Here is a 113,709-nt window from a genome sequence, read left to right on the forward strand (position 1 = left end):
CACGCTGTTGAGTTCTCAAGGAACGGTCGCTTCCTTTGTACTCACCCTCTCGGGCTTTCCTCCGGGCTTCCCTTCGGTGTTTCCGACTCTATCAGATCTTTTCTCGATCCGATTTCCTCGGCGCTTTCCAGGTTTCCGCTCTCGCGGTTTCCTTTCCGGCGGTTCCGACTTTATCAGAAGCTTTTGGCCCGTCTAACCGGCCGCTCATTTCTGAGTAGTAAGTCGGGGTGCTTCTCAGGGTCACATTCGCGACGCCTCGGGAAGCAGATAGATTCTGAACGATCAGCCCTGAACTTGTCCAGCTCTAGGCAACTCATTGAATCTACCTCCCCACGCCACCCGTGTCAACGGGTCTTGCGGGCGAAGAGGAGACTAGCAGCTCACAGGCCCCGGACGCACATCAGGCGGCCGTTGGGAGGGTCGTGCTGCGTTCGGTCGCGTCGAGGTCACCCGTCTCACCGGCACGTACCGCGCGACCGCCGAGGACGTAGACGTACGCCAGGAAGGCTGCCTCGGCCGCGACCCCGATGCCGATGCGGGCCCAGGTGGGGAGGCCGGACGGGGTGACGAAGCCTTCGATGGCGCCGGAGACGAACAGGACCAGGGCCAGGCCTATCGCCATGCCCACGGCGGCCCTGCCCTCCTCGGCGAGAGCGGTACGGCGGCTTCGGGGGCCCGGGTCGATGACGGTCCAGCCCAGGCGGAGGCCGGTGCCCGCGGCGACGAAGACCGCGGTCAGTTCGAGCAGGCCGTGCGGGAGGATCAGGCCGAGGAAAGTATCGAGGCGGCCGGCGGAGGACATCAGGCCGATGCCGACGCCCAGGTTGAGCATGTTCTCGAAGAGGATCCAGAGCACGGGCAGACCCAGAAAGACGCCCAGGACCAGGCACATCGCGGCGGCCCGGGCGTTGTTCGTCCACACCTGGGCGGCGAAGGAGGCGGCGGGGTGGCTCGAGTAGTAGGTCTCGTACTCGCCGCCGGGGCGGGTCAGCTCGCGCAGCTGGCTGGGGGCCGCGATGGTGGACTGCACCTCCGGGTGGGTGCCTATCCACCAGCCCAGGAGGATCGCGATGGCGGTGGAGATGAGCGCGGTGGGCACCCACCAGTGGCGCGCGCGGTAGACCGCGGCGGGGAATCCCTGACCCAGGAAGCGCGTGACGTCGCGCCATGAGGCGCGGCGAGTTCCGGTGACGGCGCTGCGCGCGCGTGCCACGAGCTGGCTGAGCCGTCCCGTCAGCTGTGGATCGGGAGCGCTGGACTGGATGAGGGACAGGTGGGTGGCGGTGCGCTGGTAGAGGGCGACGAGTTCGTCGGCCTCGGCGCCGTTGAGGCGGCGCTGGCGGCGGAGCAGGGCGTCGAGGCGGTCCCATTCGGCTCGGTGTGCGGAGACGAAGACGTCCAGGTCCATCGGGTCTGCCTGCTCCTTGGCTGGTCGTCCACTGCTCTTGGTGGGGGGCTCGTGATGCTGTCAGCTTGTCCTGCGGCGCGATGCGCCCTCAGCTTGGCAGACTTGCGCTTCACGGGGCAGGCCAGGGGAAGGACGGCGGGCATGAGTGAGCTGGTGACCGGCGAGGCGGTGGCGCTGGAACTGCGCCCGGCCAAGCTGCCGAGCAGGGCGTTGGCGGTGTTGCTCGACCTGGTCGTGGCGGTGCTCGTGTACATGGGCGTGACCTTCGCGCTGGTGGCCGCGACTTCGTCGTTGGACGAGGCGGCCCAGCTCGCGGTGTCGATCGCGGCCTTCATGTTGGTGCTGGTCGGCGGTCCGATCGCGGTGGAGACGCTCAGTCATGGGCGCTCGCTCGGGAAGCTGGCGTTCGGGCTGCGGGTGGTGCGGGACGACGGTGGGCCCATCCGGTTCCGGCACGCGCTGGTGCGGGGCTCGATCGGTGTGGTCGAGATCCTGATGACGTTCGGGATCGTGGCCTGCATCGCCTCTCTGGTGTCGGCGCGGGGCCGGCGGCTCGGGGACGTCTTCGCGGGCACCCTGGTCGTACGCGAGCGGATTCCCGTGGGACGGGCCGGCCTCGTGCCTCCGCCTCCGCCGGGGCTCGCGGGGCGGTTCGCCGAGCTGGACCTGTCGGCCGTACCGGATGGGCTGTGGCTCGCCGTCCGGCAGTACCTGACGCGGATGCAGCAGCTCGATCCTCAGGTTTCCTGGGACATGGGTCAGCGGCTCGCTGCCGATCTCGCGGCTCGTACGGGGGCTCCGGCGCCGCAGGGCGTGCACCCGGCCGCCTTCCTGGCGGCTGTGGTCCATGAGCGGCAGGCTCGCGAGGCGCGGCAGGCCTTCGGGGGTCCTGGGCCCGTGGTGGCCGGCGGTGCGCCCGCCGGCTTCGGGCCCGGCGTGCCCGGTGGTGCTGTGCCCGGTGGCTATCCGCCGCCGGTGCCTCAGGCGCCCGTGGCGAACGGGTATCGGCAGCAGGCGCCGGTCTGGCCGCAGAATCCTGGTCAGCCCGGCCCGGCCCAGGCACCGGGATGGCCGCAGCCTCAGGCTCCGGTCGTGCCGCCCGCGTCGGCGCAGCGGGACGAGTCGCCGTCCGATCGACCGGCCAAGGGTTCCGGTTCCACCGGGTTCGCTCCGCCGGCGTAGCAGGCGGCGTCCGCCGGCAAGCGCCGCCGGTTCGGGCGGCGTCGGCTCAGTCGAATCTCGACGGCGGTGACTGGAGGTCTTCCAGCTCGATTCCGGGCGCGGACAGGACCACGTCCCCGGCGATGTGCACGGTGTGCTGTTCGCCCGTGTCCAGGGCTGTGACCTGGTATTCGTCCACGGTCAGGGGGCCGCTGTCAGTGGCGTGTGCTTCGCTGTTCACCAAGGCCCAGGACTGGTCCACGGTGCGTGGGGCGAGGACCGGGTCCGTGAAGGCCACGAGGCGTACGCGGGTGGCGGCGGACGAGGGGGTGAGGCGCAGCAGACGGGCGGTGGCGACGAGGAACGCGGGGGACGTGCCGGTGAAGGCGTGGGCGCGCACATTGCCTTCGGTGGCATGAGTTCCGGTGGGGTCGGTGCGGACCCAGGTGACGCCGTCGAGGGCAGCGCCGCGTACCTGCCAGCCTCCCGCGTGGAGTTCGAGGCGGATGGGGCGGCCGAGGTCGTCCAGGGCGAGGTCGACCGAGCCGCTGTGGTCTCCCGCGGGGGTGGTCAGCTGGGAGACGTAGCGCCAGCCGGACGGGCCGGGGGCGCACTGGAAGTGTTCTTCCGCGAGGAGGGTGTGATCGTGCGGATCGTGGAGCGAATAGCGGCCGCGGGGCATGGGGGTCCTGGGGCTTGACGGGCGGGTCCGGCCTGAGGCCAAAGGGGCAGGCCCCCGGCACGGGGGTGCGGGGGCCTGCCTCGGAGGAACTGGCTGCGGACCTACGACTCAGTAGCGGTAGTGGTCCGACTTGTAGGGGCCGTCGACCTCCACGCCGATGTACGCGGCCTGCTCGGGGCGCAGCTTGGTGAGCTTGACGCCGAGCGCGTCCAGGTGGAGGCGGGCGACCTTCTCGTCGAGGTGCTTGGGCAGCGTGTAGACGCCGGTCGGGTACTCGTCGGGCTTGGTGAACAGCTCGATCTGGGCCAGGGTCTGGTCCGCGAAGGAGTTGGACATCACGAACGACGGGTGACCGGTGGCGTTGCCCAGGTTCAGCAGGCGGCCCTCGGACAGCACGATGATCACCTTGCCGTCGGGGAAGGTCCAGGTGTGGACCTGCGGCTTGACCTCGTCCTTGACGATGCCGGGGACCTTGGCGAGGCCGGCCATGTCGATCTCGTTGTCGAAGTGGCCGATGTTGCCGACGATGGCCTGGTGCTTCATCTTGGCCATGTCCGAGGCCATGATGATGTCCTTGTTGCCGGTCGTGGTGATGAAGATGTCGGCCTTGTCGATGACCTCGTCGAGGGTCGTGACCTGGTAGCCGTCCATCGCCGCCTGCAGGGCGCAGATCGGGTCGATCTCGGTGACGATCACCCGGGCGCCCTGGCCGCGCAGGGACTCCGCGCAGCCCTTGCCGACGTCGCCGTAGCCGCAGACGACGGCGGTCTTGCCGCCGATCAGGACGTCGGTGGCGCGGTTGATGCCGTCGACCAGGGAGTGGCGGCAGCCGTACTTGTTGTCGAACTTCGACTTGGTGACGGCGTCGTTGACGTTGATCGCCGGGAAGAGGAGGACGCCGTCGCGCTGCATCTCGTACAGGCGGTGGACGCCGGTGGTGGTCTCCTCGGTGACGCCGCGGATCTCGGAGGCCAGCTGGGTCCACTTCTGCGAACCGTCCGTGATGGTGCGGTGCAGGAGTTCGAGGATGACGCGGTGTTCGTCGGACTCGGCGGTGTCGACGGACGGGACCTTGCCGTCCTTCTCGTACTCGACGCCCTTGTGGACGAGGAGGGTGGCGTCACCGCCGTCGTCCAGGATCATGTTCGGGCCGCCGGTGGGGCTGTCCGGCCAGGTCAGCGCCTGCTCGGTGCACCACCAGTACTCCTCCAGCGTCTCGCCCTTCCAGGCGAAGACCGGGATGCCCTGCGGGTTGTCGGGCGTGCCGTTCGGGCCGACGGCGATGGCGGCGGCCGCGTGGTCCTGGGTGGAGAAGATGTTGCAGGACGCCCAGCGGACCTGCGCGCCCAGGGCGACGAGGGTCTCGATGAGCACGGCGGTCTGCACGGTCATGTGCAGGGAGCCGGTGACACGGGCGCCGGCGAGGGGCTGCGCCTCGGCGTACTCCTTGCGGATCGCCATGAGGCCCGGCATCTCGTGCTCGGCGAGGGTGATCTCCTTGCGGCCGAACTCGGCCAGGGAGAGGTCGGCGACCTTGAAGTCCTGTCGGTTGTCGACAGTCGTCATTGCGAGCTGCTCCTCGGGGTTGGGGCGAGGTGGGTAGGGCTGGTCTGCGCGGCGGCGGACACAGGGGTGCCCGAGTAGGGGCACAGGCATGCCCACGTACGCGCAGCGCAGTCCGTCGGAGGCCCTCTCTCCCTCGGTCGGTCCGCAGGGGGACCGCCCGACCGCCATCAGCAGCGACGTCTGGCTCCGTCCCAAGCTACACCGGAGGTCCGGGTCGTCCCCAGTCCGCATGCGAACAGTTCAGGCCGTTCTGGGGGCGTATCCGGAGGTCAGAGCCGGGTTTCACGGCCGAGGAAGAGTTACCGCGCGGCGAGTGCGCTTGCGGTACCGCCCCTCAGTGACCGACCGGGTGCGGGGTCGGGCCGCCCGGGGTCGCCTTCGGGTCCGGGCCCTTGGCGGCCTCGGCCTCGCTGTAGATGTCCGGCTCCAGGTAGATGACCCGGGCGATGGGGACGGCGGCGCGGATGCGGTCCTCAGCTGCGTTGATGGCGGTCGCGATCTCGGCGGCCGTGTCGTCGTGCTGGACGGCGATCTTGGCGGCGATCAGCAGCTCCTCGGGGCCGAGGTGGAGCGTGCGCATGTGGATGACGCCGGTGACGGTGTCGCCGTCGACGATCGCGGCCTCGATCTTCTTGACCTCGTCGATGCCCGCGGCCTCGCCGAGCAGCAGCGACTTCGTCTCGGCGGCCAGGACCAGGGCGATCAGGACGAGCAGGACGCCGATGCAGACGGTGCCGATGCCGTCCCAGACGCCGTCGCCGGTCAGCAGGGCGAGGCCGACGCCGCCGAGGGCGAGGACCAGACCGATGAGCGCGCCGAAGTCCTCGAGCAGGACCACCGGCAGCTCGGGCGCCTTGGCGCGGCGGATGAACTGCGACCAGGAGAGCTTGCCCCGCAGCTCGTTCGACTCCTTGATGGCCGTACGGAACGAGAAGCCCTCGGCGATGATCGCGAACACGAGGACGCCCACCGGCCAGTACCAGCGCTCGATCTCGTGCGGGTGCAGGATCTTCTCGTAGCCCTCGTAGATGGCGAACATGCCGCCCACGGAGAACAGGACGATCGAGACGAGGAAAGCGTAGATGTACCGCTCGCGGCCGTAGCCGAAGGGGTGCTCTGGGGTCGCCTCTCGCTGGGCCTTCTTGCCGCCGATCAGGAGCAGGAACTGGTTCCCCGAGTCGGCGAGCGAGTGGACGCCCTCGGCGAGCATCGACGAGGAGCCACTGAACGCGAACGCCACGAACTTCGATGCCGCGATCGCGAGGTTGGCGCCGAGTGCCGCCACGATCGCCCTGGTACCGCCTGACGCGCTCATGTGTCCGCGTTGTCCCTTCGCCCTCGTCCGTCCACGCCGTCCGGGCGTGCGCCCGGCTTTGCCCGTGCTTTGCCGGTGGGCCATTCTTGCAGCCCGCGCGGGCGGCGACGCCTCAGGTATCCACAGCTCCGGTCATACGATCACAGTGGCGCGGAAGACCGTGCCCGCGCCGGACACCTCGGCCTTCTCGCCGGCGGGGACGAAGACCGACTGGCCGGGGGCGAGTTCGTGTTCGCCCGCCCGGACGGAACCGGCCGTGCACAGCAGGATCTGCGGGGTGTGCAGGGTGAGGTCGTGGGTGGTGCCGCCCTCGGGGAGCACGTACCGGGAGAGCCGGAACTCGTCGATCGGCGTCTCGTAGACCTCCTCGCCGTCCGGGGAGGCCTCGGGACGCAGCACGCCCGGGTCGCCGGCCTCGAAGCGGACGACGCGCAGCAGTTCGGGGACGTCGACGTGCTTGGGGGTCAGGCCGCAGCGCAGGACGTTGTCGGAGGTGGCCATGATCTCGACGCCGAGGCCGTTGAGGTAGGCGTGCGGGATTCCGGCGCCTAGGAACAGTGCCTCGCCGGGCTGCAGGCGGACGTGGTTGAGCAGCATCGCCGCGATGACGCCGGGGTCGCCCGGGTAGTGGTGGGCAAGGTCGGCGTAGGGCGCGTAGTCGCCGCCGAGACGGGTGCAGGCGGCGGTGGCCTCGGCGACCGTGTGGGCCATCTCCTCCGGGTCGGCGCTGAGGACCGCCGTGAGGACCTCGCGCAGGGCCGCGTCCTCCGGGTGGGCGTGCAGCAGGTCGACGTACGGTTTGAGGGAGTCGACGCCGAGACCGGCGAGCAGGTCGGCCGTCTGGACCGGGTCACGGAAGCCGCACAGGCCGTCGAACTCGGTGAGCGCGCAGATCATTTCCGGCTTGTGGTTGGCGTCCCTGTAGTTGCGGTGCGGGGCGTCGACGGGGACGCCGCGCCGCTCCTCGTCGGCGTAGCCCTCCTTGGCCTGTGCCAGGTCGGGGTGCACCTGGAGGGAGAGGGGGGCTCCGGCGGCGAGGATCTTGAGCAGGAAGGGCAGGTGGGGACCGAACTTGGCGACAGCCTCCGCTCCCAGTTCCTTTTCCGGGTCGGCGTCGATGACCTCGACGAGCGTCCCGCGCGCGGTGCGCGAGGGAGCCCCCGGGTGCGCTCCCATCCACATCTCCGCCTGCGGTTCGCCGGTCGGCTCCACGCCGAGCAGGTGCGGGATGGCGGTGGGGGAACCCCAGGCGTAGGGGCGGACGGTGTTGTCGAGGCGGTCCATGTGGTTTCTCTGTCTCCGTTACGTACGCTGCTCGGCCGGCGCCGTCGCCGCTCGCGCACCGGTGGTGGGTGCGGGCCGGACGACCTGGAGCAAGGTCAGGCCCTGGAAGCGAGCGCCAGGTAAACGGCGGCGAAATCCGTGATGGCGATCAGTTCCGCGAGGGTCTCCAGATCGCCGCCCTCCTCCGGTTCCAGCTCACTGATCGGCGTGTCGTGGCTGAGGGCCAGGTCACGGGCGCCAGGAGCGGCGGTGAGGCCGCCGATGGGGCGGTCGCGGAGCAGCACCACGCGCGCGTGCAGCGCGGGCGTCTCCTCCACGCGGTCGCGGAAGAAGTCCTCGGGGTCGGCGCTGGCCGCGAGGGGACCGGCCAGCAGGGCGCTGTGCGCGGCGAGTGCCTCGGGCAGCTCGGCGACCAGGGCGGGGCGGCCGGCCAGCTCGGCGAGGGCGGCGGAGAAGCGGCGGCCCGCGGGCCCGGCCGAGCTGCCCTCCGTCCAGACGACGGGCAGCGCGTCGGCCAGCTCGGCGGCCAGGGTCTTGGCCGGGTTGCTGTAGGTCGCGATGGCCGGGCCGCAGCGTTCGGCGATGTGGTCCAGGCGGTCGGCGACCTTCTCCAGGGCGTCCGGCCCTGCGGTGAGCAGGCCGATGCGGTCGAGGAGGGCCAGCAGCGGGGTGAGCAGCGCCCAGAAGACGCCCGAGGAGGACGCGGCGAGGGGTTCTTCCTGGTCGTACGGCGACGTCGCCATCGGTACGAACAGGCCGTGCGCGCCGGCCATCGCCTCGGCGAGCGGGGTGCCGGAGGGGGCCACGGCGACGACCGAGGAGCCGCGGCGGTAGGCCTGCTCGACGAGCATGGAGAGGCTGGGTTCGGTGCCGTCCGGGGTCGCGATCAGCAGCAGGTCCACGGAGCCGGCCCAGCCCGGGAGGTCCCAGCGCAGGGCGCCCGCAGCCGGAGCGACGCCGGTCGGGGCCAATCGGGTGACGGGGCTGCCGGGGCCGGCGAGGCTGCTGATGAAGTCGGCCGTGTGGGTGGCGGCTGCTCCCGGGCCCGCGATCAGGACGGCGCGGGGCCGGCCGTCGGGCTTGAGGTCGCCGACGCCGGCCTCGATGGCGTGCCGGGCCGCGGTGCGGACGCGGGCGCCGGCCTCCGCCGCGCCCCGGAGGAGGCCTCGGTGGTCGGCCTCGGCGAGGCCCTCCGGGGCGTCGAGCAGCGATTCGTCGAGCATGGGCGGCAGCCTCCGATCGCCGGGGGTCCTGTGCGGGGGTCGAGCGCGGGGGTGGGCGCCTCGCCGTCGCGGGGCGGTGGGCCTCTTACGCGGGGCGGCGGGCCTCGTCGACGAGCAGGACCGGGATGCCGTCGCGGACGGGGTACGCCAGGCCGCAGTCCTGACCGGTGCAGATCAGCTCGGTGTCCTGCTCCTTGAGGGGGGCGTGGCACGCCGGGCAGGCGAGGATCTCCAGAAGGCCGGCTTCGAGCGGCATGGGGTTTCCCTTCGGGGGTGACGGCTTTGCTGATGTGCGGTCAGCGTACCGCTGGTGGGTGGGTTGAGCTGGGCTTGCGTGCCGCCCAGGGGGCTCTGCCCCCTGGGCTCCCGGTTTTTTCCCGCCCGCCCACCTGTCTCGGTCGGCCGAGAAGCACGGCGGAGCGGGTTTCGTGGGTCAGGCCCTGATGATCGCCAGCGCCTCGTCCCGGATCTTGGTCATCGTCGCCTCGTCCTTCGCCTCCGCGTTCAGCCGGAGGAGGGGTTCCGTGTTGGACGGGCGGACGTTGAACCACCAGTCGGCGGCGGAGACCGTGAGGCCGTCAAGGTCGTCGAGGGTGATGCCGGGGCGGCCCTCGTAGGCGGCGCGGATCGCGCCAAGGCGGGCGGTCTGGTCGGCGACCGTGGAGTTGATCTCGCCGGAGCCCGCGTAACGGTCGTACTGGGCGACGAGGGCGGACAGGGGGCCGTCCTGGCCGCCGAGGGCCGCGAGGACGTGCAGGGCCGCCAGCATGCCCGTGTCGGCGTTCCAGAAGTCCTTGAAGTAGTAGTGGGCGGAGTGCTCGCCGCCGAAGATCGCGCCGGAGCGGGCCATCTCGGCCTTGATGAAGGAGTGACCGACGCGGGTGCGGGCCGGGGTGCCGCCGTTCTCCTTCACGACCTCCGGGACCGTGCGGGAGGTGATCAGGTTGTGGATGACCGTGCCCTTGCCGCCGTTGCGGGCCAGCTCGCGGGCGGCGACCAGCGCGGTGATCGCCGACGGGGAGACCGGGGCGCCGTTCTCGTCCACGACGAAGCAGCGGTCGGCGTCGCCGTCGAAGGCGATGCCCAGGTCGGCGCCTTCCTCCGGGACCCGCTTCTGCAGGTCCACGATGTTGGCCGGGTCGAGCGGGTTGGCCTCGTGGTTCGGGAAGGTGCCGTCCAGTTCGAAGTACATCGGGACGAGGGTCAGGGGCAGGCCGGCGAAGACCGTGGGGACCGTGTGGCCGCCCATGCCGTTGCCGGCGTCGACCACGACCTTCAGGGGGCGGATGGAGGTCAGGTCGACGAGGGAGCGGAGGTGCGCCGCGTAATCCTCCAACGTCTCGCGCGTGGTGAGGGTTCCCGGCTCGGCGACCGGCGCGGGGGCGCCCGACTCCAGCCAGCGCTCGGCCAGTTCACGGATCTGCGCGAGGCCCGTGTCCTGGCCGACGGGGGCGGCGCCCGCGCGGCACATCTTGATCCCGTTGTACTGCGCCGGGTTGTGGGAGGCCGTGAACATCGCGCCCGGGAGATTCAGCGCGCCGGAGGCGTAGTACAGCTGGTCCGTGGAGCACAGGCCGATCTCCGTGACGTCCACGCCGCGGTCCGCCGCGCCGCGCGCGAAGGCGCGGGACAGGGCGGGGGACGAGGGGCGCATGTCGTGGCCGACGACGATCGCCGCCGCACCCGTCACCTCGGCGAAGGCGGCGCCGAAGAGGCCGGCCAGCGACTCGTCCCACTGGTCCGGGACCACTCCGCGTACGTCGTACGCCTTCACGATCTGCGACAGATCAGCAGCCACGGCCAACCCTCCTGAAAGTCCTATGGGTGCCCACAAACTACCCGTCGGGGGCAAGGGGTGGGTGTGCGGACACCAAGTGGACCCTGTGGCGCCTCCGAGCCGTAACGCGGGGCGGGGTGTGGCGTGGGAGGCGCCTGAGGGCCGACTGCCGTTGGGCGGGGCTCAGTTGTCCGGGGAACGCAGGACGCGCAGGTGGCCGCGGCGGGCGACCTCCATGGGGTCCGCGGTACGCCCTCCGCCGCCCGCCTGGGCCGCGCGCTCCTGAGGGCGGGCCGCCTCGCGCACGGCGTTGGCGAGCGCTTCGAGATCGTCGCCGCTGGGCCGGGCGGGAGCGGAGCCGTCGAGGAGGCGGACGACCTCCCAGCCGCGGGGGGCGGTGAGGCGCTCGGAGTGCTCGGCGCACAGGTCGTAGCAGTGTGGTTCGGCGTAGGTGGCGAGCGGGCCGAGGACCGCGGTCGAGTCGGCGTAGACGTACGTCAGCGTCGCGACGGCGGGTCGGCCGCAGGCGGTTCGCGAACAGCGACGTACAGGGCTCACGACGTTGGACGGTACCGCACTCTTGAGCGGGCCGCGACGACTCTCCACCAGGTCACTCCACCGTGTCGTGCTGTGAGACGCCCCACACACCCCTCCGAACACGCCCTTCTGACCTGCGGGGACGGGCCTGTTGGAGGTGCTGGTCGGGAATCCGTCCGGTCATGAGTCGGTACAAACAACGTCAATTGCCTTGAGTTCGGCGGTCTTGGAGGGTTACGGAAACGAGCCAGACCTTGGCTGGAATGGTCATCCTGCGACACGGGGGTGTCGGTGGCCGGTTGCGGTGCGGTCGGGGGCAGGTTGCCGCGTGGGCGCCGGGCGGGGGGAGCGTACGGGGACTACGCTTCACCAGTGATGGACAACCGTGTACCGCCCCGCGCCACCGGCCCCGGACCCCGTCGACGTGATCGACACGGGCGGGGCATGAGGGGGCCCGTCGCGCCGCCCCAGGTGCCGCTGGCGGCCAGCCGTGCCGAGGTGTTCGCCGACCTGGTGCAGGACTCCGTGGAGCGTCTTGAGCGGCGGTGGCCGCAGCTGGCCGAGATCGACTTCCTGGTGCTCGAAGTGCCTCGGCTGGAGGGGCGGAGCACCGAGGTGTGGAGCGACGAGGCTGTGCCGTTGGGCGGGATCATTCCCGCGCGGGACGGTCGGCGGGCTCGGGTCGTGGTGTACCGGCGGCCGGTGGAGATCCGGACCAAGGGGCGGGACGAGCGGGCCGCGCTGGTGCACGAGGTGGTTGTGGAGCAGGTGGCCGAGCTGTTGGGGCTGACCCCCGAGACTGTCGATCCTCGGTACGGGGAGGACTAGCCGGGTTTTCCGGTTGCCCGGTGCAGCGGCCGGCCGGGGCTGGTTTCGCCCCGGCCCCGCTCCTGGCCGACTACTTCTGCAGTACCGACAAGTCTTCGTCCGCCTCCGGTACCGCCACCAGACCGCGGTCACTTGGGAGGGTTTGGATGGTGAAGCCCGGGATGCCGGACTCTGTGGCCGAGAGGGTTCGGGCGGCGTAGACGGGGGCGTCGGAGGTGGATTCCACCGTGAGGGCGTACGTGCCCTTCAGCCCTGAGGGGACCGGGGCCGAAATGTCCTGGGTGGTGCCGGACTTGATCGTGTAGGTCTTCGTCGCCTGGGTGCCGCCCTCGCTGCCCGCCGAGGCGGTGACCTTGACCGTGACCGTCGCGGTGGGGGCGGTCAGGGAGAGGGTCGAGGACTTGCCGCTGTTGTCGGCCGACGTCGCGCGCGTGCCGACGGGGGCCGTGGCCGGGATGAACGCCGTCTCCTGCTTGGTTCCCTTGCCGCGGATCACGCGCAGTGCCGCCACGACCGGGACCGACCGGTCCGTGGGTGTCAGGACCAGGGAGCCCGCCTCGCCGCGGGTGACGTCGCCGAGATCGGCCGCGGTGGTCATGCCGGACTTGACGTGCAGGGTCTCGTTTCCGGCCGGGGTGATCAGGCCGTCGGGGGAGGCCAGGCGGACCTTCAGGTCCGCGTCGGCGTCGCCGGGTGTGAAGGCGATCAGGCGGACGTCGGTGGCGTCCTTCGGGATGCCGGGCAGGACCAGGCTGCCGGCCGGGTCGGCGGCCGCGGCCAGCCAGTCGCCGCCCACCTTGTCGTCCAGGGCCTGCACGGCCGCGCCGACCCGGCCGCTGCGCACGTTGACGTGCACCGTCAGGTCGGTCTGCTGCTCGTCGGTGAGGGTGGACAGAAGGATGGGCTTGTTCGAGTGCGGGGGGATCGTGAAGCCGTCCGGCACCGTGGACTTGATCGCGCCGTCCTTGCCGTACAGCTCGATGTCGACGACGGCGGCGGAGTCGTCCGGGTTGGTGAGGTGCACGTAGTCGGTGCGGTCGGTGGACGTGCTGGCGCCCGGGAACCAGAACTCGCTGTCCGGGGCGGTGCAGTTGACGCCCTGGAGGCCACGACCGGTGCCCGCGGCGACCTCGGTGGTCTCCTGGACGGTCCAGCCCGGCGCGAACTTCCCGTCGGCGGTGCCGACCAGCGCGGGCGCGTCGGCGCCGGAGGTGTCACCGGTGACCGGGGTGCCGGGTTCCTTCGGGGTGAGGACCGGCTTCTCGGCCTTCTTCTTGGTGCCCTTGCCGGTCTTGGTGTCACTCGTGCCGTCCGCCGACTGCTCGGCGGCCGCCTGGAGTTCGGCCTTGCCGCCGCTCGCCGCGCCCTTGGTGACGGGCGTGAACGACGTGTACGACGTGTCGGCGATGTCGGAGAGGCTGGGCGCGGGGCACACCAGGCCGGCACGCTCCACGGGCAGTTCGGCGGCCGCCTTGGCGGGGCTCGCACCGGACGCGGACGGTGTGTCGAGCGCGGCGAAGGCGGTGACGGCGGCCAGTGCGGTCGTGCCGGCGATCAGGGACAGGGTCGTGCGGTTCACTGCTGGCTCCCGTCGGGGCGCTCGCTGCCGGTGCCGTAGGGGTGCTGGGCCTGGTCGTAGCCCTGCTGGTACGCCGTCGGGTCGTACGGCTGCTGCCCGTCCGTACCGCCGTAGGCGTAGGGGTCGTACTGGCCGTTCTGGTAGGGGTCGGGCTGGTACGTCTGCTGGTCGTAGCCGCCTGCCGGGTACTGGCCCGCTCCCTGGTACTGGTCGGTGCCGTAGCCGGTGTACTCGGTGCCTTGGTAGGACGCGGCGTCCCAGTCGGCGTACTGCTGCTGGTGCGGGACGGCGGCCGGGACCTCCTCCGGGACGGGAGGCACACCGGGCTGTTCCTGGTCGGCCGCTTCCTCGGCCTGGGCGCGCAGGCGGCGGGCGCGGCGGCCCTCGCCCGCGGTGGCCTGGGCGGGCAGCGGCTGCTCCTCGGGGAGGTCGTCGTCGATGTCACGGCGGCGGCCGGGCAGGGCGAGGACGACGAGGACGACGGCGAGCGCGCCCTGGGTCCACAGCCAGGCGGTGTGGGTGACCGGGGCGTCGTAGGTGACGTCGAGTCTGCCGCCGGTGGAGGGCAGCTGGAAGCCCTGGGCCCAGCCGTCGACCGTGGTGCGGGTGAGCGGCCTGCCGTCCAGGGTGGCCGTCCAGCCGTCGGACGCGGCGTCGGCCAGGCGCAGGACGCGACTGTCCGAGCCCGAGGGAACGGTGGTGTGGATCTCCACCGGCCCGGCGGCAACGGACTGGGCGGCGCCGGAGCCGCCCGCGGACACGATGGTGGCGCGGGAGACCTGCTGGTCGACCCGCCACAGGGCGCTGCCGTTCTGCTGGCTGAGCCTGCTCAGGCCGTGCGTGGCGTCCAGGACGCGGGTGATCTCGCGGGGTGCGCCCTTGTGGACGAGGACGTAGCGGACCGCGAAGCCGCCGAGCTGGCCGGCCTGGTCGGCGCCGGAGCCGGCGACGAGGTTGGCGACGACCTTGTCGAGCCCCGCGTTCTCGCCGTCGGCGGCGGCGAGTTCGGCGTCTCCCAGGCGGGCGCCGGAGCCGCGGACGAGGGTGTAGCGCACGCGCGCGGTGGAGTCGCTGTCGAGGATCAGGGTGCGGGCCTGGTCGGCGGTGGTGGCGTCCTCGGCGACGAACGCGGGGACCTGCACCGGGTCGCGGCGCTCCAGCGGGCCGTCGGCGCCGCGGATCATCCAGCCGGCGGCGACGAGCAGCGGGCCCGCGGCCGAGGCGAAGGCGATGAGGGCGGCGACCGGCTGGCGCCAGCCGAAGCTCTGCTCGGCCACGCGCGCGCGTGCTCCGTCGGCGCCGAGCGCGGCGGCGGCCAGCAGGGCGATGCCGTAGACGAGGGTGGCGGGTCCGGCCCAGGTGGAGTGGTTGGACAAGGCGGCGAAGACGAGGCCGGCCAGGGCGACCGCCCAGGCGGTCCGGATGCCCAACTGGCGTTCGGAGCGCAGGAGTGCGGCCAGGGCGGCGAGGACGATGCCGATGAGCATCAGGCCGTGGACGGTGCCGGGGCCGCCCGGGCTCGCGCCGAGCAGGTCGAGCGCGGTGGCGGACGAGGAGCCGTACTCCAGGCCCGCTTCCTTGAAGAAGCCGGTCGGGAGCAGGGTGAGCGACCAGGGGGCGAGGACCAGCAGCGGGGTGCCGAGCTGGGCGACGAAGCGCAGGCCGTGGGCGACGAGGTCGCCGCGGCGCAGGACCAGCACGGCGAGGCCGAGGATCAGGGCGATGGGCCAGACGATCGGCGTGAACGCGGTGGTGACGGTCAGCAGCAGCGCGTACGCCCAGGTGGCGCGCCAACTGCCGCGCGCGCCGGAGGCATGGGCGAGGCCGCTCGCGGCGATGCCCGCGCGCGCGATGAGCGGCAGCAGCACGGCGAGGACGGCGGTGCCGATGCGGCCGCCGGCCAGGGCGCCGGTGGTGGCGGGCAGGAAGGCGTAGGCGATGGCCGCCCAGGCGCGCAGCAGGCGGGAGGTGACGAGGGGCCGGGAGGCGAAGTAGGCGGTGCAGCCGGCCAGCGGCACCGAGCAGACCAGCAGGACGGTGACCGCGAGTCCGGTGGAGCCGAACAGGACCGACGCGAGCGCCGCCACGACGGCGAGGTAGGGCGGTGCGGACGGGGTGCCGCCGGCGCCGACCGGGTGCCAGCTGTCCGCGAAGCGGGACCAGAGGTCGCCGGCGTCGGCCGGGGCAGGCAGCAGGGCGCCGCCCGCGAGCGCGCCGCCACCCAGCAGGGCGCGGCAGGCGGCGAGGGAGACGAGGAGCAGGGCCAGGAAGAGCACCGGGCCGGGCTTGCGGGCGATCCGCTTGAGCCGGGCGAACTGCTCGATCTCCAGGAAGTCGGCGTCGTCGCCGCCGGGACCCGACTCCACGGCGCCACCGTGCCGGCCGGCCGAGGTGGTGTCGGTGTCGGAGCCGCCGGAGAAGTTGCCGGCGATCTGTTCCACGGTGGCGCGGACGGTGGCGCCGGGCGGCGGGAAGAGCTGGCGCAGTTCGCCCTTGTCGATCTGCGAGCGCCCGCGGCGGCGCCGTCCGGCGAGGATCCGCTCGGGCCGCAGCAGGGTGCCGAGCAGGCCGCGGATCTCGTCGACGGCCTGTCCCGGGACCTTGCCGACGAGATAGGCGACGGTCCGCAGGACGGTGCCGAGGAGGAGCCGCAGCAGCACCCAGGGCAGCGCGGCGGCACGGGTGTTGACGAGGAGGGTGTAGACGGCGCCGGCCTTGTCGACCTTGTGCGGGGAGGCGGCGGTGCGGCCCACGCAGTCGACGGTACGGCGCTCGCGGGAGGCCGCCTCGGCGTGCCGTACGACCGCATCCGGGGCGATGAGGACGCGGTGGCCGGCCCGGTGGGCGCGCCAGCACAGGTCGACGTCGTCGCGCATCAGGGGCAGCCGGCGGTCGAATCCGCCGAGCTGCTCGAAGACGTCGCGGCGGATGAGCATGCCGGCGGTGGATACGGACAGCACGGTGCGGACGTGGTCGTGCTGGCCCTGATCCTGTTCGCGGCGGTCCAGGCCGGTCCAGCGGCGGCCGGAGTTGGCGATGGAGACGCCGACCTCCAGCAGTTGCCTGCGGTCGTACCAGCCGCGCAGCTTGGGGCCGACGACCGCCACGTCGTCACGGCCCAGTTCGACTTCGTTCTCGACGACGCGGAGCAGCTGGGCGAGGGCGTCGGGTTCGGGTGCGCAGTCGTCGTGCAGCAGCCACAGCCACTGGACGGGCTCGCCGTGCGGCAGTTCGGGCATGTCGTAGGCGTCGTCGCGCCAGGAGCGGGTGACCGGGTCCCAGCCGCTGGGGCGCTTGAGGTACGGCAGCTCGTCCGGGGTGAGGACGGGGACGGTGCGGCACGCCTCCTCGACGGCCTGGCCGAAGCCGGTGCGCCGGGCGAGGTGCAGCACGCGGTCGTCGCCGAGGGCCTCGGTGACCAGCTGGGCGGAGTCGTCCGCGCTGCCGGTGTCGGCCGCCACCGCGTACTGGACGGGGCGCTCCTGGCCGAGCAGCCCGGCGAGCGCGTCGGGCAGCCAGCGGGCGCCGTCGTGGGAGACGAGGACCGCGGTCACCACATGACGCGGAAACTCGGGCGGGCGGGCCGGGTCAAATGCTGCAGTGGCTGCCTGCTCTTGGGCTGCCGTATGACTGTGCACGGACATCGAGGTACGGGCCCCGGTTCGATGGACTGCGGTGGACGCCTGTGCCCACGGGGGGCAGCGGGGAGTCTCGGACGAGCGACCACACTATCGGCTGGCCATGACGACGGCCCGCCGCCTGTGGATAACCCACCGGCAACGGGCCGTTCGCGTAGTTTGTGTGTGTTCGTGCCTTCAGACGGCGGCCTTCTTCAGGCGGCGGCGCTCACGCTCGGACAGACCGCCCCAGATGCCGAAGCGCTCGTCGTTGGCGAGGGCGTACTCGAGGCATTCGGAGCGCACCTCGCAGGCGAGGCAGACCTTCTTCGCCTCTCTGGTGGAGCCGCCCTTCTCGGGGAAGAAGGACTCGGGGTCGGTCTGGGCGCAGAGCGCGCGCTCCTGCCAGCCGAGTTCCTCGTCCGCGTCGTCGACCAGCAGTTGCTGCACCAGCTCGGTCATGTGCGCCCCTCGTCTGTCTTTCGCGTCCCCGTGTGTAGCCGCTACCGATTTCGGCTGAACGACACGAGTGAAATTACAAGTGTGCTGCTCCGGGCGAGTCAAGCCGAGATCTGCTATTGAGCCCGTTATTCACTCTGCGGAACCAAGGCCGTGCGGAAAGTGTTCAAATCGGCATAAACCTTGCCACGCGAGTGAGGCCCAGAGGGGCGGCGGACCCCGTACGGACCTCTGTACGAAGAAGGACGCCCCCGCGTTCGATCGCGTTCCGCGAGGCTTGAGCGCTCGGTTGTGCGCCATGTGTCCTGGGGGCCAGGTGAACAAACCTTTCACCTGACAGATGAACCGGATGAGGTGAACCATGTCCCACATTCCGGGCGCCGAGTTGACAGTGCGGGTGTGAACCGCTGTCCTAGGGGGCATGCTCGCGAACTTGGCACTCGCCTCGACCCGCACCGCCGGGTCCTTCGGTGCTGCCCAGGTCCGCTGTAGCTGTTGTTGCTGTCCCAGCTGTTGAGCCAGACGCGCTCCGGCTGTCGCCGAGTCCTGTGACCCGGCCGTTTTCTCCTTCGCAGAACCCCCAGTTCAGGGCACCCACTCTTCCGCTCTTCCGCCGAGGAATCACAGCATCCCTATGAACAGCGACAGCGACCTCCAGATCGCCGGCGACATCCTCGAAGTCCCGCACCTGCTCCAGCCGCCGCGCGAGCACCCGGCCACCGTCGCCGAGTTCGTGGGCCTCGCCCGCGAGATCGCCGCCGACCGCTCCCAGTGGGCGCACCTCGTCCGCTACGACGCCACCACCCGCTGGTACCACCGGCTGCGCACGGGCCCCGGCTACGAGGTGTGGCTGCTGTCCTGGGTGCCCGGGCAGGGCAGCGGGCTGCACGACCACGGCCGCTCCTCCGGTGTCCTCACCGTTCTGGAGGGCACGCTGACCGAGCGGACCGAGCGGACCACGCGCGCGCTGACGCCCGGCGCGCAGCGGGTGTTCGCGCCCGGGTACGTGCACGAGGTGGTGAACGACGCGCTGGAGCCGGCGGTGAGCCTGCATGTCTACTACCCGGGCCTGACCGAGATGCCGATGCGCACGGCCCAGCACTGCAAGGCGCGCACCGAGCCGCGCCCGGTGACGGCCTGAGCGGTCGACGCCTGGCCGGTTGACCACCTCACGCGTTGTCGTACCCGCCTGCCAGACTTGTCCCACCCGCCGCCCGACCACCACCCCTCAACGAGTCAGCCTGGCGGCTGACACACTGTTTCAATGCGCATTGTGGTTCTGGCAGGCGGCATCGGTGGTGCCCGGTTCCTGCGCGGTCTGAAGCAGGCCGCGCCGAACGCGGACATCACGGTGATCGGCAACACCGGTGACGACATCCACCTCTTCGGGCTGAAGGTCTGCCCCGACCTCGACACGGTGATGTACACGCTGGGCGGCGGCATCAACGAGGAGCAGGGCTGGGGGCGGGCCGACGAGACCTTCCACCTCAAGGAGGAACTGGCGGCCTACGGCGTCGGCCCGGACTGGTTCGGGCTCGGCGACCGGGATTTCGCCACGCACATCGTGCGGACCCAGATGCTGGGCGCCGGCTATCCGCTGAGCGCGGTCACCGAGGCGCTGTGCGACCGCTGGAAGCCGGGCGTGCGGCTGATCCCGATGACCGACGACCGCGTGGAGACGCACGTGGCGGTCGAGACGGACGGCGAGCGCAAGGCGATCCACTTCCAGGAGTACTGGGTACGGCTGCGCGCCTCGGTCCCGGCCGAGGCGGTCGTGCCGGTCGGCGCCGAGCAGGCCAAGCCCGCGCCCGGTGTCCTGGAGGCCGTCGCCGAGGCGGACGTCATCCTCTTCCCGCCGTCCAACCCGGTCGTGTCCATCGGCACGATCCTCGCCGTGCCCGGCATCCGGGAGGCGATCGCGAACGCGGGCGTGCCGGTGGTGGGCCTCTCCCCCATCGTCGGTGACGCACCCGTGCGCGGGATGGCCGACAAGGTGCTCGCCGCGGTCGGCGTGGAGTCCACGGCGGCGGCGGTCGCCGAGCACTACGGCTCCGGGCTGCTGGACGGCTGGCTGGTCGACACCGTCGACGCGGGCGCGGTCGAGCGGGTCGAGGCGGACGGGATCCGCTGCAGGGCCGTACCGCTGATGATGACCGACCTGGACGCGACCGCGCAGATGGCGCGGGAGGCGCTGGCGCTCGCCGAGGAGGTGCGGGGAGCGTGAGCGAGGAGCGTGCGGAGTACCGGGTCTGGGCCCTGCCCGGCATCCCCGAGGTGCAGCAGGGCGACGATCTCGCCAAGCTGATCGCCGCGACCGAGCCCGGCCTGGTCGACGGAGACGTGCTGCTCGTGACGTCCAAGATCGTGTCCAAGGCCGAGGGGCGGATCGTCGAGGCGGCCGACCGGGAGGCCGCGATCGACGCCGAGACCGTGCGGGTGGTGGCCCGGCGCGGCACGCTGCGCATCGTCGAGAACCGGCAGGGCCTGGTCATGGCCGCCGCCGGGGTCGACGCCTCCAACACCCCTGCCGGGACCGTGCTGTTGCTGCCCGAGGACCCGGACGCCTCCGCGCGCGCGATCCGCGACGGGCTGCGCGACACCCTCGGCGTCAACGTCGGGGTGGTCGTCACCGACACCTTCGGGCGGCCCTGGCGCTCGGGGCTCACGGACGTCGCGATCGGCGCCGCCGGGGTGCGTGTGCTGGACGATCTGCGCGGGGGCACGGACGCGTACGGCAATCCGCTCAGCGCCACCGTCGTCGCCACCGCGGACGAACTGGCCGCCGCCGGTGACCTGGTCAAGGGCAAGGCGGCGGGACGACCGGTCGCCGTGGTGCGCGGGCTGGCCCACGCCGTGGCCGACGAGCACGGCGAGGGGGCGCGGGCGCTGGTGCGTACCGCGCAGGACGACATGTTCCGGCTCGGCACGTCCGAGGCCGTGCGGGAAGCGGTGGCCCAGCGCCGCACCGTGCGGGCCTTCACCGACGCCCCCGTGGACCCGGGTGCGGTCCGGCGTGCGGTGGCCGCGGCGGTGACCGCGCCCGCGCCGCACCACACCACACCCTGGCGGTTCGTGCTGCTGGAGTCGGAGGAATCGCGGGTACGGCTGCTCGACGCGATGCGCGACGCGTGGATCGCGGATCTGCGCCGGGACGGCAAGAGCGAGGAGTCCATCGCCAAGCGGGTCCGGCGTGGGGACGTACTGCGGCACGCGCCGTATCTGGCCGTGCCCTGCCTCGTCATGGACGGCTCGCACACCTACGGGGACCCGCGGCGGGACGGCGCCGAGCGGGAGATGTTCGTGGTCGCGGCCGGCGCGGGCGTGCAGAACTTCCTGGTGGCGCTGGCCGGGGAGCGGCTGGGGTCGGCGTGGGTGTCCTCGACGATGTTCTGCCGGGACGTGGTGCGCGAGGTGCTGGGGCTGCCTGCCGACTGGGATCCGATGGGGGCGGTGGCGATCGGGAATCCGGCCGAGGAGCCGAGGCCGCGGCCCGAGCGGGACGCGGGGGCGTTCATCGAGGTGCGTTGAGGAGCCCGTAGGACCGCGCGCTCTCGCCTAGTCTCGTAGGGCGGCGGCCTCGGCGGCGCCGACACCCGCAGGACTCTCAGGACTCTCAGGACACCTAGGACTCGGACTCGTAGGACTCATTCGTGGCAGGACGATTCGCTCCGCGGCCCACGCGCACGACCGTGCGCGGTGGAGAGGTCGCCGTGCCCGCCGGGGTGCCCCGGCAGGGTGCGGGGGCCGCTGCGCGGGTGCGGAGCTGGGTGCCGGACGGGCCGCTCGATCTCGGGCTGGTGCTGGGGCCGCTGCGCCGCGGGCCGGCCGATCCGACGTTCCGGGCAACGCGGGACGGGTCCGTGTGGCGGGCCTGCCGGACGCCCGCCGGGCCCGGGACGCTGCGGGTGTACGTCCACGGCGGTGAGGTGCGCGCGCAGGCGTGGGGGCCGGGTGCCGAGTGGCTGCTGGAGCAGGTGCCGGAGCTGCTCGGTGCCGCCGATGATCCGGACGCGTTCGTGCCGCGGCACCGGGTCGTGGCGCTGGCGCGGCATCGGCGGCCGGGGCTGCGGCTGACGCGGACCGGGCTGGTGCTGGAGTCGTTGATTCCGTCGGTGCTGGAGCAGAAGGTCACGACCGATGAGGCGTATCGGGCGTGGCGGTTGCTGGTGCGGAGGTTCGGGGAGCGGGCGCCCGGGCCCGCGGGGGTGAGCGAGCGGCCGATGTGGGTCATGCCGGCGCCTCGGACCTGGGCGCTGATTCCCTCCTGGGAGTGGCATCGGGCCGGGGTCGACGACAAGCGGGCCTCGACGATTCTGCGGGCCGTGCGGGTTGCTGCGCGGCTGGAGCAGGCGGTGGGGATGTCGGCGGGTGAGGCTCAGGCGCGGTTGGAGGTTGTGCCGGGGATCGGGCCTTGGACGTCGGCGGAGGTTGTGCAGCGCAGTCATGGGGCGGCGGATGCGGTGACGGTCGGGGACCTGCATCTGCCGGGGATCGTGGGGTGGGCGTTGGCCGGGGATCGGGATGCCGACGACGCGGAGATGCTGCGCTTGCTTGAGCCGTATGCCGGGCAGCGGCACCGGGCGGCTCGGTTGATCCTGCTGAGCGGGCAGGTGCCTGCGCGACGGGCGCCGAAGATGCCTCGGGTGGACATCGGTTTGCTGTAAGGCGCCCTGCGCTACAGCCGGCCGGGGGTGGGTCCGCTCACCGGCGCTGGCCGGGTGCCGCTGCGCCCACCCTCCCCCAAGCTCTCGGCTTCGCTCGAGCAGGGGGGACCCCCATCGCCCCAGCGGCACGACTGCCCGCAGCTACGCAGGTTTTTAGGGGCGCGGGGAACTGCGCGATCAGCCCCCACCGGCCCGCAGGCGAACGACGGTCCGAAGGGGGCCCGCAGGCTACTGATCCGAAGAAAAGCGGAGCGCCCCCGCTGGGATGTGGGCGTCGCACCACACGCGTACTCCCTCGCGGAGTTCGTTGTCGGGGCCGACCACCGCGCCGTCGCCGATGACCGTGCCGGTGAGGACGGAGCGTTCGCCGACTCGGGCCCGGGTGCCGATGAGGGAGTCGGTGATGACGGCGCCGGGTTCGATGACGGCGCCGGGGAGGATCGTCGAGCCGAAGACCCGCGCGCCCTGCGCCACGAACGCGCCCTCGCCGACCACCGTGCCGCCCGTCAGCTTCGCGTCCGGGGCGACCGTGGCCGTGGGCAGGATCAGACGGTCGCCGCAGCGGCCGGGGACGGCGGGGGAAGGGGCCCGGCCGAGGACGAGGTCCGCCGAGCCGCGGACGAAGGCGGCGGGGGTGCCGAGGTCGAGCCAGTACGTGGAGTCGACCATGCCCTGGAGGTGGGCCCCGGCGGAGAGGAGGTCCGGGAAGGTCTCGCGTTCCACCGACACCGGGCGGCCCGCCGGGATCGTGTCGATGACCGAGCGGCGGAAGACGTACGCCCCCGCGTTGATCTGGTCGGTGACGATCTCCTCCGGTGTCTGCGGCTTCTCCAGGAAGGCGAGGACGCGGCCGGTGTCGTCGGTGGGGACCAGGCCGTAGGCGCGCGGGTCCGTCACCTTGGTGAGGTGCAGGGAGACGTCCGCGCCCGTCGACGCGTGGGTGTGCACGAGCCGCCTGATGTCCAGGCCCGTCAGGATGTCGCCGTTGAAGATGAGCACCGGGTCGTCGGGGCCGGAGTGCAGACGTGGGGCCACGTTGCGGATGGCGCCGCCCGTGCCGAGGGGCTCCTCCTCGGTGACGTACTCGATGTGCAGCCCGAGGGAGGTGCCGTCGCCGAAGTAGGGCTCGAAGACCTCGGCGAGATAGCTCGTAGCGAGCACGATGTGCTCCACGCCCGCCGCTCTCGCCCGCGCCAGCTGGTGCGTGAGGAACGGTACCCCGGCCGCCGGGACCATGGGCTTCGGCGTGTGCACCGTGAGCGGACGCAGCCGGGTGCCTTTGCCGCCGACCAGGAGGATCGCTTCTGTCACCTGTCGTCTCTGCTTCCTGCCGGGACCGGCCGAACTACTCGTTTCGGCCGGCCAGTGTATGCAGACGTGCGACGGTGCCCTCGTTGGCCGCGCGGTGTCCCGCGAGATCGGCGTCCGGTTTCCCCCGACCGACCCCCGCCGTCCGCGAGCCTCCCCCACCCGTCCCGATGGCCGGAGATCACGTTCAGTCGTACGTTCTTCCCCTTTGGGTAGAGATTGCCACCGCCCGACGTCAGATATGTCTTTCCGCTGGGATTGGCCCCGAAGAGCCCGAGCTTCGTAGTAGCGGTGGATACCGCGGATGACGGAGGGGGTCCGGGAGCAGGTGACGGGCCGGCCCCGGCGTACTCTTGCGCGGGTGAATGCCACCGATCGCACCCCTGCCGACCTGCTGCGTTCCGCGCTCGCCGCGGATCCCGGCCGCCCGCTGGTGACCTTCTACGACGACGCCACGGGCGAACGCGTCGAACTGTCCGTCGCCACCTTCGCCAACTGGGTGGCCAAGACCGCGAATCTCCTTCAGGGCGACCTGTCCGCCGGACCCGGCGACCGGGTCGCCCTGCTGCTGCCCGCGCACTGGCAGACGGCCGTGTGGCTGCTCGCCTGTGCGTCGGTGGGGGCGGTGGCGGATGTGGCCGGGGACCCGGCCGCCGCCGACGTCGTCGTCAGCGGGCCGGACTCCCTGGACGCGGCGCGGGCGTGCCGCGGGGAGCGGGTCGCTCTCGCGCTGCGGCCGCTGGGCGGGCGGTTCCCGCAGGCGCCGGACGGCTTCGCCGACTATGCCGTGGAGGTGCCGAGCCAGGGGGATCGGTTCGTGCCGTTCGCGCCCGTGGATCCCGAGGAGGCGGCGCTGATCGTCGCGGGGGCCGAGTTCAGTGGCGGCGAGGTGGTCGAGCGGGCCCTGGCGGATGCGGCTTCGCTGGAGCTGACGGGGCCCGGGTCCCGGGTGTTGTCCGGGTTGTCGTACGACACGTGGGAGGGGTTGAGCGCGGGGCTGTACGCGCCGTTGGCTTCCGGTGGGTCCGTGGTGCTGTGCAGGAATGTCGACCGGCTGGATGAGGAAGCTCTCGCCAAGCGGGTCGAGAGCGAGAGGGTGACCGTGTTGCGCCGCTGAGAGGGGCGGGGGCGGTCATCGGGCCGGCCCTCACCCAGATGGAGTAGCAAAGGGCGGCTCCCGCCCCGCTCCCCCGCCATCGTCGTAAGAGCAGAGGCATGACGCTCGCACGCCATGAGGGGACCCGCACCGTGAACGACAGCGTTCGTCGGGGGCTCGGGGCCTCGGCCGCCGGGGACGGGCTCCTGCGGCGGCGCCGGCGGCGGTGGGTCTCAGGGGCGGCGCTGGCGGTGGGCGTGGTCGTCGTGGCGGCGGCCGGGGCGGGGTGGGCCGTGTACGCCAAGCTCAGCGCCAACATCACCCCGGATGACGCGGCCGCGGCGGAACTCGCCCGGTACGAGCGGGAGCGGCCCACCGCGCTGGTGCGGGGCGCGCAGAACATCCTGCTGATCGGGTCGGACACCCGGGCCGGGGACGGGAACGGGCAGTACGGGCGGGACCTGGGCAGCGAGCGGTCCGACACCACGATCCTGCTGCATCTGGCCTCCGACCGGCGCAGCGCCACCGCCGTCTCGCTGCCCCGGGACCTGATGGTGGACATCCCCGGCTGCCGGCGGGCGGACGGCAGCCGCAGCGATCCGGTGTTCGCGATGTTCAACGACGCCTTCCAGGTGGGCGGTTCGGCGTGCACCATCCGTACCGTCGAGAAGCTGACGGACATTCGGGTCGACCATCACATGGTGGTCGACTTCAGCGGGTTCAAGGAGATGGTCGACGCCGTCGACGGGGTCCAGGTGTGCCTGAAGGAGCCCATCGACGACAAGGCGGCCAAGCTGAAGCTCCCCGCGGGCCGGGTGACCCTCGACGGGGAGCAGGCGCTCGGGTACGTGCGGGCCCGCAAGTCGATCGGCGACGGCAGCGACACCGAACGGATGGAGCGGCAGCAGCGGTTCCTGGGCGCGCTCGTCAACAAGGTGCAGAGCAACGACGTCCTGCTGAACCCCGTGAAGCTGTATCCGGTGCTGGACGCGGCCACTTCCTCGCTCACCACGGATCCGGAACTGGCAAGTCTGCGCGGTTTGTACCAGTTGGTCCGCGGGCTGCGGGACATCCCCGCGGAACATGTGCAGTTCCTGACGGTTCCGCGCGAGTCGTACGTCTACGACGCCAATCGTGACCAACTCGTGGAGCCGGAGGCCGAGAGGCTGTTCGCGCGGCTGCGGGCGGACGAGCCGGTGGCGGTGACGCGGTCGGATTCTCAGGAAGTTCTCACGCAGACCCCCGGGGCGAGTCCGGGGAACGACCCCTCCGCCGCTCCGACGTTCCGTGGGAACACAGCGGCCGAGCACACCTGCGAGTGAGGCGCGCACCAAGACGACGAACTTCAGTTCAGAAATATGAGGGGGATTGCCCAGTTGTAGGAAGGTGGAATTTGTCACCGGCGTCGCTTGACGCTGAACTGGGCGGATAGTGTGAGCGATCCGGTGCACCCGGCCACGAGGTCCGTCCTGGGGTCGCGCACTGATTCACCGAGACCCGAGCGCCTTTGAGGGGGAAGGCGCCGCGTGGCCCCGACGGAGGATTCGAACAACCGTGGACGCGCAAGGCCGTGGGCGGGCGGAGAACATCGACCCCGCAGACCAGTGGGTACTCAATCCGAACACCGGCGAATACGAACTGCGACTGAGCGCTTCCGCACCGCAGTCGTCGGTTCCCGGTCCGCGGAGACCGAACTCCCCTGATTCCGGCGGTGCCCGGCGCGGCCGCGGCGACGCGGCGGGGGGTCAGACGCGCGAGATGCGGGAGGTGCGCGGCGCCGAGGTGCCGGGTCCCCGGTCGGGCCGGCGCCGGGGCGCCGAGCCCGAGCCGCCGCCGACGCGGCGCGGCCGGCGGCCGGTGAAGAAGAAGTCGAAGGCCAAGAAGGTGCTGGCGTGGACCGCCGGCGGCACGGCGTTCGTCCTGGTCGCCGTCGGCACGGCCGGCTACCTCTACCTGAAGCACCTGGAAGGCAACGTCACCACCACGGACGTCGGCGACGCGGCCAAGAACAGCTTCAGCAAGGACGACGCCTTCAACATCCTGATCATCGGCACCGACAAGCGGACCGGCAAGGGCAACGAGGGCTACGGCGACTCCGGCAGTGTCGGGCACGCGGACACCAACATCCTGCTGCACGTCGCCAAGGACCGGACGAACGCGACCGCGCTGAGCATTCCGCGCGACCTGATCGTGGACGTGCCGGACTGCGAGACCACGCAGGCCGACGACACCAAGAAGGTCATTCCCGGTACCGACGGGGTGCGCTTCAACACCAGCCTGGGCCAGGAGGGCCGGGACCCGGGCTGCACGATGCGCACGGTGAAGGCGGTCACCGGCATCGAGCCCGACCACTTCATGATGGTCGACTTCAACGCCGTGAAGACGCTGACCACTGCGGTCGGCGGCGTCGACGTGTGCCTCAAGCACGCCGTGAAGGACAAGCAGTCCCATCTGGACCTGCCCGCCGGCCCGTCCAAGATCGCGGGCGAGCAGGCGCTGGCGTTCGTCCGCACCCGGCACAGCTGGGGCAACCAGGGCGACCTGGACCGCATCAAGGTGCAGCAGCAGTTCATGGGCTCGCTGATGCGCAAGATGTCCTCCAGCGACACCCTCACCAGCCCGACCAAGCTGGTGAAGCTGGCGGAGGCGGCCACCAAGGCGCTGACCGTCGACAAGGGCATCGGCAAGGTGAGCACGCTCAAGGACGTGGCGCTGGAGCTGAAGAAGGTGCCGCCGAAGAACATCTCGTTCATGACGGTGCCGGTGGTCGACAACCCGGCCGAGAAGGTCCACGCGACGGTCGTCGTCGACAGGACGAGGGCGCCCGAGGTCTTCGACGCCATCAGGAACGACGTCTCCTTCACCGAGGTGAAGAAGAAGCAGAAGGCGGCCAAGGACGCGGCGGCCGCCCGCCTCAAGGGCAGCAAGTCCCAGCCCTCCGAGGTGCGGGTGCGGGTCCTCAACGGCGGCGCCGAGGCCGGCAGCGCGCAGGAGACCCTGCAGTGGCTGCAGACCCAGGAAGGCGTGCTCAAGTCGGAGAACGCGGGCAACGCGCCCGCGGAACTGGGCAGGACCACGCTCGAGTACGCGCCCGACCAGGCGCCCCAGGCGCGTGAACTGGCAGCCCTGATGGGGCTGTCCGGAAGCGCGCTGAAGCCGGGCAAGAGCGTGACCAACTCCCAGGGGCTGCCCGCGATGACGCTCACCCTGGGCAAGGACTTCAAGGGTGCGGGCGTCCGCCTCACCGCTCCGACGAAGGCTCCGTCGGTCGACAAGTCCACGGCGGACAAGGTTCAGTGCGCCTCGTAGGTAACCCATCGGGTCCGTCGTGCGTCTAACTCGGCGCGGGACGGACCCGTTTCATGGCGCAGGGTGGGGAGGGCAGGGAGTTGTCGCAGAGCGATGTGCGCGGGGAGCCTCCTGCGGTCGAGGACACGATGGCGCTCACGCCGCAGGCCGCCAAGGCGCCCGAGAGGTCCGGACGGCACGGCGGCGGGCGTCGCGGCGGCGGCCCGAAGACCGGGCGGCGGGGGCCAAAGCGGCGCGCGCTGCGCTGGTTGGCGACCGTGCTGGCGGTGGTGATACTCGGCACGGCCGGCGCCGGATACCTGTACTACGAGCACCTGAACGGCAACATCCAGAAGGGCCGCCGCAGCAACGGCGACGACTCCAAGGCACAGCGGACCCGGCCGAACGCGGCCGGCCAGACCCCGCTGAACATCCTGCTGATCGGCTCCGACAGCCGTAACTCCGACGAGAACGTGAAGCTCGGCGGCGCCAAGTACGACCGCGGCAGCCCACCGCTCGCCGACGTGCAGATGCTCATCCACCTCTCCGCGGACCGCAAGAGCGCCGCCATGGTGAGCATTCCCCGGGACACCCGGGTCGACATCCCCAAGTGCACGGACCCCGACACCGGCAAGGTCTACCCGGCCACCAACGCCATCATCAACACCACCCTGGCCCGGGGCGGGGCCGGCTGCACGCTGGCCACCTGGGAGAACCTCACCGGTGTCTACATCGATCACTGGATGACGATCGACTTCGCGGGCGTGGTGAAGATGGCCGACGCCATCGGCGGCGTCGAGGTGTGCGTACGGCAGAACGTGTGGGACCACTCGACGCCCGCCCAACGCGGCGGCTCCGGGCTGAAGATGAAGGCCGGGCGGAAGAAGGTCGAGGGCGTGCAGGCCCTGCAGTGGCTGCGCACGCGGCACGCCTGGGGCAGTGACGTGATGCGGGCCCGCGCCCAGCACATGTACCTCAACTCGATGATCCGCACGCTGCAGCACCAGAACGTGTTCACCGACACCGGCCGGCTGATGGACCTGGCCGAGGCGGCCACCAAGTCCCTGAAGGTGTCCGAGGAGATCGGCACCGTCAAGAAGCTCTACGACCTGGGCATGGAGCTGAAGTCGGTGCCGTCGGACCGCATCACGTCGGTGACGATGCCCAACGTCGAGGACGCGCAGAACAGCGAGCACGTCGTACCGGAGAAGGCCGGCGCCGACAAGCTGTGGCAGATGCTCCGCGACGACGTGCCCTTCGACAAGAACGGCAAGCCGTCGGGGGCGAAGAAGGCGGCGAGCAAGTCGCAGCCGACGAAGACCCCTTCGGTCGACGCGGCCCGGCTCGGGGTGCTGGTGCAGAACGCCACGCAGTCCTCCACCGAGGCCGCGGTCGGCGGCCGGGCCGGGACGATCAGCCAGGCGCTCGTGCGGAAGGGGTACGGCAGGGCCACGGCCGACACTTCGGCGACGCTGTCCGCGGACCGGACCGTCGTGCGCTATCCGAGCGCCGATCTGGAGGGGGACGCACAGGCCGTCGCCAAGGCGCTGGGCATCCCGATGAGCCAGGTGAAGCAGTCGACCGACGTGTCGGGGGTCACCCTCGTCGTGGGCGCTGACTGGCGCACGGGCGACGCCTACCCCAAGAAGTCCGCCCCGAAGGCCGGCGACCTGCCCGGCAACTCCGACGCCATCAACGGCTCGGACACCTCCCAGTGCATGGACGTGTACAAGCCCTACCAGTGGTGAACGACACACGAGGGCCCCTCCGCGACGTGCGGAGGGGCCCTCTTCGTTCCTGTGCTCAGCGGGGTTCTCAGCGGGGTTCGAGCACCGCCGGCCGCCGCGAGGCGATCACTCGCTTCGCCAGGGACCTGGGGCTGGTCAGAAAGCCCCAGCCCCACGACATGTGCATGGTCGCGAGGGCCACCGGAATCTGCAGCCGGGCCTTGACCGGCAGCCCCTTGCCCGCCGGGACCGAACCCGCCACGATCGCCGCCAGATAGCCGCCGGGGATCACCAGACCCCACGGCGTCAGAGCGGCGCCCACCACGAGACCCGCCGCTATGGCGCACACCGCGGTCGGCGGGGCGAGGTAGCGCAGGTTGATGGAGCCCTCGTGGTAGCGGGCGACGACATGGCGCCAGCGGCCGTAGTCCTTGTACTGCTTGGCGAGCGCCTTCACGCTCGGCCGCGGCCGGTACGACACCTTCAGCTCCGGCGAGAACCAGATCAGGCCGCCCGCCTCGCGGATGCGGAAGTTCAGCTCCCAGTCCTGGGCGCGGATGAACTCCTCGTTGTAGCCGCCCTGTTGCTCCAGCGCCTCGCGGCGGAAGACACCGAGGTAGACCGTCTCGGCGGGGGCCGCCTGGCCACCGGTGTGGAAGGCCGCGTTGCCGACACCGACCTTCGAGGTCATGGCGGCGGCGACCGCGTGCTCCCAGTCGTTCTCGCCCTCGGCGTGCATGATGCCGCCGACGTTCTGCGCGCCGGTCTCCTCCAGGAGCCGCACGGCGGTCGCGATGTAGTTCGGCGAGAGCATGCCGTGGCCGTCGACGCGGACCACGATCGGGTGCCGGGAGGCCTTGATCGCCGCGTTCAGCGCGGCGGGGGTGCGGCCGGTGGGGTTCGGGACGGTGTGCACACGGGGGTCTTCCGCGACCAGCTCGGCGGCGATCTCGTCCGTGCGGTCCGTGGACGGACCGAGGGCGATCACGACCTCCATCTCGCCGGCGTACTCCTGCGCGAGGATCGCTTGGACGGCCCCGCGCAGATGCCGCTCCTCGTTGAGGACGGGCATGATCACAGAAACGGCGGGGTGTCGCACGTCGGGCTTGGCGTTCATAGGGGGCTCACGTTACCGCGAACGGGGGACACCGGTGCGCGCCGCCGGGCGCGTGCGGGCGGGCTGGAGATCGTATCGGCCTACGGTGCTCACAAATCCCGCATACGGCCGCAGTCCGGAGGTGTCCGTTGCCCAGCCCGCCCAGGTCCCCCGCCCGGCCGCAGCGCCGACCGCAACCGCCCCGCCGGGTGCCACGGCAGCCTGGGCGGGTCGTGCGGCCCCCGCGCCCCAGGCGGCCGCGCTGGGCCATGCGGGCGGTGACCACGCTGTCCGTGGTCGTGCTCGCCTCCGCCGGGATCGGTCACGCCGTCGTCACCAGCCTGGACGCCGGCATCACCCGGGTCGACGCCTTCAAGGACATGAAGAACCGGCCCCGCGCGGGGCACGGCATGAACGTCCTGCTGGTCGGCACCGACGGCCGCGACAAGGTCAGCGAGTCGCAGCGGCGCGCGTACCGGCTGGGCGGGCAGCCCTGCCACTGCACCGACACGATGATGATCGTGCACATCTCGGAGGACCGGGAACGGGCGAGCGTGGTGAGCCTGCCGCGCGACTCCTACGCCGAGGTGCCCGAGCGCGTCGACCCGGGCACCGGCCGGCGGCACGCCCCGCACCCCGTCAAGCTGAACGCGGCCTACGCCGAGGGCGGCCCCCAGCTGACCATCGCCACGGTCGAGAACATGACCCATCTGAAGATCGACCACTATCTGGAGATCGACTTCGCCAGCTTCATGAAGACCGTGGACGTACTCGGCGGCGTCCGGATCTGCACGACGACGCGCCTGAAGGACGCGTACACCGGACTCGACCTCGCGCCCGGCACGTACACCCTGGGCGGCGGGCAGGCGCTGCAGTACGTACGCGCCCGGCACGTGGACGGGGCGAGCGACCTGGGCCGGATGAACCGGCAGCAGCGGTTCCTGGCCGCGCTGATCGAGCGGGCCACCTCCTCCGGGGTGCTGCTGAACCCGATGCGGTTCCGGGACGTGACCCGGGCGGTGCTCGGCTCGGTGCGGGCCGACTCGGGCTTCGGCACCGACGAGCTGCTCGACCTCGGCCGGGCGATGCGGAACTTCTCCCCGTCCTCCTCCGAGTTCTCCACGGTGCCCATCGGGCAGATGAACTTCCCGGTGAAGGGCCTCGGCTCGACCCTGAAGTGGGACCCGGCGGCGTCCGGCAAGCTCTTCCAGGCCCTGCGCGACGACAAGCCGCTCACCGTGGACCACCCGCACCGCGGGCCTCGGCCCGCGCCCGTCGAGGTCGAGCCGCGGGAGGTCCGGGTCCAGGTGGAGAACGGCACCGGTACGGCCGGGCTCGCCAAGCGGATCGACGCGGGGCTCGCGGCGGCCGGCTTCGTCACCACCCACCAGCCGACCACCGCGGCCGTGCACGACGTCAGGCGCACGGTGATCTCCTACGACCCCCGCTGGGACCGCTCCGCCCGCACCCTGGCCGCGGCCCTGCCCGGCAGCGCACTGCGCGCGGTACCGGGCATGGGCAAGACGCTGAAGGTGACCGGCGGCTCCGACTTCAAGGCCGTGCACCAGGTGAAGGTCGAGGACCCGGCCAAGCCGGAGCAGAGCGCGCTGCGCGGCAACGAGGTGGTCTGCCCGGCTTCTGAGAAGGCTTAGCCCTCTGAAGAGGCTCAGTCCTCTGAAGAGGCTTCAGTCCTCGAAGCCCTCCGCCGCGCGCTTCTCGCGCAGCTCGCGGATCGCGCGTCGGCGGGCCAGGCGGTGGGTGCGGCGGATCTGGGCCTCCTGGTTGCGGCGGCGGTCGCGGTCGGTCTCCGCGATCACCGGGGGCACCCGGCGCGGCTTGCCGTCGGCGTCCACGGCCGCGAAGACCAGATAGGCCGAGCCGACCTGGGTCGGCGGGGTCGACTCGTTCCAGCGCTCGGCCAGGACCCGCACGCCGACCTCCATCGAGGTCCGGCCGGTCCAGTTGACCTGGGCCTTCACATGGACCAGGTCGCCCACGCGGACCGGCTCAAGGAAGGCCATCTCGTCCATCGACGCGGTGACGGCGGGACCGCCGGAGTGCCGGCCGGCCACCGCGCCCGCCGCGTCGTCGACCAGTTTCATGATCACCCCGCCGTGCACCGTCCCCAGGAGGTTGGTGTCGTTGTGGGTCATGATGTGGCTGAGGGTGGTGCGGGAAGCGGATATGGGCTTGCCCGGGATGTCCGGATCCGCGTCCGAGGCCTGGTCTGTCATGGCCCCCACCTTATGCCGAAGCGACATTCACGGAATTTGTGACGGCTTCGCAACAGCGCCGCTCTGATTTTCCGACACCCCTTGTAAGGCACACACCCGCGCCCTGCACACTGGGGCGCATGAATGACTGGCCCCAGGGATGGTCCGACGACAATCGCGGCCCGCGCTACGGACGCGGCAGCGGCGGCGCGCAGCCGGAAGGCGCCCGTGTGATGCGCCAGGTGCAGCGCGGCCCGGCGGGACCGCCCGGGCAGCGCGGGTACGGCGGCGGTGTCCCGCAGCAGCCGTCGTACGTCGACGGCCAGGGATACGACGACGGCGCCGGCTACGACGACTACGACAGCGGCTACAACACCGGCCAGGTCTACGGCGGCGGCCGCGGCGGCGGCTTCGTGCCCAACGACAACGACGTGGACCCGGACGTCGGGCAGTACCGGCCGCGGCCGAACTGGCGCCGTCGCATCAAGTGGACCGCGATCACCGTCGCCGGTGTGCTGATTGTCACGTCGGTGGCGACGTACTTCTGGGCCGACTCCAAGCTGCGCCGCGAGGTCGACCTGTCGACGGTCATCGACCGGCCGGAGACCGGCTCGGGCACGAACTACCTGATCGTCGGCTCGGACAGCCGCGAGGGCATGTCCAAGGCGGACGAGAAGAAGCTGCACACCGGTGGCGCCCAGGGCAAGCGCACCGACTCGATGATGATCCTGCACGTCGGCGACAACGGCGACACACTGATCTCGCTGCCGCGTGACTCGGACGTGGAGGTCCCCTCGTACAAGGGGTCGACGTCCGGGAAGATCTACCCGGCCAAGGGCCGGCACGAGAAGCTGAACGCGGCCTACGCCGAGGACGGCCCGACCCTCCTCGTGCGCACGATCGAGTACAACACCGGCCTGCACATCGACCACTACGTGGAGATCGGCTTCCAGGGCTTCGCGAACATCGTGGACGCGGTCGGCGGTGTCGACATCGACATCGACAAGGGCTTCAAGGACAAGTGGTCCGGCGCCGACTTCAAGGCGGGCAAGCAGACCCTCAACGGCCAGCAGGCCCTCGCCTTCGTCCGCACCCGGCACGCCTTCGCCACCAGCGACCTGCAGCGCACCAAGAACCAGCAGAAGTTCCTGGCCGCGCTGGCCCACCAGGTCGCCACCCCCTCGACGGTCCTGAACCCCTTCAAGCTCTACCCGACCATGGGCGCGGGCCTGGACTCCCTGATCGTCGACAAGGACATGGGCCTGTGGGACCTGGCGTCCATGTTCTGGGCGATGAAGGGCGTCAGCGGCGGTGACGGCACCTCGATGAACATGCCGATCTCCGGGTCCACCGGCGGCAACCTCGTCTGGGACAAGGCGAAGGTGAAGACGCTGGTGAGCCAGTTGAAGAACGACGAGAAGGTCACCGTCACCGGCAACTAGGCCATCGCGGAGGCCAGCAGCGAGACATGGGGAAGGGCGAGGTGCCCTTCCCCGTCCGCGTATGCGGCGCTCAGGCGCTCGTACTCCCGCCGGATCCGGGCGACCGTCTCCGCGTCCTGCGAGGTCACGACCAGCCCGACGGTGGCGACCCCGCCGGCCGCGCCGCCCCACCACTCCTCGACTCCGGCCCGGTGATCCCAGGCCAGCTCCGCCGCCTCGGCACCGCCGAACCCGGCCTGCGTGAGCAGCTCCGCCAGGCCCTGAGGCGTGCGCGTGAAGTCCTCGTCCGGGTCCAGGCGCGGCAGGTACGACGGCGGTACGGCACCGCCGGCCGCGCAGGCCTGCCCGAGCAGCTCCTGCCCGGCCCCGCGCCGGGCGCCCCACAGCGTCAGGGCGATCCTTCCGCCGGGCCGCAGCACCCGCCGCAGCTCGGCGAGCGCGGTCCGCGGCCGGCCCACATGGTTGAGCACGAAGTTGCCGACCACGGCGTCGAACTCCCCGTCCGGGAAGGGCAGTTCGGGAAGGGCCGCGACCTCCGCGGCCACCCCGCGCCGCCGCGCCTCGGCGACCATGCCGGCGTCGGCGTCCACGGCCCGCACCAGCGCGCCCCGCTCCTCCGCCGCCAGGGCGGCCGTGCCGGTCCCGGTCCCGACGTCGAGGACCCGCGTCCCCGCGCCGACCCGGGCCGCGTCCAGCAGCGCGGGCACCGGGTACGCGCACAGCCGGCCGAAGCTCCCGGCGTACGCCTCGGTCCGCCCCGCCCACATCACCCGCTCGGCGGCGTCGAAGGCCGCCGTCGCATCCGTCTCGGTCATGGCCCCAGCGTGCCGCACAAAGGATCAAGGGCACCCACGGGGGTGCCCTTGAACGCCCTCATGGGCAACAGCGGGTCACATCCGTGCGCCCGCCATCGCGCGGCACATCTCCGCGCAGCGGCGACACGCCTCGGCACAGCGCATCATCTGCTTGTCGTCGGGCATGGACATACACGCCTCGGCGCACATGTCACAGGCCCTGGCGCACATCGCGCACATCTCGGCCGACATCGGCGAGCGGCGCATCATCATGTCGGCGCACATGCGGGTCATCTCGGAGCAGTCCATGAGCGCGCGCATGATCTGCATCTGGGCCTGGCCGCCCATCTGCATGCAGGAGCTCATGGTCTCCTCGCAGACGTTGTGGCACGACATGCAGGCCTCGACGCAGTCCTGCATCTCCTTGGTCATGGCAGGCATGGTTCCGGGCTGGGTCATGGCTCCTCCTGGGGAGGGAGAGGGGTCCCGGGCGGGCCCCGTGTGCTTCCGTCCTACGCCCGAGTGCCCCGCTCTGCCATTTGACGCCTGTCCCGCTTCGCACCCGTTCGGCCCACAGGGCGACTTCAGACGCTGGGGGTCGTGCCGCCGTCGATGACGTACTCGGCGCCGAGGATGGCCGCCGCGCGGTCGGAGACCAGGAAGGCGATCAGGTCGGCGACCTCCTCGGGGCGGTTGGGGCGACCGAGCGGGATGCCGCCGAGGGAGTCCATGAGCCGGTCCAGAGCCACCTCACGGGTGACGCCCGCCTCCTCGGCGATCCGGGTCACCAACTGGTCCGCCGCGCTGGTCCGGATGAAGCCGGGCGAGACCGCGGTGACCCGTATGCCGTGCCGGGCAACCTCGTTGGCCAGGCCCTTGCTGTAGGTGGTCAGCGCGGCCTTGGCGGCGGCGTAGGCGAGAGTGCCGTTCCACAGCGGCATCCGGCGCTGGATGGAGGTGACGTGCACGATCACGCCCCGGCCGGCCTCGATCATGCCGGGCAGCAGGCCGCGGTCCAGGCGTACGGCGGCCAGCAGGTTGACGGTCAGCTCGCGGGCCCAGTCGTCCTCGCCGAGGACCACGAAGCCGCCGGCCGGGGCCTCGGATCCGCCCAGGGCGTGGACGAGGATGTCGACGCCGCCCAGGCGGGCGTTCACCTCGGAGACGACCTCGGCGGCGCCCTCGACGGTGGAGAGGTCCGCCGCGATGAACGTCTTCTCCTCGACCTCGTCCGGGCGGCGGCGGGCGGTGACGAGCACGCTCGCGCCGGCCCGGCGCAGGCGTTCGGCGACGGCGGCTCCGGTGCCCTTGGTGCCGCCGGTGACGAGCGCGCGCCGGCCGTCGAGGGATTCGCTGGTGGGCATGGTGACGGTGCCTTCCGTGACCGGGATCGGACCGGGAACGCCCCCCGCTGTCCACGCTACGCCGATACGCCGGTAGCCCCCGTCCGAGGGCGGACGGGGGCTACCGGGAAGCGAGGAGAGCGTGCCTTACGGCAGGTTGCGGGCCATGACGATCCGCTGGACCTGGTTCGTTCCCTCGTAGATCTGGGTGATCTTGGCGTCACGCATCATGCGCTCCACCGGGTAGTCGCGGGTGTAGCCGTAGCCGCCGAGCAGCTGGACGGCGTCCGTGGTGACCTCCATGGCCACGTCCGAGGCGAAGCACTTGGCGGCCGCGCCCTGGAAGGTGAGGTCCTTGTCGCCGCGCTCGGAGGCGGCCGCGGCCTGGTAGGTGAGGGCGCGGGCGGCGGCGACCTTCATGGCCATGTCGGCGAGCATGAACTGGATGCCCTGGAAGTCGGCGATCGGCTTGCCGAACTGCTTGCGCTCCTGGACGTAGCCCTTGGCGTAGTCGAGGGCGCCCTGGGCGACACCGAGGGCCTGGGCCGCGATGGTGATGCGGGTGTGGTCCAGGGTCTTCATGGCGGTGGCGAAGCCGGTGCCCTCCTCGCCGATGATGCGGTCGGCGGGGATGCGGACGTTGTCGAGGTAGACCTCGCGGGTCGGGGAGCCCTTGATGCCGAGCTTCTTCTCCGGGGCGCCGAAGGAGACGCCCTCGTCCGACTTCTCGACGACGAAGGCGGAAATGCCCTTGGTGCGCTTGGTCGGGTCGGTCACGGCCATGACCGTGTAGTACTCGGAGACGCCCGCGTTGGTGATCCAGCGCTTCACGCCGTTGAGGACGTAGTGGTCGCCGTCGCGGACGGCCTTGGTCGTCATGCCGCCGGCGTCCGAGCCCGCCTCCGGCTCGGAGAGGCAGTACGAGAACATCGCGTCGCCCTTGGCGAGCGGGGTGAGGTACTTCTTCTTCAGGTCCTGGGAGCCGGACAGGATCACCGGGAGCGAGCCCAGTTTGTTCACGGCCGGGATGAGGGAGGAGGACACGCAGGCGCGGGCCACCTCCTCGATCACGATGACCGTGGCGAGCGCGTCGGCGCCGGCGCCGCCGAACTCCTCGGGTACGTGCACGGCGTGCAGGTCGTTTGCGACCAGGGCGTCGAGGGCCTCTTGCGGGAAGCGGGCCTCCTCGTCGACCGCGGCGGCGAACGGCGCGATCTTCGCCTCGACCAGCGAACGGACGGCGTCGCGGAGCATGTCGTGCTCCTCGGACGGGCGGTACAGGTCGAAGTCAGCCGATCCGGCCACGGTCTCTCACGCTCCAAAGACGCAGTGATACTGACGCTAATTACCGTTAAGTAACTCAAATTTTAGAGGGCCGCCCGAAGGACGCCTACGTGAGATGGGCGACAGCGGGGAAATTGCCCGGTGGACGCCCCGACTATGCTCGGGGCCGCATCACCGACGTACCCGATCTGGAGCACATCCATGAGCCTGAAGATCACCGTGATCGGCACCGGCTATCTGGGCGCCACGCATGCCGCGGCCATGGCCGAACTCGGTTTCGAGGTGCTGGGGCTCGATGTCGTGCCCGAGAAGATCGCGATGCTGGAGCGCGGCGAGACCCCGATGTACGAGCCGGGGCTGGAGGAGCTGCTGCGCCGGCACGTCGCGGGCTTCGAGGGGTCCACCGGGCGGCTGCGCTTCACCCAGGACTGGGCCGAGGTCGGGGCCTTCGGTGACGTGCACTTCGTCTGTGTGAACACTCCTCAGCGGCACGGGGAGTACGCGGCGGACATGTCGTACGTCGACGCCGCCTTCGCCTCCCTCGCCCCGCATCTGCACGGGCCCGCCCTGGTGGTCGGCAAGTCGACCGTGCCGGTGGGCACGGCCGAGCGGCTGGCCGCCTATCTTGCCGAGCACGCGCCCGCCGGTGCGGACGCCGAGCTGGCCTGGAACCCGGAGTTCCTGCGCGAGGGCTTCGCCGTGCAGGACACGCTGCACCCGGACCGGATCGTGGTGGGCGTGCGCGGCGAGCGCGCCGAGAAGCTGCTGCGGGAGGTGTACGCGACGCCGGTCGGTGAGGGCACGCCGTTCGTGGTGACCGACTTCCCGACCGCCGAGCTGGTGAAGACCTCGGCGAACTCCTTCCTCGCCACCAAGATCTCCTTCATCAACGCGATGGCGGAGGTCTGCGAGGCCGCGGGCGGTGACGTGGTGAAGCTGGCGGAGGCCATCGGCCACGACGACCGGATCGGGAAGAAGTTCCTGCGCGCCGGCATCGGGTTCGGCGGTGGCTGTCTGCCGAAGGACATCCGGGCGTTCATGGCGCGCGCCGGTGAGCTGGGCGCGGACCAGGCGCTGACCTTCCTGCGCGAGATCGACTCCATCAACATGCGCCAGCGCGGCCAGATGGTGGAGCTGGCCCGGGAGGCGCTGGGCGGCGGTCCCTTCCTGGGCAAGCGGGTCGCGGTGCTCGGCGCCACCTTCAAGCCGGACTCGGACGACGTCCGTGACTCGCCCGCGCTGAACGTGGCCGGGCAGATCCATCTGCAGGGCGGCCAGGTGACCGTGTACGACCCGAAGGGCATGGAGAACGCCCGCCGGGTCTTCCCCACCCTGGGTTATGCCGACTCGGCGCTCGACGCGGTCCGGGGTGCCGACGTCGTGCTGCACCTGACGGAGTGGCGGGAGTTCCGCGAGCTGGACCCGGCGGCGCTGGGCAGCGTCGCGGCGGCCCGGCTGATCCTGGACGGGCGCAACGCCCTGGACGCGGAGCTGTGGCGGCGGGCCGGGTGGACGTACCGGGCGATGGGCCGCCCGACCGCGTAACCCTGCAAAAACATCCCCCAAAAACATCCCCGCAGAGGCATCCACGAGGACGCCGGTTCGGCCGAGGCTCAGTCGGCCGAACCGGCGTCTTCCCGCATTCTGCACCACCGGACACATACATGGCCGATGAACTCCCTGTGGTTCACGCCTCCTTCGCGCGGTAGCGGCGCATCTTGGCGCGCGCCCCGCACACCTGCATCGAGCACCAGCGGCCCCGTCCGGCGGGGCTGCGGTCGTAGTACGCCCAGTGGCAGGTCTCGGCCTCGCACGCCTTGAGTCGGGTCCAGGTGCCCGCGACCAGTGCCTCGGCCACGGCGGCGGCGACGCGGGAGAGCAGCGGGCCGGTGTCGGCCGGGGCGAGGCTGGCGGAGCCGTCGTGGTCGTCCACGGCGACGTACAGGGGCGCGTGTGCCAGCAGCTCGCCGAGCGGGGTGACCTCGCGGTGCGGCGGATGGCCGGCGTGGGCGAGCAGTGTGGCCCGCAGCGACTCGCGCAGCGCGCGGGCCTGCGGCAGCTCGTCCTCGGTGAGTCCGAGGCGCGCCCGTCCGTCCACCGTGTCGAGCGAGTCGGCGCCCGACTCGATGTCCAGCGTGTTCACCAGGGACTCGACCAGGGTCAGGCCTCCGGGCGCGGGCGGTCTCTCACTCATGACTGCAAGTTACCTCCCGAATGCGGTTGCGGCGTTACTGCCGATGCGCGAGCATCAGGTAACGCGTTACTGGTTAAACGCTTTTAAAGGTAACTCCGACTTCGAGGAGGAAGTCATGGCACTCGCCAAGCTGGGTGTGGTCGTCCTGGACTGTCCCGACCCCCGTGCGCTGGCCGGCTTCTACGCCGGGGTGCTGGGCGGCACGGTGGAGGGCGAGGGCGACTGGGTCGATCTGAACGTGCCCGGCGGTCAGTCGCTGGCCTTCCAGCGCGCGCCCGGGTTCGTGTCGCCGAAGTGGCCCGCGGCCGACGCCTCCCAGCAGCTCCATCTGGACCTGGTGGTGGAGGACCTGGACGCGGCCGAGAAGGGCGTGCTGGAGCTGGGCGCGAAGCCGCTGGCCGAGCAGGGCGGCAGCAGCTTCCGGGTCTACGCGGACCCGGCCGGACATCCCTTCTGCCTCTGCGCCTGCTGAGCGGGCCGGGCCCTAGCCGTCCAGCTCCGCGATCCGAACGTTGGACGGCTCCCGGCGGTGCTGTGCGGCGCGGGCCGTGAAGTCCGCGCTGCGGAGCACCCGCTGGACGTTTCCCCAGGTCAGCAGGGACAGCTCGGACTCGGACCAGCCGCGGCGGAACAGCTCGGCGATCAGGTGGGGATAGCGGGAGGCGTCGGCCAGGTCGTGGGGGTGGGCGGCGCCGGAGTCGTAGGCGCCGGACAGGCCGACGCACTCGGGGCCGGCGACCGCGCGGACGTGGTCGAGGTGGTCGGCGACGTCCCGTACGGTCGGGCCGGTCTGCTCGGCGGTCAGCGGCACCATGCACAGGCCACCCGCGGCGCCCAGCTCGGCGAGCAGGTCGTCGGGCAGGTTGGCCGGGTGCGGGCGCAGGGCGCGGGCGGCGGAGCGGGTGCACAGCACCGGGGTCTTGGAGAGCGCGGTGGCCCGGCCGACGGTGGCGTCGGAGGCGCCGGAGAGGTCGGCCAGGACGCCGAGGCGGTTCATCTCGCGGATGACCTCCTCGCCGAACCGGGTGAGCCCCGCGTCGCTCGCCCAGGCGGTGCCGGTCAGGGTGAGGACGCGCAGGCCGAGGGCGTGCAGGACGCGCAGGATGCCCAGGGAGTCGTCGAGCGCGGGCGCCCCGGCCGGGCCCAGCACGACGGCGGCCCGGCCGCAGTTGCGGGCGTCGATGATCTGCCCGGCGGTGTGCACCAGGCGCAGTCCCTCCGGATGGGAGTCGATCACCGAGTGGACGAGGTCCAGCTGTTCCAGGGTGGCGCCCAAGGCGCGGTCCCCGGCCAGGCCCTCGGGCAGGTGCAGCGACCAGAACAGGACGCCCACATGGCCCTCGCGCATCCGCGGTACGTCGGTGTCGACGGCCAGCTCGCCCAGCTCCAGGTCGTACCAGGGCAGATGGCGCAGGGCCCAGGGCAGTCCGCTGTAGCCGTCGGCGACGGGGTGGTCGGCGAGCAGGGAGTGCGCCCGCCGCAGCGTCTCGTCGGCCGGGGCGTACGCCTCCTCGCGGAACGGGTCGTCCGGCAGGCCGTAGTCCCCGCCGACCTCGGTCGTGGTGGGCCTGTCGTCCTGGAGGTCGGCCATGGCGGGCTCCGTACGTCGTCGAGAGCTACGTCGGTCGTGAGCTACGTCTGATGCGGCTGGCGTACCGCCACGGTCGCACGGGGCGCGGCGATCCTTCCTGGTGAGTGGGGCGTTCGGGGGTACGGCCGATCACGCGTCGCCGGCCGCCCGGATCACCTCGTCGAGGGTCTCCCGATGGGGATCCCCCCGCTCGAGCGAAGCCGAGAAAGGGGGAGTACGAGGTCGGCGATCATGCGGTCGATGCGGTCGCGTTCGGCGGTGGGTTCGGCGGCCGGCCGCGGCGTGGCGATCGCGGAGGGCCCGCCGTCCCGGTCGCGCATGCTGGGCAGCAGATACCGGATCTTCGCCCTGTGCAGCCCGGCCGCGTACAGCTCCTGGATCCGGACGACCCGGTCCGCCTCCTCGGCTTCGCTCGAGCCGGGCGGACCCTCATCCGCGCGGCGGCCGGCGGCACCCCGACCGCGCTCCAGGCGGAGGGGCCGCCCTTGGAGCTGATACGGACCGGCACATGATCGTCATACATCGGTGCAACCTTCCGGTACGACCGAGAGGGTCACTCAGCCGTCCAGCGACTCGATGGTCGCGTTGGACGGGCCGCGCGTGGCCTGGACGTCACGGGCCACGTCCTCCGCCGCGCCCAGCACCCGCACCGCGTTCTGCCAGGTCAGCTTGGCCAGGTCGGCCCGGGACCAGCCGCGGTCGAGCAGTTCGGCGATCAGGTTCGGATAGCCGGAGACGTCGCTGAGGCCGTCCGGGGTGAAGGCGGTGCCGTCGTAGTCGCCGCCGATGCCGAGGTGGTCGATGCCCGCCACCTCGCGCATGTGGTCGAGGTGGTCCGCGACCGTGGACACCGTGGCGACCGGGCGCGGGTGCCGCTCCTCGAAGGCGCGGTGGATCTTCATCGCCTCGGGGGTGGTGTCGAGGTGGTGGAAGCCGTTCGCGCGCATGTTCTCGTCGGCCGCGACCGTCCAGTCGACCGCCGCCTGGAGCACGAACTTCGGCACGAAGGTCACCATCGCCATTCCGCCGTTGCCGGGCAGCCGCTCCAGGACGTCGTCCGGGATGTTGCGCGGGTGGTCGCAGACGGCGCGGGCGGAGGAGTGCGAGAAGATCACCGGCGCGGTCGAGGCGTCCAGCGCGTCCCGCATGGTCGTGGCCGCCACATGGGAGAGGTCCACGAGCATGCCGAGCCGGTTCATCTCGCGGACGACCTCGCGGCCGAAGGCGGACAGGCCGCCCACGTTAGGTGCGTCGGTCGCCGAGTCCGCCCAGGCCACGTTGTCGTTGTGGGTGAGCGTCAGGTAGCGCACGCCGAGCGCGTACAGGCCGCGGAGCGTGCCCAGGGAGTTCCCGATGGAGTGGCCGCCCTCGGCGCCCATCAGGGAGGCGATACGGCCGTCCGCGCGGGCCGCCTCCATGTCGGCCGCCGTCAGGGCCGGGGCCAGCTGCGCGGGGTAGCGGGCCAGCATCTGCCGGACGCCGTCGATCTGCTCCAGCGTCGCCGGGACCGCGTCCGGCTGGTCGGAGGGGACGTACACCGACCAGTACTGGGCGCCGACCCCGCCCTCGCGCAGCCGCGGCAGGTCGGTGTGCAGTCTCGCGCTCTGGGAGGCGGCGAGGTCGAGGGCGTCGAGGTCGTAGCGGACCTGCTTGCGCAGCGCGTACGGCAGGTCGTTGTGCCCGTCGACGACGGGGAACTCGCGCAGCAGTGCGCGGGCGTCGTCCAGCGAGGTCACGGGCGTCACTTCCCGAAGCCGAAGCCGCCCGCGGCGCCCTCGACCTTGGTGCGCAGCCGCTTGCCCTTCTCGGTGGCCTGGTCGTTCAGGTCCTGCTGGAAGTCGCGCATCTTCTGCAGCAGGTCCTCGTCGTGCGCGGCGAGGATGCGGGCCGCGAGCAGACCGGCGTTGCGGGCGCCGGCGACGGAGACGGTGGCGACCGGGACGCCGGCCGGCATCTGCACGATGGACAGCAGGGAGTCCATGCCGTCGAGGTACTTCAGCGGCACGGGCACGCCGATGACCGGCAGCGGGGTGACCGAGGCGAGCATGCCCGGCAGGTGGGCGGCGCCGCCGGCACCGGCGATGATCACCTTCAGGCCGCGGTCGGCGGCCTGCTCGCCGTACGTGATCATCTCGCGCGGCATGCGGTGCGCGGAGACGACGTCGACCTCGTACGCGATCTCGAACTCGTCCAGGGCCTTGGCAGCGGCCTCCATGACGGGCCAGTCGGAGTCCGACCCCATGACGATGCCAACAACGGGGCTCATTCGGTGATCGTGCCTCTCAGATAGCCGGCTGCGTGACGGGCGCGCTCCAGCACGTCGTCCAGGTCGTCGCCGTAGGTGTTGACGTGTCCGACCTTGCGGCCGGGCTTCACGTCCTTGCCGTACATGTGGATCTTGAGCTTGGGGTCGCGGGCCATGCAGTGCAAGTACGCGGAGTACATGTCCGGGTAGTCGCCGCCGAGGACGTTGGCCATGACCGTCCACCTGGCGCGCGGGCGCGGGTCGCCCAGCGGCAGGTCGAGCACGGCACGCACGTGGTTGGCGAACTGGGAGGTGATCGCGCCGTCCTGGGTCCAGTGGCCCGAGTTGTGCGGACGCATCGCCAGTTCGTTGACGAGTATGCGGCCGTCGCTGGTCTGGAACAGCTCGACGGCGAGGTGACCGACGACGCCGAGTTCCTTGGCGATGCGCAGCGCCATCTCCTCGGCCTGGAGGGCCAGCTCCTCGTCCAGGTCGGGCGCGGGCGCGATCACGGTGTCGCAGACGCCGTCGACCTGCTGCGACTCGACCACCGGGTAGGCGACGGCCTGGCCGTGCGGAGAGCGCACGACGTTGGCGGCCAGCTCGCGGACGAAGTCGACCTTCTCCTCGGCGAGGACCGGGACGCCCGCCTTGAACGGTGCGGCGGCCTCCTCGACGGAGTCGACGACCCACACGCCCTTGCCGTCGTAGCCGCCGCGGACGGTCTTGAGGACGACCGGGAAGCCGTCCCCTTCCGCCGCGAAGGCCGCGACGTCCTGCGGGTCGCTCACGATCCGGTGCCGTGGGCACGGCACGCCGATCGCGTCGAGCTTCGCCCGCATCACGCCCTTGTCCTGGGCGTGCACGAGCGCGTCGAGGCCCGGGCGGATGACGATGCCGTCCGCCTCCAGAGCCTTCAGATGCTCGGTGGGTACATGTTCGTGATCGAAGGTGATCACATCGCAACCGCGCGCGAACTCACGCAGCGTGTCCAGGTCGCGATAGTCGCCGATGACGACATCACTGACGACCTGCGCCGCAGAATCCTGAGGGGTGTCACTGAGAAGCTTGAACCTGATGCCCAACGGGATGCCCGCTTCGTGCGTCATACGCGCGAGCTGCCCCCCGCCGACCATGCCGACTACCGGGAACGTCACGCCCCTAGGGTATCGGCCACGCCGACCGGGTCGGATTTCGTCCCTCGCACCGCCTCTTACCCTGGGCTTTCCCGGCTCTTTCCGACCCGTTCCCAAGCTGTGGCCCGGTCCGGGGGCGGCGGACAGGTCGCCTGGATAGCATGACTGGGTTGACGAAACCTACCGACGGGAGCTGCACAGCCATGGAACCTCGTTCCTCGGGGGTGCAACGGCTCGTACGCGAGGTGGCCAAGTTCGGCGCTGTCGGAGGTGCCGGCGTCCTTGTCAATCTCGGCGTGTTCAACCTGGTCCGGCACTTCTCCGGCCTGCCGGTGGTGCGCGCCAGCATCATCGCGACCGTCGTCGCGATCGCCTTCAACTACGTCGGCTTCCGTTACTGGACGTACCGGGACCGCGACAAGAGCGGCCGCACCAAGGAACTCACGCTGTTCCTGATGTTCAGCGCGATCGGCCTGGTGATCGAGAACGGCGTGCTCTTCCTCGCGACGTACGGCTTCGGCTGGGACAGCCCGCTGCAGAGCAACGTCTTCAAGTTCCTCGGCATCGGCGTCGCCACCCTGTTCCGGTTCTGGTCGTACCGCACCTGGGTGTTCCGCACGATGCCCGCCCGGGAGACCGTGGCGCGTGCGGAATCGATCCTGGAGCAGGAGTCGAGAAAGCCCGCACCCCAGCAGCGCGTCCCGTAGGGCCCGCCAGGACCTAGCGGACCGTCGGCTGGTCCTCGTCCGCCGACTTGCGGGCCGGGGGCGTGCGGGACAGGAACAGGCCGAAGACCGGCGGCTGGGACTGGAGCAGCTCCAGGCGTCCGCCGTCGGCCTCCGCGAGGTCGCGGGCGACGGCCAGCCCGATCCCCGTCGAGTTGCGCCCGCTGATCGTGCGCTCGAAGATCCGGGCGCCCAGGTCGCCGGGGACGCCCGGTCCCTCGTCGGTGACCTCGACCACGGCCTGGTTGCCGGTGACCCGGGTACGCAGGGCGACCGTTCCGCCACCGTGCATCAGCGAGTTCTCGATCAGCGCGGCCAGCACCTGCGCGACCGCGCCGGGCGTGCCGACGGCCCGCAGATGCCGCTTTCCGGAGCTGACGATGGCCCGGCCCACGCTGCGGTAGGCGGGCCGCCACTCGGCGAGCTGCTGCTGGATGACCTCGTCCAGGTCGAAGGAGACGGCGGAGCCGGTGCGCGGGTCGCGCGCGTTGGTCAGCAGCCGCTCCACCACGTCCGTCAGCCGCTCCACCTGCCCCAGCGCGATCGTCGCCTCCTCCTTCACCGTGTCCGGGTCGTCGGTGAGGGTGATCTCCTCGAGCCGCATGGACAGCGCGGTCAGGGGCGTGCGCAGCTGGTGGGAGGCGTCGGCGGCGAGGCGCCGCTCCGCGGTCAGCATCCGGCCGATGCGCTCGGCCGAGGAGTCGAGCACGTCGGCGACCCGGTCCAGCTCGGGGACGCCGTAGCGCTTGTGCCGCGGGCGCGGATCGCCCGAGCCGAGGCGTTCGGCGGTCTCGGCGAGGTCGGTCAGCGGGGAGGCGAGCCGGTTGGCCTGGCGCACGGCGAGCAGGACGGCGGCGACCACCGCCAGCAGCGCCACCAGGCCGATGATCAGCAGGGTCCGGCCGACCTCGCGGGTCACCGCGGAGCGGGGCTCCTCGACGGTGACGATCTCGCCCTCCTCGCCCCTTTGCGTGGAGCGGATGACCTCACCCTGGGGCTTGGTGCCGATCTCGATCGCCGGCCGGCCCGGGACCCGGATCTCGGCGTACTGCTCCTTGCTGACCGGGTTGCGCAGGACGTCGGCGTTGACGTTCTCCGCCGCGAGGATGCGGCTGTCCACGATGCTGGCCAGCCGCACCGCCTCGGACTCCACCCGCTCCTGGGCGCTGTTGCTGATCGTCCGCGTCTCGACGATGACGAGGGACACGCCGAAGACCGCGATCACCACCAGCACGACGGCAAGGGTGGACTGGATGAGACGGCGACGCACGGGGGCCCTCCGGGGGGGTTGGCTTTACGACACCAGTGTGGCAACCCCCTCAGGGACGCGGGACCCTGTCGATATGGCGGCTCCGCCGCGCGGGCGCGACCAGCCCACGACGACCGGCAGCCGCTCACCCGCAGGAGCCCCACGGCGCGACCGCGAAGTCGGCCAAGCCCCAGCGGCAGCGTTCAGCTCTTTTCGAAGCGGAAGCCCACGCCGCGCACCGTCGCGATGTACCGGGGGTTCGCCGCGTCGTCGCCCAGCTTCTTGCGCAGCCACGAGATGTGCATGTCCAACGTCTTGGTGGACGACCACCACGTCGTGTCCCAGACCTCGCGCATCAACTGGTCCCGCGTGACGACCCGGCCGGCGTCTCGCACGAGAACCCGCAGCAGGTCGAACTCCTTCGCCGTCAGCTGGAGTTCCTCGTCGCCCATCCACGCGCGGTGCGACTCGACGTCGATCCGCACGCCGTGCGTGGCCGGCGGCTGCTGCGGCTCCGCGGCGCCGCGGCGCAGCAGGGCCCGTACCCGGGCGAGCAGTTCGGCGAGCCGGAAGGGCTTGGTCACGTAGTCGTCGGCGCCCGCGTCCAGACCGACGACGGTGTCCACCTCGTCGGCCCGCGCGGTCAGGATGAGGATCGGCACGGTGTGGCCGTCGGCGCGCAGCCGGCGGGCGACCTCCAGGCCGTCCATGCCGGGCAGGCCGAGGTCCAGTACGACCAGGTCGACGCCGCCCTGCATTCCGGCGTCGAGCGCGGTGGGGCCGTCCTCGCGCACCTCGACCTCGTAACCTTCCCGGCGCAGGGCGCGGGCCAGCGGCTCCGAGATGGACGCGTCGTCCTCGGCGAGCAGTACACGGGTCATGAGGTGATGGTAGACCGCCCGCGCGCAGTGCTGGGGTGTGATCGGTTCCGGGAGTTCTTACCTTGCCGGGCCCCTGGTACGAACCATTGCCCGAGAGGTGCGATCGTAGATAACGCCTTCGAAACAGGTTGCACGGTTCCCTCGACACCTGTGATCCGCGTCTCAAGTCCTTCCATATCCGGCACTGTCCTGCCGTATGGTGACCCCTGAACGCCTGTAGCACACCGGGGACCTTTGGCGGGAATGACGCTGAAGGTCTCTTTTGTGTGCGGGCTGATGAAGATCAGCCCTGAAAGGAATGACCTCTGGCCGGGCTCCGGACGCAGTGACGCGTCCAGGGCGTGGATCCCGGTGGTCGCCGTCCGCCGCTCCGTGATCCGGAGCGGACTCCCCCTGGGCGTGGGGGTGGACGACCGACCCCGCCGGTGCCGGCCGCACCCCCACCGGGCGCGCAACGCTCCAGCTGCCGCGTCCCGACCAGCAAGGAACAACCATGGCGTCCAGCCTGACGAAGGACTCGGTCCACCCGGGCACCCCCGGGTCCGAGAAGACCTTCTTCGGCCACCCCCGCGGACTGGCCACTCTCTTCATGACCGAGATGTGGGAGCGATTCTCCTACTACGGCATGAGGGCCCTGCTCCCGCTGTACCTGCTGGCCCCGAACGGCCTGCACCTGAGCCCGGGCACGACGACCGCGATCTACTCGGTGTACGTGTCGCTCGTGTACCTGCTGGCCCTGCCCGGCGGCTGGGTCGCCGACCGCTTCCTCGGCCCCCGCAAGACGGTCGCGGTCGCGGGCCTGATCATCATGCTCGGCCACCTGTGCCTGGCGCTGCCGGCCAGCGTCAGCTTCTTCGTCGGCCTCGGCCTCGTCGCCATCGGCTCGGGTCTGCTGAAGGCCAACATCTCCACAATGGTCGGCCACCTGTACAGGGGCGCCGACGACCCGCGCCGTGACGGTGGCTTCACCATCTTCTACATCGGCATCAACGCGGGCGCGTTCGCCGCGCCGCTGGTCATCGGCACCGTCGGTGAGAACGTCAACTGGCACTTCGGCTTCGCGCTGGCCGCGCTCGGCATGGCGCTGGGTCTGGCCCAGTACCTGCTCGGCGGCCGCCACCTGAGCGAGAAGAGCAATGTCGTCCCGACGCCGATGTCCGCCGAGGAGAAGGCCGTCACGCTGCGCAAGGGCCTGCTCTGGCTCGCGATCGCCGTCGTCTTCTACGCCGTCGTGGGCTTCACCGGTCACTTCACCCTGAACTGGGCGCTGATTCCGCTCACGCTCATCGGTCTGATCGTGCCGATCGTGGTCATCTCCCGCATCCTCCGGGACAAGGACATCGACCGGGCCGAGCGTTCGAAGGTGTCGGCCTACATCTGGTTCTTCGTGGCCGCCGCCGTCTTCTGGATGATCTACGACCAGGGTGGTTCGACCCTCTCGCTCTTCGCCGAGGGCAAGGCCGAGAACACCATCTTCGGCTGGGAGTTCCCGGTCTCCTGGTACCAGTCGGTCAACCCGGTCATGATCATGGCCCTGGCGCCCGTCTTCGCCTGGCTGTGGCTGTGGCTGAACCGGCGCGGCAAGGAGCCGAGCACGATCGTGAAGTTCGCCTCCGGCCTGGTGCTGATCGGTGCGTCGTTCTTCCTCTTCCTCGCCCCGCTGTCGATCGCCGAGGGAGGTCACAAGGCCGCGGCGATGTGGCTGGTCGCGATCTACTTCGTCCAGACGATCGGTGAGCTGACGCTGTCTCCGGTGGGTCTGTCCGTCACGACGAAGATGGCGCCGAAGAAGTACGCCTCGCAGATGATGGGCGTCTGGTTCCTCGCGGTCACCGCGGGCGACTCGCTCACCGCGCTGCTGTCCAACCCGGCCATCGGCGGGGTGAACCTCGACAAGACGGGCTTCGTCACCCTGGAGGCCGTGCTCGCCGTGGTCGCCGGTGTCGCGGTGTGGATGTACCGCAAGAAGGTCAACAAGCTCATGGGTGACGTCCACTGACGTAGCCCAGGCTCTGAGGAGGGCCACCGCATCCCTGACGGTGCGGTGGCCCTCTTCCGTTGTCCGGGAACTACCGCGTCCTGCGCTTCGGCATGAACGTGAACACCGCGGCGCCCAGCAGGATCGCCGTGCCCGCCACCAGGCCGAGGGCCTTGAGGGCGCCGTGGTCACCGGAGCCGGTCTCGGCGAGGCCGCCCGCACCGTTGCTGCCGGCGCCGCCGGTGGACGACGAACCTCCGGAGGTCGACGTGCCGCCCGAGGCGCCGCCCGGCTGCTGGGCGGTGTCCAGGGTGAGGGAGACCAGTGACTTCTCCGGCGTGCAGGTCGTCGTCGTACCCAGAGCCTTGATGGTGAGGACGCCCGGCGCCAGCGTCGAGGTGCCGCTCGCGCCCGGCTTGTAGGTGCCGGTGAGATCCGGGATCTCGATCGGGTCGCCGGACTTGATGGGCTGCGCGTTCGTCGGCCCCTCCACATGCACGGTGCCCTTGTCCGCGCCGCCCAGCACCACCTCCATCGACGGCTTCACGGAGTCCTTCGGGATGTCGGCGGGGCTGTTCATCACCGACTTCTTGAACTGCACCGTGAGGTCGTAGTCACCGCCGTTCTTCCTGGCGTTGATCTGCACCGGCGAGGTCGCGTTCTTGTCGCCGATCGGTGTCTTGCAGGCGTAGGGGACCTGGACCTCCTTGCCCTTGAAGTCGGTGCCGCCAGTCGGGGTCGCGCTCTTCGTCGGCGTGGCCGACTGCGTCGGCGACGAGCTGGACGTGCCTCCGCTCCCCGGCGTCACCTGGATCGTCGCCGCCTTCTGCACGGTCTCCTTCGGCGCGCACTTGGTGTCCGTCGACATCGCGTTGACCGTGTACGCGTCCGGAGTCAGCGTCACCTCGCCGGCCGTCGTCAGCTTCAGGGTGCCCTTCATGTCGGACAGCACCATGTCGCCGCCCTTGGGGATCGCCGGGTTCTCCCGCGGGCCCTGCATGGCGATGTCGGCGGCCTGCGCCCCGGCCGCCTTGAGCACGCCGGACGGCTGCACCGAGTTGGCGGGCAGGTCGATGATGTCCGGGTTCTTGGAGGCGGCCTGGACGAACTTCCACACGATGTCGACCGTGTCGCCCACCTTGGCCGTGGCCGGAGCGGTGATCTCGACCTTCGTGGTGCCGTCGACCGGGTCGATGCCCGCGGGCGGCACGCAGTGGGTGGCGAACGACACCTCGGCCGCCTGCGCGGGCGTGACCGCCACGCCCAGCAGCACGCCCGCCGAGCAGAGCACCAGTGCGGCGCCGGCGGCGCCCGTCCTGCGGGCCGGTGTGACTCTCCTTCGCATGCTCACGTGGGTCCCTTCGTGGTGGGAGTCGTAGGACTCGTCGGGCTGTCGTCGTGCGGTGCGGAGAGCCGGCCGGCCGGGCCGCCCGGAGCGGAGTCCGGGGTGAACCACGGCAGGGTCGGAGTCGGTTCGGGCTCAGGCCCGGGCCCGGGGGTGCGGGAGCGGGGCAGTCGCAGCGCCGGCCGGGTGAGCTTCCGGTGGCGGACGCCGCCCGGCCGGCGCGGCCGTACCCGGTCCACGACGGCCATCCCGATGCGGAAGAGCGCGGCCGGGACGACCAGGCAGAGCAGGATCCAGAACAGCGTCACGCCCCAGGGGCGGCCCACGCCCCACGGCTGCTCGGCCAGGACCTTGCCGTCGTACCGGAGGGAGACGGTGTAGTCGCCGTGCGCCCCGGCCGACAGTTCGACGGGCAGCTTGATCTGTGCCTTCTTCCCGGGTGCGAGGGTGCCCCGCCACTGCTGCTCGTCCCACTGGGGCGCGAAGACGCCGTGCGCGGTGCCGATGCGGAAGACCGGGTTCTTGATCTCGGTGGAGCCGATGTTGCCCGCGGTGAAGACGAGGGTGCGGCTCGGCGGCGCCCCGAACCAGGTGAGCACGCCGCTGGAGCCCGTCAGCCGGGTGTCGGAGAGGATCGACAGCCGGCCGCCGGAGGGTTCGGCGGGCAGCGGGGCGACGGGATGCCCGGCGACCTGGAGCACGGCGTCCGCCTCGGCCTTCGCACCGGTCACCGTGGCGACGTGCACCACGCAGGGGCACGGCACGGGCGGCTCGGCGACCGGCAGCTTCCTGGCGAAGGACCCGCCGGCGTCGGTGGTCACGGCCCGGCCGTCGCCGTTGGCGCAGGAGTTGGTGCCGCCGATCACGCCCCGGGACGGGGTGGACCGGCCGCAGATCAGCATCATCAGCAGCGTGTGCGGCCGCCAGCCGCTCCCGCTGACGGTGACCGAACCGCCCGTGCCCGCCTGGGAGGTGGACAGCTTCACGACGGGCCCGTCCGCCGCGGCCACGGGGACGGAGAGCGGCAGCAGGAGCAGCGCGAGCACCACCGCCAGCACGGGGATCCGGGCCTTGCCGCTCACGTCACCGCTCCCGTCAACTCGACGTCCGTATCCGCGTGTTCGTCGTCCTCGGCGGTACTCCTACGACGCCTGCCGCGCCGTACGGCCACGAGTGCGGCCGCCGCCCCCAGCGCCCCGAGGACCCCGGTCACCGCACCCCAGGGCACGAACCGGGCCGAGGTGTGCGTGGTGTCGTGGGCGCCGCCCGCCGACGTGACGGTCAGCCGTACGTCGACGTCGTCCAGCGCGGGCCGGTCGGGCCACGGCTCGCTGAGGGTGCGGCGGGAGGCCGGGGGCAGCTGGACCGGCAGGGTGCGCGCGGGGCGGTCCAGGACCGGGCCTAAAAGGCCGTCCGCGTGGACCGCGAGTTTCGGTACGAGGGTGGTCGTACCGCGGTTGACCAGCTCGTACGTGATCCGGTCGCCGTGCACCGCCACATGTTCGACGGTCAGCGCGGACAGGGCCGGGCCCCCCACGCGCAGCCGGAGCGCGACGGCCGCCGTACGGCCGTCCGCGTCCCGGGCGGTGATGGTGCCGGAGCGGTCGCCGGGTGCGGCGCCGGTCGGCACGGTCACCGTGAACGGCACCTCGGCGCGGGTGCGCGCCGGGACGCGCAGCCCGGTCCGGGCGAACGCGATCCGCACGCCGGTGCCGCGCAGTTGGACGGTGAGCGGCTTTTGGCCGCGGTTGGTCACGGACACCGTGTCCTGCAGGACCGTTCCGGGGGCGCCCTCGGCATAGAAGGAGGGGCGTCCGGCACCGGCGGGCGCGAGGGACCAGGCTTGCGCGTGCGGTGCGGAGACCGGCAGCAGGAACAGGGCGAGGCCGAGGACACGGGCGGCGGCGGACGGCATGGGCGGCTCCAGCGGTCGGAGGCTGCGGTTGTGCGGCGTACGGCTGGTTCAGCGGCGCGTGGCCGGGTTCCGCCGGGTCAGCCACAACGCGCCCGCCGCGCCCGCGAGGAGAACCGTTCCGCCGAAGGTGCCGAGGGCGACGGCGGAGTCCTCGGGGCCGGTCTGCGGAAGGTGCCCGCCGGAGCCGCCCGACGACGAAGACGAGGACGAGGAGGACGACGACGATCCGCCGGCCGCCGTCACGTCCAGCGTCAGGGACGGCTTGGGGCTGTTGGTGGGGGTGCAGGTGGTCGTCGTACCGAGCGCCTTGATGGTGAGCGTGCCCGCCGTGAAGGTGACCTTGCCGGTCTTCTCCGGTGTGTAGGTGCCGCTCAAGTCACTGATCTTGATGGGGGTGTTGGCGGGTATCGCGGCCGCGTTGGCCGGTCCGGTGACGGGGATGGTGCCGCTGCCGGCGCCGCCGAGGTTGATGGTGGCGCTCGGCTTCATCGCACCCTTGCCCAGCTCGACCGGGCTGGAGGAGACGCCCTTCTGCCAGGACATGGTGATCTTGTAGCCGTTGCCGCTCTTGACGCCCTTGATGTCGATGGGCGAGACGGCGCTCTTGTCGCCGATCGGCGTCTTGCAGTGGTAGTTGACGTCCACGACGTCGGCGTGGGCCGCCGGCGCGGCCAGCAGCACCGCCGAGCCGGCCAGGGCCGCGGCGGACACGAGCGCGGCGGTTCGTTGCGGGTACGACACGGTCGGTCCACCCCATTCATTCCTGACGGCATATCAGATTCGGCCGTCAAGGTACGCCGGGGGCCTTGAGGAGGGAAGACGCAGCACACGCCGGAGTTGTGTCGATCCGGCGTGTGCGAAAGGGGGTTCGAGTGGAGACGGAGGCTCAGGTGACCGGGTCCGGCCGGCCGCCCGAACACTCAGGCAGGGGCTCCTAGTTCTGCCCAAACGGTTTTGCCGGAGCGGCCCGGGGTGCGGACGACGCCCCAGTCCAGGCAGAGCCGCTGCACGATGAACATGCCGTGGCCGCCGGGGCGTCCGGCGCGGTGCGGGGTGCGGGGGGCCGGCTGGCCGGCGCCGCGGTCGGTCACCTCCACCCGGATCACCTTGTCGTCGCGGGCGAGGAGCAGTTCCTCCGGGCCCTCGGCGTGCAGGCAGGCGTTGGTGACCAGTTCGGACACGACGAGCAGCACGTCCTCGGCGGCGGCCCGCCGGTCGGCGGAGGCGGCGGGCAGCCAGCCCCACACGTAGAGCGCCTGGCGGGCGAAGTCGCGGGCGAGTGGGACGACCCCGCTCTCACCGTCCAGGTGCAGCCTGCGGACCTGCCGCCCCGGGGTCTCCCGCGGGGTCTCCCGCACGCCTTCGGACGACACGGACGGCGCGGCTGCCCCCGTGGACGCGCCGTCCTGCGGCGCACCCCCCTCGGACGCCCCGGAAGCGCCGCTCGGCTCCGGGCCGCGGTCGCCCGGCGAGTAAGGCCGGGTGGTGCTCATCAGCGCTTCACCTCACCGATTCACCAGTACACGATTCAAAAGCACACGACTCAATAGCTCATACGTCACGCCGGGGCCGTTTCGCCGGTTCCCCGGGCGGTCCGCCCCCCCCGACGGCCGACGCGTTCAGCATTCTCCTGCCCGGCGGATCCGGGAGAACACCCCCGCCCTGGGCATGACGCGCGCCACGCCGGGCCACGGCCCCACCAGGGGACGGCCGGAGTACGGGTCTCAGTCGGCCTCGCCGGCCAGCGCCGCCTCCAGGGAGTCATGGACGGTGAAGACCGCCCCCGCTCCCGTGATCTCGAACACCCGGGCGACCGCCGGGAGCATCCCGGCCAGGTGTACTCCGCCACCGGCGGCCTCCGACTTCAGCCGGGCTCCGAGCAATACGTTCAAGCCGGTGGAGTCACAGAACTCCAGCCGTGAGCAGTCCACCACGAGGCGTGAGAACCCTTTGCCCAGGAGGTCGTCGATCGGCTCGCGCAGAAGATCGGCGGTGTGGTGATCGAGCTCACCCGCCGGTGTCACTACGGCGCTGGAGCCCACTTCGCGCACCTCCACCAGAAGCCGGCCCGACTGTGCGCTGCCGACCATCCCGTGGTCCATGCCGTCTCTCTCCCGAGGTCGTGGCTGCTACTGACGCCCTCGAACACTACGCCTTCCTCACACTCTCCGACACCCGAACAACCTCACATAGTAGGACAGATCACCACAGAACGTACTTGCGATCGACTTGCCGAAGCAGGTAGGGCTAGTAGGGACACACATCCCTACACGCCGGCTTCGGAGGCGCCGCACACCGCAGTGCACGTATTGGCTTCGGCAGCCATATGCCGAGAACGACGGAGGACACCCATGTCACCCCGGCTCGACGAATCGCCTACCCGTAACGCGACGTCGACACCCCCACGGGAACAACTGGATCACCCCCTCGATCCCGTCGACACCCACGACCCCCTCGCGGGGCTCCCGGATATCCCGCCCTTCGACGAGGTCGACCCCGTCGACGCGCGGGCCCTGTCCAAGAACCTCTTCGAGCGGCTGGCGTCGCTGGAGGAAGGCACGCACGAGTACGCGTACGTCCGCAACACGCTCGTCGAACTGAACCTCGCGCTCGTCAAGTTCGCGGCCTCCCGCTTCCGCTCCCGCAGCGAACCGATGGAGGACATCGTCCAGGTCGGCACCATCGGCCTGATCAAGGCGATCGACCGCTTCGAACTCACTCGCGGCGTGGAGTTCCCCACCTTCGCGATGCCGACCATCATCGGCGAGATCAAGCGCTTCTTCCGCGACACCTCGTGGTCCGTGCGCGTACCGCGCCGACTGCAGGAGCTGCGCCTGGACCTGGCCAAGGCCGGGGACGAACTGGCCCAGAAGCTGGACCGCGCCCCCACGGTCGGGGAACTCGCCGAGCGGCTCGGCCTGTCCAACGACGAGGTCGTCGAGGGCATGGCCGCCTCGAACGCCTACACCGCCTCCTCCCTGGACGCCCAGCCCGAGGAGGACGACTCCGAGGGCGCGCTCGCGGACCGCATCGGATACGAGGACCACGGACTCGCAGGCATCGAGTACGTCGAGTCGTTGAAGCCCCTGATCGCCGAACTCCCGCCCCGGGACCGGAAGATCCTCTCCCTTCGCTTCGTCGCGGGCATGACCCAGTCGGAGATCGGCGAGGAACTGGGCATCTCCCAGATGCACGTCTCCCGCCTGCTGTCGCGGACCCTGGTGCGGCTGCGCAGGGGGCTGACCCTGGAGGAGTGACCCTCCGTCACCCGTGGGAAGCGGCTCGGCCGACGGCGCCGGGCCGCTTCGCCGTGTTCGAGCACCCGAACCGTTATGTGGTTACCCGGGGTAACGTCTTTTCCGAACGGCACCCCTCCACCACGATGGGCCCCTCAACTGGCTGAAACTGGCTGGTACGTCAAAGGCTTCGGGGGACGGAGTGTGCGGGATGGCTCAGGGCGGCGACCGGGCCGAAGCGGGTGCGGAACACGCGGCTGCACCGGACGCGCGGCTGACGGAACTGCTGCGCGCCCCCACCCCGACGGCCTACCCGGCACTGCAGGAGTTGCGCCGCCGGCACCACCCGGCGGTGCTCGCCTACGCCCGGCTGTGCACCGCGAGCGAGTCCGCCGCACGCCGGCTGGCGGCGGAGGCCATCGCCACGGCGGCCCGTGAGACGGCCCGCGGCCGGGAACCGAGCGTCCCGCTGCGCCACCAACTCCTGCTCCTCACCGCGCAACTGGCCGCCGGCTGGGCGGCCGACGAACGCTCCGCGGGGGTGGACCCGGCCCTGCTCCTGGTCCTGAACTCCAGCGGCCTGCCCGACGGCCCGACCCCTCCCCTCCTCCCCGCGTTCCAGACGCTCCCGTCCCGCACCCAGGGCCTGATCTGGTACGGCGTCCTCGAAGCGGAGCCCGTGGAGCGCACCGCGGCCTTCCTCGGTCTGAGCCGCGCGGACGTGGCCCACTGCACCCGGCCAGCCCTCAAGTCCCTGGCCGAGGCGTGCCTGAGACACCGTCTGGCCGCCTCCGACGACCCGCGCTGCGCCGACTTCCGCCGGCTGATCGAGGAGGCGGTACGGCAGGACGGGCCTCGCCGCAGCCCCGACCTGGACGCCCACCGGGCCCACTGCCCTTACTGCTCGGCCGCGTTCGAGGACCTGACCGCACTGCGGGACGCCCCTAGGCAGACCCTGGCGGAGGGCCTGCTGCCGTGGAACGGAACGGCGTACATCCGCCCCGACGAGCCCCTTCTCGCCCCCGAGCCGCCTGCCGCCCAGGGGAGTTGGCCGCCCCGGCGCCGCTACCTGCTGGCCTCGACGGCCCTGGGCGTGGCCCTGCTCCCGCTGCTGGTGTTCCTGCTGTCCGCACCGGACGACTCCGGCCGGCAGCCGGTGGCCGCGACACCCACACCCCCACCGGTGACGGTGACGGCGACGGTCTCGCTGACCCCGTCCCCCTCTCCCACCCCGACCCGCACCACCAAGTCCCCGTCCGCGTCCCCGTCCCCGAAGCGGTCCTCGCACCGGCCGACCCCGTCGCCGCGCCCCAGCCGCACCCCGCGTCCGTCCCCCACGCCCTCGTTCTCGCCCCCGGGCAGCACCTACGCCCAGGTGGTGAACCGCGACACGGGCCGCTGCCTCGACATCCGCGACGGCGATCTCTCCCAGGGCAACGACGTCATCACGGCCCGCTGCTCCGACTCCCCCACCCAGCGCTGGCGCCTGGACACCTACCTGGGGGTCCTCCGCTCGGCCGCCGACTCCGACTTCTGCCTGGACAGCCGCGGCTCGACCGACCGCGGCGTGGGCATCTGGGGCTGCGACTCGGTCTACGGCTCCAACGGCCAGAACCTCCGCTTCACCGTCGACCCCGACGGCACGATCCGCCCGGCGATCGCCATCGAGACGGCGGTGACGCCGGAGGACTGGGGCGGGGTGGGGCTGGATCCGCTGTACGGGGGTCCGGAGCAGCGGTGGCGGGCGGGGGCCGCCTGAACACGACCCCCGCCCGCACCCTCACACGACCCGCTCGCCCCTGCGCCAGACCCCGCTGACCAGCGGCACACCAGGCCGGTACGCCAGGTGGACGTGGCTCGGGGCGTCCAGGAGCGTCAGGTCCGCGTACGCGCCCGGGGTGAGCCGGCCGATGTCCGTGCGGCGCAGGGCCGCGGCACCGCCCGCGGTGGCCGACCAGACCGCCTCGTCGGGGGTCATCCGCATGTCCCGGACGGCCAGGGCGATGCAGAAGGGCACGGACGAGGTGAAGGACGATCCCGGGTTGCAGTCCGTGGAGAGGGCGACCGTCACGCCCGCGTCCAGGAGGCGGCGGGCGTTCGGCCACTCGGCGCGGGTGGAGAACTCGGCGCCGGGCAGCAGCGTGGCGACCGTGTTGCCGCTCGCGAGGGCGTCGACGTCCGCGTCCGTGAGGTGGGTGCAGTGGTCGGCGCTCGCCGCGTCCAGTTCGACGGCCAGCTGGACGCCGGGGCCGTAGGAGAGCTGGTTCGCGTGGACGCGGGGGTGCAGCCCCTTGGCCTTGCCCGCGGTCAGGATCGTGCGGGCCTGGTCGCCGTCGAAGGCGCCCTTCTCGCAGAAGACGTCGATCCAGCGGGCGTGGGGCGCGCAGGCGTCCAGCATCTCGCCGGTGACGAGGGCGACGTAGGCCGCCGGGTCGTCGGCGTAGTCCGGGGAGACGATGTGGGCGCCGAGGTACGTCACCTCGTCGGTGTGCCGGGCCGCGATGGCGAGGGCGCGGGACTCGTCCTCGACCGTGAGGCCGTAGCCCGACTTCGTCTCGAAGGTGGTGGTGCCCTGGCGGAGCGCCTCGTCCAGGTAGCGGGTGAGGTTCGCCTCCAGTTCCGCGTCGGTCGCGGCGCGGGTGGCCGCGACCGTGGTGCGGATGCCGCCCGCGGTGTAGGAGCGGCCGGACATGCGGGCGTTGAACTCCTGTGTGCGGTCGCCGGCGAAGACCAGGTGGGAGTGGGAGTCCACGAAGCCAGGCAGCACCGCCCGGCCGCCCGCGTCGACCCGGTTGTCAGTGGCGGGTGCTTTGCTGGATTCACCGGTCCACGCGACGCGGTCGCCGTCGATGACGACGGCCGCGTCCTGGATCAGACCGAGGGGGGAGCCGTCACCGAGGGAGGGGTCGTTGGTGACCAGCGTGGCGATGTTGGTGATGACGGTGCTGCTGCTCATGGTGTCCTCAGGGGTGGCCGGTCGGGGTTCGGCGGGTTCGGCGGTGGTCAGCCGCGCAGGGCGTCGATCGCTTCCGCGAGTGCCGACGGCACGTCGGGCACGAGCGCGTGCACACCGTCCCGTACGACATGGCGGCCGCCCACGATCGTGTGCCGTACGTCAGCCGCGCTCGCCGCGAATACGGCCGTCTCGGCGCCCAGCCTGGGCAGCGGCCCGGCCGTCCTGACCGAGTCCAGGGCGATCGTCGTCAGGTCGGCGAGCGCACCGGGTTCGATGGTGCCGGCGTCCGTCCAGCCGAGGGCCGCGTGGCCGTCGGCGGTGGCGGCCCGCAGCAGCGCCGAGGCGGTCCAGTGGCCCCGGGTGCGGGAGCGCAGCCGCTCGTTCAGCTCCATCGCACGTGCCTCTTCGAGCAGGTCGATGACGGCGTGGCTGTCGGAGCCGAGGGAGAGCGGGGAGCCCGCCCGCTGCAGGGCGACGGCGGGGCCGATGCCGTCCGCGAGGTCGCGCTCGGTCGTCGGGCACATGCAGGTGCCGGTGCCGGAGTCGCCGAGCAGCGCGATGTCCTCGTCGGTGAGGTGCGTGTTGTGCACACCGGTGGTGCGCGGCCCGAGGACGCCGTGGTCGGCGAGCAGCCGGGTGGGGGTGCAGCCGTGCGCGGCCCGGCAGGCGTCGTTCTCCGCCGTCTGCTCGGACAGGTGCACGTGCAGCGGGGCCCGCCGCTCCCCGGCCCACCGCGCCACGGTCGCCAACTGGTCCGCGGGCACGGCCCGTACGGAGTGAATCGCAGCGCCGATCCGCGCGTGGTCCCGCTCCTTGAGAACTGCACAGCGTTCGGCCCAGGCCTCAGCGTCTCCGTCGGAGAAGCGCAGCTGGTGCGCGTCGGGTTGCGCGCCGAAGCCGGAGGAGAGGTAGGCGGTGTCCAGCAGGGTGATGCGGATGCCGGCCTCGGCGGCTGCCGCGATCAGCGCCTCGCCCATGGCGTTGGGGTCGGCGTAGGGCCTGCCGCCGGGGGCGTGGTGCACGTAGTGGAACTCGCCGACACAGGTGACGCCGGCCAGGGCCATCTCGGCGTACACCGCGCGGGCGAGGGCGTGGTAGGTGTCCGGGGTCAGGTGGTCGGCGACGGAGTACATCACCTCGCGCCAGGTCCAGAAGGTGCCGGAGCCGACCTGGACCGTGCCGCGCAGCGCCCGGTGGAAGGCGTGCGAGTGGGCGTTGGCCAGGCCGGGGAGGGTCAGTCCGCGCAGGATCTCGGCGCCGGGCGGCGGGGTGGCGACGCCCGTGCGGACGGCGGTGATACGGCCGCCCTCCGTGTCCATGTCCAGGGCCACGCCCGGCTCGACGGCGGTGTCGAGCCAGGCGTGCTCCAGCCAGTACGTCCGTGTGGTCACGTGCAGGCCAGCCCTTCCAGTACGTCGGCGAGCGCGCTCACCCCGGCCACGCAGTCGTCCTCGGCCGCGAACTCGGCCGGGGAGTGCGAGACGCCGGTGGGGTTGCGTACGAACAGCATGGCGGTCGGAATGCGCCCGGAGAGGATTCCGGCGTCGTGTCCGGCACCGGTCCCGAGGACGGGCACCTTCAGGCGGTCGCTCGCCGTCCCCAGGATCCGACCCAGCTCATCACGGAGCGCATGATCGAACTCGACCACCGGGGTGAAGGACTCCCGGACGACGTCGAGGTCGATGCCGTGGGCGTCCGCGTACTCCCGGGCGGCCTTCTCGATGCCGCCGACGACCGTGTCCAGGGTCTGCTGGTCGGCGGCGCGGGAGTCGAGCCAGCCGCGCACCAGGGAGGGGATGGCGTTGACGCCGTTCGGCTCGACGGAGATCTTGCCGAAGGTGGCGACGGCACCGGCGAGTTCGGCCTCCCGGCGGGCGGCCAGCACGGTCTCGGCGTACGACAGCATCGGGTCGTGCCGGTCGACCAGCCGGGTGGTGCCGGCGTGGTTGGCCTCGCCGCGGAAGTCGAAGCGCCAGCGGCCGTGCGGCCAGATGGCACTGGCGATGCCGACCCGGTCGCCGGACAGGTCCAGCGCGCGGCCCTGCTCGACGTGCAGCTCGACGAAGGCGCCGATGCGGGCCAGCCGCTCCGGGTCGGCCCCGATGCCGTCGGGGTCGTACCCGGCGGCCTCCATGGCCTTGGGGAGGCTGATCCCGTCGCCGTCGGTGAGCCGATGGGCCTGCTCGACGGTCAGCTCCCCCGCGGTGAGCCGGGAGCCGACACAGGCCAGCCCGAACCGGGCACCCTCCTCGTCACCGAAGTTGACGATGGCGAGGGGCTTGGCGAACCGCACGTTCCTGCCGCGTAGCTCGTCCAGGGCGGCGAAGGAGGAGACGACCCCGAGAGGCCCGTCGAAGGCGCCGCCGTCCGGCACCGAGTCCAGATGCGACCCGGTGACGACGGCGTCCCCGGCGGCCGGGTCCCCGAGCCAGGCCCACTGGTTCCCGTTCCGGTCGACCTCGTAGGCCAGCCCGCGCGCCTCGGCCTGCTCCTGGAACCAGGCCCGGCATTCGGCGTCGGCACCGGTCCAGGAGTAGCGCCGGTAGCCGCCGGAGGCGGAGCTGCGGCCGATCGGCAGCAGCTCCGCCCACATGCTGTGGAAGGTCACGCCTGGTCACCCTCGCGCATAGGCACCCGGACCCCGCGCTCCTGCGCGACCGACTCCGCGATGTCGTAGCCGGCGTCCACGTGCCGGATGACACCCATGCCGGGGTCGTTGGTGAGGACGCGCCGGATCTTCTCGCCGGCCAGCTTCGTGCCGTCGGCCACCGTGACCTGGCCGGCGTGGATGGAGCGGCCCATGCCCACGCCGCCGCCGTGGTGGATGGACACCCACGACGCACCGGAGGCCACGTTGACCATGGCGTTCAGCAGCGGCCAGTCGGCGATCGCGTCGGAGCCGTCGAGCATGGCCTCGGTCTCGCGGTACGGGGAGGCGACGGAGCCGCAGTCGAGGTGGTCGCGGCCGATGGCCAGCGGAGCCGCCAGCTCGCCGGAGGCGACCATGTCGTTGAAGCGCTCGCCGGCCTTGTCGCGCTCGCCGTAGCCGAGCCAGCAGATACGGGCGGGCAGGCCCTGGAAGTGGACGCGCTCGCCGGCCATCTTGATCCAGCGGTGCAGGGACTCGTTCTCCGGGAAGAGCTCCAGGATCGCCTTGTCGGTCTTGGCGATGTCCGAGGCCTCGCCGGACAGGGCGGCCCAGCGGAAGGGGCCCTTGCCCTCGCAGAACAGGGGCCGGATGTAGGCGGGGACGAAGCCGGGGAAGGCGAAGGCGCGGTCGTAGCCGGCCAGCTGGGCCTCGCCGCGGATGGAGTTGCCGTAGTCGAAGACCTCGGCGCCGGCGTCCATGAAGCCGACCATCGCCTCGACGTGCTTCGCCATCGCCTCACGGGCTCGCGTGGTGAAGCCGGCCGGGTCCTTGGCGGCGGCGTCGGCCATGTCCTCGAAGTCCACGCCGACCGGCAGGTAGGACAGCGGGTCGTGGGCGGAGGTCTGGTCGGTGACGATGTCGATCGGGGCGTTCATCGCGAGCAGCTGCGGGACCAGCTCGGCGGCGTTGCCGAGGACGCCGATGGAGAGCGGCTTGCGCTGGTCACGGGCCTCGGTGGCCAGCTGGAGCGCGTGGTCGAGGTTGTCGGCCCTGACGTCCAGGTAGCGGTGCTCGATGCGGCGCTCGATGGCGCGCGGGTCGCAGTCGATGCAGATGGCGACGCCGTCGTTCATGGTCACGGCGAGCGGCTGGGCGCCGCCCATGCCGCCGAGGCCGGCGGTGAGGGTGATGGTCCCGGCGAGGGTGCCGTTGAACTTCTTCGCGGCGACGGCGGCGAAGGTCTCGTAGGTGCCCTGGAGGATGCCCTGGGTGCCGATGTAGATCCAGGAACCGGCGGTCATCTGGCCGTACATGGTCAGGCCGAGGGCCTCCAGACGGCGGAACTCCTCCCAGTTGGCCCAGTCGCCGACCAGGTTGGAGTTGGCGATGAGGACGCGCGGGGCCCACTCGTGGGTCTGCATGACGCCGACCGGGCGGCCGGACTGGACCAGCATGGTCTCGTCCTGCTTGAGGGTGCGCAGCGTGCGCACCATCGCGTCGAAGGAGCGCCAGTCACGGGCGGCCTTGCCGGTGCCGCCGTAGACGACGAGCTTGTCGGGGTGCTCGGCGACCTCGGGGTCGAGGTTGTTCTGCAGCATCCGCAGAGCGGCTTCCTGCTGCCATCCCAGGGCACTCAGTTCCGTGCCGCGCGGTGCTCGTACGGGGCGGGGTCCCGACATCGTCTGCCTCCTCCTGTTGCTATCTCTATTCACATCCTGACTTCCTGAATAGAACTAGTCAATACATCGGCGGCACCCCGTCAGCGCGTCGCGGGTGTTTGGCTGGAATCACCCGAACACTGGGGCAGGGCGACAGGAGGACAGGTCGTGGACCAGGACACCGACAGCGAGGCCCGGGAGCGGGCCGCCCGGCGGGACGAGGCGGTGCGCGGCGCGGTGGAGCAGGGGCTGCTGGGGCCGGACGCGGCCGTGGTGGCGCTGCTGGACGTCACCGGCATCCGGGAGTCGGCGGCGGCCCTGCGGGCGGCGTTCGACGCGGTCACGGCGCCGGGGACGCCGGTGCTGCACGCCTTCGCGGTGAAGGCGACCCCGCTGGTGCCGGTGCTGCGCCTGCTGCACGAGGAAGGCATCGGCGCGGAGGTGGCGAGCCCGGGCGAGCTGGCGCTGGCACGGGCGGCGGGGGTGCCGCCGGACCGGACGGTGCTCGACTCGCCCGCCAAGACCCCGGCCGAGCTGCGCGAGGCGCTCGCGCTGGGCGTCGCCGTCAACGCGGACAACCCGCAGGAGCTGGACCGGCTCGACGCCCTCGTCGGGTCGACCCCCGGCCGGTCGCCGCTCGGCATCCGGGTCAACCCGCAGATCGGCGGCGGCACCATCGGGGCGACCTCGACGGCGACGGAGACCTCCAAGTTCGGGGTGGCGCTGCGCGACGAGGGGGCCCGGGAGTGGGTCGTGCGGGCGTACGCGGACCGGCCGTGGCTGACCAGGCTGCACGCGCACACCGGTTCGCAGGGCATCCCGCTGTCGCTGCTGGCGCGGGGCGTGGCGGAGACGTACGCGCTCGCGGAGGAGATCAACGCGCGGATCGGGCGACGGCAGATCGACACGCTCGACATCGGCGGCGGGCTGCCGGTCGACTTCACGGCGGAGGCGACGGCGCCGACGTACGCGCAGTACGCGCGGCTGCTGGCCGAGGAGGTGCCGGGGCTGTTCGACGGGCGGTACGGACTGGTGACCGAGTTCGGGCGGTCGCTGCTGGCCAGGCACGGCACGGTGGTGGCGCGGGTGGAGTACACCAAACGCTCCGGCGGGCGGCGGATCGCGGTGACGCACGCGGGCGTGCAGGTGGCCACGCGGACCGTGTACGCGCCCGGGGCGTGGCCGCTGCGGATCGCCGCGTACGACGCCAAGGGGCGGCCCCGGTCGGGCCCCGAGGTGGTGCAGGACGTGGCCGGCCCGGCCTGCTTCTCGGGCGACCTGCTCGCCGAGGGCCGCACGCTGCCCCTGCTGGAGCAGGGCGACTACGCGGCGGCGCTGGACACGGGCGCGTACTACTTCGCCCACCACTACGCCTACAACTCCCTCGCCCGCCCGGGGATCTACGGCTTCACGCCCGACGGCACGGGAGGTGTGGCCTTCGCGACCGTGCGGGAGCCGCAGACCGTGGCGGAGGTCGTGGCCGAGTCCGGCGGGGCGCATGCGTCCGCACTCACCACCCTGCGCGCGTCCGGGAGCCGTTGACGCACCCCGGGCGCATCTCGAACAACTGGGTCAACTGCCCGGAAGCAGCCGTCAGTTGACCCACATTAGTACGCCGGACGCATGTTCCACCGGAAAATGCCAAAGCACTCACCTCTCGCACACACGGTGCGTAGTGTCCCTGTCACTCAACCGGAGTCACAGGCGGGAGGAAAGCCAGGGTGCCCGGAATCGACGAGTGCTTGCTGGAAGCGATGCGGTTGCCCGGTGCCCGGGGAGCCTCCCTGGTGGACTGGACGAGCGGACTGGCCCTGGGCACCGTCGGGGACGCCCCCGGCGGTGACCACGAGACCACCGCGGCCGAGGCCGCCGAACTGGCCCGGCTGGCCGCCGAGCACGGCGCCTTCGCGGCCGGGGACGGCGACGACGTCGGCCCGCCCGTCGAGGACGTGATCGTCAGCAACCACGACAGCTACCACCTGCTGCGGTTCGTGGACACGTCCTTCGACAGCAGCGTCTTCCTGCACCTGTGGCTGGGCCGGGCGGAGGGCAATCTCGCCCTCGCCCGGATCCGGCTCGGCGAGATGGCCGCCCGGTTGGTGCTGGGATGACGATGGTCGAAACGCCTCCGCCGCTGCCGGTGCGGGACAAGGCCGCGGCCCGGGACCGCACGGCGGGCGCACTGTCCCCGATGCTCCGGCGGCTCGCCGAGGAGCAGGCCACCGGCATCCTCGTCCGCGAGCACGGCGCCCTGCACCTCGCCGAGGGCCGGGTGGTGCACGCCGAGAGCCCCCATGCCCCAGGTCTCGACGTGCTCCTCACGGCCCACGGCACCCTGGCCACGACCGCCTGGCAGCGGGCTGCCGCGCAGGCCGACGGCCCGGCGGACGCGGCCCGGCTGCTGCTGGACGCCGGGCTGCTGCCGGAGGGCGCGCTGGAGCTGTGCCACCTGGACGCGCTGTACGACGCCGGGTACTTCGCCCTGTCGCCGAGCAGCGCCCCGGGCCGCTTCCGGTACGCCCGCGCGCCCCGCCTCGGCCCGCTGCCCTCGGTTCCGGTCATCGCGCTGGAGCGCGAGACGCTGCGCCGCCGGCTGCTGCTGCACCGCCTGTGGCCGGACCCGGCGGCCGACAACGCGCCGCTGATCCGCGCCGACCCGGCCGCGCCGGCGCCGGTCACCCCCCGCCGGCAGGCGGTCCTGGACCGGGTGGACGGCGTCCGCACGGCCCCGGAGATCGCCCGCGACCTGGGCAGACAGGCGTTCCACACGCTGGTGGACGTACGCCGCCTCGCGGCGGCCGGACTCCTCAGGCCGATACCCGTGGCCCCCGCCCCGCCGCCGGTCCCCCCGGCTCCCCCGCTCACGGTCACCGACCCCGACATCGCGCTGCTGAAGAGGCTCAGGGATGCGCTGGAGGCGCTTTGAACGGCACCAACCCGCCGAGAGGAGAGAGCTGATGGTGTCCGCACAGGACCTCGACTCCGTCCTGGACGAGCTGCGTCGGCTGCGGACCCGCGTGCCGCAGCTCACCGGCGCCCTCGCGGCCGGCGTCGACGGTCTCGCCGTCGCCCACGACACCCCCGGTGTCGACCCGGAGGCGCTGGCGGCACTCACCGCGGCCGCGCTCGGCATCGCCGTACGGATGGCCGACGCCACCGGGAACGCCGGCTTCCGGGAACTGCTGGTGCGCGGCGAGAACGGCTACGTCGCCACCTACGCGGCCGGCCGCACCGCCGTGCTGACGCTGCTCGCCCAGGACCGGGTCAACGTCGGCCGGCTGCATCTGGAGGGCCGCCGCTCGGCCGCCCTCGTCGGGGAACTGCTCGACGCCGCCGAAGCCGCCGCAACAGCCACCCGGCCGGCCACCAAGGCCGCACCCGCACCACGGACCAGAACACCGCGCGCGCCACGCACCACGACCGAGGCGCGCACCGCAACCGACAGCTGAGAGGACCACCATGGCCAACTCCGAAACCGCACTGAAAGAGGCGCTGACCTCCATCGAGGGCGCCACCGGCGTCGCGCTCGTCGACTACACCAGCGGCATGGCGCTGGGCGCGATGGGCGGCAGCAAGGGCTTCGACATGAACGTGGCCGCCGCCGGCAACACGGACGTGATCCGCGCCAAGATGCGCACGATGGAGCACCTGGGCCTCAAGGGCGACATCGAGGACATCCTGATCACGCTGTCGGACCAGTACCACCTGATCCGCCTGCTCAAGGGCCGCGGCGGCAACGGCCTGTTCCTCTACCTGGTCCTGGACTCCGCCCGGGCCAACCTGGCGATGGCCCGCCACCAGCTGAAGAAGATCGAGGCGGACCTGGAGGTCTAGGGGCCCGTCAGACGAGCGCCGCGGCGCGGCGGCGGGTTCCGCCCGGAGCCGCGTCGCCGGCCGCGAGGCCCGTGCCGCGCAGGCCCTTGACGGCCGTGCCCGCCGGGCTCCCGCCCCGCCGGTCGAGCCAGTCGACCCGCACCCACAGCAGGGTGTCCTCGGCCCGCTCGCGCCGCCCGAGCCAGGCGGCCTTCAGCCGCAGCCCGGTGCCGGCCCCGGCGAGCAGCATGCCCCCGGCCGCGGGCACGGCGAAGGAGCTGCCGAACGCGACGGCGAAGGCGAGCAGCAGCCACCAGCGGTGTCCCCGGCGCCAGGTGCGCACGGTCACCGCCCGGTCCTGAAGGACGTCGAACTTGCCCGCACGGGCGGCCCCGCGGGCGAGGGCGGCGTACCGCCTGCGCCGGACCAGCGCCACGACGGCGGCGGTGATCAGGAACAGCGCGGCCCCCGCGAGCACGCCGATCCGGCGCCCGGTCACCCCGGGCAGCAGGACCCCGATCCCCGCGGCGAACACCCCGAACCACCACAGCGGTGCGGCCCCGGCCCGTACGACGACGGCCACCCGGGCCAGCCCCTGTCCTCCACGCGCCACGATCCGCCTCCTCGTCGTTCCGGCACAGTGCTGTCGGCCGGGCACGGTAACGAGCGAAGGTGAGACGAGTCTGAGAGCGCGCCTGACCGTTCAGCCTCTTCGGCCTCTTCGATCTATTCGGCCTCTTCGGCCTCTTCGGCCTCTTCCGCCTATTCGACGAACAGTCCGCGGGCCGCCGCGTGCGTGTCGAACTCCTCCAGCCGGGCCTGGGCCTCCGGCAGGTCGTCGCAGATCGCCTCCAGCAGCACCCGCCCGAGCAGCATGGGCCCGCACGCCGTGTCGAAGGCGAGCCCGGTGCCGACGGCGGCGGGCAGCAGCAGGTCGGAGTACTTGGCGACGGGTGCGAAGGCGGAGTCGGCGACCGTGACGACGGTCAGGCCTGCCTCCTTGGCGTAGGCGAGGGTGTCGACGACCTCGCGCGGATGCCGGGGCAGCGCGAAGCACAGCAGGGCGGAGGCGCCCGCACGGACGGCCGCGTCGATGCGGTCGTGGATCATCGTGCCGCCCTCGTTGAGCAGCCGGACGTCCGGGTGGACCTTGGCGGCGAAGTACGCGAAGCCGTACGCCTGGGAGGCGGCGGCGCGCAGCCCGAGCACCGGCAGCGGGCGGGAGGCGGCCAGGACCCGGCCGGCCCGCTGCACCGGGCGGGGGTCGGCGAGCAGTTCCGCGAGGTGCTTGAGATTCTCGATCTCCGCTTCGACGGCCTGCTGGTACTCGTTGAAGGAGCCCGCCTCCGCGGCCGGCTCGGCGGGCACGACCTCGCGCAGGTGCTTGCGCAGCGCGGGATAGCCGTCGAAGCCGAGGGCGACCGCGAACCGGGTCACCGACGGCTGGCTGACCCCGGCCAGCTCGGCCAGCTCCACGCTGGACAGGAAGGGCACGTCGGCGGCCCGGCGCACCATGCTGTGCGCGATGCGGCGCTGGGTGGGCGTGAGCCGGCGCCCCTCGAAGAGCACCTGCAGCCGGGCGGCCGGGCTGTCCGCCACAGCGGACATGGCCTCGGAAGCCACCTCGGTCGTCGCCTCGGACGTCACACCGGTACTCCTGTCCACGCTCATGCCGTGCTCCCCCTCCAGACCGACGCTGCGAGCGTACGACAGCAAGGCTGGACCCCCCTCGGCTATTCACACACCAAGAACTCTGCATGAGGTTATGCAGCCGGGCAAGGGGCGGTATCGCCGTGGCGATGATCCGACGACGAAACAGCCAAGTGTCGTTAAACCGACACTCAGGGTGACGGCACGGCTGCTTACGGTGAACGTGCGCTACTGGCAAGACTCCTGAGGAAGCGTCATGACCTCCAACCGCAGGGCCTTCCTGACGGCCGCCGCCGTCACCGCCCTGACCGCCGCCCCGGCGACGGCCGCCCCCCGTCCCCGTCCCCACCCTCCGAGCACCGCGCACACCGCGCACACCGCCCTCGACGAACTCCTCGCGGGCAACCGCCGCCACGCCGCCGGCCACCCCCGCCACCCGCACGACAGCCCCGGCCGGCGCCACCTGCTGGCCGCCGCACAGCACCCGTTCGCGGTGATCGTCGGCTGCATCGACTCCCGGGTGCCGCCGGAGCTGGTCTTCGACCTCGGACTCGGCGACGTGCTGTGCATAAGGACCGCCGGCCAGGTGCTGGACGAGGCCGTGCTCGGCTCGATCCAGTACGGCGTCCAGGAGCTGGCCGTCCCGCTGGTGCTGGTGCTCGGGCACGAGCGCTGCGGGGCCGTCGCCGCCACGCTGGACCATCTGCGCACGGGGGCGCCGGTGCCGGGCCACCTGGAACTGCTGGTGGACGAGATCGCCCCCGCCGCCCGCCGCACCCGGGCGCTGACCGGCGACTGGGCCGAGCACACCATGCGCGCCCACACGGTCTGGGTCCGGGACGCGATCCGCGCCGACCCGGCCTTCACCTCGGCCCACGTCGTGGCCGCCCGCTCCGACCTCGACACGGGGCTCGTGTCCCTGCTGCCCTGAACCCACCCCCCGAAGAAGCCATGAACCTGAACCGAGCCCGGTCCGTCCTGCCCTCCCCCGCCGACCTCCGCTCCATGACCCGGTCCCCGCGCCGCGACCTGCTGTGCGGGCTGACCGTTTCCGTCGTCGCCCTGCCCCTGGCCCTCGGCTTCGGCGTCACCTCCGGACTCGGTGCCGCCGCCGGGCTGACCACGGCGGTCGTCGCCGGTGCGCTGGCCGCGCTGTGCGGCGGCAGCGCCCGCCAGGTCAGCGGCCCGACCGGCGCGATGACCGTCGTCCTCGTGCCGATCGTGCACCGCTACGGCGCCGACGGCGTCCTCACTGTCGGCCTGATGGCGGGCGTCCTGCTGTTGCTCCTCGCCTTCGCCCGGGCGGGCGCGGCGATGGCGTACGTCCCCGCGCCGGTGACCGCCGGTTTCACCCTCGGCATCGCCTGTGTGATCGCCCTCCAGCAGGTGCCGGCCGCGCTCGGCGTGCCCACCCCGCACGGCGAGCAGGTCGCCGTGGTCGCCGCCCGGGCGGCGCGGGAGTTCGGGCGCGTCCCGCACTGGCCGGCGCTGCTGCTCGCGGCCGGCGCGGCGGCGCTCGTGCTGGCCGGCGCCCGCTGGAGGCCGGCCGTGCCCTTCTCCCTCGTCGCGGTGGCCGCGACCACCGGCGCGGCCGAGGCGCTGCACCTGTCCGTCACCCGCATCGGAACCCTCCCCGCGTCCCTGCCGGCGCCCTCCCTCTCCTTCCTGGACCTCTCCCGTCTCCCCTCCCTGCTCGCCCCGGCCGCCGCGGTGGCCGCGCTGGCCGCACTGGAGTCCCTGCTGTCGGCGTCGGTCGCCGACGGGATGCGGCCCGGCGAACGGCACGACCCGTCCAAGGAACTGTTCGGGCAGGGCATCGCCAACCTCGCCGCCCCGCTGTTCGGCGGGGTCCCGGCCACCGGCGCCATCGCCCGCACGGCGGTCAACGTCCGCACCGGCGCCGCCTCCCGGCTGGCCGCGCTCGCGCACGCGGTGATCCTCGCCGGGATCGCGGCGGTCGCCGCCCCGCTGGTGGGCCGCATCCCGCTGGCCGCGCTGGCCGGGGTGCTGCTGGCGACGGCCGTGCGCATGGTGGAGCGGGACGCGGTACGGGCGATGGCCCGGGCCACCCGCGGCGACGCGCTGGTGCTGGTCCTCACCGCCGGTGCCACGCTCGCCCTGGACCTGGTGCGGGCGATGCTGATCGGCCTCGGCGTCTCGGTGCTGCTGGCGCTGCGCGCGGCGATGCGCGGCACCCGGCTCACCCCGGCCGCCGCCGACGAACTGCCGGGCGAGGCGGGCACGGTGACCTACCGGTTCGACGGCCCGCTGCTGTTCGCCGCCGCCCACCGCTTCCGGTGCGGGCTCGCCGACCTGCACGACGGGGTCTCGGCGGTCGACCTGCGGCTGTCCGGTCTCACGGCGGTGGACGCGACCGGCGCGCTGGCGCTGAAGGAGGCGGTCGCCGAGCTGCGCGGGCGGGGCGTGGACGTCCGGATCAGCGGGGTGGACCTGGACCACCTCAGGGTCCTGGAGTCCTGCGGGGTGCTCACGGCCGCGAACGCCAGCGGCATCGGTGAGCGCCAACTGTTCGCCGGTAACTCGATCGTGTGATGGTCGGCTCGCTGGCTTGCGGTGCCGGAGGGGCAACGGCGTAGCGTGAGCGTGCGATCTGGGACGCCGGGTGCGGTCCAGCGTGCGGGGCCCCTGCTCCACCAGCGAGATGGTTCAGGGCTTCCCCGTCGCCTCTGGCCGTGCTCATATGGCCAGGTCGTGAGGGACTCCGCCCTTCCGGGGCCGGACCACGGACGGGATCCGTGTCGCCGCCCGGTTGCGAAAGCGGACGACCAGTGCGCCCAAGACCGTTCGGGGCGTGCCAGTGCTCGGGTTCACTCCCGCTCACTGTCCAGGAACGGTTGTCCCCAGTGCGGTGAACGCGACCGCTCCCCGGCGGTGAACCGCATGAGCGCACTGGACTCGCGTGAGCCCGGTGACATCGGTACTCCCAAGACGACTGAGAGGACCGACGTCACCGGGCTCAGGCCTGCCGGGTCGGCAGCACCATGATCTGGCGCAGGTTGACGTGCCGGGGGCGGCTGGTGGCGTAGGCGACGACGTCCGCGACCTCCGCCGCCGCAAGGCTCCCGATCGCCTGGAGCATGCCGTCCAGCTGCCCGGACAGCTCCGCGTTGCCGACGTGCGCCTTCAGCTCGGTCTGCGTGAGCCCCGGCTCGATGTTGGTGACCCGTACGTCGCGCGGCCCCAACTCGGTGCGCAGGGACTGCGAGAGGTAGGTGACGGCGGCCTTCGTGGCGCCGTACACCGCGTAGTTGGGGAAGGTGACGTGGGCGCCGATGGACGACACGTTCACCAGGTCGGCGGTGCGGCCCTCGGCGGCCGCTGCGACCAGGTCGGCGGTGAAGGCGCGGATGACCCGCAGCACGCCTGTCACGTTGGTGTCGAGCATGCGCTGCCACTCGTCGAGCCGGCCGTCGTCGACGGGGTTCGGCAGCATCACCCCGGCGTTGTTGACGACGAGGTCGACGGGCCCGTAGGTCTCGTGGACCAGGTCCCGGGCGGCCTCGACGGACGCGTCGTCGGTGACGTCCGCGGCCACCACCAGCGCCTCGCCGCCCTCGGCCCGGATCTTCCCGGCGACGGTCTCCAGCCGGTCCGCGCGCCGGGCGAGCAGCGCCACCCGGGCGCCCTGCGCGGCCAGTTGCCGGGCGACGGCCTCGCCGATGCCGCTGGCGGCTCCGGTGACGACGGCGGTACGGCCGGACAGGTTCTCGTACGACATGGGTGTTCTCCCCGGTCGGGTGCCGGGGCGTCTCCCCGGCGGCTGGCACCACGCTCGCCGGGTCCGGCGGCCGTACCCAGGGATGCGCTTTTCCTGGGTCTGCCAGTACCAGGTTGGGAGACCGCCGCTCCCCTACGATCGACCCCATGGACGGGGACCTCGGAGACTTCCTGCGCTCGCGCCGCGCCCGCATCCAGCCCGAGGAGGTGGGGCTGCCCGTGCACGGGCGGCGCCGCGTACCGGGCCTGCGCCGCGAGGAGGTGGCGCAGCTCGCGGGCGTGAGCGTGGACTACTACATCCGCCTGGAGCAGGGCCGGGGCCCGAGCGTTTCGGACGCCGTGCTGGACGCGATCGCGCGGGTGCTGCGCATGGACGAGACCGAGCACGCGTACCTGCGTACGGTGGCCCGGCCGCGCGGGCGCCGCGAGCGCCGTCCGGCCGCGCCCCGGGTACGGCCGGGCGTACAGCTGCTGTTGGACAGCATGGAGCGGACGCCCGCGTTCGTGCTGGGCCGCCGCATGGACGTGCTCGCCTGGAACGCGCTCGGCGACGCGGTGGGCGGCTTCAGCCGCATGGCACCGGACGAACGCAACATGCCGCGCCAGGTCTTCCTCGGCCCCGCCGCCCGGGACCTCTACCCCGAGTGGGCCGCGGTGGCCGCCCAGACCGTGGCCAACCTGCGCATCGGCGCGAGCCGGTACGCCGACGACGCCGCGCTGTGCGCCCTGGTCGGCGAACTCTCCCTCAAGAGCGAGGACTTCCGCCGGCTGTGGGCCGACCACGAGGTCAAGGAGTGCGCGTACGGCGTGAAGCGCGTCCGGCACCCCGTGGTGGGCCTGCTCACCCTCCCGTACGAGACGCTGACCGTCCCGGCGGACCCGGAGCAGACGATCGTGGTGTACACCCCTGAGCCGGGGTCGGAGACGGCGGAGCGCCTGGCACTGCTGGGCAGTTGGGAATCGGACCACGCCCGCTGAGGAAAATGCTGAAGAAAATAATGCGGGGACCGCCGCACCCCCGTTACCGGGGGGCGGGACGACGGCGGTCCCCGCGAGGGACGCGGGCCGGGTCAGGGCCGGGCTTGCGCGTCCTAGGCGTCCATGGAGGTCCGGGAGCCGCTCCGGAGGTCCTTGGCGCCGTTCGGCGCCGGCCGGGGCGGGGAGCCGCTCCCGCCCTGCCGACACCCACTAATCTGCCTGACCCGTGTTAAGCGGGTGCTGCGCGCACGTGACACGCTCGTACCACTTCCGAAACCGCTCGATCGGGAACGGTCACCGCAAGTTCGCCGCGGCCACGGGCAGTACACCGCAGGTTTGCTACTTGTTCCCGCCCTTGGCCAGGAAGGCCAGCAGGTCCTGCCGGCTGACCACTCCGGTCGGCTTGCCCTCGACCAGGACGATCGCCGCGTCCGCCGAACCCAGCACCGACATCAGGTCGCCGACCGGCTCGCCGGAGCCGACCTGGGGCAGCGGGGAGGACATGTGCTTCTCCAGCGGGTCGTCGAGCGAGGCCCGCTTGTTGAACAGGGCGTCCAGCAGCTCCCGTTCCACGACCGACCCGACGACCTCGGCGGCCATCACGTCCGGGTGGCCGGCGCCCGGCTTGACGACCGGCATCTGCGAGACGCCGTACTCGCGCAGCACCTCGATGGCCTGGCCGACGGTCTCCTCCGGGTGCATGTGCACCAGGGACGGGATGGAGCCGGCCTCCTTGTCGCTGAGGACGTCGGCGACGCGGGCGCTGGGGCCCTCGTCCTCCAGGAAGCCGTAGTCGGCCATCCACTCGTCGTTGAAGATCTTGCTGAGGTAGCCGCGCCCGCTGTCGGGGAGCAGCACGACGACGACGTCGTCCGGGCCCAGTCGCTCGGCGACCTCCAGCGCGGCCACGACGGCCATGCCGCAGGAGCCGCCCACCAGCAGGCCCTCCTCCTTGGCGAGGCGCCGGGTCATCTGGAAGGAGTCCTTGTCGGACACGGCGACGATCTCGTCGGCCACGGTCCGGTCGTAGGCGGTGGGCCAGAAGTCCTCGCCCACGCCCTCGACCAGGTACGGCCGGCCGGAGCCGCCGGAGTAGACCGAGCCCTCGGGGTCGGCGCCGATGACCTTGACCTTGCCGTCGCTGACGTCCTTCAGGTAGCGGCCGGTGCCGGAGATGGTGCCGCCGGTGCCCACGCCCGCCACGAAGTGGGTGATCTTCCCCTCGGTCTGCTCCCACAGCTCGGGGCCGGTCGAGTGATAGTGCGAGAGCGGGTTGTTGGGGTTGGAGTACTGGTCGGGCTTCCAGGCGCCCGGCGTCTCGCGGACCAGCCGGTCGGAGACGTTGTAGTACGAGTCCGGGTGCTCAGGAGCGACGGCGGTCGGGCAGACCACGACCTCCGCGCCGTACGCCCGCAGCACGTTGATCTTGTCGGTGCTCACCTTGTCGGGGCACACGAAGATGCACTTGTAGCCCTTCTGCTGGGCCACGATGGCGAGCCCGACGCCGGTGTTCCCACTGGTCGGCTCCACGATGGTGCCGCCCGGCTTGAGCTCGCCGCTCTGCTCGGCGGCCTCGATCATGCGCAGGGCGATGCGGTCCTTCACGGAGCCGCCCGGGTTGAAGTACTCCACCTTGGCCAGGACGGTGGCCTGGATGCCCTTGGTCACGCTGTTGAGCTTCACCAGCGGGGTGTTGCCGACGAGGCTGATCATCGAGTCGTGGAATTGCACCGTTGTCTCCGGTTGCTTGCAAAAAAACAGTGGTCGTCTGTGGTCCCGCCAGCCTAAGGCCCCTGGGTGACGTGGGGCGGGCGTTCACTCCCCGTTGAGATTGACGCACGGGCTGTACGGGGCAAGGAGTGGATGTACGGCTACGAGGAGGTGGCGGCGACGCATGACGAGCATGTCGAGGGCGAGAGTGGCCCGGCGTATCGCGGCCGGAGCGGCGTACGGCGGTGGCGGGGTCGGGCTGGTCGGGGCAGCCGCCGTCGGCCTGTTACTGGCGGAGGTGCGGCTGGCCCGGCGCCACGTGGGCAACGGCAGCGGCGGACGGGTGCCGGTGGCCGAAGGCGTGTACGGCACCTCGTACGACCTCCCCGGTGAACCGCCGCTCAGGCTGTGCATGCTCGGCGACTCGACGGCGGCCGGACAGGGGGTGCACCGGGCGGGACAGACACCTGGAGCGCTGCTGGCGTCGGGATTGTCCGCGGTGGCCGAGCGCGCGGTGGAGCTGCGGAACGTGGCCTTGCCGGGGGCGCAGTCGGACGACCTGGACCGCCAGGTGGCGCTGGTGCTCTCGTCCCCCTATCCACTCCCCGACATCTGCGTGATCATGATCGGCGCGAACGACGTCACGCACCGGATGCCGCCGACGCGTTCGGTACGGCACCTGTCGGCGGCGGTACGACGGCTGCGCACGGCCGGCGCGGAGGTGGTGGTCGGCACGTGTCCCGACCTCGGCACCATCGAGCCGGTGCAGCAGCCGCTGCGGTGGCTGGCCCGGCGGGCCTCGCGGCAGCTGGCGGCGGCGCAGACGATCGGGGTGGTGGAGCAGGGCGGGCGGACCGTGTCGCTCGGTGATCTGCTCGGGCCCGAGTTCGAGGCGAATCCGCGGGAGCTGTTCGGGCCGGACAACTACCACCCCTCGGCGGAGGGGTACGCGACGGCGGCGATGGCGATACTGCCCACGGTGTGTGCGGCGCTGGGGCTGTGGCCGGCGGAGGAGGAGCGGCCCGACGTGTTCCGTCGCGAGGGCTTCCTGCCGGTTGCACGGGCTGCGGCCGAGGCGGCGTCGGAGGCGGGCACGGAGGTCACGGCGGCGATGCCAACCGGTCCGCGGGGGCCTTGGGCACTGCTCAAGCGCAGGCGGCGCCGCCGCGTACCCGAGGCCGAGCCTGCAACTCCGTCCTCGTGACCGTCTGGGGGCTCCGCCCCCAGACCCCCGTTTCCTACCTCGCTTTTCTGCCCACCGAGACGGGTGGTGGGTGGGCATAGGCCGGGGGTCCAGGGGGCGGGAGCGCCCAGGGAGGCCAGCCACCGCCAAGCAAGCGCTTAGTAAATTGCGGCCAGTGTCACACCACGACACCGGTGACCTGGGCCATACGTACGGGTAACTTCCCAACCGGCCCGCCAAACATCCGAACGCCCACTGGAGCCGTGATGCCCGAAGCCGTCATCGTCTCGACCGCCCGCTCCCCCATCGGCCGCGCCGGCAAGGGTTCCCTCAAGGACCTGCGCCCCGACGACCTGACCGCCACCATCATCCAGGCGGCGCTCGCCAAGATCCCCGAGCTGGACCCGCGGGACATCGACGACCTGATGCTCGGCTGCGGCCTCCCCGGCGGCGAGCAGGGCCACAACCTCGGCCGCATCGTCGCCGTACAGATGGGCATGGACCACCTGCCGGGCTGCACGATCACCCGTTACTGCTCCTCCTCGCTGCAGACCTCCCGCATGGCCCTGCACGCCATCAAGGCCGGCGAGGGCGACGTCTTCATCTCGGCCGGTGTCGAGACGGTGTCCCGCTTCTTCAAGGGCAGCTCCGACGGCCTCCCGGACACGCACAACCCCTTCTTCGCCGAGGCCGAGGCCCGTACCGCCGCCGTCGCCGAGCAGGAGGGCACCACGTGGCACGACCCGCGTGAGGACGGTCTGGTCCCGGACGCGTACATCTCGATGGGCCAGACCGCCGAGAACCTGGCCCGCTGGAAGGGCGTCACCCGCCAGGAGATGGACGAGTTCGGCGTCCGCTCGCAGAACCTCGCCGAGGAAGCCATCAAGAACGGCTTCTGGGAGCGCGAGATCACCCCGGTGACCCTCCCCGACGGCACGGTCGTCAGCAAGGACGACGGCCCGCGCCCCGGCGTCACCCTGGAGGGCGTGTCGGGCCTCAAGCCGGTCTTCCGCCCGGACGGCCTGGTCACGGCCGGCAACTGCTGCCCGCTGAACGACGGCGCGGCCGCGCTGGTCATCATGAGCGACACCAAGGCCCGCGAGCTGGGCCTGACCCCGCTCGCCCGCATCGTGTCGACCGGCGTCTCCGGCCTCTCCCCCGAGATCATGGGCCTCGGCCCGGTCGAGGCGAGCAAGCAGGCCCTGCAGCGCGCCGGCCTGACCGTCGACGACATCGACCTGTTCGAGATCAACGAGGCCTTCGCCGCCCAGGTGATCCCCTCCTACCGTGACCTCGGTATCGACCTCGACAAGCTGAACGTCAACGGCGGCGCCATCGCCGTCGGCCACCCCTTCGGCATGACCGGCGCCCGCATCACCGGCACGCTCATCAACTCGCTGCAGTGGCACGACAAGCAGTTCGGCCTGGAGACGATGTGCGTCGGCGGCGGCCAGGGCATGGCCATGGTCATCGAGCGCCTCAGCTGACCTGATCCACCCTCGGTAGCCGAGCGGGTACGGAAGGTCAGGAAACGACCCAGAACCCGGAAAACACCCGGGTTCTGGGTCTTTTTGTGATCCAATCTCCCCCAGGATGTGACCTATCTCCCTCGCTGGGGGTATCACTGCAGGTCAGCGCAGGTCAGCGCGGTGACGGGCGAAACCTCAAGCCCAAAGTCCTGTCCGTTTCGTGACGTTACGCACTGACAGCTGCTTAGTCCGCCCTTCAAGCTGATGTAGGAAGTCGGGGGTCGACTTTGAACCTGGGAGTACGTCAGTGAGCGCCATGCCGATCGCCCTGCTGCTCACCACGGTCGCCACGGGCGCCGTGGGCGTCGCCGTCCTGCGCACCGTCCTGAAGCTGCGCCGCCAGCTCACGGAGCTGCAGGCCCAGCTCGCCGAGAACCAGGCCGCAGCCCTGGGCGCGCTGCTCCCCGCGGCCCGCACGGCCACCGACACGGACGAGATACGCGCGGCCGTGGCCGAGGCGCTCGCCGAGGAGCGTGAGCGCGAGCTGGCCGAGGCCCGTGCGTTCTGGGCCGCCCAGGAGGCCCGCGACGCCTCCGACGCTCCCTCCCTGCTGGGCCTGCCCGAGAGCGACCTGTTCCTGCCCCGGCAGGCCGACTTCGCGGGTCTGGAGCCGCTGGAGCCGGTGTCCGAGCCGTCCACCGAGGCCGACGAGTTCTCCCCCAAGGACTTCGTCCAGGGAGGCACCCCCACGGACTCCCCCGAACTGGCCGCGGCCCGCCGCCGCCACCCCTCGCACCCCGACTTCGTCCCGGTGCAGTCGCCTGCCGTGAACGACCACGAGCGTACGGTGACCACGCTGGAGCAGCTGGCCGCCGACCAGGTCGAGCTGTCCGACGTCCGCCCGGGCCCCCTCGGCACCCTCGACGTCTACGTCTTCGCCGACGGCACGACCCTGTGCATGACCCCCGGCCACCGTGAGACGGCCGAGCGCCTGGCGGCGGCTCTCCGCGAGGGCGAGACCCCGTACCTCCTCGGCGGCTCGGGCATCTCGGGCGCCTACACCCTGACCTTCGCCTGCGGCAAGGACACGGTCTACATCCTGGCCGACCGCGTCATCGCGTCGTTCTGACGTCAGACCCCGGCTCTTTTGCGGGCCTCCTCCACCAGCTCCACGGCCTCGGCGACCTGGTCCGCGTTCTCCAGCAGCACCGCCAAGTCGTGCCCGGCCACCATGATTTGGTCGGCGGCCGCGAACATCCCGGCGTCCGGCATCTCCCGGGGCTCCGTACCGGGCTCCTCCAGCAGCTGTGCCCGCCGGGAAAGTTCCCTGGCCACGGCCAAGGCCTCGGCCGCGGCGCCGCGTTGGAGCCGGCTCTGCGGGGCCGCCCGCAACCGGTCGGCGAAGTGATCCACTGCTCGGGTCAAGGGCGTCGTATCAACCACGCGCCGAGCGTAACGCGCCGCACTGTTGCCAATACGCGAACGCTCAGGCACGGTGACGTGAAGGACCGGCTTACATCCCCTTTGCGTTCGGAGGCGCCGATGTCCCAGCTCTTCTCCGAGGAGACCCACCGCAATCTGCTCGCCCGCATCCCCCACTGCACCGGTCGTGAGGTTTCCGACTGGCTGCGCACCGTCGAAGAAGGCCCCGCCCTGTTCCGCTTCGAGGAGAAGGTCAGCTGGCTCCGGCACGAGTATGACCTCGCGTACGGCCACGCGAAGGCGATCGTCCACGAGTACGACCTGAGGAGGGCAGCCCGCAAGCTGCTCTGAGACCCGTAAGCCCCCCCGAGACGCCGAGAGGGCCCCGGGGCGAACCCGGGACCCTCTCTCGTACGACCGGCGTGTCGGCTAGTCGTTGTTGCTGAAGATCGCCACCAGCCGCAGCATCTCCACGTAGATCCACACCAGGGTCATGGTGAGGCCGAACGCGGCGAACCAGGACTCGCTGCGCGGGGCGCCGTAGGCGATGCCGTCCTCGATCTGCTTGAAGTCGAGGGTCAGGAAGAACGCGCCGAGCACGATGGCGATGATGCCGACGATCGCGCCGAGCGGGCCCATGCTGCGCAGGCCGCCGTTCTCGGCGACGCCGAACGCGACCAGCAGCAGGTTGACCGCCATGACGAGGACGAAGGCGATGGCGATGGCCATGCCGATACGGGCGTAGCGGGCCGTGACGCGGATCCAGCCGGCCTTGTAGATCAGCAGGGTCGCGGCCGAGACCGCCATGGTGCCGAGCACAGCCTGGAAGGGTGCGCCGCTCCAGCGGCTGTTGTACATCTCGCTGATGACGCCGAGGAAGACGCCCTCGAAGGCGGCGTAGCCCAGGATGAGCGCGGGCGACGGGGTGCGCTTGAAGCTCTGCACCAGTCCCAGGACCATCGCGACGATGCCGGCGCCGAAGGCGAGACCGTAGCTGGTCGCCGAAACCGGCAGCAGCACCCAGGCGAGGACGGCGCCCACGACGACCGTGCCCAGCGTGAGGGCCGAATGCGTGACGACGTCGTCCATCGTCATCCGGCCGGTGGTGGCCGGGGCCTGCGGCGGGGCGCCGTACTGCACGCTCTGCTGGCCGTACGGGTTCTGGGCGTAGGGGTTCTGCGCGTACGGGTTGCCCTGTGCGTACCCGGCCTGCGCTGCGGTGTTGAAGCCGGCGTAGCCGTTGTCGCGGCTGAACCCCCGTCGCGAGAAGACCGGGTTGCTGCTCCTCATTTCACTCCTCCATGGCCACCGTGCGCGGCCTTGGCCTCAAGGGTAATGGATTGGCAAAGGATCGACCGTAATACCTGCGGAGGATCTTTCCCCTGCCGTGCTGCGCAACACGCTAACCGGAAGGCTCATTCCCGGCCATGGGCGGCTCAGTCAAGGGGGAAGCCGGTATAGGCCTCGGCCAGATCGGTCTCGGCCGCGCGGGAGGAGGCGATGCGTTCCAGCCGGGCCAGCTGGAGGCGGGCGTCGAAGTCGGTGGCGTCCGGGGCGCGATGGAGCAGGGTCGTCATGTCGTAGGAGAACCGTTCGGCCTGCCAGACGCGGCGCAGACAGGTCGCCGAGTAGGCGTCGAGGAGGCCGGGGGAGCCGGTCTCCCTCTCGTGGACGAGTGCCCGGACGAGGGTCATGACGTCCCCGACGGCCAGGTTCAGCCCCTTCGCGCCCGTGGGCGGCACGATGTGGGCGGCGTCGCCGGCGAGGAAGAGCCGGCCGTGGCGCATCGGCTCGTGCACGAAGGAGCGCATGGGGGTGACGGACTTCTGGGTGATGGGCCCGCGTTCCAGCGTCCAGCCGTCGTCGGTCGCGAAGCGCCGCTCCAGTTCGGTCCAGATCGCGTCGTCGCTCCACTCCTCGGGCTTGGTGTCCGCGGGCACCTGGAGGTAGAGGCGGGAGACGGACGGCGAGCGCATGGAGAGCAGGGCGAAGCCTCGGTCGTGGCGGGCGTAGACCAGTTCGTCGTGCGAGGGGGCGACATCGGCGAGGATGCCCAGCCAGGCGTAGGGGTACGACCGTTCGAACACCTGGGAGACGGCGGCCGGGAAGGCCTTTCTGGCCACGCCCCAGAAGCCGTCGCAGCCGACGACGTAGTCGCATTCCAGCACGTCCTCGCACCCCTGGTGCCAGAAGGGGATCCGCGGCCGGTCGCCCTCCGCGCCCTCGACGGCGAGCGCCTCCGCCTCGAACAGCAGCGGGCCGCCCTCCTTCAGTTGGAGGGCTATGAGGTCCTTGCAGACCTCCGTCTGGGCGTAGACCATCACGGACCGCCCGCCGGTGAGTCCGGGGAAGTCGACGCGATGGCGGCGCCGGTCGAAGCGCAGTTCGATGCCGTCGTGCCTGAGCCCCTCGCGGTCCATCCGCCGCCCGGCTCCGGCCTCGCGCAGCACGTCCACCGTGCCCTGCTCCAGGATCCCGGCGCGCTGCCGGTGCTCCACGTAGGCGCGGTCGCGGCTCTCCAGGACGACCGAGTCGATGCCGGCGCGGTGCAGCAGCCGCGCGAGCAGCAGTCCGGCCGGACCGGCTCCGATGATCCCGACGGTGGTACGCATCGGCCGTTCCCTTCCCTCTGACACACAGTCCTCTGACACACGGTCTGTTCGTCTGGTGAAATTTCTTTCACTGAGTAGCGAGCGTGAGTCTCCGACTGTGGGCACACCGCTGTCAACGGTTGTGCTGTCATGTGAGAGGTGGGTGCGAAGACGGAAAGTGCCCGGAGCCGGACTTGAACCGGCACGCCCGCGAAGGGGCAGCGAGGTTTAAGCTCGCCGTGTCTGCATTCCACCATCCGGGCAGGCCATGGGCTCCGCTTCGAGGTTCCGAGCCTATCGGTGCGCATCCCTCGAACAGCGGAGGGGACAGCCCGATGTTGTCTTATTTTATTGACGTCTGAGGGTGCATCAGCCCACGGAACGCGCCATCCGCACTTGCCAATAGCGTGACGTGGCGTGGGCGCGCGCGTACACGGAATGACGGAATTTCACCTACCGAACGAGGGCGGTCGTCCGGTTCTGCACCCCGCGGGTGTCAGGGGCGACCGTCCTCCCCAGGTATGACTCGGGCCCGCTCCGTCCGACCGGAGTCGCCCCTCGGAACCGGATCAGCGACTGACTACACGGGCGCCGGCGGCCGAGACGATGGATCGGTCCCCACGAACCGACGTCGTCCCGACAGGAGCACCTTCCCGTGACCACCACACCCACCGCCGGCCGGACCACGGCCGTGGCCGCACGCGCCACGGAGCTGTCGAAGATCTATGGGCAGGGCGAGACCCGGGTGGTCGCCCTGGACCGGGTCTCCGTCGACTTCCGGCAGGCCGAGTTCACCGCGATCATGGGCCCGTCCGGCTCCGGCAAGTCCACGCTGATGCACTGCGTGGCGGGCCTGGACACCTTCTCCTCGGGCTCCGTGCGGATCGGCGACACCGAGCTGGGCTCCCTGAAGGACAAGCAGCTCACCAAGTTGCGCCGGGACAAGATCGGCTTCATCTTCCAGGCCTTCAACCTGCTGCCCACGCTGACCGCGCTGGAGAACATCACCCTCCCGATGGACATCGCGGGCCGTAAGGCCGACAAGGCGTGGCTGGACCAGGTCATCCAGATGGTCGGCCTCTCCGGCCGGCTCAGCCACCGGCCCTCGCAGCTGTCCGGCGGCCAGCAGCAGCGTGTCGCCGTCGCCCGTGCGCTCGCCTCCAAGCCCGAGATCATCTTCGGTGACGAGCCGACCGGAAACCTCGACTCGCGCTCCGGCGCGGAGGTGCTGGGCTTCCTGCGCAACTCCGTGCGCGAACTGGGCCAGACGGTGGTCATGGTGACCCACGACCCGGTCGCCGCGGCCTACGCGGACCGCGTGGTCTTCCTGGCCGACGGGCGCATCGTCGACGAGATCCACGGCCCCACGGCCGACTCCGTGCTCGACCTGATGCGCAGTCTTCCTGGGGGCGGTAACACCAGCGGCTCCGCCGCGCGGCCCCAGACCCCCGAGTTCGACGCGAAGGGCCGTACCAGCTGATGCTCCGCACCGCCCTGCGCAACGTACTCGCGCACAAGGCCCGGCTCCTGATGACCGTGCTCGCCGTCATGCTCGGCGTGGCGTTCGTGTCCGGGACGCTGGTCTTCACCAACACCATCTCCGAGGCGTACCAGAAGAGCTCCGCCAAGGGCTTCGACCAGGTCGACGTCGCCGTCACGGCCGAGTACCAGGACTCTAAGGGCGACCAGGTCGGCAAGACCCCCGAGCTGACCCAGGCGCTGCTCGACAAGGCCGGCAAGGTCCCGGGCGCCGCCTCCGCCACCGGTGTCGTCACCGGCTTCACCGCGATCGCCGACAAGGACGGCAAGCTGCTCGGCGGCGGCTGGCAGTCCGAGGGCGGCAACTACTGGGGCACCAAGGACGCCCGCTACCCGCTGGTCAGCGGCCACGCGCCCAGCGGCAAGGGCGAGGTCCTGATCGACTCCAGGACCGCCGAGCGCGCCGGCTACAAGGTCGGCGACACCGTGCGCATCTCGGTCGACGGCCCGGTGCTCACCCCGCGCATCAGCGGCATCTTCACCACCGACGACGGCAACGTGGCCGCGGGCGGCAGCCTCGCCCTCTTCGACACGCCGACCGCCCAGGCGCTGTTCGGCAAGAAGGGCGCGTACGACGAGATCGACGTGAAGGCGGCGGCGGGAACCAGCCAGACCGCGCTGCGGGCCGCGCTGGACCAGGCGCTGCCGTCGAAGCTGGTGGAGACCACCACCGGCAAGCAGCTCGCCGACGACCAGGCGCAGCAGATCTCCTCCTCGATGAGCGGCCTGAAGCAGGCGCTGCTGGTCTTCGCCGGTATCGCCCTGTTCGTCGGCACGTTCATCATCGCCAACACCTTCACCATGCTGGTCGCCCAGCGCACCCGGGAACTGGCCCTGCTGCGGGCGGTCGGCGCCTCTCGCCGGCAGATCACCCGGTCGGTGCTGATCGAGGCGTTCGCGGTCGGCACGGTCGCCGGTGTGACCGGTCTGGTCGCCGGCGTCGGCATCGGCGCGGGGCTGCGGAGCCTGCTGGGCTCCTTCGGCGCGGGTGTGCCGGACGGGCCGCTGGTGATCACGCCGGGCACCGTGGTGGCCGCCCTGGCGGTCGGCATCGTCATCACCGTGCTCGCCGCCTGGCTGCCGGGCCGCCGGGCCGCGAAGATCCCGCCGGTGGCGGCGATGAGCAGCGTGCACGCCAAGGCGACCACCAGGTCGCTGGTGCTGCGCAACACGCTCGGCGCGCTGTTCTCGGCGGCCGGTGTCGCGGTGGTCCTCGCGGCCACCACGATGGACGCCGACGCCGCCGAGGGTCCGATGGGTCTCGGCGCGGTCCTGCTCATCATCGGCGTGTTCATCCTGACCCCCCTCCTGTCCCGCCCGCTGATCGCGGCCGCCGCCCCGGTGCTGCGCGTGTTCGGCGTCTCGGGCAAGCTGGCCCGCCAGAACTCGGTGCGCAACCCGCGCCGTACGGCGGCCACGGCGTCCGCGCTGATGATCGGCCTGACCCTGATCACCGGTATGACGGTGATGGCGGGCAGCCTGCAGACGTCGATCGACAAGATGGCCAGCTCGGCGATCCGTGCCGACTACGTCGTCTCGATGGCCAACCGCGGCCCGCTCTCCCCCGACGTGGCGAAGAAGATCGCCGCCGACTCCGACGTCACCGCCAGCAGCCCGCTGCGCAACGCCGTGTCCCGCGTCGACGGCCAGACCGAGTTCCTGACCGGCGTCAACGGCCCGGCCATCGCCGAGCTGACGGACCTCAAGGTGGCCGACGGCGCCTTCAAGGTCGGCGGCACGCAGGTGGTCGTGGACCAGGGCCGGGCCAAGGACTACGGCTGGAAGGCCGGTTCGCGGTTCACGGTGCACTACGAGGACGGCAAGGCGCAGAAGCTGACCGTCGCCGGGGTCTACGAGGGCAACGACATGCTCAACGGAATCATGATCGACAACCGTGTCCTCACCCCGCACCTGAGTGACGCCTCGGACATGCAGGTCATGGTCAAGACGGCGGACGGCACCTCCGATTCGGTCAAGGACCGGCTGGAGAAGGCGCTCGGCTCCAACCCGGCGATCAAGGTCCAGGACAAGCAGGACATCTCCAACGACATCGCGAAGATGTTCACGACGATGCTGAACATGCTCTACGGCCTGCTCGGCATGGCGGTGATCGTCGCGGTCCTCGGTGTCATCAACACCCTGGCCATGTCGGTCTTCGAGCGCTCGCAGGAGATCGGCATGCTCCGCGCGATCGGCCTGGACCGGGCCGCCGTCAAGCGGATGGTCCGCCTGGAGTCCCTGGTGATCTCCCTGTTCGGCGGCGTACTGGGCATCGGTCTGGGCGTGTTCTTCGGCTGGGCGGCCGGTGAGCTGCTGGGCACGAAGATGGCGACGTACGAACTGGTCCTGCCCTGGGGCCGGATGACGGTCTTCCTGCTGCTGGCGGCGGTGGTCGGCATCCTGGCCGCGCTGTGGCCGGCCCGGCGCGCGGCCCGGCTGAACATGCTGACGGCGATCAAGGCCGAGTAGCCGTACGACGGACCAAGGGCCCCGCTCCGGGACGGAGCGGGGCCCTTGGGCATGCCCGGTCAGGAGTTCCAGGTGCGGGTGCGCAGTGGCAGGCCGGACCCGCCGGGCTCCGGGGTGCGGACCGCCAGGACCTGGTTGACGCCGATGCGGTTGCGTTCGAAGGCGAGCGCGCAGGCGGCCATGTACAGCAGCCAGACGCGGGCGCGGCCGGGGCTGGTGAGGCGGACCGCGCGGTCCCAGTCGGCCTCCAGGTTGGCGACCCACCGGCGCAGGGTGCGGGCGTAGTGCTCGCGGAGCGACTCCACGTCCCGGACCTCGAAGCCGGCGCGCTCCAGCTGGGTGACGGTGGTGCCGACCGGGGCGAGTTCGCCGTCGGGGAAGACGTAGGCGTCGATGAACCGGTCGGTCTCGTACGCGGATTCGTCGTGCTGCGGGCGACGGGCGATCTGGTGGTTGAGCAGCCGTCCGCCGGGCTTCAGCAGGGCGGACAGACTGCGCGCGTACGCCAGGTAGCGTTCGGCGCCGACGTGTTCGGCCATGCCGATGGAGGAGATGGCGTCATAGGGGCCGTCCACGACGTCCCGGTAGTCCTGGACCCTGATCTCCACCCGGTCGGTCAGGCCCTCGTCCGCGACGCGCTTACGGGCGTACGCGGCCTGTTCCTGAGACAGCGTGACCCCGACGACGCTCACGCCGTGCTCACGGGCCGCATGGATGGCCATCGAGCCCCAGCCGCAGCCGACGTCCAGCAGCCGCTGGCCCTCCTTCAGGCCGAGCTTGGCGCAGACGAGTTCGAGCTTGTCGCGCTGGGCGGACTCCAGGGTGCCGCCGTCCTCCCAGTACGCGCACGAGTAGACCATCGACGGTCCGAGGACGATCTCGTAGAAGTCGTTGCCGACGTCGTAGTGGTGGCTGATGGCCTCCTTGTCGCTGCGCCGCGTGTGCAGATGACGGCGTCGGCGGACCTCCTCGCGCGGCGGGGCGGGCGGGATCGGCGGCCCGACGAGCTTGAGCAGCTCGCGACCGGCGGCCCGTACCTCGGGGTCGCGCAGTGCCTGGGCGAGGCTGCGGGAGTCCTCCCCGCGTTCCCACACCAGTGCGGCCATGGCGTCGAGTGCGGCGTACAGGTCGCCCTCGATGCCCAGGTCTCCGGCGACCCAGGCGCGGGCGAGGCCCAGCTCGCCCGGTTTGAACAACATGTGGCGCAGGGCGCGGCGGTTGCGGACGACGAGCGTCGGCGCGTCCGGCGGTCCCGCCTGCGATCCGTCCCAGGCTCGTAGCCGCACCGGGAGCGGGGCTCCCAGCATCTGCTCGGCAAGACTCCTCAGCCGCGACGCGGCTTCGGCCATGGCGCACCTCCGGTGAAAGGAATCGGCTGCCCGCTGGATCGTCTCCATCCGGCTGGCAGAGAAACGACCCGGCACGCCGACGTCATTCCCCTCCGCACGCTCCTGCCGACACGATGGCCGAACCGTCACACTCCCGCGTTAGCGCTGGGGACCGTGTTCGGTCAAGTCCCGAGATCCAGGGCCATGCCCCTCTTGGACCAGAAGGTCCTAATAGAGGCAGAACATCCCGTTCGCGCCTTCCTCACTACTTCTGGATGTGAACTCCCATGACCCCTCTCGCCAGGTTCCGGCGCCTTGCCCTGCTCGCCGCTTCGACCACCGTGATCACCGGCGGCGTGCTGCTGCCCACGAGTGCCTTCGCCGCTCCGGCGACGCCCCCGGCCGCCGCCACGGCGGCCGTCGCCGACGCCGCCACGCGGTGGACGCAGAGCACCGACGACCCGAGCGGTGTCACAGCCGAGTTGCCCGGGGACGCCCAGGTGCAGAAGGACACCGTGAACGGCTTCCAGGCCCGCACCTACCAGGTGGGCACCGACTACGGAGTCATCGGCTTCGTGGTCTACGACGCGCCGCGCGGCGGTGGCCAGTGGGACCTGAAGGGCAGCCTCAAGAACGCGCTGGACAACTACAACAAGGACTCCCGGTCCGCCGACGACCGGCTCACCAGTCACGAGGTCCGGGAAAGCACCACGGACGGCGGCCAGCCCGTGCTCGACGCGGACCTCTCCACCGGTGACGGCACGGCCGGTCATACCCGCTTCGTCGATCTCGGCGACCACCTGGTCCAGATCGAGGTTCTGGGCACCAAGGACGCGCAGAAGACCATGGACGCGGACTACCGGCAGTCCCTCAGCAGCCTCCAGCTGCCGAGCGGCACCACCACCCGGTCCTCGTGACCCGACGCCCGCTACAGGCGGCTGAGCATGAGCGTGAGGGCGTGCACCGCCTCCTCACGGTTGCGCCCCTGGCCGCCCGAGCGGGCGACGGTCGCCTGCATCAGGACCTGCCCTTTGCGGCCGGTGAGCTGCGTGTAGTACTCGTCCAGCTTCAGGCCCGTCTCGTCGACGACCTGATGGCCCTCCTCGCCCCCCACCTCGTCGAAGCCCTTCAGGCCCGGAACGTCGACCGCGCGCACGTCCACCCACTTCTGCTTGCTCGCGGAGTCGTACTCCGTCCTGCATCGCCGTGCGTCCGTGCGGAACCGGGCAATGTCCGCCGCGGCGGACGCGGTGTCCCGATGAACGATGACCGTCGACGTGTTGACCACCCTCCGGTCCGGGCTCTGGGCGTTGCGCTCCAGAGCGGCCAGCATGTTCACCGGTGTCTGCACCGCGAGGTAGCAGCTGGCGTCGGCGAACGACTCCGTGACGTCGCCGGTTTCGTAGGGGGTGCTGCGCACATAGCCGGAGCCCCAGTCCGCGGGCTTCAGGGCCACGCGCCTGGCGAGGTTCCGGGCCTGTGCGGCGGTCTCGACACGTTCGTGTCCCGGCTCGCCGCCGCCGAGCAGGATCACGAGCCCCACCACGATCGCCGCCACGGCGGCGGCAGCGCCGATGAGCGCGGGCGGCCTGAGCCACCAGGGGCGCCGGGGAGGCGGCTGACCGGAGCCGGGGACCCCGAACAGGGGGCCGGGTGGCGGGCCGAGCGGCGGTTGCGTGCTCACGTGGCTCCTGTACCACCCGCGCCCGCAATGCCGGGGCGGCGCGTGCAGAGATCACCCCACTGACGGCCCGATCGACTCCCTGGGACGGTACGGCGCACACGACGAAGGGGCCGCCCGCACCACGGATGGCGGGCGGCCCCTTCGGGCTGTCGGACGACCGGAGGTCAGGAGGCCTTGGCCTTCTCGCCGGTCTTGGCGGCGGCGACCGGCGCCGGCTTGGCAGCCTCGTAGAACTCCTCGCGCGGGTTCTCCATGGCGCCGAGGGAGACGACCTCGCGCTTGAGGAACATGGCGAGGGTCCAGTCGGCGAAGACGCGGATCTTGCGGTTCCAGGTCGGCATCGCCAGACCGTGGTAGCCACGGTGCATGTACCAGGCGAGGCGTCCCTTGAGCTTGATCTTCATCTTGCCCATGACGATCATCGCCACGCCCTTGTGCAGGCCGAGACCGGCCACCGCACCCTTGTTGGCGTGCTCGTACTCCTTCTGCGGGAAGCCCCGCATACCGGAGATCACGTTGTCGCCGAGGACGCGCGCCTGACGCAGCGCGTGCTGGGCGTTCGGCGGGCACCAGGCGTTCTCGTTGCCCGCCTTGCGGCCGACCAGGTCGGGCACCTGGGCGTTGTCGCCCGCGGCCCAGATGTAGTCGGTGCCGGCGACCTGGAGGGTCGGCTCGCAGTCGACGTGACCGCGGGGGCCGAGGGGCAGGCCGAAGCGGGCCAGGGCCGGGTTCGGCTTGACGCCGGCGGTCCAGACGATGGTGTTGGAGTCGACCTCGAGGCCGTTCTTCAGCACCACGTGGCCGTCGACGCAGGAGTCCATGGAGGTGGAGAGGTAGATCTCCACGCCCCGGCTCTCCAGGTGCTCCCTGCCGTACTGGCCGAGCTTGGGACCGACCTCGGGAAGGATCTTGTCGGCGGCGTCGACGAGGACGAAGCGCATGTCCTCGCGGGAGACGTTCTTGTAGTACTTGGCCGCGTCCCGGGCCATGTCCTCGACCTCGCCGATGGTCTCCGCACCCGCGAAGCCACCACCGATGAAGACGAAGGTGAGCGCCTTGCGGCGGATCTCCTCGTCGGTCGTGGAGTCGGCCTTGTCCAGCTGCTCGAGGACGTGGTTGCGCAGGCCGATGGACTCCTCGATGCCCTTCATGCCGATGCCCTGCTCGGCGAGGCCGGGGATCGGGAAGGTGCGGGAGACCGCGCCCATCGCGATGACGAGGTAGTCGAAGGGCAGCTCGTACGCCTCGCCCACCAGCGGGGCGATCGTGGCGACCTTGCGGTCCTGGTCGATGGTCGTGACCCGGCCGGTGAGGACCTCCGCCTTCGGCAGCACGCGTCGCAGCGGGACGACGACGTGCCGAGGGGAGATGCTGCCGGCGGCGGCTTCGGGGAGGAAGGGCTGGTAGGTCATGTACGACCGGGGGTCGACGACCGTGACGGTCGCCTCGCCGTAGCGCATCTTCTTGAGGATGCGCCGAGCTGCGTACAGGCCTACGTACCCACCGCCTACTACGAGGATCCTGGGACGCTCCGTGGTGCTCATGCCATCGAGTATCCACCCGCCCCAGGAGGGGTGCTCGTGCGCCCCTTCACAAGCTCCGACAGGCCCTGTGCTAAACTCCGCGACCCGCGTGACGCAGGTCATGGCGCCGAGGGGGAACCCCCGGGCGGTCTGACCCGTTGTCAAGGCCGCGTGAGCTGCCTCTCTGTACGACCGGGGTGGTTGTGAGCACCTCGCAACACCCCTGGAGCACCCCCTTCCGAGCCCCTGTTGCATCCACCGTCTGAACATGTTCAAACGGCCTGGGCATCCACGGAAGGGCCAACCGGCCCCTTTTTACGGTTCCACGAGGCGGAATTCCTTGTGAAGAACTTCACGAACTTTTCCGACCGACCGTCACCGAGGGGCCCGTGAGGGCCCCTCAGTCCCGCTCAGACGTTATCCGACCTGCTCAGTCGGCAGCTACCAACGAGTAACAAAAGAGAGCTACGCCACCGACCACGCGATGCCGTCGAGGATGTCGTGCTCGCTGACGACGACCTCCTCGGCCCCGGTCCGCTCCATGATCGCGAGCAGCACGAGGGCGCCCGCGCCGATGACGTCGACCCGGCCCGGGTGCATGGACGGGATCGCGGCGCGCTCGGCGTGCGTGGAGCGCAGCAGCCACTCGGTGATCTCGCGGACACGGTCGCGGGAGATACGGGAGTGGTGGATGCGCGCGGAGTCGTACTCGGGCAGGTCCTGGGCGATCGCGGACACGGTGGTCACCGAGCCGGCCAGGCCGACCAGGGTGTGCGCCTCGCGCAGCGGGACCGACTCCTCGGCCAGGTCCAGGGCGGCCTCGATGTCGGCCCGCATCGCGGCGATCTGCTCCGCGGTGGGCGGGTCGCTCACCTTGCCGTCCTGCACCAGATGCCGCTCGGTCATCCGCACGCAGCCGACGTCGACGGACCGCGCGGCCCGTACGTGGTCCTCGCCCACGACGAACTCGGTGGAGCCGCCGCCGATGTCCACCACCAGGTAGGGCTTGGCGAGGTCCTCGCGGCCCCTCAGTTCCTTCGTGGCGCCGGTGAAGGAGAACTCGGCCTCCTGGTCACCGCTGATGACCTCGGGCTCGACACCGAGGATGTCGACGACACCGCGCACGAAGTCGTCCCGGTTCTCCGCGTCCCGGGAGGCGGAGGTGGCGACGAACCGCACCTTGGTGGCGCCGAGTTCACGGATGACGTCCGCGTACTCGCGGCAGGCCGCGAAGGTGCGCTCCAGCGCCTCGGGCGCCAGCCGGCCGGTGCGGTCCACGTCCTGGCCGAGCCGCACGATCGTCATGCGCCGGTCCAGCTCCAGCAGCTCGCCGGTGGCCGGATTGACGTCGGCGACGAGCAGCCGGATCGAGTTCGTACCGCAGTCGACGGCGGCGACACGGGTGAACCTCTCGGCGACCAGGGGCCGGTAGGCGAAGAAGCCGCGGCGGTCCTCGGTGAGGTCGAGGATCACCCCGTCCTCGCCCGGGTGCTCGTCCGCGGGATCGGGCGCCACGAGCGGCTGCACGCACGGCCCCTTGCGCCACCACTCCGGGAGCATGGCGATCGCCTCGTCGCCGAGCGGGTTCACGCCCGGGCCGGCGGCCAGCGAGTGGGCCACGAGAACGTGCAGGCACTTCACCCGGTCCGGCATGCCGCCCGCGCTCGGGAAGCCCGCCAGGACCTCGATCTCGTCCCGGCGCCGGATGTAGTCCTCGTGCGCGGCCCGGTACGCGGCGGCCAGCTCGGGGTCGTTCTGCAGCCGCTCCGTCATCTCCTTCATGACGCCGTCCGCCTCCAGCGTGCCGATCGCCGAGGCGGCGCGCGGGCACGTCAGGTAGTACGTCGTCGGGAAGGGCGTGCCGTCCGGCAGCCGCGGGGCGGTCTCCACGACGTCCGGCTGCCCGCACGGGCACCGGTGCGCGATCGCCCTCAGCCCGCGCGGCGGACGCCCGAGCTGCTGCTTGAAGGCCTCGACGTCCGCGTCGGTCGGCTCGGTACGCGGAGTGGGCGGCGGAGGCGTTTCCATGACTGTGTTCAGCTGTCTTTCTGTCGGTTCACTGGTCGGAGGCGTCGGACTTGTCGACCCCGTCCCAGACGTTCGCGTACCAGGGCCGGTGGGCGGCCCTGAGGTCGGCGCGGGACTGCTTGGCCGTGCCCGGGTCGATCACGACGTACCCGGTCTCGCCGGGCATCACATAGTGCAGCCTGCGCCGGATCTGCTGCTCGGCATAGGCGTCGTCCTGCCAGCGCGCCTTGAGGTCGCGCAGCTGTTCCACGCGCCTCCGGGCCTGTTCCTGCTGCCGCTGCTGGTCGGCGATCTCGGCGCGCTGGGAAACGTACTGCCGCATCGGATAGGCGAGCGCGACGATCAGCGAGCACAGCACGAGCGCCAGCAGCGCCGCGCGGCCGGTGAGGCGGGAGCGGCGGGCCTGCCGCTTGGTCTGGGAGCGGTAGACGCGGGCCGCCGTCTGCTCGCCGAGCAGCTTGAGCCTGGTCGCGGTGGAGAACCGGTCCCGGTCCTTCACGGCCATGTCCCCGCCTCCCCTTCACACGCGCGTACGTCCCCGCACACGGTACGGGACCGAGTACGGGGACGTACGTACGACTGGCTGAGGATCGGCCCGAGAGGGGTCAGCCCTTGAAACGGGGGAAGGCCGAGCGGCCGGCGTACACCGCGGCGTCGTCGAGGATCTCCTCGATGCGCAGCAGCTGGTTGTACTTGGCGACGCGCTCGGAGCGGGCCGGGGCGCCGGTCTTGATCTGGCCGCAGTTGGTGGCGACGGCCAGGTCGGCGATGGTGACGTCCTCGGTCTCGCCGGAGCGGTGGGACATCATGCACTTGAAGCCGTTGCGCTGGGCCAGCTCGACGGCGTCCAGGGTCTCGGTCAGCGAACCGATCTGGTTCACCTTCACGAGCAGGGCGTTGGCGGTGCCCTCCTCGATGCCGCGGGCCAGGCGCTCCGGGTTGGTGACGAACAGGTCGTCGCCGACCAGCTGGACCTTGTCGCCGAGCTTGTCGGTGATGACCTTCCAGCCGGCCCAGTCGTCCTCGAACAGCGGGTCCTCGATGGAGACGAGCGGGTAGGCCGCCACGAGCTCCTCGTAGTACTCGGTCATCTCGGCGGCCGAGCGGGACTTGCCCTCGAACTCGTACTTGCCGTCCTTGTAGAACTCGGACGCGGCGACGTCGAGCGCGAGCGCGATCTGCTCACCGGGGACGTAGCCGGCCTGCTTGATGGCCTCGAGGATGAGGTCGAGGGCCTCGCGGTTGGAGCCGAGGTTCGGGGCGAAGCCGCCCTCGTCGCCGAGGCCGGTGGACAGGCCCTTGCCCTTCAGGACCTTCTTCAGGGTGTGGTAGACCTCGGTGCCCCAGCGCAGGGCCTCGGAGAAGGACTCCGCGCCGATCGGGGCGATCATGAACTCCTGGATGTCCACGTTGGAGTCGGCGTGCGAGCCGCCGTTCAGGATGTTCATCATCGGCACCGGCAGCAGGTGCGCGTTCGGGCCGCCCAGGTAGCGGAAGAGCGGGAGGTCGCTGGCCTCGGAGGCGGCGTGGGCGACGGCGAGGGAGACGCCGAGGATGGCGTTGGCGCCGAGGGAGCCCTTGTTGTCGGTGGCGTCCAGGTCGAACATGGCCTGGTCGATCAGGCGCTGCTCGGTGGCGTCGTAGCCGACCAGCTCCGGGCCGATCTGCTCGATGACGGCGAGGACGGCCTTCTCGACACCCTTGCCCTGGTAGCGGTTCGGGTCACCGTCGCGCAGCTCGATGGCCTCGAAGGCGCCGGTGGAGGCGCCGGACGGGACGGCGGCACGACCCGTGCTGCCGTCGTCGAGGCCGACCTCGACCTCGACCGTGGGGTTGCCTCGGGAGTCCAGGATTTCCCGGGCTACGACGACGTCGATGGACGGCACGAGCATCTCCTTCGTGGATGTGACGCTGGTTGTGCGGGGCTTGTGTGCCTTGCGCCTAGAGCCTAACCGTCCTGGGGGCGTCGGCCACCGACCGACCGTCCCGTGGACACGCAGACGGTACCTTTTGTTCTCGCTCGAAACAAAGGGTCTTCCGAATGAGGCCCGACTGAAGAGTGGGGAAACAGGGCGGGGAACAAACAACCCCGTCCCGGCGCGTACGGGGGAACACGCGCCGGGACGGGGAGCCCGTGGGGACGGGGGGAAGACCCTCACGAGGCCTTCAGAGTGGGGGCAGGCCTTGTGAGAGCGCTGTGGTTCCGGTGGGAGCCAGGTGTCACTTCAGGTGCAGCTGCTGGCCCGGGTAGATGAGGTCGGCGTCCTCGACGATGCCCTTGTTCAGCTCGAACAGCTTCTGCCAGCCGCCCTTGACCTTGTGCTTCTCGGCGATCGTGCCGAGGGTGTCACCCTTGACCACCTTGTACTCGCCGTCGCCCTTCTTGACCTTCTTGCCGGTCGGGGTGGTGACGGTCTGGCGCTCGGCGGACCGGGAGGCGGCCTGCTGCTCGGTGGCGCGGGTGGTGGTCGTGGTGGTCTTCGAGGAGGTGCTGCTCGACGGGGCCGCCGCGGTGCCGCTGTACGGGGTGCTCGACAGGCCCGTGCCGCAGACCGGCCAGGCGCCCTTGCCCTGGGAGGCGAGGACCTTCTCGGCGACGGTGATCTGCTGCTGCTTGGTGGCCAGGTCGGCGTGGGCGGCGTAGGCGGTGCCGCCGTAGGCGGCCCAGGTGGAGGCGGAGAACTGCAGGCCGCCGTAGTAGCCGTTGCCGGTGTTGATCGACCAGTTGCCGCCGGACTCGCACTGGGCGACCTTGTCCCACTCGGAGGCGGTGGCGGCGGAGGCGTTGCCGACCGCCATCAGCGGGGCGGCGATGGCGGCGCCGGTGACACCGGCGAGCGCGATGACACGGGTGGCCTTGAACGGACGACGGTGCGTGCCCTTGCCGGAGAACAGCATGGATCGATCCCCTCACCGACGCCTGCGAGGTGAGCTGTCGGGTTCGGGCCGGTTGAGTTGCCCGGCCGCGGCCCTTACGGGACGCGGCTTCACCCCAAGCCGGTACCGACATCAACTGCCGGTCCCGGCACTTACCTTGGGTCCCCCGCTCCTGCCTACGGCGCATGACGCGACGACTGTTCCCGGGCGGCCGCTGGCAGGACTCGGCGTTGCGGATGCCGGGGCTCGTGGTGACGAGCGGCCTTGACCGTAAACAGGCGATCGGCGGAATTTCAAAGACGATCAGGGCTTCTGAGACTCATCCCACACTTTCGCCAAAACGGACATTAGGGAGCGAAGCGGGGCGTCAACTCCCGCTACTCATCGCCCTTTTCGGCACCGACTTTCAGGGTCTGACCGGCACCGATGTGGTTCGGGTCGGCACCGACAGCCTTCTTGTTCTCGGCGTAGAGCGCGCGCCATCCGCCGTCGAGGTCAAGGGAGTCGGCGATGGAGCAGAGGGTGTCGCCCTCGCGGACGGTGTAGGTGCCCGCGTCGCGGCCGGCGTGGCGACCCGACGGGGTGTCGTTCTGACCGTTTGTCGCGCTTTCGTCCGCACTCGCACCGCGGTGACGTCCGCCACTGCTGAGGGCGCCGGTGTCGACCAGGCTCGAAGAGCCGCTGGTCTGCCACGAATTGTCCGAGTCCTCCGTTGCGGGGTCCGTGGTGACGGACTCGCCCCCCTGAACGTCTCCGGAGTCGGGCGATGCGGATTTGTCGGACTTGGGAGCGTCTGTGCTCCTGCCGGAGCCCTTGGAGTCGGCGTCCTTGTCGGCGCTCGGGGACGGCTCACCCTTCACATCCGAGGAGGAGTCGGACGAGGGCGACGAGGAGGATGAATCCGACAGGTCGGACGAGTCGGAATTCTCGTCGGAATCGGAATTGCCGTCCGTATTGGACGAGTCCGAGGGCTCGGAGGAGTGACCGGAGTGCGCCGAGCCCGAGTCGGAGTCCGAGCCCGCGTCCGAGACGCCCGTGTCGACGTCCACGGAGCCGGACTTCGATGTCATGCCGGAGAGCAGGGCGCAGGTGGCCCAGGGGGTGGTGCCCTGGTCGTCGAGGATCCTCTCGGCGACGGCGATCTGCTGCGAACGGCTGGCCTGGTCGGCGCTGGAGGCGTACTTCGTGCCGCCGTACTTGTCCCAGTCGTCCTGGGATATCTGCAGGCCGCCGTAGTAACCGTTGCCGGTGTCGGCGCTCCAGGAGCCGCCGCTCTCGCACTCGGCCACCTTGTCCCATGTGGTGCCGTCGGCCGCGTTGGCGCTCGCCGCGCCGAGCAGCGGGATGGCGATGGCGGAGCCGGTCACGCCGGCCGCGACGAGGAGGGCCGGAGCCTGACGGGGGCGACGGTGACGACCGTTCCCGGAGAGCATGCGGAAGCCTTTCGTGCGACGGCGGGGCCGGCGTGGCCGATGGAACTCGGGGGCCACGCTGATGAGTGAACGTATCGGCAGACGATCACTTGTCACAAGTTAATGCCGCGTAGATCACGTGAAGATCACAGAAGAAAGTGCCTGTCATGTTCGACTGTGCGAACGTCTGCCCGTGTCCGGCCTGTTCGAGCCGCGCTCAGGGGACGGGCGTGAACTCCACGGGGAGGGTGCGCAGGCCGCGCATGATGAGCCCGCCGCGCCAGCGCAGCTCGGCCGGGTCCGCCCCGAGCCGCAGGTCGGGGAGGCGGGTGAGGAGGGTGGCGAGCGCGGCCTGGCCCTCCAGACGGGCGAGCGGGGCACCGAGGCAGTAGTGGATGCCGTGGCCGTAGCCGAGGTGCTGGTTGTCCCGGCGGGACAGATCCAGGACGTCCGGGTCGGCGAACCGCTCCGGATCCCGGTCGGCGGCGGCGAGGACGACGAGCACCGGGTCCCCGGCGGCGATGTCCTGCCCGCCGATGGTGAGCGGCCGGGTGGCGAACCGCCAGGTGGCCAGCTCCACCGGGCCGTCGTAGCGCAGGAGTTCCTCGACCCCGGTCTCCAGGAGGTCCCGCTCCCCGGCGGCCAGGGACCGCTGCAGGCGGTGACGCTGCTCGGGGTGGGTGAGCAGGGCGTAGGTGCCGTTGCCGATCAGGTTCACGGTCGTCTCGAACCCGGCGAACAGCAGGATGAAGGCCATCGCCGCGGCCTCGTTCTCGGTGAGGTGCTCACCGTGGTCGGAGGCGCGGATGAGGCCGGAGATCAGGTCCTCGCCGGGGGCGGGGTCGTCGGGCAGGGCCTCGCGCTTCTTGTGGATGAGCTCGGCGAGATAGCCCCGCATCTTCTTGACCGACCGCGCGACCCCGCCCCGCGGCCCTCCCCCGTGGCGGATCATCATTCCCGCCCAGTCCCGGAAGTCGTCCTGGTCCTCGCGCGGGACGCCGAGCAGGTCGCAGATGGCGTAGATGGGGAGCGGGAACGCGAACTCGTGGATGAGGTCGGCAGAGCCCTGCTTCGCGAACTGGTCGATGAGGTGGTCGGTCAGCTCCTGCACCCGGGGCGCGAACTCGGCGACCCTGCGGGGCGTGAACGCCTTGCTGACCAGCCGGCGCAGGCGGGTGTGGTCCGGCGGGTCGATGTTCAGCAGGTGCGTCATCAGCTCGGCCTTGCGCTCGCCCGGGATGCCGGTCTTCCCCTTGGCGTGTGCGGGCTCGTCGTGATGCGCCGGGTTCTTGCTCAGCCGCTGGTCGGCGAGGGCCTGCTTGGCATCGGCATACCGCGTGACCAGCCAGGCCTCGACCCCGCTGGGCAGCCGGGTCCGGCGCACGGGGGCGTGCTCGCGGAGCCAGGCGTAGGCGGGGTAGGGGTCGCTGGCGAACTCCCAGGTGAAGAGATCGGGGGCGGTCGGGGGGTGGGGGTGGCTGGGCTGGCTGGTCACTCCTCGACGGTATCCGGATCGCCGGTGGGGGTGTGGCCGGGTGGTTCCGGGAGCGATGCGGGGACGCCTTCCGGGTCCAGGGCGGCCGCCTTGCGGAACCACTCCTCGGCCTCCGTGTCCTTCCCCTGCTTCCTCAGCAGCTCGGCCATGTGCAGCTCGGCGTACGCGGCTCCCCGTTCATGACCCTTGAGGTACCACGACAGCGCCTCCTCGTCCCGTCCGAGGTTCTCCAGCGCTTGGCCGAGGCTGACCGCCGCGGACGGGTCTCCGCCCTCGGCGGCCTGCCGGAAGATGGGTTCCTTCTCGGTCTCGTCGGCGTCCTTCTCGGTGTCGAGATAGACGCCGAGGCTGTTCACGGCGCGGGCGTCACCCCATGCGGCGGCGTACCGGAGCCAGTCCTCCGCCTCCTCGTCGTGCCAGTAGTACAGGAGGGTGCCGAGGCTCCCCGCCACCTCACGGTGGCCCGCTGCGGCGGCCTTGCGGTACCAGCGCAGCGCCTCGTCCTCGCGTCCGGGCCCCACCAGCATGTCGCCCAGCTCGTGTGCCGCCGCGCCCTCTCCCGCCTCCGCGGCCGTGCGCAGCCAGCGCTCGGCGTGGTCGCGGTGGATCCGGCCGAGCTGGAGCGCGGCCCAGGAGTCCCCGCTCTCCGCGGCAGCCTCCAGATACGGGAGTGCGGCCTGCTCGTCCCCGTCGATCAGCAGGAAATGCCGCGCCACCCCTCCCGCCGCCTGCGCGTGTCCCGCATCGGCCGCCCGGAGCAGCAGGGACGCGCCCTCCTCGCCCCTGGTGCGGATCGCAAGGCTGAACAGCACCTCGGCGTCCCCCGCCTCGACACGCGGGCGCAGCGCCGCGCGGGCCGCCCCGAGAATCACGCCGCGGTCCAGCGGTGCCCCGTTCTCCGCCGCGTCCAGCAGCGTCCACCACACCGCGTCCGGCACCGGCTCCAGGTCCCCCGACCGCAGCGCCTCCGCGACCAGCGCCCCGTACGCCCGCCAGGTGCCGTCCCCTTCGCCCGCCACGAGCAGCCCCGAGACCCCGAACATCGGCGCCGTCGCCCAGGCGAGCGCGTCCTCGAAGGACTCCGCCTCCTGCGCCCCGTACTGCTCCTGAACGCTCCTTAGCAGCTCGGCCGGTACCGCGCCGGTGACCCCGCACCGGGCGAGATCGACCGCCGCCCGCACCAGTAACTGCCCGCCCGGATGCTCCAGTTGTGTGCCCACCCGGCGCCACTCGTCGAACAGAAGATGCCCGACCGCGAAGTACGAGGCCGCCCCCTCTCTGCCGCTCCACATGTACGCCGGGTACGCGCGTGGGTCGTCGTGCGCCGACAGCCGTGCCAGCTCGTCCTCACTCCACTCGCGCGCCAGCTCCACCGTGCGCGCCGCGGCGACGACCCGGTCGCCGGGGGCGCTCCCGGCGCGGCGCCTGTAGTACTCGGCGGGGCGCATCGTCCCGAGCACGACGGCACCTTGGTCGTTGAGCCGCCCCAGCAGCCGAAGGTCCAGCCGGCCCGGGCCGAGATGGTCGGTCAGCTCGTCCAGCCAGACGACGTACCTGCCGGGTTCGCTCCGCAGTGCGGCCACCAGCGGACGTAGGTCCTCGCCCGGGTCCGGAGCGTACAGACGATGGTCCTCCAGTGCGCGCACACCGTGCCAGGCGGTGTACGACTTGCCCGCGTACGGCTCGCCCAGGATCAGCACCAGGCTGGTGCGGGCGAGCTTGGCGCGCAGGTCCTCGTCGCAGTCGCGCGGCACATACGGCGGTACGTCGGGCAGCCCCGGCACGGGCCCGGTCGGGTGTACGCCGAACTCCCGCGGCCCCACCTGACCGACGGGCCGCCACTGCGCCGGTGCGGGAACGGCGCCGTAGTGGTTGTGCTGCACCCCCACGACCCGGTCGTGGAAGGTGCCGCGCCGGAAGTCGACGTGGTCTGCGGAAAGGGGCGGGGCCTGCTCCGACTGCGGGCCGGGGTCCGGGTCTCGTCCCGCATCCTGCATGAGGGCGAACTCCGTTGTCAGGCGACGCAGTTGATCGGCCGCAACATCTCTGGAGGGTGCATGGTCGAGCGTCATGCGCACGCGCGTGAACCAGACCTTCTGCTCCAGCTCCGTGAGACCTGCCGCCGGCCACGGGTCGACGCGGAGTTCGGCCTCGTAGCCGGGAGCGCCGTTGCCCTTGAACCAGGCCGCGAACGCCTTCCGCACCCGGGCCCACTCCACCGGGTCCCGCCTCGCCACGAGGACCTCGGCCCCCACGCTCGCCAGCTCCGACTCCAGCCTCACGCACGCCCCCACACCTCACCACCACGTTCAGGTCAACGGTACTGAGGTGTGCGGGCTCTGACGCCCTGTAAGCAGTCAGCTCACCGCCAGTCCTTCGCCTCCGTCCTCCGCGTCCCTCTTCCCCCGGTCTTCCGTCTCCTTGATCGCGTCCCGGTACACCCGCGCCGCCGCCCGCAGCGCCGCCTCCGGGTCCACGCCCTGCGCCTCGGCCCGTACCGCCATGGCCAGCAGTTCGTAGCCGATGCCCTCCCCCTGCGGCAGGGGGACGTCCAGGCCTGCCGTGTGGGCGCGGGAGGCGAGTTTGGCGGTGAGGGCGAGGCCGGGCTGGCCGAGGGGGACGCCCTCGGTGACCGAGGTGCGCCGCTTCTCCACGGCCTTGGTGCGCAGCCAGTGCTCCTTGACGTCCTCCGGGGTCTCGGCCTTCTCGTCGCCGAAGACGTGCGGGTGGCGGTGGATCAGCTTGGCGACGATGCCGCCGGCCACGTCGTCGATCGAGAACGGCGCGTCCGGGTCCTCCTCGGCGATGCGGGAGTGGAAGACGACCTGGAGCAGGACGTCGCCCAGCTCCTCCCGCAGTTCCTCGCGGTCGCCGGCCTCGATCGCCTCGACCAGTTCGTACGCCTCCTCGATGCCGTACTTCGCCAGGCCCTTGTGCGTCTGCCGGGACGACCAGGGGCATTCGGCGCGGATGCGGTCCATGACCTGGACGAGGTCGAGGAGGCGGGCGCCGGGCAGGTCGTAGGAGGCGGGCAGCAGCTCCAGCTCCGGCATCCGCACCCGGCCGGAGCCGGCCAGGCGGGCCAGGCCGTCGGTGAGGGCGGGCTCTCCCTCACCGGTGGCCACGACCACCACCGTCCGCCCGCCGGCGCAGGCGTCGACCAGCTCCTGGGCGGTGGGGGACGCATCCGCCACGGATATCCCGGCCTCCCGCAGATACGGCAGCTGCGGGTGCGCACCGTCCGCGCACAGCACCGCGTCGGCGGTGCGCAGCGCCTGCCAGGCGGGCCAGGACAGCAGGCCGGGCGCGACACGGTGGCTGGTGGTGAGCAGGACGATGCGGCCGGGGGCGGCTTCGGGGCTGGTTGCGTTCACGATCCGAACCTAACCCACGGTGAAGAGGGACGGGATCGGCTGTCCACAGGGACAGGGGTGTCGTGTGATCGTATGACCGACGGTCGTCCACAGGCAGCCTGCCGTACCGTTACGGCACCCCCCAGAAACCGGGAAACCGCCCGCTACGCCGGCTGCTGCTGCTCTCCCGCCGTGACCTCCCGCACCCACGGCGTCTTGGCGTCGACCCGGCTGCTCTTCTGCACGTCCCAGGAGCCGTAGCGCGGGTTGAGGTCGACGTGGAGTTCCTCGGAGGCGTTGGACAGGGCCTTCCAGAAAGCGGGCTGCGAGGGGTCGGTGCCGAGCTTCGCGGCGAGCTTCTGTGCCTCGAGCTGAAGGCGGAGGTTGTCGTCGAGGCGCTCGGGCGCGATGCCGTACTTCTGCAGCCAGGCCGTCTCCAGCCCCTTGGCGCCGCCGGCCTGCTGCTCCAGGCCGGTGCGCATCTGCACGACGTCGTTGCGGGTGACCGCGATCCCCGCGTCCTGCGCGGCGCGGTGCAGCACCCGGTCGAGGACCATGTTGTGCAGGGTGTCGCGGGTGAGACTGCTGGTGGAGGAGAGGACCTGCTGGTACTGGGTCTCGTCCGGCACCGCGGCCCGCTGCGCCTTGCGTACCTCGTTGACCCGGTTCTCCAGCTGGGCGACGGTGATCCGCTGCCCTCCCACGACGGCCGCCGCACCGGGGTGCACATCGTTTCCGCAGGCGGCGAGGAGGGGGGCCGCGGCGGCGATCGCGGCGGAGAGGACGAGCGCGGTGCGACGGCGGCGGTGCAAGGGAACCTCCTGAGGAGATTGTGCGACGGTGCACAAAGTCTTGCGGTGATCGATGGTAGGCAGAGGTCCAGCTCTGGCCAACCCATTCGACCAACGATTCACCACGACTTCAGGCACCGCCGCGCGCACCGGCGGTCCCCTCGTCAGCCGGTGATGGCCACCGGCGCGTCCCACGCGTCACGGTCGACGGTGAGCGTGACGCCGCCGTGCGTCTCCTTGCTGTTGACCATGTACTGATGGGCGCGGCTGTGGTTCGTGAACTGGGTGGAGCCCCACGGCCAGTCCGCTGTGGTGGTGTTCTGCTTGTCCCACAGCGCGTACCAGAGGTTGCCCGGCAGGTCCGTCCTGTCGGTGGCGGTGGCGATCGCCTTGGCGCTGGAACTGGTGAAGCCGTAGTAGCCGGTGCGGTACGTCTTGGCGTGCAGTTCCTTGTCGAAGGCGCGGACGTACGTCAGCACGGCGGTGTTGCACGACGTGTTCGTGGTGTCGTACGCCTCCATGTCCAGGTAGATCGGGCTGCCGGCCTTGATGCCGAGCGCCGAGGCCTTGGCCACCGCGTCGTCCGCCTCGGACCTGCCGACGGACGCGGCGGTGGCGGCGCTGATCTTCTCGGAGCCGCCGGACCCGCAGGACGGCTGGGCGCCGACGTAGAGGGGGATGAGCTTCCAGCCCATGGCGGTGACGTCCGTGACCCACTTGGACGTGAGGTTGGGCTGGCTGCAGCCGCGGTTCTTGCCGCCGACGTAGACGGCGGCGGCGCCGTAGAAGCCGGTGTGCCAGGCCTTCATCGTGGCTTCGGAGGGCGCGGTGCAGGTGTCGAAGGCGCGGCCGGTGAACGTCTTCTGCGCGGGCCAGGTGGTGGCGGCCATGGAGGTCTGGGCGGCGATGCCGGCACCGGCGACGACCGCCGCTCCGACCGCCGCCCACGTGACGTACCTGCGCTTCTTCGACTGCCGATGGCCGGCCATGAAACCCCACCCCTGCTCGTACGTGCCTGGCGAAAAACGAAGCGCAACCTATACGGCGCCGCCCCTGCCTTCGGGAAACGCAGTCTCCCGAAGATCACAAGAATCCCCCGGGGAACGGCAAAATCTAGCCGCGCACCTGTCCCAGCCACTGCAGGGTGCGGCGGATCTCCGCGGCCAGCGGGTGTCCCGGGCCCTGGAAGCGTTCGACATCCATCAGCAGCCGCGCGAGCGTGTCGTGGGCGGCCGGGCGGTCGCCGAGCGCGAGCAGCAGGTGGCCGATGCGGCGCCGCACGTCGTGGGCGAGCTGCGGGTCGCCGGAGACGTACTGGTTCTCGTAGTACGGCAGCAGCGCGCGGTACTCGGCGAGCGCCGCCGCCGGTTCGCCGAGCTGCTCCAGGCACTGGGCGGCCTCGTAGCGGAAGCGCAGGGACTGCGGGTCGGCCTGGCCGGCCTCGGCGGCGCGCTCGTCGCCGAGACGGCGCAGTTCGGGCAGGGCGCGCCGGTACTGGCCGTCGTCCATGAGGGTGGCCGCGTACTGCTTGCGCAGGGTGCGCACGACCGGGGAGTGCTCGCCGTGCTGTTCGGCCGCGGTGGGCAGGATCGCGCCGAGTATGTCGACGGCCTGGGTGATGCGGCCCTCCCCGAGGAGCCGCTTGACCTCGTCGACGGCGGCGGCGACGTCGGGCTTCTCGGCCGTGTTCGGCACCGGTGTCACGGGGGCGGGCTGGGGCGCGGGCGTCCGCGCGCGGTCCGGCCACGGGGCGTGCGGGCGCAGGAACGGGCGCGTGGGGTCCAGAGGCGCCCCGGTGGGCATCCCGCGCGCGGGCAGGAGCAGCGCCAGGTGCTCGTACACCTCCTGTGCGGAGGCCGGCCGGTGCTGCGGGTCCTTGGCGAGCAGGCGCAGGACCAGCGCTTCGAGCGCCTCGGGGACCTCGGGTCGGATACGGCGCACGGGCAGCGGGGGCTCGTACAGGTGCCGGTGCAGCACGCCGAGCGCCGTGGATCCGGCGAACGGCACGTCTCCGCTGAGCAGTTCGTGCATCAGCACACCGAGCGCGTACAGGTCGGTGTACGGGCCGACCGCGCCGCCCATCGCCTGCTCGGGCGCCATGTAGGCGGGTGAGCCGATCGGCGAGCCGGTGTGGGTGAGGCGGGTGGTGTCGGTGTCCATGACCGAGGCCACGCCCAGGTCGAGCACCGTGACCGTGCCGTCCTGCTTCACCATCACGTTCCGCGGCTTGAGGTCGCGGTGCACGATCGGTACGGCGTGCACGGCGCTCAGCACGGCGCACAGCTGCGCGGCCACCGCGACCGCCCACTGCCACGGGTACGGGTCGTGCTCGGCGAGGTGGTCGGAGAGGTCGGCGCCGTCGACGTACTGCATGACGAGGAACAGCTCCTCGCCCTCGCTGCCCGCGTCGTGCACGGTGACCAGGCCCGGGTGGTCCACCTGCGCGGTGACCCGGCACTCGCGCACGAAGCGGCGGCGCAGCTCGTCCGCCTCCTGCCCGGCCACCTTGTCGGGGCGCAGCAGCTTCACCGCCACGCGCCGGTCGAGCCGCTGGTCGTACGCCGTCCAGACCTGGCCCATGCCGCCCTGCCCGATGAGCGTGGACAGTTCGTACCGGCCGGCGACGACACGTCCTGTCGCCACGGTCACCGTCCGCCCTCGTGGCCGGCGTCCTGCCTGCCCTCGTCACGGCCGTCCTGGTGGCCGTCGTGCTTGCGCAGGTAGTCGCTCAGCTCGTCCAGTTCGGCACGCACCTGCTCGATCCGGGCGGGCGCCGGACGCTGGGGCGGCGGAGTCGTCAACGGGGGCCGCGGGACGGGCGTGTGCGCCATCGGGGGCGTGGCGAGCGGGGACGGCGCGGGCGCCGGGGTCTGCGCCCCGATCGTCGCCGAGAACGGCGACGCAGGCTGCGGATAGCCGTACCCGGACAGCGCCCGGCTCGCCTCGTACGCCTTCTGGAGCTTCTGGAAGTGCCGGACGTCCGCCACCAGGTAGTACACGAGCACGACTGGCAGGACGCCGAGGATCAGGAACATCCCCAGGTAGCCGCCCGAGGTGTGGACCTCCTCGCCGGGCTCGCTGCCCAGCAGCACGATGGCGAGGAAGTCGGCCGCCAGCACCGCCACGAACAGGCCCCAGTCCAGCGACTTGCGCGTGACGGCGGCCAGCCGCAGCAGCATCGCCCAGGTCAGGAAGCCGAGGCTGAAGATCCCGATCGCCACGAACAGCACCCGCATGAAGACCAGCCACCCGGTGTGGGGCGGCTGCTTCACCGGCCGTGCGTAGCCGTGGCCTTGCATGACTGCTCCTGATGCCTGACATGGGTGTACGAGCCCGCCCGATGCGCTCGGCCGGGCGGACGACACCACTCGTGCGATGGTCGCTTCGAGCATATGGCCCGGCGCGGACAACCGGCCTGTGTTGTACCGAACCGTTGTCCGGGCATCGCGGTCAATCCGGCGCGACGGTACCGTCCGTGAGTCCGTCGTACATCCCGCGCACGAGCTGCTCGCCGAGCCGGCTCGCGTGGCGCAGCGTGCGTTCGAACTCGTCGAGTGCGCGGAAACGCGCGCCGTAGCGCCGTTGTTCGTCGAGCGGGAGCCGGGGCAGCTGCAGGCGGCGCACGTCCAGGCGGGTGGCCGTGGACGCGTAGCTGCTGGCCTGGCGGTGGTTGGCCGTACCGCGCAGGAAGCCGGCGAGGAACCAGGGGTCGAGCGCCGTGGGATCGGGGCGCAGCAGCACGAGACTGCGCCCCAGGGCGGCGCCCCCCGTCGCCTCGTCGATCACGCGCGCCACCGAACCACCCCCGAGCACCGGTACGACGACGTCGCCCGGCTCGGTCAGCACGGCCTCCTCGTCGCTCTCCGGGAGCGTCCCGGAGGGTGCCGTTCCGGCGAGCACGTCATGGTCGGTGAGAACGGGCACGCGCGCGCGGCCGCCGTTTCCACCGGTGCGCAGCACCAGCGCACCCCCGCGCGCGAGTTCGCCGACGGTGGTGAGCGGCCACCGCGCGGGCGACACCGGATCGGCGGGGGGCGGGGTGAGGTCGGCGGTCAGCCGCAGGGTCTCGCCGAGGCGCTCGCGTACCGCCGCGAGCTGCTCCACGCCGTCGGCCACGGCCGGGGGCGGCAGATGGCGGGCGGGGGCGAGGTCCACGTCGTCGTCGAGCAGCTCGATGACCGGCACGGAACGCGCCAGCCCCGGCCGCTCCTCCAGGCGGCCCGCGCGCTCGAAGGTCCGCCAGGCGTCCAGGACGGCGTCCCGGACCGCCTGCCAGTCCGGCCCGCCCCGCGCCTCGCCCGCGAACCGCCCGGTGTCGGCGAGCAGCACCTCGGGCGCCGCGGGCATCCGGTCCGGCCGCCGCAACACCCATACATGGAGTGGGATGTTGTACGGCGGCGCCGCCCCGACCGGCAGCGCGACCACGGCGCGCAGCGCGCCCCGGCGCAGCAGGTCGGCGCGGATCCGGCGCCCGGAACGGCGGGACGCGGCGGCCGGCGGCATCAACAGGACGGCGGTGCCGCCGTCGGCCAGCCGGGCCAGCGCGTGCTGCACCCAGGCCAGCTCGGACTCGGTGCGCGCGGGGAAGCCGTACTCCCAGCGGGGGTCGTAGGCGAGTTCGTCGTGGCCCCAGTTGCGCTCGTTGAACGGCGGATGGCACAGGACGGCGTCGGCGCGCAACTGCGGGTAGGCGTCGCCGCGCAGGGTGTCGCCGACGGCGCCGCGCACGGTGGCCCGGGCGCCCAGCGCGAGCCGCAGCGCGGTCAGGGCGGCGAGGTCGGGCGCGCTGTCCTGGGCGTACAGCTCCTGGTCGGGGCGGGCGTCCACGGCGCGCAGCAGGGCGCCGGTGCCGCAGGCCGGGTCGAGGACGGTGCGGGCGGGACCGGCGAGGTCGGCCATGAGGCGGGCGAGTTCGGCCGGGGTGAGCGTGTACTGGCGCGGGTTTGCGTCCAGATGCCGGCCCAGCAGGAACTCGAAGGTCTGCCGCGCGCCCATCTCGGCGGCCAGCTCGGCGGCGCCGCGCAGGAGGGGGGCGGAGGGGAGGAGTTGGGGGCCGGTCGGGGTGTGGAGGGCGGGTGCGGTGTGGGTGGCCGGTGAGGTGTGGGTGGCCGGTGTGCTGTGGGCGGCGGGTGGGATGTGGGTGCCCTGCGGGGTGTTCGTGGTGGACGGGGTAAGCACGGCGGGCGGGGTGTTCACAGCGGGTGGGGTGTTCACAGCGGGTGGGGTGTTCACGGCGCTCGGAGCCGGGAAGCCGGCCTCGCCGTGAGCAGCCGTACCTGTGTTCACAGGAAGCGGACTGTTCACAGTCGATGAGGCGCCGGCGGCCCGGTCGGTGTGAACACCGCGGCCGTGCGCGGCGCCGAAGCGCGGGGCGAGCACCTGGTCCAGCGCTCCGGGCAGCATCGCGGCCAGCCGCTCGTCGGAACCAGCGCTCACGTCGAGCCAGACAGTGGGTCGCTCATGGATGAGCAGCAGGGCGCAGCCCGCGTGCACCAGGGCGGTGACCGGCCCCTCGGGATGGCCGGCGAGCTGCTGCCAGACCCGTTCCCGCAGCGGGACCTCGGCGAGCTTGCCCTGCTTGCGCAGCCAGGCCTCCACCTCGGCCAACCCGAAGGACGGGCTGGTCTCGGTGCCGCCGACCGGCTTGGGGAAGTCGGCGTGCCGACGGCGCCAGTTGCTGACGGCGGCACGGCCCACCCCGGCGAGCCGGGCGATACCGGCCGCGGTCACCTCTGTCGCGTTGTCCTGCACCGGCCCCACTCCCCTCGTCCCGTGTGTGCGCCGAGCATACCGGCGTACACAAGATCCCTGCATTCACGCGCGTGTACACAAATGATGATATGAATCGTGTTGACTCGGTTCACAGGCTCTGGTCTTATTGACCCAGCGAACGAGCGACCAGCCGGAGGGGGCGGTCGCCACGCCAGGGGAGGGGGTCCCATCATGGGGATGAAGGGCAAGATCGCGCTGGGCGCCGTCGTGGGGGTCGTCGTCATCGGTGTCGTGTCCGCGAACGCCGGCAGCGACGGCAGCGACGGCAAGGACACCGGCTCCGCCAGCAAGGACTCTTCGGCGTCCGCCACGCACCAGCCCGGAGGCAAGAAGGACTCGGGGGGCGCCGAGGCGGCCGAGAAGAAGGCGGCCTTCGGCGGGAACGGCGACTACCAGGTCGGCTCCGACATCAAGCCCGGCACCTACCGCACCACCGGCAACACCGACGGCATGTGCTACTGGGAGCGCGCCAAGGACGCCTCGGGCGACACGGACTCGATTCTGGCCAACGACAACGTCACCGGCACGAGTTACGTGACCGTCAAGGCCGGCGACAAGCTGTTCAAGTCGACCGACTGCAAGGACTGGGAGGCCGTGAACCCGAAGGCAAAGGGCGCGCCCGCCTCCTCGATGGACGGCGACGGCGGCATGTTCAAGGTCGGCACGGACATCGCGCCGGGCACCTACAAGTCCTCCGGGAACAAGGACGACTCCTGCTACTGGGAGCGCACCAAGGACGCCGCGGGCGACACGGACTCGGTGCTGGCCAACAACAACGTCACCGGCACGGCCGTCGTCACCATCAGCTCCAAGGACGCCTACTTCAAGACGACCGGCTGCGGCGACTGGAAGAAGACGGCCTGACCCAGCAGGCGCTCCCGCCCCCGGTCGGCGCGGGACGTTGCACTCACGTCCCGCGTTCCGGCACCCGAGCCCCCGCCTCCGGTGCCGCTTCCCCCCACTGCCTCACACCTACCACCGCACACCAAGTACCGACTCCCCCAAGGAAATTCCATGCGTCTTCCGTCCCGTTTCGTCAAGGTCCTCGCCGTCGCCGCGCTCCCGCTGGCCCTGGCCGCCTGCTCCACCGGTTCCTCCGACACCACCACGCCGGCCAAGGCGACGAAGGCCAAGAACCCCAACGCCGGTCTGATGACGGGCACCCAGTTGAAGAAGGCTCTGGCTCCGGCATCGGTCTTCCCGTCCCACCTCACCGCCGTCACGGACGGCGCCGCCGACAGCGGGAGCGAGTTCCTCGCCCCGAGCAGCCGGAACACAGCGAAGCCGGACTGCTCCAAGTTCCTGAACACCTCCTGGATCGACGTGACCGGCTTCAAGGGGGGCGTGTCGTTCGCGCAGAACGACTACGCGAACAAGGACCAGACCGAAGAGATGGTCCAGGAGATCGACGCGTTCCAGGGCACCACCGCGACGACGGTGATGAAGGAGGTGCAGAACGCCGCCACCGCGTGCGCCACGTTCACGGACACGGACGCGCACGCCAAGGTGAAGCTCTCCGGCCGCGAATCCTCCGGACTCGGCGACGAGGCCTACACCATCACGCTCACCAGCCCTCGCTGGGAGAACGGCACCACCCTGGTGGCCGCCCGCGTGGGCAGCTCCGTGGTCACCGTGATGTCCACGGCCGGCGGCGACAACGGCGCCGCCAACGCCACCAAGCTCGTGGGGCACGTCGTCGGCTCCCTGAAGGACGCGGCCGCCAAGTCCTGATCACCCGGACCGAAGGCCGAGCCACGCCTCGCACGAGTCAGGCCGCGCACGGGGCACGCCGAGCACAGGTCAGGCCGCGCACGGGGCACGCCGAGCACGGGTCAGAGCGGATGCCGCATCCATACGTTGGGTTCGACGTAGACGGCGTACCCCCGCTCCGGTTCGCAGCGGACCGGGACCAGCGCGCCGGGCACCTCGACGTCCCCCGGGGCGTCGAAGGGCAGCCCGGTCCAGCGGCGCCACTCCTCCAGCGAGGCGCCCACGGTCATGGAGGCCGGGGCGATCGAGTCGATGGTGGCGCCGGCCCGGGCGTGCACGCGCAGCCACGGGTCCTCCGGCAGGCCGTCGGGGCGGACCCGGTGGGCGTACTCGGTGATCGGGGTGTGCGGTTCGCGGTGCTTGGCGCTCGGGCGCACGGGGGCGACGACCTCGCAAAAGCCGTGGGCGCGGGCGTTGTCCCGCATCGCCGAGAGCATGACGGCGGACAGACCGTGGCCCTGGGCGTGCGGGGCGATGACGACGGAGATCGCGCTGACCGTGTCCGGGCGGGTGCCGTGGCGCAGGTCGGCGAAGGCCCACAGCAGGATCTCGTCCCAGCCCCGGGCGGGCAGGGTGCCCCGGCCCTCGGCGGCGAGGGAGAAGGGCACGCTGAAGGCGTGGGCGACGACCTCGCCCCGCTCGTCCTCGGCGAACAGCGCGTACTGCGGCAGTTCGGTGGGGATGCGGCCGTAGTGAGCGCTGCCCACGGGGTCGTTGGTCACGAACTCCGGCCATGTGTCGGCCATCCCGAGCACCGCCTGCAGCCGGTCGGGCCGTTCGGCGAGGGTGCTTACCTGTACGTCCATGCCGGCCACCGTAAGCGGTACGCGCCCGGCCGGGACAGCGAATTCAGCCGGTCGCCGAGGCACGGTCGTTCAGTCGGAGCCGGCGAGCAAGAGGACCCGGTCGGCGTTCGGGTCGTACCCGAGCACCGGATACCCGTGATCACCCTCCGGATCCATCAGCACCGGCTTGTCCAGTCGCCGGCCGATCGACCGCAGGAATCCGCACAGGACATCGAGTCGCTCCTGGCCCTGCAACTCCCGCAGATCCACGTCGAAGTCGGTCTCGTCGTCCGAGTAGAAGCGGAAGATCGCCACTATGCCGGGTGCCAGCCATACGCTCAGGTTCGGGCATTCGGTGCCGGCGGGCCGGGCGCCGCCATGGTGCCTGCCCGGCCGTCACCGGTGCACCCGGATTCCGGCCGTAGGCAGGCCCGGCTCAACGTGCCCGGAACCGGTCCGGGGCCTTGGTCGGATTGCCGCCCGTGGGGAGGTTCTGGTTCGGGCAGGTGGTGAGGATCTTCTTCATCGCGGCCTTCTCGGCGGCGGTGACCCACAGGCCGTACTTCTTCTTGACGGCCACCTGGGCGGCCACGTAGGTGCAGCGGTAGGCCTGGTTGGGCGGCACCCAGGTGGCGGTGTCGCCGTCGCCCTTGCCGCGGTTGGTGCTCGCGTCGACCGCGAGCAGGTTGAGGGGGTCGTTGGCCAGGGCTATGCGCTTGCTGGGGTCCCAGTACTTGGCGCCCTTCTGCCAGGCGTCCGAGAGGGCGACGACGTGGTCGATGTCGACCTGGCTACGGCCGCGCCGGTAGGTGATGTCCTTGCCGGAGTAGGGGTCGGGCTCCAGGAGGCCGTAGGTGACCTTGCAGGTGCCGCTGGTGAACTTCACGTCCTTCAGGTCGCGCTTGAGTATGTCGTCGCGGGTGTCGCAGGAGTTGGAGTCGGTGTCGGCCCAGGCGGAGCCGAACCGGTCCCGGGAGTAACCGGTCTTCGGGGCGCGGCCCTTGGCAGGCAGCGACTCGGCGGCCGCGAGGGCGGCGCCCCCGCCTCCCGTCCGGTCGGGCCCGGAGGCCCCCTTGCCGTGTTCGGCCTTGCAGCCGGCCACGGCGACCATCACGACCGCAGCGGTGACCGCCCCGCCCCTCAGACGCCTCACGCGCGTCCCCCCTGGCTCGCCCTGGTCCGCCCTCACATACGGGGCGGATCGTTCCGCCTACCACCGTAACCGCCGTACGACGTCCCTCCGATGGGGGCCGGCGGGGAGATTCCGTGCAATCGGTGGTGGTGCGGGGGCATGTGCCGCCCGGGACTGAGCGCGGGGTGGTGGGGTCGCACGCCCGCTGAAGGCCTGCGACCCCGGAATCCTCAGTCCTCCTCGCCGCCTACGAGCCCAGGATCGAGGCGAGGAACTCCCCGACCCAGCCGAGCAGTTCGCGGCCGACCAGCGGCTTGCCGCCCACCTTCGCGGTCTTCGGGCGGGGCACCAGCACCTGGTGCACGGCCGGCTTGATGACCGTGCCCGGGTACAGGCGCTTGACCCGCAGCTCCTGCGACTCGCGCAACTCCACCGGCGCGAAGCGGATGTTGGTGCCCTGCAGGACGATCTCGCCGACGCCGCACGCGCGCGCGAGCATCCTGAGCCCGGCCACCAGCAGCAGGTTCTCCACCGGCTCGGGCAGCTTGCCGTAGCGGTCCGTGAGTTCCTCGCGGACCGCCTTGATGTCCTCCTCGGAGTTGGCGGAGGCGATGGCGCGGTAGGCCTGGAGGCGGAGGCGCTCGCCGGGGGCGTAGTCGTGCGGGACGTGTGCGTCGACGGGCAGCTCGATCTTGACCTCGAGCGGCGGCTCCTCCTCGATCTCGCCGGTCTCCAGCTGCCGCCGGTAGTCGGCGACGGCCTCGCCGACCATGCGCACGTACAGGTCGAAGCCGACGCCCGCGATGTGCCCGGACTGCTCGCCGCCGAGCAGGTTTCCGGCGCCGCGGATCTCCAGGTCCTTCATGGCCACGTACATGCCCGCGCCCATCTCGGTGTGCTGGGCGATCGTCGCCAGACGCTCGTGCGCGGTCTCCGTCAGCGGCTTCTCCGGCGGGTACAGGAAGTAGGCGTAGCCGCGCTCCCTGCCGCGTCCCACACGGCCGCGCAGCTGGTGCAGCTGGGAGAGGCCGAAGGTGTCGCCGCGCTCCACGATGAGCGTGTTGGCGTTGGAGATGTCGATGCCGGACTCGACGATCGTGGTGGAGACGAGCACGTCGAACTTCTTCTCCCAGAAGTCGACGACGACCTGCTCCAGGGCCGACTCGGACATCTGGCCGTGAGCGGTGGCGATGCGCGCCTCGGGGACGATGTCGCGCAGTCGGGCCGCCGCGCGGTCGATGGACTCGACCCGGTTGTGGATGTAGAAGACCTGGCCCTCGCGCAGCAGTTCGCGGCGGATGGCCGCGCCGATCTGCTTCTGCTCGTACGGCCCGACGAAGGTGAGCACCGGGTGGCGCTCCTCGGGCGGGGTGGTGATCGTGGACATCTCGCGGATGCCGGTGACCGCCATCTCCAGGGTGCGCGGGATCGGGGTGGCCGACATGGTCAGCACGTCGACGTTGGCGCGGAGCTTCTTCAGCTGCTCCTTGTGCTCGACGCCGAAGCGCTGCTCCTCGTCGACGATGACCAGGCCGAGGTCCTTGAACTTGGTCTCCGAGGAGAACAGGCGGTGGGTGCCGATGACGACGTCCACCGCGCCCTCCTTGAGGCCCTCCAGGGTCGCCTTCGCCTCGGTGTCGGTCTGGAAGCGGGAGAGCGCCTTCACGCTCACCGGGAACTGCGAGTACCGCTCGGAGAACGTGCCGAAGTGCTGCTGCACCAGCAGGGTCGTGGGCACGAGGACGGCGACCTGCTTGCCGTCCTGTACGGCCTTGAAGGCGGCGCGGACCGCGATCTCGGTCTTGCC

The 113,709-nt window shown here is 71.5% G+C and carries 98 protein-coding genes, 1 tRNA gene, 2 pseudogenes and 1 riboswitch (1 of these 102 only partly in view); of the genes and pseudogenes, 36 read left to right on the forward strand and 65 right to left on the reverse strand.

Annotated elements, in window-relative coordinates:
- Positions 1-400 precede the first annotated feature (400 nt).
- Complete coding sequence (locus ACFYZZ_RS15540; RefSeq protein WP_389175789.1) at positions 401-1,408, reverse strand: stage II sporulation protein M; 1,008 nt, start codon at positions 1,406-1,408, stop codon at positions 401-403.
- 141 nt (positions 1,409-1,549) lie between these two features.
- Here ACFYZZ_RS15540 and ACFYZZ_RS15545 point away from each other — a divergent pair, with 141 nt between their 5' ends.
- On the forward strand, positions 1,550-2,590 hold the full coding sequence (locus ACFYZZ_RS15545; RefSeq protein WP_389175791.1) for an RDD family protein: 1,041 nt from the start codon (positions 1,550-1,552) through the stop codon (positions 2,588-2,590).
- Between the two features lie 46 nt (positions 2,591-2,636).
- Here the strand turns inward: ACFYZZ_RS15545 and ACFYZZ_RS15550 are convergent, their stop codons facing one another.
- The 8 genes from ACFYZZ_RS15550 to ACFYZZ_RS15585 form a co-directional block, all read right to left on the reverse strand.
- Positions 2,637-3,251, reverse strand: coding sequence for a hypothetical protein (locus ACFYZZ_RS15550; protein ID WP_389175793.1), 615 nt, complete (start codon positions 3,249-3,251; stop codon positions 2,637-2,639).
- A 108-nt stretch (positions 3,252-3,359) separates the two neighbouring features.
- A complete protein-coding gene (gene ahcY / locus ACFYZZ_RS15555) occupies positions 3,360-4,817 on the reverse strand; it encodes an adenosylhomocysteinase (protein ID WP_389175795.1) in 1,458 nt (485 codons plus the stop codon).
- Positions 4,818-5,151: 334 nt separating this feature from the next.
- Complete coding sequence (locus ACFYZZ_RS15560; protein WP_389175796.1) at positions 5,152-6,132, reverse strand: cation diffusion facilitator family transporter; 981 nt, start codon at positions 6,130-6,132, stop codon at positions 5,152-5,154.
- Between the two features lie 132 nt (positions 6,133-6,264).
- On the reverse strand, positions 6,265-7,416 hold the full coding sequence (manA, locus tag ACFYZZ_RS15565) for a mannose-6-phosphate isomerase, class I (RefSeq protein WP_389175798.1): 1,152 nt from the start codon (positions 7,414-7,416) through the stop codon (positions 6,265-6,267).
- Between the two features lie 95 nt (positions 7,417-7,511).
- Positions 7,512-8,639, reverse strand: coding sequence for an SIS domain-containing protein (locus tag ACFYZZ_RS15570; protein WP_389175800.1), 1,128 nt, complete (start codon positions 8,637-8,639; stop codon positions 7,512-7,514).
- Between the two features lie 85 nt (positions 8,640-8,724).
- Positions 8,725-8,895, reverse strand: a complete 171-nt coding sequence (locus ACFYZZ_RS15575) for a Trm112 family protein (RefSeq protein ID WP_007382472.1) — start codon at positions 8,893-8,895, stop codon at positions 8,725-8,727.
- Between the two features lie 177 nt (positions 8,896-9,072).
- Entirely contained in the window at positions 9,073-10,437 is a 1,365-nt protein-coding gene (locus ACFYZZ_RS15580) for a phosphomannomutase/phosphoglucomutase (RefSeq protein ID WP_389175802.1), read from the reverse strand.
- Between the two features lie 162 nt (positions 10,438-10,599).
- Positions 10,600-11,022: a DUF3499 domain-containing protein gene (locus tag ACFYZZ_RS15585; RefSeq protein WP_351812215.1), complete on the reverse strand. Its 423-nt coding sequence runs from the start codon at positions 11,020-11,022 to the stop codon at positions 10,600-10,602.
- A 306-nt stretch (positions 11,023-11,328) separates the two neighbouring features.
- Here ACFYZZ_RS15585 and ACFYZZ_RS15590 point away from each other — a divergent pair, with 306 nt between their 5' ends.
- A complete protein-coding gene (locus ACFYZZ_RS15590; RefSeq protein WP_386581493.1) occupies positions 11,329-11,781 on the forward strand; it encodes a metallopeptidase family protein in 453 nt (150 codons plus the stop codon).
- A gap of 70 nt (positions 11,782-11,851) precedes the next feature.
- Here ACFYZZ_RS15590 and ACFYZZ_RS15595 read toward each other — a convergent pair whose 3' ends face one another.
- The 3 genes from ACFYZZ_RS15595 to ACFYZZ_RS15605 all read right to left on the reverse strand — a co-directional run bounded on the left by ACFYZZ_RS15595 (position 11,852) and on the right by ACFYZZ_RS15605 (position 17,439).
- A complete protein-coding gene (locus ACFYZZ_RS15595) occupies positions 11,852-13,360 on the reverse strand; it encodes a DUF5719 family protein (protein ID WP_389175804.1) in 1,509 nt (502 codons plus the stop codon).
- On the reverse strand, positions 13,357-17,004 hold the full coding sequence (locus tag ACFYZZ_RS15600) for a glycosyltransferase (protein WP_389175806.1): 3,648 nt from the start codon (positions 17,002-17,004) through the stop codon (positions 13,357-13,359). The genes ACFYZZ_RS15595 and ACFYZZ_RS15600 overlap by 4 nt, the downstream gene beginning before the upstream one ends.
- Positions 17,005-17,175: 171 nt before the next feature.
- Positions 17,176-17,439, reverse strand: a complete 264-nt coding sequence (locus tag ACFYZZ_RS15605) for a WhiB family transcriptional regulator (protein WP_003975777.1) — start codon at positions 17,437-17,439, stop codon at positions 17,176-17,178.
- Positions 17,440-18,070: 631 nt separating this feature from the next.
- Here ACFYZZ_RS15605 and ACFYZZ_RS15610 point away from each other — a divergent pair.
- From ACFYZZ_RS15610 to ACFYZZ_RS15625, 4 genes are all read left to right on the forward strand, one after another.
- Positions 18,071-18,577 (forward strand): cysteine dioxygenase, encoded by a 507-nt coding sequence (locus tag ACFYZZ_RS15610; protein WP_389175808.1) that lies wholly within the window; start codon positions 18,071-18,073, stop codon positions 18,575-18,577.
- Between the two features lie 123 nt (positions 18,578-18,700).
- Positions 18,701-19,660: a 2-phospho-L-lactate transferase gene (gene cofD / locus ACFYZZ_RS15615; protein ID WP_389175810.1), complete on the forward strand. Its 960-nt coding sequence runs from the start codon at positions 18,701-18,703 to the stop codon at positions 19,658-19,660.
- On the forward strand, positions 19,657-20,964 hold the full coding sequence (locus ACFYZZ_RS15620; RefSeq protein ID WP_389175812.1) for a coenzyme F420-0:L-glutamate ligase: 1,308 nt from the start codon (positions 19,657-19,659) through the stop codon (positions 20,962-20,964). Before cofD ends, ACFYZZ_RS15620 begins: the two co-directional genes overlap by 4 nt.
- A 122-nt stretch (positions 20,965-21,086) precedes the next feature.
- Positions 21,087-22,100, forward strand: a complete 1,014-nt coding sequence (locus tag ACFYZZ_RS15625; RefSeq protein WP_389175814.1) for a DNA-3-methyladenine glycosylase family protein — start codon at positions 21,087-21,089, stop codon at positions 22,098-22,100.
- A 228-nt stretch (positions 22,101-22,328) separates the two neighbouring features.
- Here ACFYZZ_RS15625 and ACFYZZ_RS15630 read toward each other — a convergent pair whose 3' ends face one another.
- Positions 22,329-23,411, reverse strand: a complete 1,083-nt coding sequence (locus ACFYZZ_RS15630) for a sugar phosphate nucleotidyltransferase (protein WP_389175816.1) — start codon at positions 23,409-23,411, stop codon at positions 22,329-22,331.
- A gap of 358 nt (positions 23,412-23,769) precedes the next feature.
- Here ACFYZZ_RS15630 and ACFYZZ_RS15635 point away from each other — a divergent pair, with 358 nt between their 5' ends.
- The 4 genes from ACFYZZ_RS15635 (at position 23,770) to ACFYZZ_RS15650 (ending at position 29,540) form a co-directional block, all read left to right on the forward strand.
- On the forward strand, positions 23,770-24,525 hold the full coding sequence (locus ACFYZZ_RS15635) for a TIGR03089 family protein (protein ID WP_389175818.1): 756 nt from the start codon (positions 23,770-23,772) through the stop codon (positions 24,523-24,525).
- A 98-nt stretch (positions 24,526-24,623) separates the two neighbouring features.
- The gene (locus ACFYZZ_RS15640; protein ID WP_389175820.1) at positions 24,624-25,826 is read left to right on the forward strand and encodes an LCP family protein; all 1,203 of its coding nucleotides are present in this window, start codon (positions 24,624-24,626) and stop codon (positions 25,824-25,826) included.
- A gap of 232 nt (positions 25,827-26,058) precedes the next feature.
- Entirely contained in the window at positions 26,059-27,813 is a 1,755-nt protein-coding gene (locus tag ACFYZZ_RS15645) for an LCP family protein (RefSeq protein ID WP_389175822.1), read from the forward strand.
- Positions 27,814-27,941: 128 nt separating this feature from the next.
- The gene (locus ACFYZZ_RS15650) at positions 27,942-29,540 is read left to right on the forward strand and encodes an LCP family protein (protein WP_389176859.1); all 1,599 of its coding nucleotides are present in this window, start codon (positions 27,942-27,944) and stop codon (positions 29,538-29,540) included.
- A gap of 67 nt (positions 29,541-29,607) precedes the next feature.
- On the opposite strand, the gene ACFYZZ_RS15655 is transcribed toward ACFYZZ_RS15650, so the two are convergent.
- The gene (locus ACFYZZ_RS15655; RefSeq protein WP_389175824.1) at positions 29,608-30,636 is read right to left on the reverse strand and encodes a glycosyltransferase family 2 protein; all 1,029 of its coding nucleotides are present in this window, start codon (positions 30,634-30,636) and stop codon (positions 29,608-29,610) included.
- Positions 30,637-30,884: 248 nt separating this feature from the next.
- Between ACFYZZ_RS15655 and ACFYZZ_RS15660 the strand changes: the two genes are divergently transcribed.
- Entirely contained in the window at positions 30,885-32,267 is a 1,383-nt protein-coding gene (locus ACFYZZ_RS15660) for an LCP family protein (protein WP_389175826.1), read from the forward strand.
- Positions 32,268-32,300: 33 nt separating this feature from the next.
- Here ACFYZZ_RS15660 and ACFYZZ_RS15665 read toward each other — a convergent pair whose 3' ends face one another.
- Positions 32,301-32,849, reverse strand: coding sequence for an acyl-CoA thioesterase (locus ACFYZZ_RS15665; RefSeq protein WP_386581469.1), 549 nt, complete (start codon positions 32,847-32,849; stop codon positions 32,301-32,303).
- Positions 32,850-32,968: 119 nt separating this feature from the next.
- Between ACFYZZ_RS15665 and ACFYZZ_RS15670 the strand changes: the two genes are divergently transcribed.
- Positions 32,969-34,270 carry an LCP family protein gene (locus ACFYZZ_RS15670; protein WP_389175828.1) on the forward strand — a complete coding sequence of 434 codons (1,302 nt, stop codon included), beginning with the start codon at positions 32,969-32,971 and terminating at the stop codon, positions 34,268-34,270.
- Here the strand turns inward: ACFYZZ_RS15670 and ACFYZZ_RS15675 are convergent.
- From ACFYZZ_RS15675 to ACFYZZ_RS15690, 4 genes are all read right to left on the reverse strand, one after another.
- A complete protein-coding gene (locus ACFYZZ_RS15675) occupies positions 34,267-35,085 on the reverse strand; it encodes a class I SAM-dependent methyltransferase (protein ID WP_389175830.1) in 819 nt (272 codons plus the stop codon). The genes ACFYZZ_RS15670 and ACFYZZ_RS15675 overlap by 4 nt on opposite strands.
- A 75-nt stretch (positions 35,086-35,160) precedes the next feature.
- Positions 35,161-35,523 (reverse strand): four-helix bundle copper-binding protein, encoded by a 363-nt coding sequence (locus ACFYZZ_RS15680; RefSeq protein WP_389175832.1) that lies wholly within the window; start codon positions 35,521-35,523, stop codon positions 35,161-35,163.
- A gap of 125 nt (positions 35,524-35,648) precedes the next feature.
- Positions 35,649-36,428, reverse strand: a complete 780-nt coding sequence (locus ACFYZZ_RS15685; protein ID WP_389175833.1) for an SDR family oxidoreductase — start codon at positions 36,426-36,428, stop codon at positions 35,649-35,651.
- Between the two features lie 126 nt (positions 36,429-36,554).
- A complete protein-coding gene (locus ACFYZZ_RS15690; protein ID WP_389175835.1) occupies positions 36,555-37,712 on the reverse strand; it encodes an acyl-CoA dehydrogenase in 1,158 nt (385 codons plus the stop codon).
- Between the two features lie 180 nt (positions 37,713-37,892).
- Here ACFYZZ_RS15690 and ACFYZZ_RS15695 point away from each other — a divergent pair, with 180 nt between their 5' ends.
- The gene (locus tag ACFYZZ_RS15695) at positions 37,893-39,236 is read left to right on the forward strand and encodes a UDP-glucose dehydrogenase family protein (protein ID WP_389175837.1); all 1,344 of its coding nucleotides are present in this window, start codon (positions 37,893-37,895) and stop codon (positions 39,234-39,236) included.
- Between the two features lie 142 nt (positions 39,237-39,378).
- Here ACFYZZ_RS15695 and ACFYZZ_RS15700 read toward each other — a convergent pair whose 3' ends face one another.
- Positions 39,379-39,885, reverse strand: a complete 507-nt coding sequence (locus ACFYZZ_RS15700) for a CGNR zinc finger domain-containing protein (protein ID WP_389175839.1) — start codon at positions 39,883-39,885, stop codon at positions 39,379-39,381.
- Positions 39,886-40,000: 115 nt separating this feature from the next.
- Here ACFYZZ_RS15700 and ACFYZZ_RS15705 point away from each other — a divergent pair, with 115 nt between their 5' ends.
- Positions 40,001-40,357: a VOC family protein gene (locus ACFYZZ_RS15705; RefSeq protein ID WP_389175841.1), complete on the forward strand. Its 357-nt coding sequence runs from the start codon at positions 40,001-40,003 to the stop codon at positions 40,355-40,357.
- Between the two features lie 12 nt (positions 40,358-40,369).
- On the opposite strand, the gene ACFYZZ_RS15710 is transcribed toward ACFYZZ_RS15705, so the two are convergent.
- Positions 40,370-41,476: a dipeptidase gene (locus ACFYZZ_RS15710; RefSeq protein WP_389175843.1), complete on the reverse strand. Its 1,107-nt coding sequence runs from the start codon at positions 41,474-41,476 to the stop codon at positions 40,370-40,372.
- A gap of 350 nt (positions 41,477-41,826) precedes the next feature.
- On the opposite strand from ACFYZZ_RS15710, the gene ACFYZZ_RS15715 reads away from it, so the two are divergent.
- Complete coding sequence (locus ACFYZZ_RS15715) at positions 41,827-41,988, forward strand: hypothetical protein (protein WP_389175845.1); 162 nt, start codon at positions 41,827-41,829, stop codon at positions 41,986-41,988.
- Between the two features lie 45 nt (positions 41,989-42,033).
- Here ACFYZZ_RS15715 and ACFYZZ_RS15720 read toward each other — a convergent pair whose 3' ends face one another.
- Genes ACFYZZ_RS15720 through ACFYZZ_RS15730 form a run of 3 tightly spaced genes read right to left on the reverse strand, consistent with a single transcriptional unit; the run spans position 42,034 to position 44,878 of the window.
- Positions 42,034-43,212, reverse strand: coding sequence for a dipeptidase (locus ACFYZZ_RS15720; protein WP_389175847.1), 1,179 nt, complete (start codon positions 43,210-43,212; stop codon positions 42,034-42,036).
- Positions 43,213-43,217: 5 nt separating this feature from the next.
- Positions 43,218-43,742 (reverse strand): 5-(carboxyamino)imidazole ribonucleotide mutase, encoded by a 525-nt coding sequence (purE, locus tag ACFYZZ_RS15725; RefSeq protein ID WP_389175849.1) that lies wholly within the window; start codon positions 43,740-43,742, stop codon positions 43,218-43,220.
- On the reverse strand, positions 43,739-44,878 hold the full coding sequence (locus tag ACFYZZ_RS15730; RefSeq protein ID WP_389175851.1) for a 5-(carboxyamino)imidazole ribonucleotide synthase: 1,140 nt from the start codon (positions 44,876-44,878) through the stop codon (positions 43,739-43,741). Before ACFYZZ_RS15730 ends, purE begins: the two co-directional genes overlap by 4 nt.
- Positions 44,879-45,060: 182 nt before the next feature.
- On the opposite strand from ACFYZZ_RS15730, the gene ACFYZZ_RS15735 reads away from it, so the two are divergent.
- The gene (locus tag ACFYZZ_RS15735; protein ID WP_389175853.1) at positions 45,061-45,564 is read left to right on the forward strand and encodes a GtrA family protein; all 504 of its coding nucleotides are present in this window, start codon (positions 45,061-45,063) and stop codon (positions 45,562-45,564) included.
- A gap of 13 nt (positions 45,565-45,577) precedes the next feature.
- Here the strand turns inward: ACFYZZ_RS15735 and ACFYZZ_RS15740 are convergent, their stop codons facing one another.
- Entirely contained in the window at positions 45,578-46,852 is a 1,275-nt protein-coding gene (locus ACFYZZ_RS15740; RefSeq protein ID WP_389175855.1) for an ATP-binding protein, read from the reverse strand.
- A 182-nt stretch (positions 46,853-47,034) separates the two neighbouring features.
- Positions 47,035-47,712 carry a response regulator transcription factor gene (locus ACFYZZ_RS15745; protein ID WP_020940464.1) on the reverse strand — a complete coding sequence of 226 codons (678 nt, stop codon included), beginning with the start codon at positions 47,710-47,712 and terminating at the stop codon, positions 47,035-47,037.
- Positions 47,713-48,205: 493 nt separating this feature from the next.
- On the opposite strand from ACFYZZ_RS15745, the gene ACFYZZ_RS15750 reads away from it, so the two are divergent.
- Positions 48,206-49,711, forward strand: a complete 1,506-nt coding sequence (locus ACFYZZ_RS15750; RefSeq protein WP_389175857.1) for a peptide MFS transporter — start codon at positions 48,206-48,208, stop codon at positions 49,709-49,711.
- A 70-nt stretch (positions 49,712-49,781) separates the two neighbouring features.
- On the opposite strand, the gene ACFYZZ_RS15755 is transcribed toward ACFYZZ_RS15750, so the two are convergent.
- From ACFYZZ_RS15755 to ACFYZZ_RS15780, 6 genes are all read right to left on the reverse strand, one after another.
- Positions 49,782-51,035 carry a hypothetical protein gene (locus tag ACFYZZ_RS15755; protein WP_389175859.1) on the reverse strand — a complete coding sequence of 418 codons (1,254 nt, stop codon included), beginning with the start codon at positions 51,033-51,035 and terminating at the stop codon, positions 49,782-49,784.
- Positions 51,036-51,037: 2 nt separating this feature from the next.
- Positions 51,038-52,117, reverse strand: a complete 1,080-nt coding sequence (locus tag ACFYZZ_RS15760; RefSeq protein WP_389175861.1) for a hypothetical protein — start codon at positions 52,115-52,117, stop codon at positions 51,038-51,040.
- Positions 52,114-52,950, reverse strand: coding sequence for a hypothetical protein (locus tag ACFYZZ_RS15765; protein WP_389175862.1), 837 nt, complete (start codon positions 52,948-52,950; stop codon positions 52,114-52,116). The genes ACFYZZ_RS15760 and ACFYZZ_RS15765 overlap by 4 nt, the downstream gene beginning before the upstream one ends.
- A gap of 48 nt (positions 52,951-52,998) precedes the next feature.
- A complete protein-coding gene (locus tag ACFYZZ_RS15770; RefSeq protein WP_389175864.1) occupies positions 52,999-53,691 on the reverse strand; it encodes an LPXTG cell wall anchor domain-containing protein in 693 nt (230 codons plus the stop codon).
- 179 nt (positions 53,692-53,870) lie between these two features.
- The gene (locus ACFYZZ_RS15775) at positions 53,871-54,443 is read right to left on the reverse strand and encodes an ATP-binding protein (protein ID WP_389175866.1); all 573 of its coding nucleotides are present in this window, start codon (positions 54,441-54,443) and stop codon (positions 53,871-53,873) included.
- Between the two features lie 231 nt (positions 54,444-54,674).
- Positions 54,675-55,052: an STAS domain-containing protein gene (locus tag ACFYZZ_RS15780; RefSeq protein WP_389175868.1), complete on the reverse strand. Its 378-nt coding sequence runs from the start codon at positions 55,050-55,052 to the stop codon at positions 54,675-54,677.
- A gap of 249 nt (positions 55,053-55,301) precedes the next feature.
- Here ACFYZZ_RS15780 and ACFYZZ_RS15785 point away from each other — a divergent pair, with 249 nt between their 5' ends.
- Both ACFYZZ_RS15785 and ACFYZZ_RS15790 read left to right on the forward strand, forming a co-directional pair.
- Positions 55,302-56,207: an RNA polymerase sigma factor SigF gene (locus ACFYZZ_RS15785; protein ID WP_389175870.1), complete on the forward strand. Its 906-nt coding sequence runs from the start codon at positions 55,302-55,304 to the stop codon at positions 56,205-56,207.
- A gap of 190 nt (positions 56,208-56,397) precedes the next feature.
- The gene (locus ACFYZZ_RS15790) at positions 56,398-57,945 is read left to right on the forward strand and encodes a ricin-type beta-trefoil lectin domain protein (RefSeq protein ID WP_389175872.1); all 1,548 of its coding nucleotides are present in this window, start codon (positions 56,398-56,400) and stop codon (positions 57,943-57,945) included.
- Between the two features lie 21 nt (positions 57,946-57,966).
- Here ACFYZZ_RS15790 and hutI read toward each other — a convergent pair whose 3' ends face one another.
- Genes hutI through hutU form a run of 4 tightly spaced genes read right to left on the reverse strand, consistent with a single transcriptional unit; the run spans position 57,967 to position 63,411 of the window.
- A complete protein-coding gene (gene hutI / locus ACFYZZ_RS15795) occupies positions 57,967-59,142 on the reverse strand; it encodes an imidazolonepropionase (RefSeq protein ID WP_389175874.1) in 1,176 nt (391 codons plus the stop codon).
- A gap of 47 nt (positions 59,143-59,189) precedes the next feature.
- Entirely contained in the window at positions 59,190-60,533 is a 1,344-nt protein-coding gene (locus ACFYZZ_RS15800; RefSeq protein WP_389175876.1) for a formimidoylglutamate deiminase, read from the reverse strand.
- A complete protein-coding gene (locus ACFYZZ_RS15805; RefSeq protein WP_389175878.1) occupies positions 60,530-61,750 on the reverse strand; it encodes an allantoate amidohydrolase in 1,221 nt (406 codons plus the stop codon). Before ACFYZZ_RS15805 ends, ACFYZZ_RS15800 begins: the two co-directional genes overlap by 4 nt.
- The gene (gene hutU, locus ACFYZZ_RS15810; RefSeq protein WP_389175880.1) at positions 61,747-63,411 is read right to left on the reverse strand and encodes a urocanate hydratase; all 1,665 of its coding nucleotides are present in this window, start codon (positions 63,409-63,411) and stop codon (positions 61,747-61,749) included. Before hutU ends, ACFYZZ_RS15805 begins: the two co-directional genes overlap by 4 nt.
- Positions 63,412-63,558: 147 nt before the next feature.
- On the opposite strand from hutU, the gene ACFYZZ_RS15815 reads away from it, so the two are divergent.
- From ACFYZZ_RS15815 to ACFYZZ_RS15835, 5 genes are all read left to right on the forward strand, one after another.
- On the forward strand, positions 63,559-64,932 hold the full coding sequence (locus ACFYZZ_RS15815) for a diaminopimelate decarboxylase (RefSeq protein WP_389175882.1): 1,374 nt from the start codon (positions 63,559-63,561) through the stop codon (positions 64,930-64,932).
- A 179-nt stretch (positions 64,933-65,111) separates the two neighbouring features.
- On the forward strand, positions 65,112-65,501 hold the full coding sequence (locus tag ACFYZZ_RS15820; RefSeq protein ID WP_389175884.1) for a hypothetical protein: 390 nt from the start codon (positions 65,112-65,114) through the stop codon (positions 65,499-65,501).
- Positions 65,498-66,316 (forward strand): transcriptional regulator, encoded by an 819-nt coding sequence (locus ACFYZZ_RS15825; RefSeq protein WP_389175886.1) that lies wholly within the window; start codon positions 65,498-65,500, stop codon positions 66,314-66,316. The genes ACFYZZ_RS15820 and ACFYZZ_RS15825 overlap by 4 nt, the downstream gene beginning before the upstream one ends.
- Positions 66,317-66,347: 31 nt before the next feature.
- The gene (locus ACFYZZ_RS15830; RefSeq protein WP_389175888.1) at positions 66,348-66,839 is read left to right on the forward strand and encodes a roadblock/LC7 domain-containing protein; all 492 of its coding nucleotides are present in this window, start codon (positions 66,348-66,350) and stop codon (positions 66,837-66,839) included.
- A 10-nt stretch (positions 66,840-66,849) separates the two neighbouring features.
- Entirely contained in the window at positions 66,850-67,224 is a 375-nt protein-coding gene (locus ACFYZZ_RS15835) for a hypothetical protein (RefSeq protein ID WP_389175889.1), read from the forward strand.
- A 7-nt stretch (positions 67,225-67,231) separates the two neighbouring features.
- On the opposite strand, the gene ACFYZZ_RS15840 is transcribed toward ACFYZZ_RS15835, so the two are convergent.
- Both ACFYZZ_RS15840 and ACFYZZ_RS15845 read right to left on the reverse strand, forming a co-directional pair.
- Positions 67,232-67,816 (reverse strand): hypothetical protein, encoded by a 585-nt coding sequence (locus ACFYZZ_RS15840; RefSeq protein WP_389175891.1) that lies wholly within the window; start codon positions 67,814-67,816, stop codon positions 67,232-67,234.
- A gap of 149 nt (positions 67,817-67,965) precedes the next feature.
- Positions 67,966-68,874, reverse strand: coding sequence for a MurR/RpiR family transcriptional regulator (locus ACFYZZ_RS15845; protein ID WP_389175893.1), 909 nt, complete (start codon positions 68,872-68,874; stop codon positions 67,966-67,968).
- Positions 68,875-69,109: 235 nt separating this feature from the next.
- Between ACFYZZ_RS15845 and ACFYZZ_RS15850 the strand changes: the two genes are divergently transcribed.
- Both ACFYZZ_RS15850 and ACFYZZ_RS15855 read left to right on the forward strand, forming a co-directional pair.
- The gene (locus ACFYZZ_RS15850) at positions 69,110-69,784 is read left to right on the forward strand and encodes a carbonic anhydrase (protein WP_389175895.1); all 675 of its coding nucleotides are present in this window, start codon (positions 69,110-69,112) and stop codon (positions 69,782-69,784) included.
- 20 nt (positions 69,785-69,804) lie between these two features.
- Complete coding sequence (locus tag ACFYZZ_RS15855; RefSeq protein ID WP_389175896.1) at positions 69,805-71,406, forward strand: SulP family inorganic anion transporter; 1,602 nt, start codon at positions 69,805-69,807, stop codon at positions 71,404-71,406.
- A 424-nt stretch (positions 71,407-71,830) separates the two neighbouring features.
- Here the strand turns inward: ACFYZZ_RS15855 and ACFYZZ_RS15860 are convergent, their stop codons facing one another.
- Positions 71,831-72,592, reverse strand: a complete 762-nt coding sequence (locus tag ACFYZZ_RS15860) for an SDR family oxidoreductase (RefSeq protein ID WP_389175898.1) — start codon at positions 72,590-72,592, stop codon at positions 71,831-71,833.
- Positions 72,593-72,738: 146 nt separating this feature from the next.
- Between ACFYZZ_RS15860 and ACFYZZ_RS15865 the strand changes: the two genes are divergently transcribed.
- Positions 72,739-73,569, forward strand: coding sequence for a helix-turn-helix transcriptional regulator (locus ACFYZZ_RS15865; RefSeq protein ID WP_389175899.1), 831 nt, complete (start codon positions 72,739-72,741; stop codon positions 73,567-73,569).
- 339 nt (positions 73,570-73,908) lie between these two features.
- Here ACFYZZ_RS15865 and ACFYZZ_RS15870 read toward each other — a convergent pair whose 3' ends face one another.
- Positions 73,909-75,300, reverse strand: a complete 1,392-nt coding sequence (locus tag ACFYZZ_RS15870; protein ID WP_389175901.1) for a cystathionine beta-synthase — start codon at positions 75,298-75,300, stop codon at positions 73,909-73,911.
- Positions 75,301-75,463: 163 nt separating this feature from the next.
- Here ACFYZZ_RS15870 and ACFYZZ_RS15875 point away from each other — a divergent pair, with 163 nt between their 5' ends.
- The 3 genes from ACFYZZ_RS15875 to ACFYZZ_RS15885 all read left to right on the forward strand — a co-directional run bounded on the left by ACFYZZ_RS15875 (position 75,464) and on the right by ACFYZZ_RS15885 (position 79,060).
- Positions 75,464-76,483, forward strand: a complete 1,020-nt coding sequence (locus ACFYZZ_RS15875; RefSeq protein WP_389175903.1) for an SGNH/GDSL hydrolase family protein — start codon at positions 75,464-75,466, stop codon at positions 76,481-76,483.
- 245 nt (positions 76,484-76,728) lie between these two features.
- On the forward strand, positions 76,729-77,949 hold the full coding sequence (locus tag ACFYZZ_RS15880; protein ID WP_389175905.1) for an acetyl-CoA C-acetyltransferase: 1,221 nt from the start codon (positions 76,729-76,731) through the stop codon (positions 77,947-77,949).
- Positions 77,950-78,247: 298 nt separating this feature from the next.
- The gene (locus ACFYZZ_RS15885) at positions 78,248-79,060 is read left to right on the forward strand and encodes a hypothetical protein (RefSeq protein WP_389176861.1); all 813 of its coding nucleotides are present in this window, start codon (positions 78,248-78,250) and stop codon (positions 79,058-79,060) included.
- A gap of 2 nt (positions 79,061-79,062) precedes the next feature.
- Here ACFYZZ_RS15885 and ACFYZZ_RS15890 read toward each other — a convergent pair whose 3' ends face one another.
- Positions 79,063-79,374 carry a hypothetical protein gene (locus ACFYZZ_RS15890; protein ID WP_389175906.1) on the reverse strand — a complete coding sequence of 104 codons (312 nt, stop codon included), beginning with the start codon at positions 79,372-79,374 and terminating at the stop codon, positions 79,063-79,065.
- Positions 79,375-79,473: 99 nt separating this feature from the next.
- On the opposite strand from ACFYZZ_RS15890, the gene ACFYZZ_RS15895 reads away from it, so the two are divergent.
- Complete coding sequence (locus tag ACFYZZ_RS15895; RefSeq protein WP_020940491.1) at positions 79,474-79,704, forward strand: DUF4287 domain-containing protein; 231 nt, start codon at positions 79,474-79,476, stop codon at positions 79,702-79,704.
- A 78-nt stretch (positions 79,705-79,782) separates the two neighbouring features.
- Here ACFYZZ_RS15895 and ACFYZZ_RS15900 read toward each other — a convergent pair whose 3' ends face one another.
- From ACFYZZ_RS15900 to ACFYZZ_RS15910, 3 genes are all read right to left on the reverse strand, one after another.
- Complete coding sequence (locus tag ACFYZZ_RS15900; protein ID WP_389175908.1) at positions 79,783-80,643, reverse strand: Bax inhibitor-1/YccA family protein; 861 nt, start codon at positions 80,641-80,643, stop codon at positions 79,783-79,785.
- A 146-nt stretch (positions 80,644-80,789) separates the two neighbouring features.
- Entirely contained in the window at positions 80,790-81,965 is a 1,176-nt protein-coding gene (locus ACFYZZ_RS15905; protein ID WP_389175910.1) for a 4-hydroxybenzoate 3-monooxygenase, read from the reverse strand.
- 158 nt (positions 81,966-82,123) lie between these two features.
- A tRNA-Leu gene (locus tag ACFYZZ_RS15910) sits at positions 82,124-82,207 on the reverse strand.
- 392 nt (positions 82,208-82,599) lie between these two features.
- On the opposite strand from ACFYZZ_RS15910, the gene ACFYZZ_RS15915 reads away from it, so the two are divergent.
- Positions 82,600-83,424, forward strand: coding sequence for an ABC transporter ATP-binding protein (locus ACFYZZ_RS15915; RefSeq protein ID WP_389175911.1), 825 nt, complete (start codon positions 82,600-82,602; stop codon positions 83,422-83,424).
- Positions 83,424-85,952, forward strand: a complete 2,529-nt coding sequence (locus tag ACFYZZ_RS15920) for an ABC transporter permease (protein WP_389175913.1) — start codon at positions 83,424-83,426, stop codon at positions 85,950-85,952. The genes ACFYZZ_RS15915 and ACFYZZ_RS15920 overlap by 1 nt, the downstream gene beginning before the upstream one ends.
- Before the next feature lie 59 nt (positions 85,953-86,011).
- Here the strand turns inward: ACFYZZ_RS15920 and ACFYZZ_RS15925 are convergent, their stop codons facing one another.
- A complete protein-coding gene (locus tag ACFYZZ_RS15925; RefSeq protein ID WP_389175915.1) occupies positions 86,012-87,301 on the reverse strand; it encodes a class I SAM-dependent methyltransferase in 1,290 nt (429 codons plus the stop codon).
- 266 nt (positions 87,302-87,567) lie between these two features.
- Between ACFYZZ_RS15925 and ACFYZZ_RS15930 the strand changes: the two genes are divergently transcribed.
- Positions 87,568-88,197: a hypothetical protein gene (locus ACFYZZ_RS15930; RefSeq protein WP_389175917.1), complete on the forward strand. Its 630-nt coding sequence runs from the start codon at positions 87,568-87,570 to the stop codon at positions 88,195-88,197.
- A gap of 11 nt (positions 88,198-88,208) precedes the next feature.
- Here ACFYZZ_RS15930 and ACFYZZ_RS15935 read toward each other — a convergent pair whose 3' ends face one another.
- The 16 genes and pseudogenes from ACFYZZ_RS15935 to ACFYZZ_RS16010 form a co-directional block, all read right to left on the reverse strand.
- Positions 88,209-88,964, reverse strand: a complete 756-nt coding sequence (locus ACFYZZ_RS15935) for a hypothetical protein (protein WP_389175918.1) — start codon at positions 88,962-88,964, stop codon at positions 88,209-88,211.
- A gap of 164 nt (positions 88,965-89,128) precedes the next feature.
- On the reverse strand, positions 89,129-90,508 hold the full coding sequence (locus tag ACFYZZ_RS15940; protein WP_386573183.1) for an NAD(P)/FAD-dependent oxidoreductase: 1,380 nt from the start codon (positions 90,506-90,508) through the stop codon (positions 89,129-89,131).
- Between the two features lie 444 nt (positions 90,509-90,952).
- Positions 90,953-91,909: an exopolyphosphatase gene (locus ACFYZZ_RS15945; protein ID WP_389176862.1), complete on the reverse strand. Its 957-nt coding sequence runs from the start codon at positions 91,907-91,909 to the stop codon at positions 90,953-90,955.
- A gap of 204 nt (positions 91,910-92,113) precedes the next feature.
- A pseudogene (locus ACFYZZ_RS15950) lies at positions 92,114-92,515 on the reverse strand (DUF501 domain-containing protein); the annotation flags it as partial.
- Positions 92,516-92,543: 28 nt separating this feature from the next.
- Positions 92,544-93,020 (reverse strand): septum formation initiator family protein, encoded by a 477-nt coding sequence (locus ACFYZZ_RS15955; protein ID WP_389175920.1) that lies wholly within the window; start codon positions 93,018-93,020, stop codon positions 92,544-92,546.
- Between the two features lie 100 nt (positions 93,021-93,120).
- Positions 93,121-94,407, reverse strand: coding sequence for a phosphopyruvate hydratase (gene eno, locus ACFYZZ_RS15960; protein WP_386573185.1), 1,287 nt, complete (start codon positions 94,405-94,407; stop codon positions 93,121-93,123).
- 328 nt (positions 94,408-94,735) lie between these two features.
- Positions 94,736-95,413 (reverse strand): transglycosylase family protein, encoded by a 678-nt coding sequence (locus ACFYZZ_RS15965; protein WP_389175922.1) that lies wholly within the window; start codon positions 95,411-95,413, stop codon positions 94,736-94,738.
- A gap of 4 nt (positions 95,414-95,417) precedes the next feature.
- Positions 95,418-95,586, reverse strand: a riboswitch (cyclic di-AMP (ydaO/yuaA leader).
- A 183-nt stretch (positions 95,587-95,769) separates the two neighbouring features.
- Positions 95,770-96,825, reverse strand: a complete 1,056-nt coding sequence (locus ACFYZZ_RS15970) for a transglycosylase family protein (protein ID WP_389175924.1) — start codon at positions 96,823-96,825, stop codon at positions 95,770-95,772.
- A 196-nt stretch (positions 96,826-97,021) separates the two neighbouring features.
- On the reverse strand, positions 97,022-98,299 hold the full coding sequence (locus ACFYZZ_RS15975) for a cytochrome P450 (RefSeq protein WP_389175926.1): 1,278 nt from the start codon (positions 98,297-98,299) through the stop codon (positions 97,022-97,024).
- Entirely contained in the window at positions 98,296-100,581 is a 2,286-nt protein-coding gene (locus ACFYZZ_RS15980) for a tetratricopeptide repeat protein (protein ID WP_389175927.1), read from the reverse strand. Before ACFYZZ_RS15980 ends, ACFYZZ_RS15975 begins: the two co-directional genes overlap by 4 nt.
- Positions 100,582-100,656: 75 nt before the next feature.
- Positions 100,657-101,673: a nucleoside triphosphate pyrophosphohydrolase gene (locus ACFYZZ_RS15985; protein WP_389175929.1), complete on the reverse strand. Its 1,017-nt coding sequence runs from the start codon at positions 101,671-101,673 to the stop codon at positions 100,657-100,659.
- A gap of 143 nt (positions 101,674-101,816) precedes the next feature.
- On the reverse strand, positions 101,817-102,464 hold the full coding sequence (locus ACFYZZ_RS15990; protein ID WP_389175931.1) for a SurA N-terminal domain-containing protein: 648 nt from the start codon (positions 102,462-102,464) through the stop codon (positions 101,817-101,819).
- Between the two features lie 143 nt (positions 102,465-102,607).
- A complete protein-coding gene (locus tag ACFYZZ_RS15995; protein WP_389175932.1) occupies positions 102,608-103,432 on the reverse strand; it encodes a glycoside hydrolase domain-containing protein in 825 nt (274 codons plus the stop codon).
- 124 nt (positions 103,433-103,556) lie between these two features.
- The gene (locus ACFYZZ_RS16000) at positions 103,557-105,050 is read right to left on the reverse strand and encodes a protein kinase (RefSeq protein WP_386573852.1); all 1,494 of its coding nucleotides are present in this window, start codon (positions 105,048-105,050) and stop codon (positions 103,557-103,559) included.
- A 38-nt stretch (positions 105,051-105,088) separates the two neighbouring features.
- Positions 105,089-105,742: a hypothetical protein gene (locus ACFYZZ_RS16005; protein WP_389175934.1), complete on the reverse strand. Its 654-nt coding sequence runs from the start codon at positions 105,740-105,742 to the stop codon at positions 105,089-105,091.
- 151 nt (positions 105,743-105,893) lie between these two features.
- Complete coding sequence (locus ACFYZZ_RS16010) at positions 105,894-108,194, reverse strand: N-6 DNA methylase (RefSeq protein ID WP_389175935.1); 2,301 nt, start codon at positions 108,192-108,194, stop codon at positions 105,894-105,896.
- Positions 108,195-108,386: 192 nt separating this feature from the next.
- Here ACFYZZ_RS16010 and ACFYZZ_RS16015 point away from each other — a divergent pair, with 192 nt between their 5' ends.
- On the forward strand, positions 108,387-109,079 hold the full coding sequence (locus ACFYZZ_RS16015; protein WP_389175937.1) for a hypothetical protein: 693 nt from the start codon (positions 108,387-108,389) through the stop codon (positions 109,077-109,079).
- A 150-nt stretch (positions 109,080-109,229) separates the two neighbouring features.
- The gene (locus tag ACFYZZ_RS16020; RefSeq protein ID WP_389175939.1) at positions 109,230-109,946 is read left to right on the forward strand and encodes a hypothetical protein; all 717 of its coding nucleotides are present in this window, start codon (positions 109,230-109,232) and stop codon (positions 109,944-109,946) included.
- A 101-nt stretch (positions 109,947-110,047) separates the two neighbouring features.
- Here the strand turns inward: ACFYZZ_RS16020 and ACFYZZ_RS16025 are convergent, their stop codons facing one another.
- The 4 genes and pseudogenes from ACFYZZ_RS16025 to mfd form a co-directional block, all read right to left on the reverse strand.
- Complete coding sequence (locus ACFYZZ_RS16025) at positions 110,048-110,791, reverse strand: N-acetyltransferase (protein ID WP_389175941.1); 744 nt, start codon at positions 110,789-110,791, stop codon at positions 110,048-110,050.
- A 69-nt stretch (positions 110,792-110,860) separates the two neighbouring features.
- Positions 110,861-111,142 (reverse strand): annotated as a pseudogene (locus tag ACFYZZ_RS16030) (hypothetical protein); the annotation flags it as partial.
- Positions 111,143-111,206: 64 nt separating this feature from the next.
- A complete protein-coding gene (locus ACFYZZ_RS16035; protein ID WP_389175943.1) occupies positions 111,207-111,923 on the reverse strand; it encodes an HNH endonuclease family protein in 717 nt (238 codons plus the stop codon).
- A 226-nt stretch (positions 111,924-112,149) separates the two neighbouring features.
- On the reverse strand, positions 112,150-113,709 hold the 3' end of the coding sequence (gene mfd / locus ACFYZZ_RS16040) for a transcription-repair coupling factor (protein WP_389175945.1). The gene runs 1,974 nt beyond the window's last position; only the last 1,560 of its 3,534 coding nucleotides appear in the window; its start codon lies off the right edge, out of view — the gene reads right to left on this strand; its stop codon occupies positions 112,150-112,152.

The sequence above is a fragment of the Streptomyces sp. NPDC001816 genome (assembly GCF_042892235.1).
Classification (GTDB): domain Bacteria; phylum Actinomycetota; class Actinomycetes; order Streptomycetales; family Streptomycetaceae; genus Streptomyces.

Bases quoted from the DNA above. Each gene is read 5' to 3' on its own strand.
- ACFYZZ_RS15540 (WP_389175789.1), bottom strand. From the start codon at position 1,408: ATGGACCTGGACGTCTTCGTCTCCGCACACCGAGCCGAATGGGACCGC.
- ACFYZZ_RS15545 (WP_389175791.1), top strand. From the start codon at position 1,550: ATGAGTGAGCTGGTGACCGGCGAGGCGGTGGCGCTGGAACTGCGCCCG.
- ACFYZZ_RS15550 (WP_389175793.1), bottom strand. From the start codon at position 3,251: ATGCCCCGCGGCCGCTATTCGCTCCACGATCCGCACGATCACACCCTC.
- ahcY (WP_389175795.1), bottom strand. From the start codon at position 4,817: ATGACGACTGTCGACAACCGACAGGACTTCAAGGTCGCCGACCTCTCC.
- ACFYZZ_RS15560 (WP_389175796.1), bottom strand. From the start codon at position 6,132: ATGAGCGCGTCAGGCGGTACCAGGGCGATCGTGGCGGCACTCGGCGCC.
- manA (WP_389175798.1), bottom strand. From the start codon at position 7,416: ATGGACCGCCTCGACAACACCGTCCGCCCCTACGCCTGGGGTTCCCCC.
- ACFYZZ_RS15570 (WP_389175800.1), bottom strand. From the start codon at position 8,639: ATGCTCGACGAATCGCTGCTCGACGCCCCGGAGGGCCTCGCCGAGGCC.
- ACFYZZ_RS15575 (WP_007382472.1), bottom strand. From the start codon at position 8,895: ATGCCGCTCGAAGCCGGCCTTCTGGAGATCCTCGCCTGCCCGGCGTGC.
- ACFYZZ_RS15590 (WP_386581493.1), top strand. From the start codon at position 11,329: ATGGACAACCGTGTACCGCCCCGCGCCACCGGCCCCGGACCCCGTCGA.
- ACFYZZ_RS15600 (WP_389175806.1), bottom strand. From the start codon at position 17,004: ATGTCCGTGCACAGTCATACGGCAGCCCAAGAGCAGGCAGCCACTGCA.
- ACFYZZ_RS15605 (WP_003975777.1), bottom strand. From the start codon at position 17,439: ATGACCGAGCTGGTGCAGCAACTGCTGGTCGACGACGCGGACGAGGAA.
- ACFYZZ_RS15610 (WP_389175808.1), top strand. From the start codon at position 18,071: ATGAACAGCGACAGCGACCTCCAGATCGCCGGCGACATCCTCGAAGTC.
- cofD (WP_389175810.1), top strand. From the start codon at position 18,701: ATGCGCATTGTGGTTCTGGCAGGCGGCATCGGTGGTGCCCGGTTCCTG.
- ACFYZZ_RS15640 (WP_389175820.1), top strand. From the start codon at position 24,624: ATGACGCTCGCACGCCATGAGGGGACCCGCACCGTGAACGACAGCGTT.
- ACFYZZ_RS15650 (WP_389176859.1), top strand. From the start codon at position 27,942: ATGGCGCTCACGCCGCAGGCCGCCAAGGCGCCCGAGAGGTCCGGACGG.
- ACFYZZ_RS15655 (WP_389175824.1), bottom strand. From the start codon at position 30,636: ATGAACGCCAAGCCCGACGTGCGACACCCCGCCGTTTCTGTGATCATG.
- ACFYZZ_RS15660 (WP_389175826.1), top strand. From the start codon at position 30,885: ATGCGGGCGGTGACCACGCTGTCCGTGGTCGTGCTCGCCTCCGCCGGG.
- ACFYZZ_RS15665 (WP_386581469.1), bottom strand. From the start codon at position 32,849: ATGACAGACCAGGCCTCGGACGCGGATCCGGACATCCCGGGCAAGCCC.
- ACFYZZ_RS15670 (WP_389175828.1), top strand. From the start codon at position 32,969: ATGAATGACTGGCCCCAGGGATGGTCCGACGACAATCGCGGCCCGCGC.
- ACFYZZ_RS15675 (WP_389175830.1), bottom strand. From the start codon at position 35,085: ATGACCGAGACGGATGCGACGGCGGCCTTCGACGCCGCCGAGCGGGTG.
- ACFYZZ_RS15680 (WP_389175832.1), bottom strand. From the start codon at position 35,523: ATGACCCAGCCCGGAACCATGCCTGCCATGACCAAGGAGATGCAGGAC.
- ACFYZZ_RS15685 (WP_389175833.1), bottom strand. From the start codon at position 36,428: ATGCCCACCAGCGAATCCCTCGACGGCCGGCGCGCGCTCGTCACCGGC.
- ACFYZZ_RS15695 (WP_389175837.1), top strand. From the start codon at position 37,893: ATGAGCCTGAAGATCACCGTGATCGGCACCGGCTATCTGGGCGCCACG.
- ACFYZZ_RS15700 (WP_389175839.1), bottom strand. From the start codon at position 39,885: ATGAGTGAGAGACCGCCCGCGCCCGGAGGCCTGACCCTGGTCGAGTCC.
- ACFYZZ_RS15705 (WP_389175841.1), top strand. From the start codon at position 40,001: ATGGCACTCGCCAAGCTGGGTGTGGTCGTCCTGGACTGTCCCGACCCC.
- ACFYZZ_RS15710 (WP_389175843.1), bottom strand. From the start codon at position 41,476: ATGGCCGACCTCCAGGACGACAGGCCCACCACGACCGAGGTCGGCGGG.
- purE (WP_389175849.1), bottom strand. From the start codon at position 43,742: ATGAGCCCCGTTGTTGGCATCGTCATGGGGTCGGACTCCGACTGGCCC.
- ACFYZZ_RS15735 (WP_389175853.1), top strand. From the start codon at position 45,061: ATGGAACCTCGTTCCTCGGGGGTGCAACGGCTCGTACGCGAGGTGGCC.
- ACFYZZ_RS15745 (WP_020940464.1), bottom strand. From the start codon at position 47,712: ATGACCCGTGTACTGCTCGCCGAGGACGACGCGTCCATCTCGGAGCCG.
- ACFYZZ_RS15750 (WP_389175857.1), top strand. From the start codon at position 48,206: ATGGCGTCCAGCCTGACGAAGGACTCGGTCCACCCGGGCACCCCCGGG.
- ACFYZZ_RS15755 (WP_389175859.1), bottom strand. From the start codon at position 51,035: ATGCGAAGGAGAGTCACACCGGCCCGCAGGACGGGCGCCGCCGGCGCC.
- ACFYZZ_RS15765 (WP_389175862.1), bottom strand. From the start codon at position 52,950: ATGCCGTCCGCCGCCGCCCGTGTCCTCGGCCTCGCCCTGTTCCTGCTG.
- ACFYZZ_RS15775 (WP_389175866.1), bottom strand. From the start codon at position 54,443: ATGAGCACCACCCGGCCTTACTCGCCGGGCGACCGCGGCCCGGAGCCG.
- ACFYZZ_RS15780 (WP_389175868.1), bottom strand. From the start codon at position 55,052: ATGGACCACGGGATGGTCGGCAGCGCACAGTCGGGCCGGCTTCTGGTG.
- ACFYZZ_RS15785 (WP_389175870.1), top strand. From the start codon at position 55,302: ATGTCACCCCGGCTCGACGAATCGCCTACCCGTAACGCGACGTCGACA.
- ACFYZZ_RS15790 (WP_389175872.1), top strand. From the start codon at position 56,398: ATGGCTCAGGGCGGCGACCGGGCCGAAGCGGGTGCGGAACACGCGGCT.
- hutI (WP_389175874.1), bottom strand. From the start codon at position 59,142: ATGAGCAGCAGCACCGTCATCACCAACATCGCCACGCTGGTCACCAAC.
- hutU (WP_389175880.1), bottom strand. From the start codon at position 63,411: ATGTCGGGACCCCGCCCCGTACGAGCACCGCGCGGCACGGAACTGAGT.
- ACFYZZ_RS15825 (WP_389175886.1), top strand. From the start codon at position 65,498: ATGACGATGGTCGAAACGCCTCCGCCGCTGCCGGTGCGGGACAAGGCC.
- ACFYZZ_RS15830 (WP_389175888.1), top strand. From the start codon at position 66,348: ATGGTGTCCGCACAGGACCTCGACTCCGTCCTGGACGAGCTGCGTCGG.
- ACFYZZ_RS15835 (WP_389175889.1), top strand. From the start codon at position 66,850: ATGGCCAACTCCGAAACCGCACTGAAAGAGGCGCTGACCTCCATCGAG.
- ACFYZZ_RS15845 (WP_389175893.1), bottom strand. From the start codon at position 68,874: ATGAGCGTGGACAGGAGTACCGGTGTGACGTCCGAGGCGACGACCGAG.
- ACFYZZ_RS15850 (WP_389175895.1), top strand. From the start codon at position 69,110: ATGACCTCCAACCGCAGGGCCTTCCTGACGGCCGCCGCCGTCACCGCC.
- ACFYZZ_RS15855 (WP_389175896.1), top strand. From the start codon at position 69,805: ATGAACCTGAACCGAGCCCGGTCCGTCCTGCCCTCCCCCGCCGACCTC.
- ACFYZZ_RS15860 (WP_389175898.1), bottom strand. From the start codon at position 72,592: ATGTCGTACGAGAACCTGTCCGGCCGTACCGCCGTCGTCACCGGAGCC.
- ACFYZZ_RS15865 (WP_389175899.1), top strand. From the start codon at position 72,739: ATGGACGGGGACCTCGGAGACTTCCTGCGCTCGCGCCGCGCCCGCATC.
- ACFYZZ_RS15875 (WP_389175903.1), top strand. From the start codon at position 75,464: ATGACGAGCATGTCGAGGGCGAGAGTGGCCCGGCGTATCGCGGCCGGA.
- ACFYZZ_RS15880 (WP_389175905.1), top strand. From the start codon at position 76,729: ATGCCCGAAGCCGTCATCGTCTCGACCGCCCGCTCCCCCATCGGCCGC.
- ACFYZZ_RS15885 (WP_389176861.1), top strand. From the start codon at position 78,248: ATGCCGATCGCCCTGCTGCTCACCACGGTCGCCACGGGCGCCGTGGGC.
- ACFYZZ_RS15895 (WP_020940491.1), top strand. From the start codon at position 79,474: ATGTCCCAGCTCTTCTCCGAGGAGACCCACCGCAATCTGCTCGCCCGC.
- ACFYZZ_RS15900 (WP_389175908.1), bottom strand. From the start codon at position 80,643: ATGAGGAGCAGCAACCCGGTCTTCTCGCGACGGGGGTTCAGCCGCGAC.
- ACFYZZ_RS15905 (WP_389175910.1), bottom strand. From the start codon at position 81,965: ATGCGTACCACCGTCGGGATCATCGGAGCCGGTCCGGCCGGACTGCTG.
- ACFYZZ_RS15920 (WP_389175913.1), top strand. From the start codon at position 83,424: ATGCTCCGCACCGCCCTGCGCAACGTACTCGCGCACAAGGCCCGGCTC.
- ACFYZZ_RS15925 (WP_389175915.1), bottom strand. From the start codon at position 87,301: ATGGCCGAAGCCGCGTCGCGGCTGAGGAGTCTTGCCGAGCAGATGCTG.
- ACFYZZ_RS15930 (WP_389175917.1), top strand. From the start codon at position 87,568: ATGACCCCTCTCGCCAGGTTCCGGCGCCTTGCCCTGCTCGCCGCTTCG.
- ACFYZZ_RS15940 (WP_386573183.1), bottom strand. From the start codon at position 90,508: ATGAGCACCACGGAGCGTCCCAGGATCCTCGTAGTAGGCGGTGGGTAC.
- ACFYZZ_RS15955 (WP_389175920.1), bottom strand. From the start codon at position 93,020: ATGGCCGTGAAGGACCGGGACCGGTTCTCCACCGCGACCAGGCTCAAG.
- eno (WP_386573185.1), bottom strand. From the start codon at position 94,407: ATGCTCGTGCCGTCCATCGACGTCGTCGTAGCCCGGGAAATCCTGGAC.
- ACFYZZ_RS15965 (WP_389175922.1), bottom strand. From the start codon at position 95,413: ATGCTGTTCTCCGGCAAGGGCACGCACCGTCGTCCGTTCAAGGCCACC.
- ACFYZZ_RS15970 (WP_389175924.1), bottom strand. From the start codon at position 96,825: ATGCTCTCCGGGAACGGTCGTCACCGTCGCCCCCGTCAGGCTCCGGCC.
- ACFYZZ_RS15995 (WP_389175932.1), bottom strand. From the start codon at position 103,432: ATGGCCGGCCATCGGCAGTCGAAGAAGCGCAGGTACGTCACGTGGGCG.
- ACFYZZ_RS16005 (WP_389175934.1), bottom strand. From the start codon at position 105,742: ATGCAAGGCCACGGCTACGCACGGCCGGTGAAGCAGCCGCCCCACACC.
- ACFYZZ_RS16015 (WP_389175937.1), top strand. From the start codon at position 108,387: ATGGGGATGAAGGGCAAGATCGCGCTGGGCGCCGTCGTGGGGGTCGTC.
- ACFYZZ_RS16020 (WP_389175939.1), top strand. From the start codon at position 109,230: ATGCGTCTTCCGTCCCGTTTCGTCAAGGTCCTCGCCGTCGCCGCGCTC.
- ACFYZZ_RS16025 (WP_389175941.1), bottom strand. From the start codon at position 110,791: ATGGACGTACAGGTAAGCACCCTCGCCGAACGGCCCGACCGGCTGCAG.